This window comes from Streptomyces smyrnaeus (assembly GCF_017676345.1).
Taxonomy (GTDB): domain Bacteria; phylum Actinomycetota; class Actinomycetes; order Streptomycetales; family Streptomycetaceae; genus Streptomyces; species Streptomyces smyrnaeus.
Window position 1 is genome coordinate 115,343 of the sequence record NZ_JAFFZM010000005.1, and the last position, 110,482, is coordinate 225,824.

Annotated in this window: 108 protein-coding genes, 2 tRNA genes and 1 pseudogene (2 of these 111 cut by a window edge); 42 read left to right on the forward strand and 69 right to left on the reverse strand. The window is 71.5% G+C overall.

All coding sequences use genetic code 11. The annotated features are described in order from the left end of the window. The 3 genes in view from era to JW613_RS10190 are tightly spaced (at most 49 nt apart) and all read right to left on the reverse strand, a layout consistent with a single transcriptional unit that may run on beyond the window. On the reverse strand, nucleotides 1-40 hold the beginning of the coding sequence (gene era, locus JW613_RS10180; protein ID WP_099886483.1) for a GTPase Era. The gene continues 932 nt to the left of window position 1, outside the view; the window shows 40 of its 972 coding nt (coding positions 1-40); it begins with the start codon at nucleotides 38-40; the stop codon falls past the left edge of the window. A gap of 49 nt (nucleotides 41-89) precedes the next feature. Next, nucleotides 90-461, reverse strand: coding sequence for a cytidine deaminase-like protein (locus JW613_RS10185; protein ID WP_209210673.1), 372 nt, complete (start codon nucleotides 459-461; stop codon nucleotides 90-92). Between the two features lie 48 nt (nucleotides 462-509). Further along, entirely contained in the window at nucleotides 510-1,391 is an 882-nt protein-coding gene (locus tag JW613_RS10190) for a helix-turn-helix transcriptional regulator (RefSeq protein WP_209210388.1), read from the reverse strand. Between the two features lie 84 nt (nucleotides 1,392-1,475). Between JW613_RS10190 and JW613_RS10195 the strand changes: the two genes are divergently transcribed. Then, on the forward strand, nucleotides 1,476-2,978 hold the full coding sequence (locus tag JW613_RS10195) for an MFS transporter (protein ID WP_209210389.1): 1,503 nt from the start codon (nucleotides 1,476-1,478) through the stop codon (nucleotides 2,976-2,978). A gap of 112 nt (nucleotides 2,979-3,090) precedes the next feature. Here JW613_RS10195 and JW613_RS10200 read toward each other — a convergent pair whose 3' ends face one another. The 8 genes from JW613_RS10200 to JW613_RS10235 form a co-directional block, all read right to left on the reverse strand. Beyond that, nucleotides 3,091-3,909, reverse strand: coding sequence for a hypothetical protein (locus JW613_RS10200; protein ID WP_209210390.1), 819 nt, complete (start codon nucleotides 3,907-3,909; stop codon nucleotides 3,091-3,093). Between the two features lie 106 nt (nucleotides 3,910-4,015). Continuing rightward, nucleotides 4,016-4,378: an MmcQ/YjbR family DNA-binding protein gene (locus JW613_RS10205; RefSeq protein ID WP_209210391.1), complete on the reverse strand. Its 363-nt coding sequence runs from the start codon at nucleotides 4,376-4,378 to the stop codon at nucleotides 4,016-4,018. Nucleotides 4,379-4,458: 80 nt separating this feature from the next. After that, nucleotides 4,459-5,796, reverse strand: a complete 1,338-nt coding sequence (locus JW613_RS10210; RefSeq protein ID WP_209210392.1) for a hemolysin family protein — start codon at nucleotides 5,794-5,796, stop codon at nucleotides 4,459-4,461. After that, on the reverse strand, nucleotides 5,793-6,293 hold the full coding sequence (ybeY, locus tag JW613_RS10215) for an rRNA maturation RNase YbeY (protein ID WP_209210393.1): 501 nt from the start codon (nucleotides 6,291-6,293) through the stop codon (nucleotides 5,793-5,795). Before ybeY ends, JW613_RS10210 begins: the two co-directional genes overlap by 4 nt. Before the next feature lie 11 nt (nucleotides 6,294-6,304). Beyond that, nucleotides 6,305-7,387, reverse strand: coding sequence for a PhoH family protein (locus JW613_RS10220; protein ID WP_209210394.1), 1,083 nt, complete (start codon nucleotides 7,385-7,387; stop codon nucleotides 6,305-6,307). 146 nt (nucleotides 7,388-7,533) lie between these two features. Continuing rightward, a complete protein-coding gene (locus JW613_RS10225) occupies nucleotides 7,534-8,400 on the reverse strand; it encodes an isocitrate lyase/PEP mutase family protein (RefSeq protein ID WP_209210395.1) in 867 nt (288 codons plus the stop codon). A 216-nt stretch (nucleotides 8,401-8,616) separates the two neighbouring features. Beyond that, nucleotides 8,617-9,864 carry a carbohydrate kinase family protein gene (locus tag JW613_RS10230; RefSeq protein WP_209210674.1) on the reverse strand — a complete coding sequence of 416 codons (1,248 nt, stop codon included), beginning with the start codon at nucleotides 9,862-9,864 and terminating at the stop codon, nucleotides 8,617-8,619. A 260-nt stretch (nucleotides 9,865-10,124) separates the two neighbouring features. Then, a complete protein-coding gene (locus JW613_RS10235) occupies nucleotides 10,125-11,456 on the reverse strand; it encodes a glucarate dehydratase family protein (protein ID WP_209210396.1) in 1,332 nt (443 codons plus the stop codon). Nucleotides 11,457-11,685: 229 nt separating this feature from the next. Between JW613_RS10235 and JW613_RS10240 the strand changes: the two genes are divergently transcribed. Then, nucleotides 11,686-12,477 (forward strand): HAD family acid phosphatase, encoded by a 792-nt coding sequence (locus JW613_RS10240; protein WP_209210397.1) that lies wholly within the window; start codon nucleotides 11,686-11,688, stop codon nucleotides 12,475-12,477. 106 nt (nucleotides 12,478-12,583) lie between these two features. Here JW613_RS10240 and JW613_RS10245 read toward each other — a convergent pair whose 3' ends face one another. Both JW613_RS10245 and JW613_RS10250 read right to left on the reverse strand, forming a co-directional pair. Beyond that, complete coding sequence (locus tag JW613_RS10245) at nucleotides 12,584-12,862, reverse strand: protealysin inhibitor emfourin (RefSeq protein ID WP_209210398.1); 279 nt, start codon at nucleotides 12,860-12,862, stop codon at nucleotides 12,584-12,586. A 77-nt stretch (nucleotides 12,863-12,939) separates the two neighbouring features. Beyond that, nucleotides 12,940-14,037, reverse strand: coding sequence for a M4 family metallopeptidase (locus JW613_RS10250; RefSeq protein ID WP_185016816.1), 1,098 nt, complete (start codon nucleotides 14,035-14,037; stop codon nucleotides 12,940-12,942). Nucleotides 14,038-14,495: 458 nt separating this feature from the next. On the opposite strand from JW613_RS10250, the gene leuA reads away from it, so the two are divergent. From leuA to JW613_RS10290, 8 genes are all read left to right on the forward strand, one after another. After that, complete coding sequence (gene leuA / locus JW613_RS10255) at nucleotides 14,496-16,292, forward strand: 2-isopropylmalate synthase (RefSeq protein ID WP_209210399.1); 1,797 nt, start codon at nucleotides 14,496-14,498, stop codon at nucleotides 16,290-16,292. A 317-nt stretch (nucleotides 16,293-16,609) separates the two neighbouring features. Then, entirely contained in the window at nucleotides 16,610-17,278 is a 669-nt protein-coding gene (locus JW613_RS10260; RefSeq protein WP_209210400.1) for a TerB family tellurite resistance protein, read from the forward strand. Between the two features lie 86 nt (nucleotides 17,279-17,364). Continuing rightward, nucleotides 17,365-18,729, forward strand: coding sequence for a GH1 family beta-glucosidase (locus JW613_RS10265; protein ID WP_209210401.1), 1,365 nt, complete (start codon nucleotides 17,365-17,367; stop codon nucleotides 18,727-18,729). 158 nt (nucleotides 18,730-18,887) lie between these two features. Then, on the forward strand, nucleotides 18,888-21,026 hold the full coding sequence (locus JW613_RS10270; RefSeq protein WP_209210402.1) for an MMPL family transporter: 2,139 nt from the start codon (nucleotides 18,888-18,890) through the stop codon (nucleotides 21,024-21,026). Nucleotides 21,027-21,125: 99 nt separating this feature from the next. Beyond that, nucleotides 21,126-22,409 (forward strand): sensor histidine kinase, encoded by a 1,284-nt coding sequence (locus JW613_RS10275; protein WP_209210675.1) that lies wholly within the window; start codon nucleotides 21,126-21,128, stop codon nucleotides 22,407-22,409. Continuing rightward, nucleotides 22,406-23,131, forward strand: coding sequence for a response regulator (locus JW613_RS10280; RefSeq protein WP_209210403.1), 726 nt, complete (start codon nucleotides 22,406-22,408; stop codon nucleotides 23,129-23,131). The genes JW613_RS10275 and JW613_RS10280 overlap by 4 nt, the downstream gene beginning before the upstream one ends. Nucleotides 23,132-23,161: 30 nt before the next feature. Next, nucleotides 23,162-23,920 (forward strand): DNA repair protein RecO, encoded by a 759-nt coding sequence (recO, locus tag JW613_RS10285; RefSeq protein WP_099880661.1) that lies wholly within the window; start codon nucleotides 23,162-23,164, stop codon nucleotides 23,918-23,920. Nucleotides 23,921-23,983: 63 nt separating this feature from the next. Continuing rightward, the gene (locus tag JW613_RS10290; protein ID WP_099880650.1) at nucleotides 23,984-24,817 is read left to right on the forward strand and encodes an isoprenyl transferase; all 834 of its coding nucleotides are present in this window, start codon (nucleotides 23,984-23,986) and stop codon (nucleotides 24,815-24,817) included. A 9-nt stretch (nucleotides 24,818-24,826) separates the two neighbouring features. Here JW613_RS10290 and JW613_RS10295 read toward each other — a convergent pair whose 3' ends face one another. Together JW613_RS10295 and JW613_RS10300 are read right to left on the reverse strand one after the other, a co-directional pair. After that, nucleotides 24,827-25,099, reverse strand: a complete 273-nt coding sequence (locus JW613_RS10295) for a DUF4190 domain-containing protein (protein WP_209210404.1) — start codon at nucleotides 25,097-25,099, stop codon at nucleotides 24,827-24,829. A 2-nt stretch (nucleotides 25,100-25,101) separates the two neighbouring features. Beyond that, nucleotides 25,102-25,263 (reverse strand): hypothetical protein, encoded by a 162-nt coding sequence (locus JW613_RS10300; RefSeq protein WP_099880638.1) that lies wholly within the window; start codon nucleotides 25,261-25,263, stop codon nucleotides 25,102-25,104. A gap of 149 nt (nucleotides 25,264-25,412) precedes the next feature. Here JW613_RS10300 and JW613_RS10305 point away from each other — a divergent pair, with 149 nt between their 5' ends. After that, nucleotides 25,413-26,066, forward strand: a complete 654-nt coding sequence (locus tag JW613_RS10305; RefSeq protein WP_209210405.1) for a TetR family transcriptional regulator — start codon at nucleotides 25,413-25,415, stop codon at nucleotides 26,064-26,066. 7 nt (nucleotides 26,067-26,073) lie between these two features. Here JW613_RS10305 and JW613_RS10310 read toward each other — a convergent pair whose 3' ends face one another. Both JW613_RS10310 and JW613_RS10315 read right to left on the reverse strand, forming a co-directional pair. Then, nucleotides 26,074-26,829, reverse strand: coding sequence for an ABC transporter permease (locus tag JW613_RS10310; RefSeq protein WP_209210406.1), 756 nt, complete (start codon nucleotides 26,827-26,829; stop codon nucleotides 26,074-26,076). Then, nucleotides 26,822-27,763, reverse strand: a complete 942-nt coding sequence (locus JW613_RS10315) for an ATP-binding cassette domain-containing protein (RefSeq protein WP_209210407.1) — start codon at nucleotides 27,761-27,763, stop codon at nucleotides 26,822-26,824. The genes JW613_RS10310 and JW613_RS10315 overlap by 8 nt, the downstream gene beginning before the upstream one ends. Before the next feature lie 120 nt (nucleotides 27,764-27,883). Here JW613_RS10315 and JW613_RS10320 point away from each other — a divergent pair, with 120 nt between their 5' ends. Next, a complete protein-coding gene (locus JW613_RS10320; RefSeq protein ID WP_209210408.1) occupies nucleotides 27,884-28,678 on the forward strand; it encodes a TetR/AcrR family transcriptional regulator in 795 nt (264 codons plus the stop codon). Nucleotides 28,679-28,752: 74 nt separating this feature from the next. Here JW613_RS10320 and JW613_RS10325 read toward each other — a convergent pair whose 3' ends face one another. The 4 genes from JW613_RS10325 to JW613_RS10340 all read right to left on the reverse strand — a co-directional run bounded on the left by JW613_RS10325 (nucleotide 28,753) and on the right by JW613_RS10340 (nucleotide 32,071). Then, the gene (locus JW613_RS10325) at nucleotides 28,753-29,166 is read right to left on the reverse strand and encodes a Fur family transcriptional regulator (RefSeq protein WP_209210409.1); all 414 of its coding nucleotides are present in this window, start codon (nucleotides 29,164-29,166) and stop codon (nucleotides 28,753-28,755) included. A gap of 107 nt (nucleotides 29,167-29,273) precedes the next feature. After that, nucleotides 29,274-30,233: a metal ABC transporter permease gene (locus JW613_RS10330; protein ID WP_209210410.1), complete on the reverse strand. Its 960-nt coding sequence runs from the start codon at nucleotides 30,231-30,233 to the stop codon at nucleotides 29,274-29,276. After that, the gene (locus JW613_RS10335; RefSeq protein ID WP_209210411.1) at nucleotides 30,230-31,033 is read right to left on the reverse strand and encodes a metal ABC transporter ATP-binding protein; all 804 of its coding nucleotides are present in this window, start codon (nucleotides 31,031-31,033) and stop codon (nucleotides 30,230-30,232) included. The genes JW613_RS10330 and JW613_RS10335 overlap by 4 nt, the downstream gene beginning before the upstream one ends. A gap of 12 nt (nucleotides 31,034-31,045) precedes the next feature. Then, a complete protein-coding gene (locus tag JW613_RS10340) occupies nucleotides 31,046-32,071 on the reverse strand; it encodes a metal ABC transporter substrate-binding protein (protein ID WP_209210412.1) in 1,026 nt (341 codons plus the stop codon). Nucleotides 32,072-32,276: 205 nt separating this feature from the next. On the opposite strand from JW613_RS10340, the gene JW613_RS10345 reads away from it, so the two are divergent. Continuing rightward, on the forward strand, nucleotides 32,277-33,659 hold the full coding sequence (locus JW613_RS10345; RefSeq protein WP_185016809.1) for a glycine--tRNA ligase: 1,383 nt from the start codon (nucleotides 32,277-32,279) through the stop codon (nucleotides 33,657-33,659). A 79-nt stretch (nucleotides 33,660-33,738) separates the two neighbouring features. On the opposite strand, the gene JW613_RS10350 is transcribed toward JW613_RS10345, so the two are convergent. The 3 genes from JW613_RS10350 to JW613_RS10360 form a co-directional block, all read right to left on the reverse strand. Then, nucleotides 33,739-34,476 carry an SAM-dependent methyltransferase gene (locus JW613_RS10350; RefSeq protein ID WP_209210420.1) on the reverse strand — a complete coding sequence of 246 codons (738 nt, stop codon included), beginning with the start codon at nucleotides 34,474-34,476 and terminating at the stop codon, nucleotides 33,739-33,741. Nucleotides 34,477-34,506: 30 nt separating this feature from the next. Further along, entirely contained in the window at nucleotides 34,507-35,121 is a 615-nt protein-coding gene (locus JW613_RS10355) for a Uma2 family endonuclease (protein ID WP_209210421.1), read from the reverse strand. A 102-nt stretch (nucleotides 35,122-35,223) separates the two neighbouring features. Further along, complete coding sequence (locus JW613_RS10360; RefSeq protein WP_209210423.1) at nucleotides 35,224-35,562, reverse strand: ArsR/SmtB family transcription factor; 339 nt, start codon at nucleotides 35,560-35,562, stop codon at nucleotides 35,224-35,226. 99 nt (nucleotides 35,563-35,661) lie between these two features. On the opposite strand from JW613_RS10360, the gene JW613_RS10365 reads away from it, so the two are divergent. Then, entirely contained in the window at nucleotides 35,662-36,762 is a 1,101-nt protein-coding gene (locus JW613_RS10365) for an NADH:flavin oxidoreductase/NADH oxidase (RefSeq protein ID WP_209210425.1), read from the forward strand. 113 nt (nucleotides 36,763-36,875) lie between these two features. Beyond that, nucleotides 36,876-37,226, forward strand: coding sequence for a hypothetical protein (locus tag JW613_RS10370; protein ID WP_209210427.1), 351 nt, complete (start codon nucleotides 36,876-36,878; stop codon nucleotides 37,224-37,226). A 27-nt stretch (nucleotides 37,227-37,253) separates the two neighbouring features. Here the strand turns inward: JW613_RS10370 and JW613_RS10375 are convergent, their stop codons facing one another. After that, nucleotides 37,254-37,808, reverse strand: a complete 555-nt coding sequence (locus tag JW613_RS10375; protein ID WP_209210429.1) for a hypothetical protein — start codon at nucleotides 37,806-37,808, stop codon at nucleotides 37,254-37,256. Between the two features lie 203 nt (nucleotides 37,809-38,011). Here JW613_RS10375 and JW613_RS10380 point away from each other — a divergent pair, with 203 nt between their 5' ends. Then, nucleotides 38,012-38,476, forward strand: coding sequence for a hypothetical protein (locus JW613_RS10380; protein ID WP_209210431.1), 465 nt, complete (start codon nucleotides 38,012-38,014; stop codon nucleotides 38,474-38,476). 10 nt (nucleotides 38,477-38,486) lie between these two features. On the opposite strand, the gene JW613_RS10385 is transcribed toward JW613_RS10380, so the two are convergent. The 3 genes from JW613_RS10385 to JW613_RS10395 are packed head-to-tail and all read right to left on the reverse strand — an operon-like array spanning nucleotide 38,487 to nucleotide 39,731. Next, a complete protein-coding gene (locus JW613_RS10385; protein ID WP_209210433.1) occupies nucleotides 38,487-38,690 on the reverse strand; it encodes a DUF397 domain-containing protein in 204 nt (67 codons plus the stop codon). Continuing rightward, nucleotides 38,687-38,896 (reverse strand): DUF397 domain-containing protein, encoded by a 210-nt coding sequence (locus JW613_RS10390; RefSeq protein ID WP_209210435.1) that lies wholly within the window; start codon nucleotides 38,894-38,896, stop codon nucleotides 38,687-38,689. Before JW613_RS10390 ends, JW613_RS10385 begins: the two co-directional genes overlap by 4 nt. Beyond that, a complete protein-coding gene (locus tag JW613_RS10395) occupies nucleotides 38,883-39,731 on the reverse strand; it encodes a helix-turn-helix domain-containing protein (RefSeq protein WP_209210437.1) in 849 nt (282 codons plus the stop codon). The genes JW613_RS10390 and JW613_RS10395 overlap by 14 nt, the downstream gene beginning before the upstream one ends. Before the next feature lie 231 nt (nucleotides 39,732-39,962). On the opposite strand from JW613_RS10395, the gene JW613_RS10400 reads away from it, so the two are divergent. Beyond that, a complete protein-coding gene (locus JW613_RS10400) occupies nucleotides 39,963-40,361 on the forward strand; it encodes an ATP-binding protein (RefSeq protein WP_209210439.1) in 399 nt (132 codons plus the stop codon). A gap of 184 nt (nucleotides 40,362-40,545) precedes the next feature. Beyond that, nucleotides 40,546-42,102: an AMP-binding protein gene (locus JW613_RS10405; protein ID WP_209210441.1), complete on the forward strand. Its 1,557-nt coding sequence runs from the start codon at nucleotides 40,546-40,548 to the stop codon at nucleotides 42,100-42,102. A 131-nt stretch (nucleotides 42,103-42,233) separates the two neighbouring features. Here the strand turns inward: JW613_RS10405 and JW613_RS10410 are convergent, their stop codons facing one another. Continuing rightward, nucleotides 42,234-43,043: a HEAT repeat domain-containing protein gene (locus tag JW613_RS10410; RefSeq protein WP_209210443.1), complete on the reverse strand. Its 810-nt coding sequence runs from the start codon at nucleotides 43,041-43,043 to the stop codon at nucleotides 42,234-42,236. A 37-nt stretch (nucleotides 43,044-43,080) separates the two neighbouring features. Continuing rightward, nucleotides 43,081-44,547, reverse strand: a complete 1,467-nt coding sequence (locus JW613_RS10415; RefSeq protein ID WP_209210445.1) for an MFS transporter — start codon at nucleotides 44,545-44,547, stop codon at nucleotides 43,081-43,083. 101 nt (nucleotides 44,548-44,648) lie between these two features. Between JW613_RS10415 and JW613_RS10420 the strand changes: the two genes are divergently transcribed. Together JW613_RS10420 and dusB are read left to right on the forward strand one after the other, a co-directional pair. Further along, nucleotides 44,649-45,554 carry a helix-turn-helix transcriptional regulator gene (locus JW613_RS10420; RefSeq protein ID WP_209210447.1) on the forward strand — a complete coding sequence of 302 codons (906 nt, stop codon included), beginning with the start codon at nucleotides 44,649-44,651 and terminating at the stop codon, nucleotides 45,552-45,554. A 96-nt stretch (nucleotides 45,555-45,650) separates the two neighbouring features. Continuing rightward, nucleotides 45,651-46,829, forward strand: coding sequence for a tRNA dihydrouridine synthase DusB (gene dusB / locus JW613_RS10425; protein WP_209210449.1), 1,179 nt, complete (start codon nucleotides 45,651-45,653; stop codon nucleotides 46,827-46,829). 58 nt (nucleotides 46,830-46,887) lie between these two features. On the opposite strand, the gene JW613_RS10430 is transcribed toward dusB, so the two are convergent. Then, the gene (locus tag JW613_RS10430; RefSeq protein ID WP_209210450.1) at nucleotides 46,888-47,370 is read right to left on the reverse strand and encodes a gamma-glutamylcyclotransferase family protein; all 483 of its coding nucleotides are present in this window, start codon (nucleotides 47,368-47,370) and stop codon (nucleotides 46,888-46,890) included. A gap of 400 nt (nucleotides 47,371-47,770) precedes the next feature. Here JW613_RS10430 and ppdK point away from each other — a divergent pair, with 400 nt between their 5' ends. Then, nucleotides 47,771-50,545, forward strand: a complete 2,775-nt coding sequence (gene ppdK, locus JW613_RS10435) for a pyruvate, phosphate dikinase (RefSeq protein WP_209210452.1) — start codon at nucleotides 47,771-47,773, stop codon at nucleotides 50,543-50,545. Nucleotides 50,546-50,684: 139 nt separating this feature from the next. Here ppdK and trxA read toward each other — a convergent pair whose 3' ends face one another. The 4 genes from trxA to JW613_RS10455 all read right to left on the reverse strand — a co-directional run bounded on the left by trxA (nucleotide 50,685) and on the right by JW613_RS10455 (nucleotide 53,292). Then, a complete protein-coding gene (gene trxA, locus JW613_RS10440; protein ID WP_280635133.1) occupies nucleotides 50,685-51,026 on the reverse strand; it encodes a thioredoxin in 342 nt (113 codons plus the stop codon). Further along, nucleotides 51,023-51,478 carry a MerR family transcriptional regulator gene (locus JW613_RS10445; protein ID WP_209210454.1) on the reverse strand — a complete coding sequence of 152 codons (456 nt, stop codon included), beginning with the start codon at nucleotides 51,476-51,478 and terminating at the stop codon, nucleotides 51,023-51,025. Before JW613_RS10445 ends, trxA begins: the two co-directional genes overlap by 4 nt. A 153-nt stretch (nucleotides 51,479-51,631) precedes the next feature. Beyond that, nucleotides 51,632-52,375 (reverse strand): response regulator, encoded by a 744-nt coding sequence (locus JW613_RS10450; protein ID WP_209210456.1) that lies wholly within the window; start codon nucleotides 52,373-52,375, stop codon nucleotides 51,632-51,634. Beyond that, nucleotides 52,372-53,292, reverse strand: coding sequence for an oxidoreductase (locus tag JW613_RS10455; RefSeq protein WP_209210458.1), 921 nt, complete (start codon nucleotides 53,290-53,292; stop codon nucleotides 52,372-52,374). The genes JW613_RS10450 and JW613_RS10455 overlap by 4 nt, the downstream gene beginning before the upstream one ends. Before the next feature lie 148 nt (nucleotides 53,293-53,440). On the opposite strand from JW613_RS10455, the gene aroQ reads away from it, so the two are divergent. Further along, entirely contained in the window at nucleotides 53,441-53,950 is a 510-nt protein-coding gene (gene aroQ / locus JW613_RS10460) for a type II 3-dehydroquinate dehydratase (RefSeq protein WP_209210460.1), read from the forward strand. Nucleotides 53,951-53,994: 44 nt separating this feature from the next. On the opposite strand, the gene JW613_RS10465 is transcribed toward aroQ, so the two are convergent. Next, entirely contained in the window at nucleotides 53,995-54,318 is a 324-nt protein-coding gene (locus tag JW613_RS10465) for a cupin domain-containing protein (RefSeq protein ID WP_209210462.1), read from the reverse strand. A 145-nt stretch (nucleotides 54,319-54,463) separates the two neighbouring features. Then, a complete protein-coding gene (locus JW613_RS10470) occupies nucleotides 54,464-55,327 on the reverse strand; it encodes an NAD(P)H-binding protein (RefSeq protein WP_209210464.1) in 864 nt (287 codons plus the stop codon). A 140-nt stretch (nucleotides 55,328-55,467) separates the two neighbouring features. Between JW613_RS10470 and JW613_RS10475 the strand changes: the two genes are divergently transcribed. Both JW613_RS10475 and JW613_RS10480 read left to right on the forward strand, forming a co-directional pair. Further along, the gene (locus tag JW613_RS10475; protein ID WP_209210677.1) at nucleotides 55,468-56,442 is read left to right on the forward strand and encodes an AraC family transcriptional regulator; all 975 of its coding nucleotides are present in this window, start codon (nucleotides 55,468-55,470) and stop codon (nucleotides 56,440-56,442) included. Nucleotides 56,443-56,547: 105 nt separating this feature from the next. After that, nucleotides 56,548-57,261 carry a helix-turn-helix transcriptional regulator gene (locus JW613_RS10480; RefSeq protein ID WP_209210466.1) on the forward strand — a complete coding sequence of 238 codons (714 nt, stop codon included), beginning with the start codon at nucleotides 56,548-56,550 and terminating at the stop codon, nucleotides 57,259-57,261. Nucleotides 57,262-57,306: 45 nt separating this feature from the next. Here the strand turns inward: JW613_RS10480 and JW613_RS10485 are convergent, their stop codons facing one another. Then, a complete protein-coding gene (locus JW613_RS10485; RefSeq protein WP_209210468.1) occupies nucleotides 57,307-57,702 on the reverse strand; it encodes a VOC family protein in 396 nt (131 codons plus the stop codon). A gap of 97 nt (nucleotides 57,703-57,799) precedes the next feature. On the opposite strand from JW613_RS10485, the gene cutA reads away from it, so the two are divergent. The 7 genes from cutA to JW613_RS10520 all read left to right on the forward strand — a co-directional run bounded on the left by cutA (nucleotide 57,800) and on the right by JW613_RS10520 (nucleotide 67,830). Next, nucleotides 57,800-58,132 (forward strand): divalent-cation tolerance protein CutA, encoded by a 333-nt coding sequence (gene cutA, locus JW613_RS10490; RefSeq protein ID WP_209210470.1) that lies wholly within the window; start codon nucleotides 57,800-57,802, stop codon nucleotides 58,130-58,132. A 28-nt stretch (nucleotides 58,133-58,160) separates the two neighbouring features. After that, on the forward strand, nucleotides 58,161-59,519 hold the full coding sequence (locus JW613_RS10495; protein ID WP_209210471.1) for a deoxyguanosinetriphosphate triphosphohydrolase: 1,359 nt from the start codon (nucleotides 58,161-58,163) through the stop codon (nucleotides 59,517-59,519). A gap of 242 nt (nucleotides 59,520-59,761) precedes the next feature. Then, the gene (locus JW613_RS10500; RefSeq protein ID WP_209210473.1) at nucleotides 59,762-61,081 is read left to right on the forward strand and encodes an NAD(P)/FAD-dependent oxidoreductase; all 1,320 of its coding nucleotides are present in this window, start codon (nucleotides 59,762-59,764) and stop codon (nucleotides 61,079-61,081) included. 157 nt (nucleotides 61,082-61,238) lie between these two features. Beyond that, the gene (locus JW613_RS10505) at nucleotides 61,239-62,981 is read left to right on the forward strand and encodes a pyruvate dehydrogenase (RefSeq protein WP_209210475.1); all 1,743 of its coding nucleotides are present in this window, start codon (nucleotides 61,239-61,241) and stop codon (nucleotides 62,979-62,981) included. A 204-nt stretch (nucleotides 62,982-63,185) separates the two neighbouring features. Then, nucleotides 63,186-65,105, forward strand: coding sequence for a DNA primase (gene dnaG / locus JW613_RS10510; RefSeq protein ID WP_209210476.1), 1,920 nt, complete (start codon nucleotides 63,186-63,188; stop codon nucleotides 65,103-65,105). A gap of 329 nt (nucleotides 65,106-65,434) precedes the next feature. Next, a complete protein-coding gene (locus tag JW613_RS10515) occupies nucleotides 65,435-66,772 on the forward strand; it encodes an RNA polymerase sigma factor (RefSeq protein WP_245225317.1) in 1,338 nt (445 codons plus the stop codon). 221 nt (nucleotides 66,773-66,993) lie between these two features. After that, a complete protein-coding gene (locus tag JW613_RS10520) occupies nucleotides 66,994-67,830 on the forward strand; it encodes a S1 family peptidase (protein ID WP_245225318.1) in 837 nt (278 codons plus the stop codon). Between the two features lie 120 nt (nucleotides 67,831-67,950). Here the strand turns inward: JW613_RS10520 and JW613_RS10525 are convergent, their stop codons facing one another. From JW613_RS10525 to JW613_RS10565, 9 genes and pseudogenes are all read right to left on the reverse strand, one after another. Then, nucleotides 67,951-69,912: an ABC transporter ATP-binding protein gene (locus tag JW613_RS10525; RefSeq protein WP_209210478.1), complete on the reverse strand. Its 1,962-nt coding sequence runs from the start codon at nucleotides 69,910-69,912 to the stop codon at nucleotides 67,951-67,953. A gap of 95 nt (nucleotides 69,913-70,007) precedes the next feature. Beyond that, nucleotides 70,008-71,735 (reverse strand): annotated as a pseudogene (locus JW613_RS10530) (ABC transporter ATP-binding protein); the annotation flags it as partial. A 213-nt stretch (nucleotides 71,736-71,948) separates the two neighbouring features. After that, nucleotides 71,949-73,379: an FGGY family carbohydrate kinase gene (locus JW613_RS10535; RefSeq protein ID WP_209210480.1), complete on the reverse strand. Its 1,431-nt coding sequence runs from the start codon at nucleotides 73,377-73,379 to the stop codon at nucleotides 71,949-71,951. Between the two features lie 127 nt (nucleotides 73,380-73,506). Further along, nucleotides 73,507-74,043 (reverse strand): hypothetical protein, encoded by a 537-nt coding sequence (locus JW613_RS10540; RefSeq protein ID WP_209210482.1) that lies wholly within the window; start codon nucleotides 74,041-74,043, stop codon nucleotides 73,507-73,509. 334 nt (nucleotides 74,044-74,377) lie between these two features. Beyond that, nucleotides 74,378-74,914, reverse strand: coding sequence for a hypothetical protein (locus JW613_RS10545; protein WP_209210483.1), 537 nt, complete (start codon nucleotides 74,912-74,914; stop codon nucleotides 74,378-74,380). 259 nt (nucleotides 74,915-75,173) lie between these two features. Then, nucleotides 75,174-75,767 (reverse strand): Clp protease N-terminal domain-containing protein, encoded by a 594-nt coding sequence (locus tag JW613_RS10550; RefSeq protein ID WP_209210485.1) that lies wholly within the window; start codon nucleotides 75,765-75,767, stop codon nucleotides 75,174-75,176. A 5-nt stretch (nucleotides 75,768-75,772) separates the two neighbouring features. Continuing rightward, a complete protein-coding gene (locus JW613_RS10555; RefSeq protein WP_245225319.1) occupies nucleotides 75,773-76,015 on the reverse strand; it encodes a hypothetical protein in 243 nt (80 codons plus the stop codon). 325 nt (nucleotides 76,016-76,340) lie between these two features. Continuing rightward, a tRNA-Ile gene (locus JW613_RS10560) sits at nucleotides 76,341-76,414 on the reverse strand. 232 nt (nucleotides 76,415-76,646) lie between these two features. Further along, nucleotides 76,647-76,719 (reverse strand) — tRNA-Asn (locus JW613_RS10565). Between the two features lie 190 nt (nucleotides 76,720-76,909). Here JW613_RS10565 and JW613_RS10570 point away from each other — a divergent pair. Continuing rightward, entirely contained in the window at nucleotides 76,910-77,200 is a 291-nt protein-coding gene (locus JW613_RS10570) for a hypothetical protein (RefSeq protein ID WP_099880540.1), read from the forward strand. 108 nt (nucleotides 77,201-77,308) lie between these two features. Here JW613_RS10570 and ligD read toward each other — a convergent pair whose 3' ends face one another. Further along, nucleotides 77,309-78,211: a non-homologous end-joining DNA ligase gene (gene ligD, locus JW613_RS10575; RefSeq protein WP_209210487.1), complete on the reverse strand. Its 903-nt coding sequence runs from the start codon at nucleotides 78,209-78,211 to the stop codon at nucleotides 77,309-77,311. A 30-nt stretch (nucleotides 78,212-78,241) separates the two neighbouring features. On the opposite strand from ligD, the gene ku reads away from it, so the two are divergent. Beyond that, on the forward strand, nucleotides 78,242-79,342 hold the full coding sequence (ku, locus tag JW613_RS10580; protein ID WP_209210488.1) for a non-homologous end joining protein Ku: 1,101 nt from the start codon (nucleotides 78,242-78,244) through the stop codon (nucleotides 79,340-79,342). Between the two features lie 160 nt (nucleotides 79,343-79,502). Here ku and JW613_RS10585 read toward each other — a convergent pair whose 3' ends face one another. The 9 genes from JW613_RS10585 to pgfA all read right to left on the reverse strand — a co-directional run bounded on the left by JW613_RS10585 (nucleotide 79,503) and on the right by pgfA (nucleotide 92,228). Then, nucleotides 79,503-80,285, reverse strand: coding sequence for an FkbM family methyltransferase (locus tag JW613_RS10585; RefSeq protein ID WP_209210490.1), 783 nt, complete (start codon nucleotides 80,283-80,285; stop codon nucleotides 79,503-79,505). Continuing rightward, nucleotides 80,285-80,518 (reverse strand): Trm112 family protein, encoded by a 234-nt coding sequence (locus JW613_RS10590; protein WP_209210492.1) that lies wholly within the window; start codon nucleotides 80,516-80,518, stop codon nucleotides 80,285-80,287. The genes JW613_RS10585 and JW613_RS10590 overlap by 1 nt, the downstream gene beginning before the upstream one ends. Before the next feature lie 2 nt (nucleotides 80,519-80,520). Then, nucleotides 80,521-81,561: a DMT family transporter gene (locus JW613_RS10595; RefSeq protein ID WP_209210494.1), complete on the reverse strand. Its 1,041-nt coding sequence runs from the start codon at nucleotides 81,559-81,561 to the stop codon at nucleotides 80,521-80,523. Next, a complete protein-coding gene (locus JW613_RS10600; RefSeq protein ID WP_209210681.1) occupies nucleotides 81,561-82,331 on the reverse strand; it encodes a class I SAM-dependent methyltransferase in 771 nt (256 codons plus the stop codon). The genes JW613_RS10595 and JW613_RS10600 overlap by 1 nt, the downstream gene beginning before the upstream one ends. A gap of 50 nt (nucleotides 82,332-82,381) precedes the next feature. After that, entirely contained in the window at nucleotides 82,382-83,797 is a 1,416-nt protein-coding gene (locus JW613_RS10605; RefSeq protein WP_372447931.1) for a condensation protein, read from the reverse strand. 251 nt (nucleotides 83,798-84,048) lie between these two features. After that, a complete protein-coding gene (locus JW613_RS10610; RefSeq protein WP_209210498.1) occupies nucleotides 84,049-88,605 on the reverse strand; it encodes an alpha-(1->3)-arabinofuranosyltransferase domain-containing protein in 4,557 nt (1,518 codons plus the stop codon). Continuing rightward, nucleotides 88,602-89,330 carry a class I SAM-dependent methyltransferase gene (locus JW613_RS10615; protein ID WP_209210499.1) on the reverse strand — a complete coding sequence of 243 codons (729 nt, stop codon included), beginning with the start codon at nucleotides 89,328-89,330 and terminating at the stop codon, nucleotides 88,602-88,604. Before JW613_RS10615 ends, JW613_RS10610 begins: the two co-directional genes overlap by 4 nt. A gap of 6 nt (nucleotides 89,331-89,336) precedes the next feature. Next, on the reverse strand, nucleotides 89,337-90,608 hold the full coding sequence (locus tag JW613_RS10620) for a glycosyltransferase family 4 protein (RefSeq protein WP_209210501.1): 1,272 nt from the start codon (nucleotides 90,606-90,608) through the stop codon (nucleotides 89,337-89,339). A gap of 636 nt (nucleotides 90,609-91,244) precedes the next feature. Further along, nucleotides 91,245-92,228: a cell envelope lipid trafficking protein PgfA gene (gene pgfA, locus JW613_RS10625; RefSeq protein WP_209210503.1), complete on the reverse strand. Its 984-nt coding sequence runs from the start codon at nucleotides 92,226-92,228 to the stop codon at nucleotides 91,245-91,247. A 309-nt stretch (nucleotides 92,229-92,537) separates the two neighbouring features. On the opposite strand from pgfA, the gene JW613_RS10630 reads away from it, so the two are divergent. Next, a complete protein-coding gene (locus JW613_RS10630) occupies nucleotides 92,538-92,903 on the forward strand; it encodes a hypothetical protein (RefSeq protein WP_209210702.1) in 366 nt (121 codons plus the stop codon). 2 nt (nucleotides 92,904-92,905) lie between these two features. Next, nucleotides 92,906-94,132: a PucR family transcriptional regulator gene (locus tag JW613_RS10635; protein WP_307865856.1), complete on the forward strand. Its 1,227-nt coding sequence runs from the start codon at nucleotides 92,906-92,908 to the stop codon at nucleotides 94,130-94,132. 37 nt (nucleotides 94,133-94,169) lie between these two features. On the opposite strand, the gene JW613_RS10640 is transcribed toward JW613_RS10635, so the two are convergent. Next, complete coding sequence (locus tag JW613_RS10640; RefSeq protein WP_209210505.1) at nucleotides 94,170-94,562, reverse strand: cupin domain-containing protein; 393 nt, start codon at nucleotides 94,560-94,562, stop codon at nucleotides 94,170-94,172. Nucleotides 94,563-94,689: 127 nt separating this feature from the next. On the opposite strand from JW613_RS10640, the gene JW613_RS10645 reads away from it, so the two are divergent. Next, complete coding sequence (locus JW613_RS10645; RefSeq protein ID WP_209210507.1) at nucleotides 94,690-95,343, forward strand: TetR/AcrR family transcriptional regulator; 654 nt, start codon at nucleotides 94,690-94,692, stop codon at nucleotides 95,341-95,343. Here the strand turns inward: JW613_RS10645 and JW613_RS10650 are convergent. After that, nucleotides 95,312-95,755, reverse strand: a complete 444-nt coding sequence (locus JW613_RS10650) for a MarR family winged helix-turn-helix transcriptional regulator (RefSeq protein ID WP_209210509.1) — start codon at nucleotides 95,753-95,755, stop codon at nucleotides 95,312-95,314. The genes JW613_RS10645 and JW613_RS10650 overlap by 32 nt on opposite strands. 88 nt (nucleotides 95,756-95,843) lie before the next feature. Between JW613_RS10650 and JW613_RS10655 the strand changes: the two genes are divergently transcribed. Both JW613_RS10655 and JW613_RS10660 read left to right on the forward strand, forming a co-directional pair. Beyond that, a complete protein-coding gene (locus JW613_RS10655; RefSeq protein WP_209210511.1) occupies nucleotides 95,844-96,893 on the forward strand; it encodes an NADP-dependent oxidoreductase in 1,050 nt (349 codons plus the stop codon). A 119-nt stretch (nucleotides 96,894-97,012) separates the two neighbouring features. Continuing rightward, the gene (locus JW613_RS10660; protein ID WP_099880504.1) at nucleotides 97,013-97,441 is read left to right on the forward strand and encodes an organic hydroperoxide resistance protein; all 429 of its coding nucleotides are present in this window, start codon (nucleotides 97,013-97,015) and stop codon (nucleotides 97,439-97,441) included. Nucleotides 97,442-97,643: 202 nt separating this feature from the next. On the opposite strand, the gene JW613_RS10665 is transcribed toward JW613_RS10660, so the two are convergent. Then, on the reverse strand, nucleotides 97,644-98,612 hold the full coding sequence (locus JW613_RS10665) for an SGNH/GDSL hydrolase family protein (protein WP_209210512.1): 969 nt from the start codon (nucleotides 98,610-98,612) through the stop codon (nucleotides 97,644-97,646). Between the two features lie 322 nt (nucleotides 98,613-98,934). On the opposite strand from JW613_RS10665, the gene JW613_RS10670 reads away from it, so the two are divergent. Both JW613_RS10670 and JW613_RS10675 read left to right on the forward strand, forming a co-directional pair. Continuing rightward, nucleotides 98,935-99,429, forward strand: a complete 495-nt coding sequence (locus JW613_RS10670; RefSeq protein ID WP_099880502.1) for a DUF3145 domain-containing protein — start codon at nucleotides 98,935-98,937, stop codon at nucleotides 99,427-99,429. After that, the gene (locus JW613_RS10675; RefSeq protein ID WP_280635141.1) at nucleotides 99,426-100,442 is read left to right on the forward strand and encodes an NAD(P)-dependent oxidoreductase; all 1,017 of its coding nucleotides are present in this window, start codon (nucleotides 99,426-99,428) and stop codon (nucleotides 100,440-100,442) included. The genes JW613_RS10670 and JW613_RS10675 overlap by 4 nt, the downstream gene beginning before the upstream one ends. A gap of 129 nt (nucleotides 100,443-100,571) precedes the next feature. On the opposite strand, the gene JW613_RS10680 is transcribed toward JW613_RS10675, so the two are convergent. The 5 genes from JW613_RS10680 to JW613_RS10700 form a co-directional block, all read right to left on the reverse strand. Then, entirely contained in the window at nucleotides 100,572-101,837 is a 1,266-nt protein-coding gene (locus JW613_RS10680) for a beta-ketoacyl-[acyl-carrier-protein] synthase family protein (RefSeq protein WP_209210516.1), read from the reverse strand. A 79-nt stretch (nucleotides 101,838-101,916) separates the two neighbouring features. After that, nucleotides 101,917-102,165, reverse strand: coding sequence for an acyl carrier protein (locus tag JW613_RS10685; protein WP_099880496.1), 249 nt, complete (start codon nucleotides 102,163-102,165; stop codon nucleotides 101,917-101,919). Nucleotides 102,166-102,236: 71 nt separating this feature from the next. Beyond that, a complete protein-coding gene (locus JW613_RS10690) occupies nucleotides 102,237-103,271 on the reverse strand; it encodes a ketoacyl-ACP synthase III (protein WP_209210518.1) in 1,035 nt (344 codons plus the stop codon). Between the two features lie 22 nt (nucleotides 103,272-103,293). Then, on the reverse strand, nucleotides 103,294-104,241 hold the full coding sequence (locus tag JW613_RS10695) for an ACP S-malonyltransferase (RefSeq protein ID WP_209210519.1): 948 nt from the start codon (nucleotides 104,239-104,241) through the stop codon (nucleotides 103,294-103,296). A gap of 100 nt (nucleotides 104,242-104,341) precedes the next feature. Next, nucleotides 104,342-105,529: a PucR family transcriptional regulator gene (locus tag JW613_RS10700; protein WP_099880489.1), complete on the reverse strand. Its 1,188-nt coding sequence runs from the start codon at nucleotides 105,527-105,529 to the stop codon at nucleotides 104,342-104,344. A gap of 115 nt (nucleotides 105,530-105,644) precedes the next feature. On the opposite strand from JW613_RS10700, the gene JW613_RS10705 reads away from it, so the two are divergent. Further along, nucleotides 105,645-106,322 (forward strand): pirin family protein, encoded by a 678-nt coding sequence (locus tag JW613_RS10705; protein ID WP_209210521.1) that lies wholly within the window; start codon nucleotides 105,645-105,647, stop codon nucleotides 106,320-106,322. 14 nt (nucleotides 106,323-106,336) lie between these two features. Here JW613_RS10705 and JW613_RS10710 read toward each other — a convergent pair whose 3' ends face one another. Beyond that, nucleotides 106,337-107,152, reverse strand: a complete 816-nt coding sequence (locus JW613_RS10710; RefSeq protein WP_209210523.1) for a serine hydrolase domain-containing protein — start codon at nucleotides 107,150-107,152, stop codon at nucleotides 106,337-106,339. Between the two features lie 78 nt (nucleotides 107,153-107,230). Between JW613_RS10710 and JW613_RS10715 the strand changes: the two genes are divergently transcribed. Continuing rightward, entirely contained in the window at nucleotides 107,231-107,761 is a 531-nt protein-coding gene (locus JW613_RS10715; RefSeq protein ID WP_099880482.1) for a MerR family transcriptional regulator, read from the forward strand. Here JW613_RS10715 and JW613_RS10720 read toward each other — a convergent pair. The 3 genes from JW613_RS10720 to JW613_RS10730 form a co-directional block, all read right to left on the reverse strand. Further along, complete coding sequence (locus JW613_RS10720; protein ID WP_245225320.1) at nucleotides 107,740-109,080, reverse strand: acyltransferase family protein; 1,341 nt, start codon at nucleotides 109,078-109,080, stop codon at nucleotides 107,740-107,742. The two genes, JW613_RS10715 and JW613_RS10720, sit on opposite strands and share 22 nt — an antisense overlap. Then, nucleotides 109,070-110,257, reverse strand: coding sequence for an alpha/beta hydrolase (locus tag JW613_RS10725; RefSeq protein ID WP_209210525.1), 1,188 nt, complete (start codon nucleotides 110,255-110,257; stop codon nucleotides 109,070-109,072). Before JW613_RS10725 ends, JW613_RS10720 begins: the two co-directional genes overlap by 11 nt. 198 nt (nucleotides 110,258-110,455) lie before the next feature. Then, nucleotides 110,456-110,482, reverse strand: partial view of a response regulator gene (locus JW613_RS10730; protein WP_209210527.1) — the 3' portion only. Its footprint extends 708 nt past the window's final position; only the last 27 of its 735 coding nucleotides appear in the window; the start codon falls outside the window, past its right edge — the gene reads right to left on this strand; it ends in the stop codon at nucleotides 110,456-110,458.

Sequence of the window (110,482 nt, forward strand, 5' to 3'; positions counted from 1 at the left end):
GGCCTTCGGTGTCGCCGGCGGTGGCGGAAGATGCGTTCATGACGACCATTCTCCCCGATGGACGGGGAGCTCTCGGCCGAGCCCTCGGCTCAGCCCGCCGTCACCGTCGAGTGCACCTCGCCGTCCGGCCCGGCCAGCAGCACCGGGGTGGCGGGCCCGCCCAGGTCCCGTACGGTCGCCAGGTCCTCGGCCGGGACCTGCTCGGCCTCCGAGACCACGGCCGCCGCCTCCAGGGAGGTGGCACCCGAGGCCACCGCCATCGCCACGGCCGTACGCAGCGCCGAAAGCCGCAGCGAGGGCAGCGCCACCGACCCCGCCACATAGGTGCGTCCCGTCTCGTCCCGCACTGCGGCGCCCTCCGGGACGGCGTTGCGGGCACGCGCACTGCGCGCCAGGGTGACGATCTTGCGGTCTTCCGGGTTCGGCCCGCCGGTGCTCTGGTCACTCATGACCGCGAGCATATGCGGTGCCCGCACCATGCCCTCCAGGTGCCTCACCTACCGGGTGCCTCATCCCGCGACCTGGTGGAGGGTGGCGCGGCGCAGCTCCGGCTCGGCCAGCCGCTGCAGCTTCTCGGCGGTGCCGGTGCCCGCGACCGGGTTGTGCAGGATGAGTCTGAGATCGGGCCGGGCCGGCACCTGGAGCGTCGTCGACTCGAAGTGCAGCGCGCCCACCACCGGGTGGTCCAGCTCCTTGCGCCGCTGACCGGGGCGGCAGACATCGCCCAGCCCCCACAGCCGGCGGAAGTCGTCGCTGTTGGCCAGCAGCTCCTCCAGCAGCAGCTGGAACCCCTCGTCCTGCGGCCACTCCGCCAGTGAGGCGCGCAGTTCGGCGACGACGCCCGGCGCGTTCTGCTCCCAGCTGACCGAGCGGGCGCGGTAGCGCTCGTCGCAGAAGAAGTTGATGATGCAGTTCTCCTGCGCGTCCATGCCCATCACCAGCCGCGCCGACTCGTTGAGCCCGACGGCGCTGTAGTACGGGTCCATGATGTGCGCCGGATACGGCATCCAGGTGTCGATGAGCCGCTGCAACCCGTCGCACAGATAGTCGCGGTCATACTCCGACTCGGGCAGCGGCGGGTTGAGGCCCGCCAGTACGTACAGATGCCGCCGCTCGGCAGCGCTCATCCGCAGCACCCGCGCCACCGCGTCGAGTACCTGCGGGGAGACGGTGATGTCCCGGCCCTGCTCCAGCCACTGGTACCAGGAGGCGCCCACCCCGGCGAGCACGGCCACCTCCTCGCGGCGCAGCCCCGGTGTCCGGCGCCGGGGGCCGCCGTCGGGCAGTCCCGCCTCGGCGGGGGAGACGCGGGCCCGGCGGGAGCGCAGAAATGTGCGCAGCTCCGCGCCGCGCCGGGCTGTCTCCGGTCGGCTCCTCGATGCACTGGCCACCTGATCCCCTCCCTGACTGGTGGTGCGGGCACCACCATAAACAGCAGCTCCCCACGGGGTGTTCCGCGCCAGCAGGCTGTGATCATGCCAACGACCGCTTCCGTACCGGATACGACCGCGCCCGCGCCGGTCCCCGACCACGACCACCCGGCACCGTCCGGCCGTCCGGCCGACTCCCGGCCGTCCCAGCGCTTCACCCCGCGCGAGATCCTGCTCCTCGTGGTGCTGTGCGCCTCGCAGTTCCTCGTCGCGCTCGACTTCTCCGTGCTGAACGTCGCGCTGCCCGTCCTCGGCCCCGACCTGGGGCTGGGCGAGGCCGGGCTGCAGTGGGCCGTGACCGCTTTCGCGCTCCCCACCGGCAGCTTCCTGCTGCTCTTCGGCCGCCTGGGCGACCAGTTGGGCCGCCGCCGTACGTTCCTGACCGGGCTGGCCCTCTTCACGGGGGCCTCGGTGCTGGCCGCCGTCGCACCCACCGCGCCGCTCTTCCTGGCCGGGCGCGCACTCCAAGGGCTCGGTGCCGCCGCACTGGTTCCCACCGGCATGGCCCTGATCACCACCTCGTTCGCCGAGGGCCCCAAGCGCACCAAGGCGCTGAGCATCAACGGCTCGCTGATGGCACTGGGCTTCACCGTCGGCATGGTCGTCGGCGGCATCCTCACCGACACCCTCGGCTGGCGCTCCACCATGGGCCTGCTGGGTGTGGGCGGGGTGCTGGTGCTGCTGGCCGCGCCCCGGCTGCTGAGCGAGAGCCGGGGGCCGCGCACCCGGTTGGACGTGCCCGGTGCGCTGACCGTCACCGGGGGGCTCTTCGGTGTCGTCTACGGGCTGTCCACCGCAGCCGAGGAGGGCTTCTCCCGCCCCGATGTGCTGATCGCCATCGTCGCCGGGCTGGCGCTGCTCGTCCTGTTCGTCCGGGTGGAGGCCCGCAGCGCCGAGCCGCTGCTGCCGCTGTGGATGCTGCGCCGCCCCACTGTCGCCTTCGGCAACCTGGCCGGGCTCGTCACCGTCTCGATGATGACCGCCGTGGTCTTCTTGATGACGCTCTACCTCCAGGACCTGCTGGGTGTCTCCGCACTCGTCTCCGGCCTGGTCTTCGGCGTGCAGGGGCTCGCCTCCGTCGCGGGCGGCGCCGTCGCACCCCGGGTGGCCCGCCGGATCGGCGCCCCGCGCACCCTGGCGCTCGCCCTGATCGGTCAGGGGGCGCTGACGGCGGCGCTGCTGGGCCTGGGCACCGGGAGCGGGCTGTGGCTGGTCGTGGTGGCCATCTCACTGGCCAGCGGGCTGCACCTGGTGGCCGTCGTCACCTACGGCGTCACCGCCACCTCCGGACTCGACGACACCGACCAGGGCCGCGCCACCTCGCTGGTCACCAGCGCCATGCAACTCGGCCTGGCGCTCGGCATCCCGCTGCTGAGCGCCCTGTCCGTCGGCTGGGCGGGTGTCCTGCGCAGTGGCGGCACCTCAGCCGACGCCGCCACCCTGGGCGGGATCAAGCTGGGTCTCGGTGCCGATGTCGTCGTCCTGCTCGCCACCGGCGCCCTGGTGGCCCTCACGGTGGGCCGTCGCCGACCTGCGGAGCAGCCGTAGCCGGGGGAGTGCCCGCCCCTGCCCGACGTCTGCGGGCTGCGGGAGCGGCGTGGCCGCTCGCGCAGTTCCCCGCGCCCCTTCGGGGCGCAGCCCTGCGCACGCCGGGCACGCGCTAGTCGCCCTGCTCCGGGGGCACCGTCGGTGTGGGGGTGCGCCCTTCCGTCACGGCTTTCAGCCGCGCGGCGGCGGCCTTCGCCGCCCGCGTCGTCACAGCCGTGTCGCCGTCGCCGACGGACAGCAGCGCCAGCCCCGTCGTGGACTGCTTCACCCGCGTCAGCACCAGGTCGAGGGTGAGCTGCTCGCCGTCGGCCGGGCCGCCCCGGGCGGTGCCGCGCAGCCGGGCGCTCGCGCTGTCGGCGCCGGTTGGCACCTTCAGCCGGGAGACGGTGAACTGGACGGTGACCGCGTTGTTCTCGGTGGTGAACTTCCTGCAGCTCTCGCGGACGCTCTCGAAGATGCTCAGCGCCCGCTTGGAGCCGTCGCCGCCCGTGCTGTCGTAGGAGGCGACTTCGCTGGAGAGGTAGGGGCCGTCGGCGCTCTTGCGGTGGTCGCGGGAGGCGTCGGTGCGGGCCTCGTGCTTGTCCAGGTCACCGCCGAGCGCGTCGAGCAGCCGCTTGCAGTTGCGGTCCTTGGTGCTCAGGTCGTCGGGCGCGTCCCCGGCCGCCGTGGTGTCGTCCAGGTCCGCGTGCTGCCACCCGGCCGGCAGGACGCCCTCGACCAGCAGCGCGGCACGGGCCTGCTGCTTGCTGAGCGGACCGTCGGCCTTCGTGGGCGAACCGGTCGGGGTGGCGCCGGGCTTCGACGGCGGCGGAGAGGGGGAGGAGGTCCCGTCACCGGGCCCGGCCTCCCCGTCGTCGCCGCAGCCCACCAGGGGCAGCAGGACGGCGGCGACCAGGGCGCCGGCGAGGGGAAAGCAGCGTGCAGCGCGCATCGGATCGCCTTTCGGACGGCCTCACATCCCAGCCGGCCAGTTGCCGCCCCGGAGCGCGAGCGGGGAGCCCCCGAACAGGTGGCGGCGGCCGGGTACGCCCGAGGCGTCAGCCCTGCCCCAGCCGCAGCCGCTCCCACCGGGGCAGCCCGGCGACCACTAGGTCGTAGGAGTCCTCGACCATCTCCCGCACGGTCCGGTCCGACAGGCTTCCGTCGAGGGTCACCGTGTTCCAGTGGCGCTTGTTGAGGTGCCAGCCGGGCCGCACCGCCGGATACGACGCGCGCAGCCGCACCGCGATCTCCGGATCGCACTTGAGGCTCACGCTCAGCGGTGTCTCGTCCAGGGCGCTGAGGGCGAAGATCTTGCCGCTGACCTTGAAGGTGGACAGCCCCGGGTAGGTGGAAAACGGAAAGTCCTCCCACGCCTCGTTCTGCTCCAGGCAGCAGGCTTTGAGCTCGTCCGGCGTCATGGCCACAGCGTAGGTGCCGCCTGTGACAGCGACCGCCGGGCCGAGGGCTGCCGCGGCCCGGCGGACCAAGGCCGGCACCGTCAGCCCTCGGTGAGCGCCGTGCTCTCCTCGCCGTCCGCCGCGGCCGGCTCCCGGACCGGCTCGACGAGCACCGTCACGATCTTGTTGCGGCGGCCCGCCGGGGACTCGGCCGTCAACCGCAGGCCCGTCAGGGTGGGATCGGAGTGGTCCTGGGAGACATCGACCGTGGTGGTCGCGCCGGCGATCGGTACCCGGCCCAGCGACTTGGCGAGCAGCCCGCCGACCGTCTCCACGTCCTCGTCGTCCAGCCCCGTCAGCCCGAACAGTTCGCCCAGGTCGCCGATGTCCAGCCGGGCCGTGACCCGGTAGCGGCCCTCGCCCAGCTCCTCCACGGGCGGCAGCTCACGGTCGTACTCGTCGGCGATCTCCCCGACGATCTCCTCCAGGATGTCCTCGATGGTCACGATCCCGGCGGTGCCGCCGTACTCGTCGATCACCACGGAGACATGGATGCGGTCCTTCTGCATCTCCCGCAGCAGATCGCCCGCGTTCTTGGTGTCCGGTACGAAGGTGGCGGGCCGCATCGCGGTGGAGACCAGCTCCGTCTCCGCGTCCCGGCTGACGTGCACCTTCCGGGCCAGGTCCTTGAGGTAGACGATGCCCACCACGTCGTCCTCGCTCTCCCCGACCACCGGGATCCGCGAGAAGCCCGAGCGCAGGGCCAGCGTCAGCCCCTGCCGGATCGTCTTGAACCGTTCGATCGTGATCAGGTCCGTACGCGGGACCATCACCTCGCGTACCAGCCGGTCACCGAGCTGGAAGACGGAGTGCACCATCTTCCGCTCCTCCGCCTCGATCAGCGACTCCTGCTCCGCGAGATCCACCATCGCGCGCAGTTCCGCCTCGCTGGCGAACGGTCCCTTGCGGAATCCCTTCCCCGGGGTGAGCGCGTTGCCGAGCAGGATCAGCAGCTGCGGCACCGGGCCCAGGATGCGGGCCAGCGGCAGCAGTACATAGGAGGCGGCCGTCGCCGTGTTCAGCGGGTGCTGGCGGCCGATGGTGCGCGGCGACACCCCGATGGCGACATAGGAGACGAAGACCATCACACCTATGGCGACGGCCAGCGCCTGCCACGTCCCGTCGATGGCGCGCAGACAGGCGTACGTCACCAGCGCGCCGGCCGCCACCTCGCAGGCGACCCGCAGCAGCAGGGCCAGGTTGAGGTAGCGCGTCGGGTCGGCGGCCACCGCGGCCAGCTTGGCGCCGCCGCGCCGGCCCTGGCGCACGGCCTCCTCGGCCCGGTAGCTGGTCGTGCGGGCCAGCCCCGCCTCGGCGCAGGCGGCCAGCCACGCCACGATCACCAGCAGGACGACGGCGGCGAGAAGCGGTGTGCTCACGATGTCGTCGTGGGTGCGGGAGAGGGCCCGGACAGTCCGCGCTCGGCGCGCCAGCCGTCGACGATCGCGGACTGCAGTCCGAACATCTCGGCCCGCTCGCCGGGCTCCTCGTGGTCGTAGCCCAGCAGATGCAGCACGCCGTGCACGGTGAGCAGTTGCAGCTCCTCGTCCATGGAGTGCTGCGTCGGTGCGTCGGCACCCTGCTTCTCGGCCACCTCGGGGCACAGCACGATGTCACCGAGCAGACCCTGCGGGGGCTCCTCCTCGTCCCGGGACGGCGGGCGCAGCTCGTCCATCGGGAAGGACATCACGTCGGTGGGCCCCGGCAGTTCCATCCACTGCTTGTGCAGCTGCTCCATGGTGGCGGCGTCGACCGCGATCACCGACAGCTCGGACAGCGGATGGATCCGCATTCGGGCCAGGGCATAGCGGGCGATGTCGAGCACCGCTTCCTCGTCGACCCGGCGGCCGGACTCGTTGTTGACGTCGATCGACATGGTGGTGCCGACTACTTCCTCTTGCGGTGGCCACGGTTCGCGTGCGCATCGGCGCCCGCGCTGTCGCCCTCGGCCGGAGCGGCCTGCTGGGCGTTGTCGTAGCGGTCGTACGCGTCGACAATACGGCCCACCAGCTTGTGCCGGACCACGTCTGTGCTGGTCAGCTGCGAGAAGTGGACGTCTTCCACGTCTTGCAGGATCTCCCGCACCTGGCGCAGTCCGCTCTTCGTCCCGCCGGGCAGGTCGACCTGGGTCACATCGCCCGTGATCACTATCTTCGAGTCGAAGCCGAGCCGGGTGAGGAACATCTTCATCTGCTCGGGGTTCGTGTTCTGCGCCTCGTCCAGGATGATGAATGCATCATTCAACGTTCTGCCCCGCATGTAGGCCAGTGGCGCCACCTCGATCGTCCCGGCCGCCATCAGACGGGGGATCGAGTCGGGGTCGAGCATGTCGTGCAGCGCGTCGTACAGCGGCCGCAGATACGGGTCGATCTTCTCGTAGAGCGTGCCCGGCAGAAAGCCGAGCCGCTCACCGGCCTCGACCGCGGGCCGGGTGAGGATGATGCGCGTGACCTGCTTGGCCTGGAGCGCCTGCACCGCCTTGGCCATGGCGAGATATGTCTTTCCGGTGCCGGCCGGGCCGATACCGAAGACGACCGTGTGCTGGTCGATCGCGTCCACGTAGCGCTTCTGGTTGAGCGTCTTGGGGCGGATCGTGCGGCCTCGGTTGGAGAGGATGTTCTGGGTGAGCACCTCGGCGGGCGTCTCGTCGACGGCGCCCGTGCCGTTCTCCTGTGCGCGCAGCATGGAGATCGAGCGCTCCACCGCGTCCTCCGTCATCGGCTGGCCGGTGCGCAGCACCAGCATCATCTCGTCGAAAAGGCGCTGGACCAGGGCGACCTCCGCGGGGTTACCCGTCGCGCTGATCTCGTTGCCCCGGACATGGATGTCCGTACCGGGGAACGCGTCCTCGATCACGCGCAGCAGAGAGTCTCCGGAGCCCAGCACCGTCACCATGGGGTGGCTGGGTGGCACGGTGAAGCGGGCTGTCTCCTGCCCGGATCCGGCCTGGGATGGGGTTGTCTGCGTCATGGGCGGCCTCTGGGGCCTGCTCATCTCCCTCGCTGCGGCGTACCTCCACTACGCCTCCAGGGTACGACGAGGCTCCAGGAGCGCTCACCGGTTTTGCGGGGCGGGCACCGGCGCCAGGGCGGCGGGCCGGGGCACCGCCCGTTCCCTCAGACGGAGACGAGCCGGGGGCCGAGCGGACGGTGCCTGCTGATGTTCTTCTCCAGCAGTTCGGTGGAGGCCCGCACACCGATCGATCCGGGCTCGGCGAACTCGGGCAGGCGTCCGTCGGCTGCCTTGAGCTCGGTGAGCGCCGCGTCGATCGCGGCGTGGGCGGCGAACAGGCAGGGGGTGCTGTAGATCGCCACCTGGCACCCCAGGGTGGTCAGTTCGCCGAGGGAGAGGCGGGGGGACCTGCCGCCCGCGATCTGGTTGAACAGCAGCGGCTTGTCGCCGACGGCAGCCCGGATGCGGCGGATCCCCTCGACGCTGCGCACCCCGTCGACGAGGACGATGTCGGCGTCGGTCTCCGCCAGCGCCCGGGCCCGGCGCAGGATGTCCGCCTCCTCCGAGGCGTCGGTGCGGGCGACCACCACCAGGTCCCGCCTGCTGTCCAGCACCAGGTGGAGTTTCTCCAGGTACTCCTCCAGCGGGAGCAGCAGCTTGCCCTCGGCGTGGCCGCACCGGCGCGGGCGCTTCTGGTCCTCCAGGACGACTCCGGAAGCCCCGGTCCTCTCCAGCCGCTGTACGACGTGGCAGGCGACCTCCGGGTCCACGTAGCCGTCGTCGATGTCGACCAGCAGATGCTGGGTGGGGAAGGCCAGGCGCAGCCTCTCCACGAAGGCCACCATGTCCGGCCAGGCGATGAAGCCCATGTCCGGCAGTCCGTAGTGGGAGGCGGCGAATCCGAAGCCGGAGACGAAGAGACCGTCGTAGTGCCGGGCGGCGAGGGATGCCGAGTACATGTCGTAGATCCCGATGAGCGGGGTGGTCCCTGGGGAGCGGACGTCCTCCCGCAGCGCGTCTCCGTAGCGCATCGCGTGGTCCTTTCGAAGGGAGGAGGGCAGCGGAACCCGGCACCGCGGAGCGGCCCGCCGGACGGGCCGACGGGAGGGTGCACGCGGTGGCGCGCCATATGCAGAAAGTCACTATGTGCTTACCCTGAGTTGCCGACCTTTATCCGGGCCGACGGGCGGACCGGCGGGCGGGATCGGGGCTCCCGCCGGTCCGGTCCGCGTCCCGGACGGTGGGTGTCAGCCCTCGCGGTCGCGGAAGCCGAGGGTGGGGACGGCGCGGCGGGGCGGCGACGAGGCGGCGCAGTCGGTGAGGATGCGGCTGAGGAAGGCGTAGTGGCCGCAGCTGGGCTCCTGGGAGCCCACCCGGCGCCACCAGGCGGCGATCTCGGGCCAGCCGGGGGCGGAGAGGGAGCCGCCGAACTCCTGGACGGACAGCGCGGCGGTGAGCCCGGCGAAGGCGAGACGGTCGGCCAGCGGCCATCCGGCGAGGCTGCTGGTGACGAATCCCGCGACGAACACATCGCCGGCGCCCGTGGTGTCCAGGGCCTCCACGGCGATGCCCGGCACGGTGGCGGTCTCCCCGGTGCGGGCGTCCACGGCGTAGGCACCGTCCGCTCCCATGGTGACCACGGCGACCGGTACCTGCTCGGCCAGGGCGTGCGCGGCGGCGTACGGGGTGTCGGCGCGGGTGTAGCGCATCGCCTCGGCGGCGTTGGGCAAGAACGCCTCGCAGTGGGGCAGTTCGGCCAGTGCCGCGAGGTCCCAGCGGCCGGTCTCGTCCCAGCCGACGTCGGCGAAGATGCGGCTGCCGCGCCGTGCGGCGGTCGCGATCCACTCCTGGGCGCGGCCCGGCACCAGCGAGGAGACGCACGCGGTGGCGGGGGGCGGGCACTCGGGAGCGTCCGGGTCGTAGGCGGTGGCGGCGTTCTTGGGGGGTGCCTCGTGCCCGTGGGAGATCATCGTGCGTTCGCCCTCGTACGCCATCGAGACGGTCACGGGGGAGTGCCAGCCGGGGACGGTGTGGGAGAGGGAGAGGTCGATGCCCTCGCCCGCCTCCAACTCCTCGCGGCAGTAGTCGCCGTACATGTCGTCGCCGAACGCGGCGGCGAGCGAGGTGCGCAGGCCGAGGCGGGCGAGCGCGGTGGCCATGTTGGCGATGCCGCCGGGGGAGGAGCCCATACCGCGGGCCCACGACTCGGTGCCGCGTACCGGCGCCGAGTCCAGCCCGGTGAAGATGATGTCGAGGAAGACGGTGCCGGTCAGATAGACGTCCCAGCGGGGGGCGTCGGAAGGGCGGACCGCCGCCAGCGGGTCGAAGAGCGGGCGGGAGAGGGCGGCGCGGTGCGCCTGCCGGGGGTGCGCGGGGTGCGCCGGGTGCGGGGGAGCCACGGGGCCGCGTCCCGGCCGGCCGGGCTGGGAACACCCCTGGCCGGAGACCGGCGGCGAACCGGCCTGGGGGTTTTCGCGCGTGCTCACCGTGCTCACCGTGCCTTCCCCGTCGATGTGCTGTCCCCGTTCCGCCACGGCGGGGTGCCCGGCGCGGCGTACCACCGGCGGCTGCCACCAACCGTGCGGCGTGCCACCGACCATAGTGCCTCCCGGGCCGGGGCCGGGGCCCGTGCGGCGGTGTTCCACCCCACGGGATCACGGGCGCGAGCGGCGGGGAGAACGGCGAGCGGAACGGCGGGGTGAACGGCGGGCGAGGCCCCCGGTGCACGCTCGTGGCGGCCGCCGGGCGCGGGCTGTCACCAGCGGGGCACGGAGGGTGTGACCCACTCCGGGTCGGCCACCCGCATGGCTGCCGCGTCGTCGCGGTCGCGCAGCGTGCCGTCGTCGGCCAGCCAGCGCTCGTGCAGGGCTGCGAGCCGGTCGTGGTCGAGCTGGACGCCGAGGCCGGGGGCGTCGGAGACGTCCACACAGCCGTCGCGGAAGACGAGCCGCTCGGTGAGGACGTCCTCGGTCTGCCAGGGGTAGTGGCTGTCGCAGGCGTGGTCGAGGTCGGGCACGGTGGCCGCGACGTGGGTCATGGCGGCGAGGCTGATGCCCAGGTGGGTGTTGGAGTGCATGGACAGGGCGACGCCGAAGGTGCGGCAGATCGCGGCGAGTTCGCGGGTGGCGCGCAGCCCGCCCCAGTAGTGATGGTCGCTGAGCACCACTTGGACGGCGCCGCTGGTGAACGCCTCGGGGATCTCTTCGAGGGTGGTGACGCACATGTTGGTCGCCAGCGGCACGCCGGCGTGTGCGGCGATCCGCGCCATCGCCCGGGTGCCGCTCGCCGGGTCCTCCAGGTACTCCAGTACGTCGCGCAGTTCGTTCGCCACGTGCAGCGAGGTCTCCACCGACCAGGCGCCGTTGGGGTCCAGCCGCAGCGGCCGGCCGGGGAAGGCGTCGGCGAGGGCGCGGACGGCGGCGATCTCCTCCTCGGGCGGGAAGACGCCGCCCTTGAGCTTGAAGGAGCCGAAGCCGTACTCGTCCACGAACCGGCGGGCCTGCGCGACGATGCCCGCCGGATCGAGCGCGGCCTGCCACTCGTCGGGCTCGCCGGCGGGTTCCGGCGCGGCGCCGGGTCGGCAGGCGCGGGCGGGGTGGTCAGCCCAGCGGTAGAAGAGGTAGGCGCTGTATTCGACACGCTCGCGCACCTGCCCGCCCAGGAGCGCGTGCACGGGCAGGCCGAGCGTTTGGCCGAGCGCGTCCAGGCAGGCGACCTCGAAGCCGGACAGCACCGACAGCCGCAGTTTCCCGGCGGTCTGGGTGCCGCGCAGGCCGCCGACGTCGACACCGTCCTCGACCCGTTCCTCGGCGACCGCCACCTGACCGGCCCGCAACGCGAGTCCGTTCAGGTCGCTGACCGATGTTCCGGGGAGTGCCGCGGCCAGCGGCCGTGCGAGATCGAGGTACTTGGTGTCGCCGTAGGTTTCGCCGACCCCGGTGACCCCGCCCGCCGTCTCGATCTGGACGATCAGCCGTGGCGTGTACGGCTGGTGCACGCCCTGGGTGTTGAGCAGCGGCGGGTCGGCGACGAGCACGGGGGTGAGATGTACGCCGGTGATGGTCAGGTCCTTCACGCGCGTGCTCATGCTGGCTCCCGCTTCCGGCCCGGTGCCGTCCGGTCCTACCGATGTTTATGTATGCGTACGGAGATTAAGGAGCTGAACAAAGCGGGGTCAAGGGTGCCGAGTCCGTGGCGCAGGTTTTGCCCAGCGTTGAATCTCCGCGCGTAGATGTGCGGTTGGCTGCGCTGCTACGTTCCCGGGGACCTTCTCCGGGTTCTCATGCCCCTGCCAACTCGCTGCGAGGAGCCGCGCCATGCCCCGTTCTCTCCGTTCTGTTCTGCCCCTGGTGGCCGTCGCCGCCGTGGCGGGCTCGGCACTCTTCGGGGTCGGTCAGGCGATGGCCGACCACGCGGTGCCCAGGACCGACAAGGAGATTCCCAACCTCGATCAGGTGAAGACCAGAATCGAGGCGTACTACGGCGACATCGAGACATCGGACGGCGAGCACTACGCCTCTCCGCACAGCAACTACGCCCAGCAGACGCGCCGCATCGCGGCCAAGGCCCGCAAGAACCTCGAACGGGACCTGCGCGCACACCGCTCAGGGGGCGGCTCGAAGAACAAGCCCGCCGTCGTGTTCGACGTGGACGACACCACGCTGCTGACCTACAACTTCGAGCGGAAGATCGGCTACCACTTCACCCCCGAGGCGCAGGACGACTATCTGCGCACCGAGAACATGGACCCGGTCTTCGGGATGCGCAAGCTCGTCAACTGGGCCGACAGCAAGGGCATCACGGTGTTCCTGGTGACCGGGCGCAAGGAGTACCAGCGCGACTGGAGCGTGCGGAACCTCAAGAAGGTCGGCTACAAGAACCCGGTCGACAAGAAGCACTTCTTCCTCAAGAACGAGGAGCACCCGCCTCCCTACCTGGACTGCGGCAGCGACTGCACGACCGTGGAGTACAAGTCGGGCACCCGCAAGCACATCGAGGAGCAGGGCTACGACATCCTCGCCAACTTCGGCGACCAGTACAGCGACCTCAAGGGCGGGCACGCCGACCGGAAGGTCAAGCTGCCCAACCCCATGTACTACCTGCCCTGACCGGATACCACCTGCCCGCACCGGCTCGGACCGCTGCCCGCGCCGGTTGCCCGGGCCGCTGCCCGCACGGCTGCCGGAAGCGGGGCACGGGGCCGGGGCAGGCCGCTCACGCTCCTTCCTTGAGCACCTTTCTCACCAGCGCCGACTGCGCCTCGGTGAGTTTGGGGTCGGCGAAGTGGGCGGTGGCGGCGGAGCCTTCGGACTCCACCCTGACCTCGTAGTGGAACCCGTCGGGCACGCCCATCGGCGCTTCGCCGAGGCCCTCGCGCACCGCCTGGTCGGCCAGGTGCGCGAGTTCCTCGGCGTCGGGCCGGCCCGCGGTCTGAAGGGTGGCGCGGCGGGTGAGCCCGCCGAAGCCACCCGTGCGGATGACAGTGATACGCATACGTCCATCTTCCCGGCAATCCGGCCGCACGTTAAGTACCGCAGGGACTGCTTCGGGACGAGGACGTCAGCGAGCTGTCACCTCGCGGTCACACCCACCTCGGACCAGCACTTGCGTACCGCCTCGTGCTCGTCGCTGCCGTCGCCGTAGCGGGACTTGGCGGCCTCGGTGGTCGCCGTGGCGAAGGTCGCGAAGTCCGTGTCCGGCTGCAGCGAACCGCCGGTGAGGGTGTCGTACCAGATCTGGCCGGCGCGCTCCCAGGCGTTGCCGCCCAGCTCCATGGCGAGGGTGTAGAAGGCATGGTTGGGGATGCCGGAGTTGATGTGCACCCCGCCGTTGTCGGCGCCGGTGTTGACGTAGTCCTCCATCTTCGCCGGCTGCGGGTCCTTGCCGAGCACGTCGTCGTGGTAGGCCGTGCCGGGTGCCTTCATCGAGCGCAGCGCCTGGCCCTCCACCCGGTCGGTGAACAGCCCGGAGCCGATCAGCCAGTCCGCGTCCTGTGCGCTCTGGCCCAGGCTGTGCTGCTTGATCAGGGCGCCGAAGACGTCGGAGACCGACTCGTTGAGCGCCCCGGACTGGCCCTGGTACTCCAGATTGGCGCTGTACTGGGTCACGCCGTGGGTCAGCTCGTGGCCGATGACGTCCACCGGCAGGGTGAAATCCCGGAAGAGTTCGCCGTCGCCGTCGCCGAACACCATGCGCTCGCCGTCCCAGAAGGCGTTGGCGTACTCCTCGCCGTAGTGCACCGTCGCGTCCAGGGCCAGCCCCGCGCCGTCGATCGAGTAGCGGTCGTAGACGCTCAGGAACAGCTCGAAGGTGGCACCCAGGCCCGCGTAGGCGCGGTTGACCGAGGCGTCCTGGACGGGCTCGCTGCCCTCCTCGCGCACCGTCTTGCCGGGCAGCGTCTCCTTGTTCTCCGCGTCGGAGATGGTGCGCTGCGGTTTGCGGTCCGCGGGGTCGATGTCCGGCGCCACGGGGGCTGCGGAGAGCAGGCCGTGACGCACAGTGGTGATCTGGCGGCGGGTGCGCTGGGTCGCGTCCCGCTCCAACGTGCGCCGCGCCGGCCGGGAGAGAACCTCGTCGCTGTTCCTGGATACCTGGTCGAGGAGGTGTGGAGGCACGATCGTGCAGAAGACGGGATGGGTCTGCGGTGAGTGCGCGCGATGTGCGTTCATACAGAGCAATGTGGCACTCCGTTACCGAGCTGTCACCGGTTGCGGCGATGATTCGCGCAAAACGGTGTTGAACCGGGTAGCGTGATGCCCTTTTTCGTCCACTTCTCCGATATCGGCGCACGCCTCCGGTCACGCGCGGTGACCGCCGTCAGTCGTCGGGCTTCGCCGTCACGCTCCGCTGTCACCTCCGCCACCGGGCCCGCCCTCGCCCGCCCCCTCCTCCGCGTTCCGGCACCCGGCACCCGTGTCCCGCTGCCGCCTTCCGGTATCCCGCATGGTGATACGCCACTGAGAGCCCGCCGGACCTCCGTTATGCTGCGAACATCATGCGTTTCGGGCTGCTTCTTCTTAGCTGCCGCGGCGAGGGTCTGTAGCCACCGCAAGGCCGACCCCCTCCCCGCGGAGTTCGGTGCTGTCGTCGGTCTTGGAACAGCCACCTCACCAGGAGCCTGAACGCCATGACATCCCAGCAGCCCACCCGACCTGCCCGCTCGACGCAGGCCCCCATCGGGCGCGCCACCCCGCTGACCGCCGCCTCGGTACGCCAGCGCCCCTCCGGTATGCCGGTCCACCGGTACGGGCAGTACGAGGCCGTCGACCTGCCCGACCGCACCTGGCCCGACAACCGGATCACCAAGGCGCCGCGCTGGCTGTCGACCGATCTGCGGGACGGCAACCAGGCGCTGATCGACCCGATGTCCCCGGCCCGCAAGCGGGAGATGTTCGACCTGCTGGTCCGGATGGGCTACAAGGAGATCGAGGTCGGTTTCCCCTCCTCCGGCCAGACCGACTTCGACTTCGTACGCTCCATCATCGAACAGGACGCGATCCCCGAGGACGTGACGATCTCCGTCCTCACCCAGGCCCGCGAGGAGCTGATCGAGCGGACCGTCGAGTCGCTGAAGGGCGCCCACCACGCCACGGTGCACCTGTACAACGCGACGGCCCCCGTCTTCCGCGAGGTCGTCTTCCGCGGCACCCGCGACCAGGTCAAGCAGATCGCGGTGGACGGCACCCGGCTGGTGCTGGAGTACGCCGAGAAGCTGCTGGACGACCGCACCGTCTTCGGCTACCAGTACAGCCCGGAGATCTTCACCGACACCGAGCTGGACTTCGCGCTGGAGGTCTGCGAGGGCGTCATGGACGTATGGCAGCCCGAGGACGGCCGCGAGATCATCCTCAATCTGCCCGCGACCGTGGAGCGCTCCACGCCCAGCACCCACGCCGACCGGTTCGAGTGGATGGGCCGCCGGCTGTCCCGCCGTGAGCACGTGTGCCTGTCCGTGCACCCGCACAACGACCGCGGCACCGCGGTGGCCGCCGCCGAGCTGGCCGTGATGGCGGGCGCCGACCGTGTCGAGGGCTGTCTGTTCGGGCAGGGCGAGCGCACCGGCAACGTCGACCTGGTGACGCTGGGCATGAACCTGTTCAGCCAGGGTGTCGACCCGATGATCGACTTCTCGCAGATCGACGAGATCCGTCGCACCTACGAGTACTGCAACCAGATGGAGGTCCACCCGCGCCACCCGTACGTGGGCGACCTGGTCTACACCGCCTTCTCCGGCTCCCACCAGGACGCCATCAAGAAGGGCTTCGACGCCATGGAGGCCCGCGCGGCCGAGGCCGGCAAGAGCGTGGACGACGTCGAGTGGGCCGTCCCCTACCTGCCGATCGACCCCAAGGACGTGGGCCGCTCCTACGAGGCCGTCATCCGCGTCAACTCGCAGTCCGGCAAGGGCGGCATCGCCTACGTCCTCAAGGGCGAGCACAGCCTGGATCTGCCCCGCCGGATGCAGGTGGAGTTCTCCAGGATCATCCAGGAGAAGACGGACGCGGAGGGCGGCGAGGTCACGCCCGCCGACATCTGGGCCGCCTTCCAGGACGAGTATCTGCCGACCCCCGGGAAGAGCTGGGGCCGCATCGCGCTGCGCGGCGCGCAGACCTCCACCACCAGCGAGGGCGCCGACGCGCTGACCGTCGAGGCGGTGGTCGACGGCGAGCCGGTGGTGCTCAGCGGCACCGGGAACGGCCCGCTGGCGGCCTTCTTCGACGCGCTGCACGCCATCGACGTGGACGTACGGCTGCTCGACTACGTGGAGCACACCATGAGCGAGGGTGTCGGCGCCCAGGCCGCCGCCTACATCGAGTGCGCCATCGACGGGCAGGTGCTGTGGGGCGTGGGCATCGACGCCAACATCGTCCGGGCCTCCATCAAGGCGGCGGTCTCGGCGGTGAACCGCGCGTATCGGGGCTGAGCCGCGTACGCCGTGGCAGGCCGCCGTTTCGGTGGTGGCCCGCCACGGCTTGTACCGGTGAGGGGGTGCCCCTTGCTGTCGTCTGCGGGCTGTCCGTCCGCGGTGGCTGTGGGGGCACCTCCCGGCCGAAGGCTGGGGGAGCGCAGTTCCCCGCGCCCCTGTCGGGGCGCGCGTCTTGCGCGTCGGCCGGCCGGAGTCGGGGGTAGGAGAGGGGTGCGGGGGCTGAAAAACTTCCCAGGGGCTGTCTCCGGCGCCCGGCTGTGGTTAATATCACGTCACCCGGCGACGTTGCCGAATCGTGATGGAGGTGCGAGGCCATGCGCCAACGACCCTTCCGTGTACGTCTCGCAGGGGTCCGCACGAGCTGGCGCACCCTCGATGACGGCGACTTCTTCTGCCCCGACTGCGGAGGCGACCGCCGCTACCGCAGACGGACCGGGCGGCGCCGCTTCGTCGTTCTGGGCGTCCCGCTGCTCCCGCGCGGTCCGGCCGGGCCCGTCGTCGAATGCGTCGCCTGCCGCGGCCACTTCGGCGCCGACACCCTGGACCGGCCCACCACCTCCCGGCTGGCAGGCATGCTGCGCGAGGCGGTGCACAGCGTGGCGCTCGCCGTGCTGGCCGCGGGCGGCTCGGACGCGCGCGCCGCGCGCGAGACGGCCGCCGAGACGGTTCGGGCGGCCGGGTTCCCCGGCTGCACCGAGGAGAAGCTGACCGCGCTGCTGGCCGCCCTCACCGCGGAGAGCAGACAGCACGGCCACGGCAGGATCACCCTGGAGATCGAGCTGCACGAGGTGCTCGCCCCGCTCACCCCGCACCTGGCCGTGCCGGGGCGGGAGAGCCTGCTGCTGCAGGGGGCGCGGATCGCACTCGCCGACGGGGTGTACTGCTCGGCCGAGCGTGAGGTGCTGGCCACCATCGGCCGGGCGTTGGAGATCGGCGCCGAGGACGTGGACCGGCTGCTGGTCCAGGCCCGCACCCCCTCCTGACGCGCTCGCCACCCGCTCCCTCGGTGGCCGGTCGCGGGGCCGCCCGCGGCATTGACTCGGGGCGGGGGTGCTGGTGGGCTCCCGGCATGACGAGCCATCAGCCGCTGCCCGCCTTCCCCGACGGCTTCCTGTGGGGTGTGTCCACCTCCGCCTTCCAGATCGAGGGCGCATCGGCCGAGGACGGGCGCGGGCCCTGCGCCTGGGACGCCTTCACCCGCCGTACCGGTCGGATCAAGGACGGCAGCGACGCCGCCGTCGCCACCGACCACTACCACCGCTGGCCCGAGGACGTGGCACTGCTGCGCGAACTGGGCGTCGACGCCTACCGGTTCTCCCTCTCCTGGCCCCGCGTCCTGCCCTCGGGCGGTGGACAGCTCAACCGACCGGGGCTGGACTTCTACGACAGGCTCGTCGACACGCTGTGCGAGGCCGGTATCCAGCCGGTGCCCACCCTCTTCCACTGGGACACCCCGCTGGCGCTGGAGGAGCGCGGCGGCTGGCTGCGCCGGGAGACGGCGCACCTGTTCGCCGACTACGCCGATATCGTCGCCGCCCGCCTCGGGGACCGGGTGAACCGCTGGATCACCCTCAACGAACCGGCCGAGCTGACCCTGCTCGGCTACGGTCTCGGCGTCCACGCGCCCGGCGAGCGGCTGCTGTTCGACGCGCTGCCCGCCGCGCACCACCAACTGCTCGGGCACGGGCTGGCGGTCCGCGCGCTGCGGGCCAACGGCGCGGACTCCATCGGTATCGCCAACTCGCACGGTCCCGTCCGGCCGCTGTCCGACAGCCCGGCCGACACCGGGGCAGCGGACTTCTACGACACCCTCACCAATCACCTGTTCGCCGACCCGTTGCTGCTGGGACGCTACCCGGACCAGGAGTTGGCCGAGCTGCTGCCCGGACCGGTCGAGGACGACCTGGAGGCGATCGGCGAACCGCTCGACTGGTACGGGATCAACTACTACCGGCCCACCGTGGTCGGCGCGGGCGGAGAAGGCGGCAAGTTCGCGGGTGTGGACATCCCCGCCGAAGTCCCGTTCACCCTCCACGAGACACCCGGCCGGGAACGCACCGGGTCCGGCTGGGCCGTCGTCCCCGAAGGGCTGACCGACACGCTGCGCACCCTGGGCGAACGGTACGGTGACCGGCTGCCGCCGGTGCTCATCACCGAGAACGGCTGCGCGTACCCGGACCGCACCCACGACGGCCGCCGGATCGACTTCCTCGACGCGCATCTGCGTGCGCTGCACACCGCCCTCACGGAAGGCGCCGATGTGCGCGGCTACTTCATCTGGTCGCTGCTCGACAACTTCGAGTGGGCCGAGGGCTACACACAGCGCTTCGGCCTCGTGCACGTGGACTACGCGACCATGGAGCGCACGCCCAAGGACTCCTTCCACTGGCTGCGCCGCGCACTTGCGGCCCGGCGTACCGCGGGGCCCCGCTGACGGGGTGGCCCGCAGCGGGAGTACGACCGGGGGAGTAACCGGGGCCGCGGGCCGCCTGCGGGGGTAGCGGAGGTTCGGTCCGGGGGGCGACGAAGCGGGGGTGTCGGGCGGCGAGTCTGGTCGCAAGCCAGCATCCCGACGGAAAAAGGGGGAACCGGATGGGACCCGCTACTGAAGTGACCGAGCGCGCGGACGCGCCCGCACCGCCGCCCGGGGCACCGCCCACCAGGAGCAGACGGCAGCGCGCCGTGCCGTGGGGCGTCGTCGCCCTGTGGGTCGTCGCCCTCGTGCTCGCCGTGCCGTTCGCGGCCAAGCTCGCCGATGTCACACGTGACAAGCCGACCGACTATCTGCCCGGCGGTGCCGATTCCACCCGCGTGCAGCACCTGGTGGAGCAGTTGCCCGGCGGCGGAACCAGCGCCCTGCTGCTCGTACACCACCGGGAAGGCGGTCTGACGGCTGCGGACCGACAGCTGGCCCGCGCTCAGGTGCGGCAGGTCGCCGACGCGTACACCCTCGCGGGCGAGAAGGACGGCGCTGTGCCGCGCTCCGTCCCGGCGAAGGACGGCCGGACCCTGCTGACCGCCTTCTCCCTCACGGGGATGGGGGACGAGGACGTACGGGACGAGGCGGTGCACCGTATCCGGGACCGGATCGCGGACCCGCCGAGCGGGCTGACGGTCGAGCTGGGCGGGCCGGGGGCGGTGGCCGCGGACAGCAGCGAGATCTTCGAGTCCGTCGACGGGACGCTGATGCTGGGCACGGCCGTGGTCGTCGCCGTGCTGCTGATCCTCACCTACCGCAGCCCGGTGCTGTGGCTGGTCCCGCTGTTGGTGGTCGGGGTGGCGGCGATGGTGTCCCGGGCGCTGGTGTACGGCCTGGTGCAGGCGTTCGATCTGACGGCCACCACGATGAACACCTCTGTGATGACGGTGCTCATCTTCGGCGCCGGCACGGACTACGCCCTGTTGCTGGTCTCGCGCTACCGCGAGGAACTGCGCGTCCACCGAAGGCCGTTCGAGGCCATGGTCGCCGCACTGCGCGGCTGCGGGCCCGCCGTGCTCGCCTCCTCCGGCACGGTCGCTGCCGGGCTGCTGTGCCTGCTGGCGGCGGATCTGAACAGCGTGAACGCGCTGGGGCCGGTCGGCGCCATCGGCGTCGTCTGCGCGCTCGCCGCGATGATGACGCTGCTGCCCGCGCTGCTCGTACTGCTGGGGCGGCGGCTGTTCTGGCCGCTGATCCCCGCGTTCGGCAGCACCCCCACGGTCCGCCGCTCCCTGTTCACCTTCATGGGCAGCTCGGCGGGGCGCCGCCCGGTCACCGTGCTGGTGGGCGGCGCGCTGCTGCTGGGGACGCTCTGCCTCGGTGTGTTCGCGCTGCCGGGGGACCTGCGTGAACAGGACACCTTCACCGAGAAGCCCGAGTCGGTCGCCGCGCAGGAGAGGGTGCAAAAGGCGTTCCCCGAAAGCAGCAGCCGACCGGTGACGGTCCTGGCCCGCACCGGCGCGGCCCCGCGGGTCGAGCAGGCGGTGCGCGGCACCGACGGCGTCGTACGGGTCGAGAAGGAGCGCAGCGGCGGCGGCTGGACGGAGTGGGCCGCGTACGCGAAGGACAAGCCCGAGTCCGCGGGCGAGATGGCCACCATCCGCCGGCTGCGCGGCGAGCTGGACGGCCTTCGGGGTGCCGAGGCCCTCGTCGGCGGGCCGAGTGCCCAGCAGCTCGACCTCCAGGAGACCAACGCGGACGACCGGAAGGTGGTGATCCCGCTGGTGCTGGCGGCGGTGCTGGTCATTCTGATCGCCCTGCTGCGCAGCCTGGTCGCGCCGCTCATCCTGACGGTCGCCGTCGTCGCCTCCTGGGGGGCCGCGCTGGGCCTGGGCGGGCTGGCCTTCGAGCCGGTGCTGGGCTTCGAGGGCCTCGACCCGGGCATACCGCTGATGACGTTCGTCTTCCTGGTCGCGCTCGGTGTCGACTACGGCATCTTCCTGATGCACCGCACCCGTGAGGAGTCGCTGCGCGGTGTGCCTGTCGCCGAGGCCTCGCTCACCGCGCTGCGCACCACGGGAGGGGTGATCGCCTCGGCGGGCATCGTGCTGGCCGCCACCTTCTGTGTGCTGGCGACGCTGCCGATGGTGCTGATGGCTCAGCTGGGACTGGTCATCGCGGTGGGCGTGCTGCTGGACACCTTCTTGGTGCGGACGTATCTGGTCACCTCGGCCAGTCAGTTGCTGAAGCGGTGGATGTGGTGGCCGGGCCGGCTGTTCCGTACGGAGAGCGAGGGCGTCCGGCGTGAGTGACGGCCCGCACCGGTGCGGTACCCCGGCGGCCCGGTCGCCCGGGTACCGCACCCCCCTGCCCCAACCCCCGCCCCGTACCGCAGGATTGGGCCTGTGCGAATGCCCCGGGATCCGGTGAACACCATCGTGGCGCGCTCCTTGCGGCCCCGACAGCCAGGAGCGCCCGTCACCCGGCGCGATGTGCTGCTCGCGCTGGCCGTGTGCGCCGTGCAGACCGTGCTGGTGCTGGCCGCCCCGCCCACCGACGGCCGCTTCCCCACACCTCTCGGCTGGGCCCTGCTGACCTGTTCCGGTGCCCTGCTGGCCGCCCGCCGCCGCGCGCCCTGGCTGACGGTGCTGGGGATCATGCTGTGCATCGGGCCGTACCACGCGCAGGACTACGTCCACACGGCCGCCGTGCCCGGCGCGCTGATCGCGCTCTACTCGATGGCCGTCGCCGGTCCGCCGCTGCGCTCGTTCGCCACTCTCGGCACGATCGTCGGCGTCATGGCGACGATCATGGGAAGCGCCGGCCGGACCCACGAACTGAGCGAGATGCTGCGCTCCTCCGGATGGATCGTGGTGTGCGTGCTGTTCGGCGAGACGGTGCGGATCCACCGCAACTACCTGGCCGCCGTGGTCGAGCGCGCCGAGCGGGCCGAACGCACCCGCGAGGAGGAGGCTGCCCGCCGCGTCGCGCAGGAGCGGCTGCGTATCGCCCGCGATCTGCACGATCTGCTCGCACACAGCATCACCCTGATCGGTGTGCAGACGTCCGTGGCCGCGCACGTGCTGATGGCCGACCCCGAACGGCTCGACCGTCAGGCGGTCGCCAAATCCCTGGAGGGCATCTCCGAGACCTGCCGCGGCGCACGCGCCGAGTTGCGCACGACGCTGGAGGTGCTGCGCGCCGGGGACGCCGACGGGATGGAGCCGCTGCCCGGTCTGTCCGGGCTGCCGGACCTGGCGCGGGCGGCGTGCGACGCGGGCGCGCACGTCGAGCTGTCCGTACACGACTCGGCGCACGCGCTGGCGCCCGCCCCCGCCGTGGGCGCCGCCGCCTACCGCATCGTCCAGGAAGCACTGACCAACGCCGTACGGCACGCCGGTGCCTCCGTGTGTGTGCGGGCCGTGGTGGAGGCGGTGGGCGGGGCGCTGCGGGTCAGCGTCGTCGACGACGGCGGAGGCGACGCCGCCGCGGCCACCGGGGAGGCCGCGGCGGGGGAGGAGGCGGCCGGCGGCCCCGGCGGGTTCGGTATCGCCGGGATGCGGGAGCGGGCCCGCAGCGTCGGCGGCAGCCTGGAGGTCGGCTCCCGCGCGCCCCGCCCCGGCTTCGCCGTCACCGCACTGCTGCCCGCCCGACCGTCCTCGTCCGTTGCCGCACCGGGAGAAGCCCTGCCATGACGGAAACCGCCCGAACGAGCAGCCACAACGACCGCACCACCGCCCCCATCCGCATCGTGCTCGCGGACGATCAGACTCTGGTGCGGTCCGCCTTCGCCATGCTCATCGCCTCCGCCGAGGACATGATCGTGGTGGGCGAGGCGGCGACGGGCCGGGAAGCCGTCGCACTCGCCAGGTCCGCCCGCGCGGACCTGGTCGTCATGGACATCAGGATGCCCGACCTCGACGGCATCTCGGCGACCCGGCAGATCGCCGCCGAGGAGGATCTGGACGGTGTGAAGGTCCTCGTCCTGACCACGTACGACACCGACGAGCACGTGGTCGAGGCGCTGCGGGCCGGTGCCTCCGGGTTCCTGGTCAAGGACACCCGCCCCGCCGAGCTGCTGGATGCCATCCGCACCGTCGCTGCCGGGGAGGCGCTGCTCTCGCCGGGGCCGACCGCCCGGCTCATCGCCCGGGTGCTGCGGGCGCCCGGACCGGACGCCCCGGGCACGCCGTCCCCGGAGGCCCTGGGCGCCCTGTCCGCCCGCGAGCGGCAGGTCCTCGCCCTGGTCGGGCGCGGTCTCAACAACACCGAGATCGCCGAGACCCTCGCCCTGTCCCCGCTCACCGCCAAGACCCACGTCAGCCGCATCATGGGCAAGCTCTCCGTGCGCGACCGCGCACAACTGGTGATCGCCGCCTATGAGTCCGGTCTCATCACGCCGGGCACCGCCCCCTGACCCCCGCGCCGGGTACGGGAGAATGCCCCCATGACCCTGTTCCGTGACGACGGCATCGTGCTGCGTACCCAGAAGCTGGGCGAAGCCGACCGCATCATCACCTTGCTCACACGTGGGCACGGCCGGGTGCGGGCCGTGGCGCGGGGGGTGCGGCGGACGAAGTCGAAGTTCGGGGCGCGGCTGGAGCCGTTCAGCCACGTCGACGTGCAGTTCTTCGCCCGGGGCAGCGAACTGGTGGGGCGCGGTCTGCCGCTGTGTACGCAGACGGAGACGATCGCCCCCTACGGTCGGGGCATCGTGGCGGACTACGACCGCTACACGGCGGGGACGGCCATGCTGGAGACCGCCGAGCGGTTCACCGACCACGAGGGCGAGCCGAATGTGCAGCAGTATCTGCTGCTGGTCGGCGGCCTGCGCACCCTCGCCTCAGGCGAGCACGGTGCGGGCCTGGTACTGGACGCCTTCTTGCTGCGCTCCCTCGCGATGGGGGGCTACGCGCCCAGCTTCGCGGACTGCGCCAAGTGCGGACTGCCGGGGCCGAACCGGTTCTTCTCCGTCGCGTCGGGCGGCGTGGTGTGCGGCGACTGCCGGGTGCCGGGCAGCGTCGTGCCCTCCCCGGAGGCGCTGCGGCTGCTGGGCGCCCTGCTGACCGGTGACTGGGAGACCGCGGACGCCGCCGAGCCCCGGCACTGCCGGGAGGGCTCGGGGCTGGTCTCGGCGTATCTGCACTGGCACCTGGAGCGGGGGCTGCGCTCCCTGCGCTATGTCCGGCAGGCGACCAGCGGTTAGGAGCGGCTAGGCTCGGGCGGGTCAGCACTGTTCCCCTGTCCCGCCCGCTGGAGATGAGTACCGATGGCACGCCGCGGAATGCTGTCCTGGTCGCAGCAGCGCGAGTACGCGACGCCCGACCCGCACCCCTCGGGGGCCCGGCCGCCCAAGATCCCGGGCGAGCTGGTCCCCAACCATGTGGCGGTCGTCATGGACGGCAACGGCCGGTGGGCCAAGCAGCGGGGACTGCCGCGTACGGAGGGGCACAAGGTCGGTGAGGGCGTCGTGATGGACGTGCTCAAGGGCTGTATCGAGATGGGTGTGAAGAACCTGTCGCTGTACGCCTTCTCGACCGAGAACTGGAAGCGTTCACCCGAAGAGGTGCGCTTCTTGATGAACTTCAACCGGGACGTGATCCGCCGCCGCCGCGACGAGATGGACGCGCTGGGAATCCGTATCCGCTGGGTGGGCCGGATGCCCAAGCTGTGGAAGTCCGTCGTCCAGGAGCTCCAGGTCGCCCAGGAGCAGACCAAGGACAACGACGCGATGACGCTGTACTTCTGCGTCAACTACGGCGGCCGTGCCGAGATCGCGGACGCGGCCCGCGGTATCGCCGAGGACGTGGCGGCGGGCCGGCTGGATCCGGCCAAGGTCAGCGAGAAGACGTTCGCGAAGTATCTGTACTACCGCGACATGCCGGACGTGGACCTGTTTCTGCGTCCGTCGGGCGAGCAGCGGACGTCCAACTACCTGATATGGCAGAGCGCGTACGCGGAGATGGTCTACCAGGACGTGCTGTGGCCGGACTTCGACCGGCGCGACCTGTGGGCGGCGTGTCTGGAGTACGCCCAGCGCGACCGCCGCTTCGGTGGTGCGCGGACCGACGAGGGCGAACAGGGCGCCGCCAAGGGTGCGTGAGGGGGCGCCTCAGCCCGCGAAGTTCCAGGAGACGGTGCCGTTCGCGGTGACCAGTACGGCCAGCACGATCAGGTCGGCGGCGCCCAGTGCCGTGCCCAGCAGGGCGCGGCCGCGGCGCGTGGTGCCGCGGGCGAGGGCCAGTCCGCCCAGTACCAGGGCGCAGGGGCCGAGGACGATGTTGAAGACCAGCAGCCCGACCAGCCCCATGATGAACGAGGCCACAGCCATGTCGTCGGCGTCTTCGACGCGGGTGCGACCCTTGCGGAGCAGCACAGTGCTCATGGTCAACTCCTCGGCCGGTTGCGGCGGGTGCGTTCGCGGACGGTGAAGACCAGCAGCCAGGCGGCGATGACCGCGGCTGCCGAGAGGGTCACCTCGGGCGGCAGTTGGGCCGGTGGGCCCACCAGTACGCCCAGCAGGAGGAACGCGGCGACGAGGAAGATCATCTGTTCCTCTCTCCCAACTCGTTGCGTGTCGGCGGTCGTCGTGCGTGCGTTGCGTGCATCAAGTTCGGTGAACAAGTGTCGTGACAACTGTTCACTGAGTTCGAGGCTACAGTATTGCGGCGCTCGGCGCACAACTGTTTACTGAGAACATGAGCAGCAGCACCCCCCACACGCAACGGGACCTGAAGAAGGCCCGAACGCGCCGTGCGCTCCTGGACGCGGGTCTGGCGCTGCTGGAGGAGCAGAGCCTCAGCAGTATCGGTCTGCGCGAGATCACCCGTGCCGTGGGCATCTCGCCCGCCGCCTTCTACCGGCACTTCAGGGACGTGGCCGACCTGGGCGTCGCCCTGGTCGAGGAGTCGCTGGGCAGCCTGCACGCGGTGATACGGGCGGGACTGACCGAACGCAGCGACGACGGCGAGCGCATCGATCACCTCGTCGACGCCATCGCCCGCTTCGTGCGCGAGCACCCCGAGCACATCCGCTTCGTGGTACGCGAGCGGCACGGCGGGGTGGCCGCCGTGCGGACCGCCATCGGCTCCCAGCTCGACCGGTTCGCCGCGGAGGTGGCCGAGGTGCTCGCCCGCGACGAGGTCTCCCGGGGCTGGAGCGCCGAGGATCTGCGGATGCTGGGCGAGACCTACGTCGACCACATGGTGATGACCGCCTCCGCCTTCTTGGACGCGGCCCTGGGGGAGGGGCCGTCGGAGGAGGCCGTCGCGCACACGGCCCGCCGCCAGCTCCGCCTCATCAGCTTCGGCCGCCGGCACTGGATCTCCGACGCGGCGACCCCCGCCCCCTGAGCCCCGGTCAGCCGATGCGCCGCCGGAACAGCGCCCCGCACACCGGCAGCGTCACCGCCAGCAGCCCCAGGCACCAGGCGAGTGCCAGCCAGGGGCTGTTGCCGGCGGGCTGGTCCAGCAGCAAGCCCCGCAGGGACTCGATGACGGGGGTCACCGGCTGGTTGTCGGAGAAGCCGTGCAGCCAGTCGGGCATCGTGTCGATCGGCACGAAGGCGCTGCTGGGATAGGGCAGAAAGAGCATGGCGAAGGTGAAACCGCCCGCCGCTTCGGGGGTCTTGGCCAGCAGCCCGGCCGCGGCACCCAGCCAGGAGAGCGTGGTGATGTAGAGCAGCAGGATGCCGCTGGCCGCCAGCCAGCCGGCCGGCCCCGCCTGCGGCCGGAACCCGATCGCGAAGGCGACGGCCAGCACCGCCGACGTCGCCACCGCGTTGCGGGCCACGCTCGCCGCGACATGTCCGGTCAGTACGGCGGTGGGGCTGGTGTCCATGGAGCGGAAGCGGTCGATGATGCCGTTCGTCATGTCGTTGGAGACGGTGGTCGCCGTCATCGAGGCGCCGTATCCGGCGCACAGGATCAGCACACCGGGCGCCACATAGGTCACGTACTTCCCGGTGCTCGTCTCGATGGCGCCACCGAAGAAGTAGACGAACACCAGCATCAGCATCACCGGCAGCACCAGTGCCGTGAGCACCGCGTCCAGGTTGCGCCGGGTCAGCCGGATGGACCGGCCCGCCAGCACCGGGTAAGCCGTGAGATCACTCATGGGTCAGCTCCAGGAAGACGTCGTCGAGGGTGGCGTTGTGCACCGCGAAGCGCGCGACCTGCTCGCGCGTGGGGTCCAACTCGTCCAGCAGTGCCCGCACATGCGCCGCGCTCCCGTCGGTCGCCACACCCAGCACCAGCTCCTCCGGCGACTGGTGCAGCACCCGGCCGCCCAGCCGTCCGGCCAGCTGGGTGTAGGCCGCGCGCCCGGCCATCGTCAGATCGAGGCGCTGGGCCGTCACCGTCTTCTTCAGCTCCTCCGGCGTGCCCTGGGCCCGCACCCGGCCCCCGTCCAGTACGGCCACCCGGTCGGCCAGTTGGTCGGCCTCCTCCAGGTACTGCGTGGTGAGGAAGACGGTCACGCCTGCCTGTGTCAGCGAGCCGACCGTCTCCCACATCGTGCGGCGGCTGCGGGGATCGAGTCCCGTCGTCGGCTCGTCCAGGAAGACCACCTCCGGATCGCTGACGAGCCCGGCGGCGATGTCCAGCCTGCGCCGCATTCCGCCCGAGTACGTCGACACCCGGCGGTGCCCGGCGTCGGTGAGCGCGAAGCGCTCCAGCAGCTCCTGGGCGCGGTCGCGGGAGGCGGCGCGTGGCAGGCCGCGCAGCCGCGCCATCATCCGCAGGTTCTCCAGGCCCGTCTGCTCCTCGTCCAGCGCCGCGTACTGCCCGGTGAGGCTGATGGCGCGGCGCACCTGGGAGCGCGCCGTCAGCACGTCGTGCCCGGCCACGGTGGCCTGCCCGGCGTCGGCCCGGGTGAGCGTCGCCAGGATGCGGACGGTGGTGGTCTTGCCCGCCCCGTTCGGTCCGAGCAGGGCGAAGACGCTGCCGCGCCGCACCTGCAGATCGAGCCCCGCGAGCACCTGTACGGAGCCGTACGCCTTGCTCAGCCCCCGCGTTCGTATCGCCCACTCCGCCTCTGGCGCTCGGTGCATGGCACGTCCCCCCTCTTCTGTGTATCGGATACGCGCTACTGCGTATGCCATAAACTCTACTGCGTATGCTATACACGTTCCGAGTGGTGGAAGGCAACCCGAAGGGCGGGACGGCTCACGATGGTGGAGCGGGAGCAGCGGACGCCGGGCGAGCAGCGACCCCTCGACGGGCTCCCGGCAGGCGTGGCCGCCGCCTGGGGGCTCAAGGAGCGGCCCGGCAAGGGCCCGGCACGCGCGCTGGACGTGCGGCGGATCGTCGCCGCAGCCATCGGCGTCGCCGACGCCGAGGGGCTGGCCGCGGTGTCCATGAGCCGCGTCGCCACCGAGATCGGCGTCTCGACGATGGCGCTCTACCGCTATGTCGCGAGCAAGGAGGAACTGCTGGTCCTCATGGAGGACGCGGCCATCGGCACCCCGCCCGCGGGCCCACCGTCCGGGGAGGGCTGGCGTCCCGGCATCGAGCACTGGGCCCGCGCCTACCGTGCCGTCCTACTGCGTCACCTGTGGATCGTCCGTATCCCCATCGGCTCCCCACCGTTGTCCCGGCACAACGTGGAGTGGATGGAGTACGCGCTCGCCCAGCTGGCAGCCACCGGGCTGGACGCCGAGGAGAAGCTGGGCGTCATGGTCACCATCAGCGGTTACGTCCGCAGCGATGTCGCCCTCCACGCGGACATCGACCAGGCGACCCGTGCGAGCGGCACCGAGTGGAGCGATGTGGAGAAGCGCTACTGGGGCCTGCTGTCCGAACTCACCGCGACCGGAGACTTCCCGGCCATCCGCGCGCTCCTGGCCTCCGGCGAACTGGCAGACGCCGCCGAAGCCGCCGACACGGAGGGCACGGCTGAATTCGAGTTCGGCCTGTCCGTCATCCTGGACGGAATCGAGGCCCGCATTTCGGCGCGGAATCGCTGAATCATGGCTGAAAACCGCCTCCCGACGAGGCGTGGATCCGGGAGGCCTCGCGAATCCGGGGAGTCCTACGGCGTCTACCCGGCGGCGGCGCACTCCCCGCAGGTCCCGAAGATCTCCACGGTGTGTCCCACGTTCACGAACCCGTGCTCGGCCGCGACGGAGGCGGCCCACTTCTCCACCACCGGACCCTCGACCTCCACGGCCTTGCCGCAGGCGCGGCAGACCAGATGGTGGTGGTGGTCGTCGCTGTGGCACCGCCGGTAGACGGCCTCGCCGTCGTCCGTGCGCAGCACGTCCACCTCGCCCGCGTCCGCGAGGGACTGCAGGGTGCGGTAGACCGTGGTGAGCCCCACCGAGTCGCCCCGGTGTTTGAGCATGTCGTGCAGTTCCTGCGCGCTGCGGAACTCCTCGACCTCGGCGAGTGCCGCGGAGACGGCGGCGCGTTGCCGGGTCGACCGGCCGCGTACAGGGGGACCTGCGGTGGTCACGCTCTGGCTCCTTACGTTCGTCGGCTCCGGGGAGGCGCCGAGGCGACTCCGGGTCGGTGCGGCGTTCGCGGCCACCCATTGTGCCAGGCGCTTCCGGCAGGCGGGTATTACACCCTGCTCGGGCGATCCACCTGCCCCGTGCCGTCGGCGGCGCTGTGCTTCCCGTCCGCTACCAGGGTGCCCTCTCCATCCCCCTCGGGGACAGTCTTCCCCCGGGAGACGGCCTGTTCTCCGCCCCTGCTCCCGCCGCGGAACCTGCGCCTGGCCAGTGGCGCGGCCAGCGCCGTGACGAGGCCGAAGAGCACGATCGCCAGGACGACGATGCTGGCGCCGGGTGGCACATCGGCGAAGTAGGAGGTCACCGTGCCGGAGAGGGTGACCGCGACGCCGAAGCCCATGGCGAGCCCCAGCGTGGCGGCGAAACCGCGGGTGGCCTGCTGCGCCGCGGCCACCGGAATCACCATCAGCGCGCTGACCAGCAGCAGTCCGACCACCCGCATCGCCACCGTGACCGTCACGGCGGCGGTCACGGCCAGCAGCAGATTGAGCAGCCGCACCGGCAGCCCCGTCACCCGGGCGAACTCCTCGTCCTGGCAGACGGCGAACAGCTGCCGGCGCAGCCCGAGCGAGACGAGCAGCACGAAGACCGACAGCCCGACGATGGCGGTCAGGTCCTCGGGGGAGACGGTGGTGATGGAGCCGAAGAGGTAGGTGGTGAGGTTGGCGTTGGAGCCGTTCGGCGACAGATTGATGATCATGACGCCGCCCGCCATGCCGCCGTAGAACAGCATCGCCAGCGCGATGTCGCCCCGGGCCTTGCCGTACCAGCGGATCAGCTCCATCGTGATCGCGCCCACCGAGGCGACGAGCACGGCCATCCACACCGGGTTGGTGCTCAGCAGGAAGCCCAGCGCGACACCGGTGAGCGCGACATGCCCGATACCGTCGCCCATGATCGCCTGACGGCGCTGCACGAGGTAGATGCCCACGGCGGGCGCCGCGACGCCGACCAGCAGCGCGGCGAGCAGCGCGCGCTGCATGAACGCGTAGTCCAGCATCTCGATCATGAGAGCAACCCCGTCTCGATCTTCGGTGCCGCCTCGGCGGCGGGTACGGAGCCGTGCGGGTGGCAGGCCAGGTCGTGCAGCCGGTCGGGGTTGTCCACCCGCTCGACCTGCCCGTCCCGCAGTACGACGGCGTGGTCGATCAGCGGTGCGAGCGGGCCGAGTTCGTGCAGGACGAGCAGTACGGCGGTGCCCTGGTCCACCTGTCGGCGCAGGGTTTCGGCGAGTACCTCCTGGTTGGCGACGTCCACGCCCGCCAGTGGCTCGTCCATGATCAGCAGCTCGGGCTCGGCGACCAGGGCCCGCGCGATCAGCACCCGCTGGTGCTGTCCGCCGGAGAGCGACTCGACCGGCTCCCGCATCCGGTCCGCCATGCCGACCAGCTCCAGGGCGCGCCGTACGGCGGCCTTGTCCTCGCGGCCCAGTGGACGGAAGCGGCGCCGGGCCAGCCGGCCGGCCGAGACGACCTCCCGCACCGTCGCCGGGACGCCGGCCGCCGCGGTGGAGCGCTGCGGCACATAGCCGAGCCGCCGCCAGTCCCGGAACCGGGCGAAGGGCGTACCGAACAGTTCCAGTTCGCCCCCGGTGAGCGGCACCTGCCCCAGCACGGCGCGGATGGTGGTGGACTTGCCCGAGCCGTTGGCCCCCAGCAGCGCGACCGTCTCGCCGCGCCCCACCGTCAGATCCACCCCGCGCAGCACGGGGCGCCCGCCCAGCGAGGCGGTGGCGCCGCGCAGGGTGACGGCGGGCGGGGCCCCGGCTATCGCGGCACCGTCCTGCGAGGCCGCTGTCGTCCTGGTCATGCCTCTACGTCCTCACTGTGCGCCGAGCGCCGTCTTGAGCGCGGTCAGGTTCTGGTGCATCACGGAGAAGTAGTCGTCGTTCTTCGGGTCCTTGATGCTCTCCAGAGGGCTGAGTACCGAGGTCTTCAGCCGGAGGTCGCCCGCGAGTGTCTTGGCGGTCTTGTCGCTCGCGTTGTTCTCGAAGAAGACGGTGTCCACGTCGTCCTTCTTGGCGACCTTGTGCAGTTCCTTCATCCGGGAGGCGCTGGGCTCCGACTCCGGGTCGATGCCGGCGACGGCCTCCTCATGGAGACCGTACCGCTCGGCGAGGTAGCCGAAGGCGGCGTGCGTGGTGATGAAGGTATCGGTCTTCTTGTTCTTCAGACCGCTCTTGAAGTCCTTGTCGAGCTTCTCGAGGCGCGAGACGAGATCCGCGGTGTTCTTCTTGTACTCGGCCTTGTGGTCGGGGTCGGCCTTCTGGAGCTGCTTGCCGACCCCCTTGGCGACCTCGGCGTAGCGCACCGGGTCGAGCCAGATGTGCGGGTCGCCCGCCGCGTCGTCGCCGTGGTCGTGGCCCTCGTGCTCGTCGTGGCCCTCTTCGGCGTGCTCGTCGTGGCCCTTCTCGCCGTGCTCGCCGTGCCCGTGCTCGTCGTGGCCTTCCTCGCCGTGCACATCGGTGCCGTGCTTCTCCAGCGTGGTGTAGGAGGTGGCCTCGGCGATGTTCTTGACGCCCGACTGCTCGACCGCCTCGTCCACGGCGGGCTGCAGCCCCTTGAGGTAGACGATCACGTCCATCTCGCTGAGCTGGCCGGTCTGCTTCGGGCTCAGCTCCAGGTCGTGCGGTTCGGTGCCGGGCTTGGTGAGGTTCTCGACCTCGACGTGCTCACCGCCGATCTGCTGTGCGAGATACGCCATCGGGTAGAAGGACGCGGCCACCCGCACCTTCCCGCTGCCGCCGCTGTCGCTGCCGCAGGCGGCGAGGCTGAGGGAGGCGAGACCGAGAGCGCTGAGCGCCGCGCTGGTGCGTATGAGCCGACGAGGGCGGGGACCGGTGTTCATGACACTCATTTTCATCCGAATTGGAAACGATTGTCAACTAAAGCTTCGCGCTCCGTGATCACGCCGCCCTCCTCGAAGGGATGATCCGGGACGGTCCCGAAGACTCCGGACGGCAGCCGGGTCGAATCCGGAACCGATTTGCCGCGCCCCCTACGGGCCCCAGTAATCTGGGGTATTCCGTCTCGTCGTCAATGAAGAGAGCACCGTGGCCGCCGACAAGATCGACACAATTGTCAGCCTCAGCAAGCGCCGTGGCTTCGTCTACCCGTGCAGTGAGATCTACGGTGGTCAGCGTGCCGCCTGGGACTACGGGCCGCTGGGCGTGGAGCTGAAGGAGAACATCAAGCGCCAGTGGTGGCGCTCCATGGTCACCTCGCGCGACGACGTGGTGGGCATCGACTCGTCGGTGATTCTGGCCCCCGAGGTCTGGGAGGCGTCGGGCCATGTCTCCACCTTCACCGATCCGCTCACCGAGTGCACCTCGTGCCACAAGCGCTTCCGTGCCGACCACCTGACCGAGGCGTACGAGGCCAAGCACGGCCGCGAGCCGGAGAACGGCCTGGCCGACATCAACTGCCCGCACTGCGGCAACAAGGGCGGCTTCACCGAGCCCAAGCAGTTCTCCGGGCTGCTGTCCACCCACCTCGGCCCCACCCAGGACTCCGGCTCGGTCACCTACCTGCGTCCCGAGACCGCGCAGGGCATCTTCACCAACTTCGCCGCCGTCCAGCAGACCTCGCGCAAGAAGCCGCCGTTCGGCATCGCGCAGATGGGCAAGTCGTTCCGGAACGAGATCACGCCGGGCAACTTCATCTTCCGCACCCGCGAGTTCGAGCAGATGGAGATGGAGTTCTTCGTCAAGCCGGGCGAGGACGAGGAATGGCACCAGTACTGGATGGACCAGCGCTGGGCCTGGTACCGCGACCTGGGCATCCGCGAGGAGAACATCCGCTGGTACGAGCACCCGAAGGAGAAGCTCTCCCACTACTCCAAGCGGACCGCCGACATCGAGTACCGCTTCAACTTCGGCGGCAGCGAGTTCTCCGAGCTGGAGGGTGTCGCCAACCGCACCGACTTCGACCTCACCGCGCACTCCAAGGCCTCAGGACACGACCTGTCGTACTTCGACCAGGAGGCCGGTGAGCGCTGGACGCCGTACGTCATCGAGCCGGCGGCCGGTGTCAACCGCGCGATGCTCGCCTTCATGCTCGACGCCTACATCGAGGACGAGGCGCCCAACGCCAAGGGCAAGATGGAGAAGCGCACCGTGATGCGCCTCGACCCGCGGCTGGCCCCGGTCAAGGTCGCCGTGCTGCCGCTCTCCCGCAACGAGAAGCTCTCGCCCAAGGCCCGCGGCCTGTCGGAGACGCTGCGCAAGCACTGGAACATCGACTTCGACGACGCGGGCGCCATCGGCCGCCGCTACCGCCGCCAGGACGAGATCGGCACCCCCTTCTGCGTCACCGTCGACTTCGACACCCTCGACGACAACGCCGTCACGGTGCGCGAGCGCGACACGATGAAGCAGGAGCGCGTCTCCCTCGACCAGATCGAGGGCTATCTGGCCGGCCGTCTGATCGGCTGCTGACCGGCACCAGCTCCATCGCGGCGAAGGGCCCGGCACCCCGCAGGGGGAGCCGGGCCCTTCGCGTCGTTCCGTGCCGTGGTCACCCGGTGGTGCGGCGCAGCGCCATGCACACGAAGCCGAAGCTCGCCCGGTAGCCGCGCAGCCACTCGTCCCGGTGCCGGGCCGCGGCCTGCAGGGCCTCGGCGCTGTCGGGGTGGTCGCGGTTGTCCAGCGCCCAGCGGGAGAGGGAGCCGGTCCAGTTCCACTCGTAGTCGTCCAACTCGTGCCGGGTGGAGATGTGTGCGTACACCGGCGTCCAGCCCTCGGCGGTGACCTTCTCCACCGTCCCCGCCAGGTCCTCGTACTCGCCCAGCGTCTCCCGCGCCCACGGGCTCGGCTCCCGCTCCCAGTAGGCGTCCCCGACCAGCACGGTGCCGCCGGGCGCCAGTTGCCGCCGCGCGGCCTCCAGGGTGGGCAGCAGCCCGCCGAACGCATGCGTGGCGCCGACGCTCAGCACCAGGTCGAAGGGGTGCGGCGCCTCGAACGACGCGGCCTCGCAGCGGTGCAGTGCCAGCCGCTCGGCGACCCCCGCCTCCCGCGCCCGGTGCCGGGCGCGCTCCAAGGCCTCGGCGGAGATGTCCACGCCCACCGCCTTCCCGTCCGGGTGCCGCTGGAGCGCGCGGATGAGCCACGCGCCCTCCCCGCAGCCGAGGTCGAGCATGCGCGCGTCACCGCGTACGACGGCACGGGCGAGCAACCGGTCCACGGAGGAGTCCTCCAGCGGCGCCGCGAAGGGGTGGTCGGCGTGGGCGAGGAGGGAGCGCGTCTGTCGGTCCATGCGGGCACTGTGGCAGAGAGGGTGCTCGGGTCACCCCTGGTTTTCCGGCCGCTTGCCGAACGCTGTGGTGCCCAGCTCGAAGTCGAACGGCAGGGGGAGGTGCAAGGCCTTGCCGAACTGGCATGTCTTGCGCGTCCTGTACCCCTCGGGTGCCGGGTCCGAAAAGACGGAGACGGTCTGTGCCTGCATGTCGAGCAGTACATAAACGCCCACGCCTGCCTTGGCGTAGACCGCCAACTTGTCGCTCCAGTCGACATTACGCGTTGAGGCGGAGGTCAACTCGGCGACGAGTACGAGGGCTTCACCGTCGATGTGCTGTGCTTCCGTATCGAACGCCTTCTCGGAGGCGACGAAGACATCGGGCCCGAAGGCGCGTTCCTGGTCCGGAAAGGTGAACAGGTAAGGGGAGCTGTCCACGATCGTCCCGGTCGGGGCATGCGGTTCCAGCTGAGCACGCAAAGAGCGCATCGCCCGCAGGTAGTACCCCTTCGACCATGGCGACATGACGATGCTTCCCCCGATGATTTCTGCCCGATAGCCCTCGGGTACTTCCATGGCCAAGAGGGTCCGGAGCAGCGCGTCGAAACTGCCGTCCGGTTCCTCGGGGGGCTCTATGGCCGTCGGTCGTTCAAGCATCACTGTCATGATGCGCCCTCCAGGTGCAGTGATCCAGTCACAACTCACCGCAGTCAGGCGGACCGACAATGTGAGCGGATCACCTGGACAGATCCCTCGGAAGGGTGGGCTTCAGTTCGCTGCTGCGCGCAGGACCGCGTCCAGGAGGCCGGGGAAGCGGGCCTCCAGGTCGGCTCGCCGCAGGCAGTTGATCTTGGAGGTGCCGCGGTAGCACTGGTTGATGACGCCCGCCTCGCGCAGCACCCGGAAGTGGTGGGTGGCGGTCGAGGTGGAGACGGGGAGTTCGACCTGGGAGCAGGTGGCCCCGTTGCCCTCGCCCTCGCCGTGGGTGTTCAGGACGGTGATGATCCGCAACCGCACCGGATCGGCCAGTGCGTGCAGTACCGCCTCCAGGCGGATCTCCTCCCGTGACGGGTGCGGGAGTTCGCGTACGGCTGTTGTCGTCGGCACGCCCTCATAGTACGGCAGTCATCGAAATTTGACAGGTCTCGTACTACGGTGGCTATCGTACTAACCGCTGTTTCCGCCCCTATCCGATGGGAGAGCGCCGTGAGCGCACTGTTCGAGCCCCTTGCGTTGCGGTCGGTGACCGTGCCCAACCGCGTCTGGATGGCGCCGATGTGCCAGTACTCGGCCGCCCCCGACGGCCCCGACCAGGGCGCTCCCACCGACTGGCACCTCGCGCATCTGGGGGCGCGGGCCTCCGGCGGGCTCGGACTGGCACTGGTGGAGGCGACCGCGGTCACCCCCGAGGGCCGGATCAGCCCCTACGACCTCGGCCTGTGGAACGACCGCCAGCAGGAGGCCTTCGCCCGTATCACCCGCTTCCTGTCCGAACAGGGCACCGTCCCCGGCATCCAGCTCGCGCACGCCGGCCGCAAGGCGTCCACCGAACGCACCTGGGTCGACCGCGGCGCACCCCTGGCGCCCGGGCACAACCACGGCTGGCAGCCGGTCGGCCCCAGCCCGCTGCCGTTCTCCGACGGGCACACCACGCCCGACGAGCTGTCGCACGAGCGGATAGCCGAACTCGTCCGCCAGTTCGCGGACAGCGCCCGCCGCGCCTACGAAGCCGGGTTCAAGGTGGTCGAGGTGCACGGCGCGCACGGCTACCTGATCAACGAGTTCCTCTCGCCGTTCACCAACCACCGCACCGACGAGTACGGCGGCTCCTTCGAGGGCCGTACGCGGTTCGCGCTGGAGGTCGTCGACGCGGTACGCGCCGTGTGGCCCGACGAACTCCCCCTCCTCTTCCGTATCTCCGCCACCGACTGGCTGACCGAGAACAGCGACGACGACCGCGAGGGTTGGGCCGGTGACGACACCGTCCGCCTCGCCAAGGAACTGCTGGCCCGCGGTGTCGACCTGCTCGACACCTCCACCGGCGGCAACGCCCCGGACGCCCGCATCCAGCCGGCCCCCGGCTTCCAGGTGCCCTTCGCCGAGCGGGTCAAGAAGGAGACCGACCTGCCGGTCGGCGCCGTCGGCCTGATCACCGAACCCCGGCAGGCCGAGGAGATCATCGCCTCGGGGCGGGCCGACGCGGTCCTGCTCGGCCGCGAGCTGCTGCGCCGCCCCTACTGGGCGAACGAGGCCGCCGTGGAACTGGGCGCCGAGCCGCGCCGCCCGATCCAGTACCACCGGGCGTGAGCACGCTCGCCCGGCGCCGTGCCGCGGGGCGCTCGCCCGGTGCGGCCCGGCGGCCGGGCGAGCGGCGCAGAAATACCCGGGCGCGCACGCCTGTGCGTCCCTAAGATGCTCTGATGCCACTCGTCGACGTCACCTATGCCCCGCACGTCCCCGAAGCGAGGCTTCGGGCACTCGGTTCCGTACTGCCGCACCTGGTCTCCCAGGCGGTGGAGTGCCCAGAGGAGCCCTACGACGGCGACTTGCAACCCGGTGACGTGGAGATCCGCTTCCGGCCGCTGGGGCCGTTGGACCGCAGTGGTCTGAACGCGGTGATCGAGATCCGCTCCAAGTGGTTCGAGAGCAGAGCCGCCAACCGCCAGGAACGCGTGGACCTCCTCCATGAACGCATCGAGGCCGCCACCGGACTCGCCGACTTCGGTGTCTATCTGTCGCTCCCGGTGGCGGCCTGGTCCCAGGGGGAGTAGCAGCAGCCCTCCGGCCGCTGCTGAGGCTCAGTTCAACTGCCTGACGAACGCGACCAGGAACAGCCCGCCGGCCAAGCAGCTCAGCAGTCCCGTCGGCAGCACCCACACGGGCCTGCGCTCGCCCCGCAGCGGTGCGGTCATCCGCTGGTGCAGCGCGGCCAGGCCGTACAGCAGCCCGATCGCCACGGCGGCCAGCGGCAGGCTCACCCCGAAATGCGCCAGCCAGGCACCGGCCTTGCTCGGCCCGCCCCAGGAGTCGTCGTACGGCCCGCTGTCCACGAAGCCGTAGAACGGGCCACGGGCGATCAGGAGGGTGAGCACCGCGACCGGTATCAGCGCCAGGACCCCCAGCAGCACGGTGAGCACGGCATGCGCCAGGACGCGCCCCGCCCCCGCCTGAGGGCGCGCCCGCAGCGCCCGGCGCGCCGCCTTGGTCTGCCCGCCGAGCGCCACGACGAGGGCGAACAGCCCGACGGGGAGCAGCGTCACGGCGTCCCGCAGCCGCCGTCCCAACCGTCGCGCGAAAAGCTTCTCCAGGCGGGGCGCGGCAGCGGGAGCGGAGGTACGCGGAGGAACGTTCATGGGCGCGAAGGTAGGGCGCCGACACGGTGCCGCGCTGCATACCGCAGAGCCAATGCGGCCCCCTACTGCGGTAGGGGGCCGGGCTGCCAACGCAAGCGGTGGCTACTCATCGCGCCCCGTCGCCGCAGGCGCTCATCCCGTGGGACACCGCGGTTATGTGATCCGCCATAGGCAGCAGCGGTTCCTTCTGGTGAAGTGCCCGGATGGCCCTTCTGCTCCTGCTGCTGCTCCCGGTCGGACTGATCGCTTCGCTGTCCCTCATCGGGTACGGCTTCGGCACCCTCGGCCGGGTCGGCCTCCGCCGCGCCGACCGGAAGGTGCGGCTGCGCGCCCTGACCGCCCTGCTGGGCGCCGCGGCAGCCGCCCTGTACTCGTGGGGCCTGCTGCACATCGCCGGTGCGGTACTGGAGGCGGAGGACGGCGGCACCGATTCCTCGCCGCTGCGGCCGTGCCGGATTCCGGAAGAGCGCGAGCGGGTGCTGCACGTCGTCGACTACACCGTGAACTACGTGCCGCTCCGGTTCGTCTGCGAGACGGAGGAGCACGGCAGCTACGCCGCCGGCTCCGTGCCCGGTTACGTCAACCCGGGCGTGCTCGGGCTCGCGCTGTCCGCCGCGGTGTGCGCCGCCGCCGCGCGGCCTCCTCGCGGGGGCGTGGACCCCGCCTGAGGGAGTGCCCCTACACGCCGTCTGCCCCGCCACCGCGCAGCTGCGCGGTGAACGCCCGCCACGCACCCGCACCGAAGAACGCGGTCCCGCGTGCGGTGTCCTTGCTGTCGCGGACCGCGCGTCCGCCGCCGGAGGTGTGTGCGACCTCCACGCACTCGCTGGCCCCACCGGCGCCTGAGTAGGACGACTTGCGGAAGGGCGTGGGACCTTTCACGACGCTTCACTTCTGTTCAGGTGTGTGATGAAGGCCTGCCAGGCTCCCGGTGCGAAGTACGCGGTCCCGTGTGCGGGGTTCTTGCTGTCGCGGACCGCGCGTCCGCCGTCAGCCGTGTGGGCAACCTCCACACACTCGTGGTTCGGGTCAGAACCGGAGTAGGACGACTTGCGGAAGGGGGTGACCAACTCGTCACTCACGCTCACTGACTCCTCTCGGCAACGCGTCCAACGTGTCCGCAATGAACTCTCGGCTCTCGGTCGGATTCAACGCCACTGAGCGTAGCTGGTCGAAGGAGTGTGCGTAGGCTGCGATTTCGGCCTCATCTTCGGTGATGGCCACGTTTCGGTGCGTTTCTTGTCCAACAGCGGAGGGCGCCCACTCGCCATCGAAGGAGAGCATGACGAAGGTGGGAGCGGAGCGCGCGGCGGCCCACTCAGCGGCGGGGAGCACTTGGAAAGTGACATTCGGGCGAGCGATGGCTTCGAGCAGGTCAGCGAGCTGCTGCTTGTGCACCTCACGGGAGGGCATGGGGTCGGACAGGGCAGGTTCCCAGACCACGGCGCTGTAGCGGGCCCCGGATTCTTCGAACCTGCGACGCCGTTCTTGCCGCATTTTGACTACTTGCTCAACAACGCCAGAGTCCGTTACTGACGGGTTTCCCTCTACCAGCGCCCGGGTGTACTCAGCGGTTTGCAGCAGCCCGGGGATGAGCACGGTCTGCCACGTGCGGACAAAAGTCGCGTCGTGTTCCAGCGAGATGTAGTCGCTTAGTTCTGGCGAAACCCGGTAATCGAGCCACCACCCACGCTTGTTGGCGTCGCGCGCCAACTGCTCAAGGTGCCGACGTACCTCGGCCTCCTGCACCCCGTACAGCTCCAGCAGCAGTCGCACATCACCGGGACGCGCGGCGACTTGGCCCGACTCGATGCGGCTGATCTTGGCTTTCGAGCCCGCGATGTACTCGGCCGCCTGCTGCTGGTCCAGCCGGGCCGCCTCTCGAAGGCGGCGGAGAGTTGACCCAAGGCGACGGCTGCGCATCGTGGGACGTCCACCTGCGGGCATGTCCCCTCCCTCCCTGTGTGTGCGGTCGCACGGCAACGCACCGTACACGGCCGCGAGTTGCCCTCACAGCGAGATGCAACTTCTCGATATGAAGGGTTGCATGAGCCGCGAGGAGTCGCATAGCGTGAGCCATCTCACTCAGTGCGATCACGTACGCACCGCAGGTGAGGTGCATCCAACTTGCCCAGCCGCCTCCGGGGAGGCCCCATGTCCGGGCGTACAGCCACTGCAAGGTTCCGCATCAGCAAGGTGTCCGTGCCGAAGGCGCGGGAGCATGTGCGGCAGGTGCTCAGAGCGTGGAAGCTCGGACACGTCAGCGACGACGCGGTGCTCCTTGCCAGTGAGTTGGCCACCAACGTGGTGGCCCACGCCGCGCAGGGGATCGGGGAGTACTTCGAACTCGCCCTCCGCCGCCGGGACGGCGTCCTCGTGCTGGAGGTCTCCGACTCGTACCAGTGGGAGATGCCCGAACTGCGCAAGCCGGGCCCGGAGGAGACCTCGGGCCGCGGGTTACTGCTCGTCGACGCCCTCTCGCAGGCGTGGGGCGTACGCCCCCGCAGCGGGGCGGGCAAAACGGTGTGGGTCCACCTCGCTGTGCGCGGGTGAGGGGAGTCCGGGGGGACCGCGCACGGTGGCCGGTGGCGTCCGGATCGGCCTGGCCGCCCGCAGGGCATCCCCGCTCAACGACCCCGCCGTGAATTAACTGTACCTTGCACATGGTTTGCTGAGGGGTGATGAGGAGCCCGGGGACGGTGTGCCCGGGAAGCAAGCGTCAGCACGAAGAAGGATCATGACGAAGGTCACTGCCAGCGAGAACTACACGATCTCGGTTCTGCGACAGCTCTCGGCACGAGGCGACCGCGACGCAATCGTCGCGGGAGAGCGGAGGATCAGCGGGACCGAGGCCGCCGGCACCGTCCTGCGTTTCGCCGCCGCTCTGCGGGACAGCGGCTTGCGGGAGGGCGACGGTGTGGCGCTGTTCGTGGAGAACTCTCCCGAGGCACTGCTGCTGCAGGTAGCCGTCCATTTCGCAGGCTGTCGACTGGTCTTCGTGCCGCCCGAGCCGGGCAACAGCGAGTTGGAAGCGCTGGTCCGGCGCGCTGACGTCAAGATGCTCCTGTTCGATCCGGACTTCGAGGAGCGCACCCGGCGGATCGTCGAGCGGACGGATATCCCGCATGTCCTGGGTATCGGCGCGTCCTCGCTCGCGGACGACTTCTTGGCGGCGGCGTCCCGGAGGACCGGCCTTTCGCTCGGTGAGGCTGCCGACGGTCGCCATCTCGCGACGCTTCTCTACACAGGCGGTACCACCGGGTTGCCGAAGCTGGTCGTCCACCGCAGCAGCTATTACAACGACTGGGTGCACCTGGCCGAGAGGTTCACCGACGAGGGCTCGGCCGACTCCGCGGTGCTGGTGTGCACCCTGTTGACGCACACCAGCGGTCACGGCGGCTTTCTGATAGGCCTCCTGAGCGGTCACACCGTTGTGCTGCTACGGACGTTCGACGCCGGCACGGCCCTGTCCGTGATGGACAGCGAGCGCATCACCAGGGTGATGCTGGTGACGCCCATGCTGTACGAACTGCTCGACCACCCGGACTGCGTTCCCGGCCGCTTCCCCGCGTTGACGTCCCTCACCTACACAGGTGCGGCCGCCTCCCCGGAACGTCTCAGGCAGGCGCTCGCATGCTTCGGGCCGGTTCTGCACCAGGTCTACGGAGCGACCGAGAACGGGCTCGTCGCACAGCTCGACCCCGAGGAACACGACCCGCAGCGGCCCGAGTCCCTGACCAGCTGCGGTCGACCGGCGCCCGGGGTCGAGGTGGAGTTGCGGGACGAAGAGGGCAAGCCGGTGCCCGTGGGAGAGCCCGGCGAGCTGTACGTCCGCAGCCCCACGGTCATGGAGGGCTACTGGAACGACCCGGAACGTACCGCCGAGGTGCTCGACGACCAGGGCTGGTTCCGCAGCGGGGACATCGCCCGGCAGGACGAGAACGGATACTTGTACCTGGTCGACCGGGTGCGGGACATCATCGTGACAGGCGCCACCGCTGACAATGTCTACTCCCGGCTTCTCGACGACTTCCTGCTGGCCCGGCCCGGCATCAAGGACGCCGCCGCCGTCGGCCTGCCCGGGGACGACGACAAGGAGACCGTCCATGTGGTCCTGGTACCCCGGGACCCAGGCGACGTCCCGGACCTGCCGCGGCTGACGCGCGAGATCGTCGATGCGCTGGGAGACCTGTACACGCCGGCCTCCTACGCGATAGCCGACGCGCTTCCGCGGACGGCTGTCGGCAAGACCGACAAGAAGGCCCTCCGGGCGGCCCTGCTGACAAACGCGTAGGTCCTACGCACTGCCCCCGCCCGCCCTCGTTGGACACAGCGGTCTTCGACCACCGGTCCCCGGCCGTGCCGTCGGCTGATGCGCAGCGAGGGCGGAGCGAGCCGCTGCTTCGGGCGCCGGAGACATCCGGGCTAGCTGACCGACGGCTCCGACGACGATTCACGTGCCGCCTCCACCGCTTCGCGGACATCCGGATGCGGGTCGTCGGCGAGACCGTCCAGCAGTTCGGCCACTCCCGGGGTGGACCAGCGGGACACCGCCCACACCAACTCCTCCCGCACCGCGGGGTCGGGGTGGGCGGCGAGGTGGGCCAGCTGGGCGAGAGGGCCCCGGCGGCGCATACCGAACCAGTGCAGGGCCTCGCGCAGCGCCGTCGGGTCGCCCGGGGTGCCGGCCGCGGCGACTCTGGCGAGCAGCACCCTGGACGGTGGCGGCGGCCCGTCCAGCGGATGCGGCAACCGCTCGCGCAGGCGCCGCGAGCCGTACTCGCCGCGTACCCGGCAACCGTCGCAGGTGCAGGGGCGGACGCCGTGCGCCTCGGGCCAGTAGCGCCAGCCCACCGTCTGCGGCGCGGTGCGGATCCGGTGCACCTCGCGGGGCCGGACCGCCCGGGGCACGAACACCTCCCAGCCGCGCGGGTCGTCCAGCGCGGCGATCCGGCGTACGGCCTCCGCGGCGGGGACGGTGGCCTGTGCGCATGCGTAGCGTCCCACCAGCACCTGCTGGGAGTCGTCCAGCCGCACATGGACGGCCACCAGTCCTCCCCGGCTGCCGAACCGGGCCAGTTCGCGCAGCCACTGGTGGGTCAGGGTGTACGACGGCAGTACCGGGAAGCAGTAGACCCCGCGTGCGCCGTCCTGCCCGCGGCCGGCCGCGCGGATTCCGGAGCGTCGGATGCGCGGCGCGTTCGCCGCAGACGTCAGGTGCACGAACATCGCCATGCCGGGCATGCTAGGCCGCCGCCCCGGCGCCGCTTCCTCAGCCCACCGTGCGGGGCATCCGGATGCCCATCACGAGCAGTGCCAGCAGCCCGCACCCCTGTACGGCCAGCACCACGCCGAGCGCCTCTCGCACGCCCAGGTGCGGTATCAGGGCGAGGAAGAGGGAGCCGAGGGTGGCGACACCCAGGGCGAGGCCGGACTGCTGTGCTGTGGCGGCGAGTCCGCTGCCCGCGCCGGCGCGCGCGGCCGGGACCCCGGAGAGGACGATGCGGAAGTACGTGGGCAGTTGCAGGCCCTGCCCCGCACCGCACAGCGCCAGCCCGGGGGCCAGGGCGAAAGGCGGCACATCGGGCCATTGTGCGAACAGGGCCAGCAGGAGCGCGCCCAGTCCGGCGCCCTGTGCGAGAGCGCTGAGTGCCAGCACGCGCCCGGCGCCGATGCGTTCGGTCAGCCGGGAGGCCAGGATGGAGCCGGCGAACTGGGCCAGCCCCATCGGCACCAGGGTGAGGCCCGCGGCCAACGCGCCGAAACGCAGCCCCTGCTGCAACAGCAGCGCACTTTCGAACATGAAGCTGCTGAAGCCCAGAAAGATGGGCGCCCCGGCCAGCAGCCCGCGCCGTACGCCGGGTTCACGCAGCAGGGAGGGAGGCAGCAGGGGGCTGCGGCCCGCGCGCTCCTCCCGGCGTTCGACGGCGAAGAACGCGTACGCCAGCAGCACCGCGGCCACCATCAGTGCGACCGACCACCACGGCCAGTCGGCCGCCCGCCCCTCCGTCAGCGGCAGCAGCAGGGCGGCCAGACCGCACGCCAGCAGCACCGTCCCGGCGATGTCGCCGCGGGCGGGCGCGTCCGAGCGGCTGTCCGGCACGGTGCGCGCGCCCAGTGCGAGGGCGACCAGCACCACAGGAACGTTGATCAGGAAGATCGCCCGCCAGCCGGTGCCCGCCAGGTCGGCGGCGACCAGTACGCCGCCCAGCACCTGTCCGGTGACGATGGAGATCCCGCCGACCGAGCCGAACAGGCCGATGGCGCGGGTGCGCACCCGCCCCTCGCTCGTCGCGTGGATGGTGGCGAGCACCTGCGGGAACATCATCGCCGAGGCGGCGCCCTGCGCCAGCCGCGCGCCGATCAGCCACCACACGCCCGGGGCGAACCCGCAGGCGAGCGAGGTGACGCCGAACGCGGCGACGCCCCACAGGAAGAGCCGGCGCCGTCCGAAGGCGTCGCCCAGCCGCCCGCCCAGTACGAGCAGCGAGGCATAGGCGACGGCATAGCTGGCGACGACCATCTCCAGGGCTGCCGGAGAGGCGTCGAGATCGCTTTCGATACTCGGGAAGGCGACGTTGACGACGAAGAAATCGATCATGGGCAGCGCTGCACCCAGCAGCAAGGTGAACAGGCCGAGCGGCCGCAGCACGGCAGGGGCCGTCCGGGGGCCGGTCCCCTGCGCGGCCGGACGGGCTGCCGGGTCCGGACGTGCGGCGATGGTGGCATCGTGACTCATGGGCACGAGCCTCGGGCACCCGTCAGCCTGGTACCAGACGGTCCTTGTCCTGGTACAACGACTACCTGGCAACAGGATGCGGGGTGCCTCATCCTGGTTCCATGAGCGTCAGTACCGGTACCGCCCGCCCCGACCCGGCCCGCCCGGACGATCCGGAGGGCTCCGCACCCGCCGACAGCGTGCGCCGCGAGGAGCTCGCGGCGTTCCTGCGCAGCAGGCGGGAGCGGATCAGACCGGAGCAGGTGGGACTGCCCAGGGGGCCGCGCCGCCGTACGCCGGGGCTGCGCCGCGAGGAGGTGGCGCATCTGTCGACGGTGGGGGTGACCTGGTACACGTGGCTGGAGCAGGCCCGCGACATCCAGGTGTCGGCGCAGGTGCTGGACTCCCTCTCCCGGGCGCTGATGCTGGACTCCAGCGAGCGCGCTCATCTGTTCGCGCTGGCGGCCACGGCCGACCCCACCCCGGCGAGCGAGACGACGGTGCTGCCGCCCGGGATCGGGCGGCTGCTCACCCAGCTCGAACCGTTCCCGGCCTGTGTGCAGAACGCGCGCTACGACATCCTGGCCCACAACCGCACCTACGGCCGCCTCCTCGGCGATCTGGACGCGATTGCGCCCGAGGACCGCAACTGCATGTGGCTGGCCTTCACCGACCCCGACTGGGCAGCCGCCATGCCGGACCGCCAGGAGACGATCCGGCTGATGACCGCCCGCTTCCGCTCCCGGATGGCCGAGCATCTGGCCGAGCCCGCCTGGAAGGCGCTGCTGAAGCGGATGGAGCACAGCTCGCCGGAGTTCCGCGAGCTGTGGGAGCGGCACGAGGTGGCCCGCGCGGTCGACCGGACCAAGCGCTTCCGTAACGCGCACGTCGGGATGCTGTCCTTCAGCTACCACGGCCTGTGGCTGGGCCCGGCCGAGGGCGCCCGGCTGGGCACGTACGTACCCAGCGACGCGGAGACCCAGCGAGGGGTGGAGCGGCTGCTGGAGCTGATCGTCGAGGGCGGGTAGGCGGGGTGCGGGTCCGTGGGGGACACGGGTCCGGATGGGGGACAATGGGGAGCTGCCCCGTACATCGCAGGAACGAGCCCGAGGAACCGTCGCCGCATGACCGAGTCGACCCAGCCGCTGCACATCGGAGAGCACACCGTCCAGCCGCCCGTCGTGCTGGCACCGATGGCTGGGATCACCAACGCCCCGTTCCGGACGCTGTGCCGGGAGTTCTCCGGCGGCCGGGGACTGTTCGTCAGCGAGATGATCACCACCCGGGCACTGGTGGAGCGCAACGAGAAGACGATGCAGCTCGTCCACTTCGACGCGAGCGAGAAGCCGCGCTCCATCCAGCTCTACGGTGTCGACCCGGTCACCGTGGGCAAGGCGGTGCGGATGATCGCCGACGAGGATCTGGCCGACCACATCGACCTCAACTTCGGCTGCCCCGTCCCCAAGGTCACCCGCAAGGGCGGCGGCTCCGCGCTGCCGTACAAACGGCCGCTGCTGCGCGCCATCCTGCACGAGGCGGTGAACAACGCGGGCGGCCGGCCGGTGACGATGAAGATGCGCAAGGGCATCGACGACGACCACCTGACCTATCTGGACGCCGGGCGCATCGCCGTGCAGGAAGGCATCACGGCCATCGCCCTGCACGGCCGCACAGCGGCGCAGCACTACGGCGGGACCGCCGACTGGGACGCCATCGCACGCCTGAAGGAAGCCGTCAGCGAGATCCCGGTGCTGGGCAACGGCGACATCTGGTCGGCCGACGACGCGGTGCGGATGATGCGCCGGACCGGCTGCGACGGTGTCGTGGTCGGCCGTGGCTGTCTGGGGCGCCCCTGGCTGTTCGCGGACCTGGTGGCCGCCCTGTCCGGGGACGGGGCCGGTGGCGAGGCCGGGGCCGGGGACGGTGCGACGGCGTATGCCCGGCCCACGCTGGGTGAGGTCGCCGACGTCATGGTGCGGCACGCGCGGCTGCTGGGGGAGTGGCTGGGGGACGAGGCGCGCGGCGTCATCGATTTCCGCAAGCACGTCGCCTGGTACACCAAGGGCTTCTCGGTCGGCTCCGAGCTGCGCAAGCGGCTGGCCGTCGCGGGCTCCTTGGAGGAGCTGCGCTCACTGCTCGACGAGCTGGATCTGTCCCAGCAGTGGCCACAAGGTGCCGACGGCCCGCGCGGCCGGACCCACTCGCGCAACAAGGTCGTGCTGCCCGACGGCTGGCTGGACGATCCGTACGAGTGCGGTACGGGCGTCGGGGCTGACGCCGAACTGGACACCTCCGGCGGTTGAGCCGCCCCGGGGAGGGGCTGCCCCTTTCTGCGCGTCGCGGTCCGCGGGTCGGTCGTGGTTACGCGCGCAGTTCCCCGCGCCCCCGACGGGGCACTGTCCCCTCCAGCCGTGCGGCGTAGCGGTCCAACTGCCGCTCCGCGAAGGTGTCCGCCTCCCAGTTCTCCGGGCGGACCTCGCCCGGGGCCGCCCAGGTGTACGCCCGGACCGTGCCGGGCCCCGGCAAACCCCCGGTGCTGCTCTCCACGGTGAGCGGCACCAGCTCGTACTCGTCGTCCTCGAAGTCGTCCAACACCCGCCATTCGCGGGCGCTCAGCCCGCTCAGCAGCAGTCCGGAGGCGGTCTGTCCGGGTGCCGGAACGAGACCGGGATACGGCCGGCGCGCCAGCGCCGCCGTGCGCCAGCCGGTGGCGGTTGCGGGGGTGCCGGCGGGGACGCGGCCGAGGAGGGCGGTCAGGATGCGGCCGAAGCGCAGGGTGCCGTAGACGAAGAGGATGTCGGCCGCGGTGTCGACGGGGGCCAGACGGATGTTCGGGTCGGTCATCGGGGCAATCTAACGCGGCGGGCAGCCTGTCCGAATGGCGAGACGTTCACTCGTTCAGCGCAGTGATTCCCGCCACCTTGATAGGAGGCTCGCTCAAATGAGCGCTCAAATGTGAGCTGTAGGTCTCCAAGGAGCAGGCCGGGGTTTTACCGTGCCTTGGTTTCCGGGCTGTAGGCGCTCTTACTCTCCGTGAGTGAAATGCGGCCTCCAGACGGCTCACCGTTATCAGTCGTTCGAGTTCTGAATGGTGTGACCAATCAGCCTGGAGAGCTGGGTACTTTCGATCTCTCGGCAGACGGGTGGTTACAGCCGTGTGACGTGCCGTTGGACGTACTCGTAAGCCTTTGATCTGGGTACGCTCCCCGCCGTCAGGGCAGCCGACCACGAGGAGCCGAGTCCGGTGCCGGTTCATGCGAAGAACACAGAGTCCGCGAACGCAGAGTCAGCAGTAGACGCGTCGCCGCAGCAGTCGCAGCAGCGGAAGTTCGTCTATGACTTCAGCGAGGGCAACAAGGACCTCAAGGACCTCCTCGGCGGGAAGGGAGCCAACCTCGCCGAGATGACCAACCTCGGTCTGCCCGTCCCTCCGGGCTTCACCATCACCACCGAAGCCTGCAAGGCGTACCTGGACTCCGGCGAGGCCCCCGCCGCGCTCCGGGACCAGGTGAGCGAGCACCTGGCCGGGCTGGAGAATCGGATGGGCAAGAAGCTCGGCCAGGCCGACGACCCGCTGCTGGTCTCCGTGCGCTCCGGCGCCAAGTTCTCCATGCCCGGGATGATGGACACCGTCCTCAACATCGGGCTCTCCGACGAGTCCGTGCAGGGGCTCGCGGCGCAGTCCGGGGACGAGCGCTTCGCCTGGGACTCCTACCGCCGCCTCATCCAGATGTTCGGCGACACCGTGCTCGGCATCGACGGCGAGCGCTTCGCCGAGACGCTGGACGAGACCAAGAGCGCGCGCGGGGCCACCACCGATGTGGAGCTGACGGCGGACGACCTCAAGGAACTGGTCGGCAAGTTCAAGGCCATCGTCTCCGAGGAGACCGGCCGCGACTTCCCGCAGGACCCGCGCGAACAGATGGACCTGGCCGTCCGCGCGGTCTTCGACTCGTGGAACGGCAGCCGCGCCCGCCTCTACCGCCGCCAGGAACGCATCCCGCACGACCTGGGCACCGCGGTCAACATCTGCTCGATGGTCTTCGGCAACCTCGGCCCCGACTCCGGCACCGGCGTCGCCTTCACCCGCGACCCGGCCAGCGGCCAGCAGGGCGTCTACGGCGACTACCTGCAGAACGCCCAGGGCGAGGACGTCGTCGCCGGTATCCGCAACACCGTGCCGCTCGCCGACCTCGAACAGCTGGACAAGGCGTCGTACGACCAGCTGATGCAGATCATGGAGACCCTGGAGAACCACTACCGGGATCTGTGCGACATCGAGTTCACCATCGAGCGCGGCAAACTGTGGATGCTGCAGACCCGCGTCGGCAAGCGCACCGCGGCGGCCGCCTTCCGGATCGCCACCCAGCTCGTGGACCAGGGGCTGATCGACGAGGCCGAGGCGCTGCAGCGGGTCAACGGCACCCAACTCGCCCAGCTGATGTTCCCCCGCTTCGACAGCAACGGCGGCGTCAAGGACGCCGAGCAGATCGGCTGGGGCATCGCCGCCTCGCCGGGCGCCGCCGTCGGCAAGGCCGTCTTCGACTCCTACACCGCCATCAAGTGGTCCCGCTCCGGCGAGAAGGTCATCCTCATCCGCCGCGAGACCAACCCCGACGACCTGGACGGCATGCTCGCCGCCGAGGGCATCCTCACCTCGCGCGGCGGCAAGACCTCGCACGCGGCCGTCGTCGCCCGCGGTATGGGCAAGACCTGTGTGTGCGGCGCCGAGGAGCTGGAGGTCGACACCAAACGGCGCTGCCTCAAGACCCCCGGCGGCAAGGTCGTCGAGGAGGGCGACGTCGTCTCCATCGACGGCTCCACCGGCAAGGTCTACGCCGGCGAGGTGCCGGTCGTGCCCTCCCCGGTCGTGGAGTACTTCGAGGGCCGGATGCACGCGGGCGCCGACGACGCCGACGAGCTGGTCAAGGCCGTCCACCGGATCATGGCGTACGCCGACCGGGTACGCAGGCTGCGGGTACGGGCCAACGCCGACAACGCCGAGGACGCCGCGCGCGCCCGCCGGTTCGGCGCCCAGGGCATCGGCCTGTGCCGTACCGAGCACATGTTCCTCGGGGAGCGCCGCGAGCTGGTCGAGCGGCTCATCCTCGCCGACACCGAGGACGAGCGCGAGCGGGCGCTGGGCGCGCTGCTCCCGCTCCAGCAGGGCGACTTCATCGAGCTGTTCGAGTCCATGGACGGCCTCCCGGTGACGGTGCGGTTGCTGGACCCGCCGCTGCACGAGTTCCTGCCCGACATCACCGAGCTGTCGGTGCGGGTCGCGCTCGCCGAGTCCCGCAAGGACGCCAACGAGAACGACCTGCGGCTCCTCCAGGCCGTGCACCGGCTGCACGAGCAGAACCCCATGCTGGGCCTGCGCGGCGTCCGCCTCGGCCTGGTCATCCCCGGCCTGTTCACCATGCAGATCCGCGCCATCGCCGAGGCCGCCGCGGCACGCAAGGCCGGCGGCGGCGACCCCCGTGCGGAGATCATGATTCCGCTGGTCGGTACGGTGCAGGAGCTGGAACTCGTCCGCGAGGAGGCCGAGCAGGTCATCGCCGAGGTCGAGCGGGAGCACAACGTCGAGCTCGGACTCACCCTCGGCACCATGATCGAGCTGCCCCGCGCGGCGCTCACCGCCGGTCAGATCGCCGAGTGCGCCGACTTCTTCTCCTTCGGCACCAACGACCTCACCCAGACCGTGTGGGCCTTCAGCCGCGACGACGTGGAGGCCAGCTTCTTCACCGCCTACCTGGAGAAGGGCATCTTCGGCGTCTCCCCGTTCGAGACCATCGACAAGGACGGCGTGGGCTCGCTGGTCCGCAGCGCAGCCGAGGCGGGGCGGGCCACCCGGCCCGACCTCAAGCTCGGGGTCTGCGGCGAGCACGGCGGCGACCCGGAGTCGGTGCACTTCTTCCACGAGGTCGGCCTCGACTACGTCTCCTGCTCCCCCTTCCGCATCCCGGTCGCCCGGCTGGAGGCGGGCCGCGCGGCGGCCCAGCAGCAGGCGGCGGAGTAGCCAGAGCCATCCCACCCCCCGGGCCCGCGTCCGCACCGACCCTCACCGCGGACGACGGCCCGGACCAGGAGGCGGCACCCGTGCGGGGGTGCCGCCTCCCTTCTTTCGGCCGGAGCGCTTGCGGGGTACGCCGCTCGTGTCAGGGCGCCTCGTCCAGACCCAGCTGTTCCACCAAGCGGCGCTCGGGCTGGGCGCCCACGACGGAGCGGGCGGGCTCGCCACCACGAAAGAGGACGAGCGTCGGCATCGACAGGACGCCGTACGCGGCCTGGGTCTCCGGGTTGCGGTCCACATCGAGGGAGACGACCTTCAAGGCGCCCGCGCGCTCCTCGGCGAGCCGGCCGAGGACCGGCGCGACCATCCGGCACGGCGGGCACCACTCGGCGGTGAAGTCGACCAGTACGGGGATGTCGGAGCGCAGCACCTCCTCGGCGAACGTCGCGTCCGTGACTTCCGGCAGATGTGCGGCGGTTGCGGTCATGGCATCGTGTCTCCCTCGGGTTCCTGGCGGGTGTCCGGCACCGGGTTGGGCGGGGCCAGTTCGCACCGGGGTTCGGGACCGTGCGGGGAGCCCGCCGTCGCCTCGACCTCGGCACGGGCCAGCCGCGCGCCGACCTCCTCCCGTACGGAGCGCAGCTCGGCGATGCACGCGTCCAGTTCGGCGAGCTTGCGGCGGTAGACCTCCAGCGAGTCCGGGCAGGAGTCGCCCTCGGGATGGCCCGCGCGCAGGCACTCCACGAACGGCCGGGTCTCCTCCAGTTCGAAACCGTTCTCCCGCAGCGCCCTGATCTGCCGCAGCACCCGCAGGTCGTCCTCGCCGAACGTGCGGTACCCCTGCGCGTCCCGCGCCACGGTCAGCAGCCCCCGCGACTCGTAGTAGCGCAGGGTGCGTGTGGTCGTACCGGCGCGCTCGGCCAGTTCTCCGATGCGCATACCGCCCTCCTTTCCGCGTGCTCTTCCTCCGTGGCGTCCGCCGTTGTGCTCGTACGGTCATTCGGCACGCTATGGATTGACGCTGACGTCAACGCAACAGATGCCGACCGCCGACGCAGCAGTGGAAGAAAGGCATCGCCCATCGGCCGGAGGTCACACCCGGTGGTAGCGGCGCTCGGGGCGGCCCGTCGTGCCGTACCGCAGGGTCACCCGAGCGGTGCCGGTCGCCACGAAATGCTCCAGGTAGCGGCGGGCGCTCACCCGGGACAGCCCGCTGTGCTCGGCGCACTCGGAGGCCGACAGCCCCGTCTCCGGGGGGCTGGCGTCCAGCGCGGAGCGCACCAGCGCGGAGGTCTGCTCCGTGAGGCCCTTGGGCAGCGGGCGGATACGGGTCGCCACTGCGGCGCTTTCGACCGCCTGCCGCGCCGTGTCGGGGGCGGCAGGCGGCACACCCGTACCGCCGCCGGAGAACACCCGGTCCAGCTCCTCCTGGCCGGGCGCGCTCAGCGACTCGAACTCGCGCCGCTCCTGTGCGTACCGCTCCAGCCGCTCGCTCAGCAGCCGCCCCTCGAACGGTTTGACGACGTACTGCACCGCCCCGCCGTGCCGCGCGGCCCGCACGCTCGCCGCGTCCCGCGCCGCCGTGATCACCAGGACGTCCGGGCCCCCGCCCGGCGCGCCGGAACCGCGCAGCTGCCGCAGCACCTCCAGCCCGCTCACATCGGGCAGATACAGATCCAGCAGCACCAGATCGGGCGCGGTCTCCCGCACCAGTGCGAGCGCCTCCGACCCGCTGTGCGCCACCGCCGCGACCTCGAACCCGGGCACCCGGGAGACCAGCGTGCTGTGCAGCCGGGCCACCATGAAGTCGTCGTCGACCACCAGCACCCGGATCACGAAGGCACCCCGTAGGTGACCCCGGTCAGCTGCTCCGAGGCGGCCCACAGCCGTTCGGCCGCCACATCGCTGAGCGTCCAGGGCGCCCGCCAGGACGGTGCCGGGGCTCCCCGCCAGCCCAGCAGCCGCGGCCCGGTGAAGGAGTCCGGAGCCACCCCGGGCGCCGTCGCCGCGTACAGCGTCGGCAGCGCGCCCGCCTCCGCGGACTGCGCCACGACCCTGTTGCCCAGTGCGATCACTCCCTCGACGGCCTTCCTGCCCTCCATGCGCACCCCCGCCGTCTGCAGATTGGTGGCCGCGTAGCCGGGGTGTGCCGCGGCGGCGACCAGCGGGGTGCCGGCCAGCAGACGGGCCAGCTCGTGCGTGAAGAGCAGATTGGCGGTCTTGGAGCGGGCATAGGCCACCCAGCGCCGATAGGAGTGCTCGCTGTTGAGATCCGCGATGTCGATGTTGGCCAGCGCGTGCAAGCCACTGGAGACGGTGACGACGCGTGGTGCGGGGGCGGCCAGCAGCCGGTCCAGCAGCAGCCCGGTGAGGGCGAAGTGCCCCAGGTGGTTGATGCCGAACTGCCGCTCGAAACCGTCCGCCGTCCTGCCGTACGGCAGCGCCATCACACCGGCGTTGTTGATCAGCAGGTCGACCCGCTCGTCCGGCAGCTCCTTGGCGAACGCCCGTACCGACGCCAGATCTCCCAGATCCAGCCGGCGCAGCTCGGTGCGCGGTCCCGCCTCCGGCAGCTCCGCGACGAGCTCGTCCCGCGCCCGGCTGCCGCGCTCCTCGTCCCGACAGGCCAGTACGGTGCGGGCACCGCGGCGCGCCAGCTCCCGGGCCGTCACGAAGCCGAGCCCGCTGTTGGCGCCGGTCACGACCACCGTACGGCCGCTCTGGTCCGGAATGTTCCGCGCTGTCCAGCCCATCGCTCGCCCTGCTCCTCGCCTCGATCAGCCCCCCTCACCTGTGGAGGCTAGCGGCAGGCCCACGGACGGTCGAGGTCAACGGCACGGCGACCCTGTGCCCGGCCCCGCGGCCGGTGGGGGCCGCCCTGCCGCGCTCTAGGCTGCACCCATGAACGCGAATTCCCCTTCTGCCGCGCCAGCCGCGGCCAGGCCGCGCGTGCTGCTCCTGCACGGCCCCAACCTCAACCTGCTCGGCGAGCGCGACCACGCCACCTACGGCAGCACCACCCTGCGGGACGTCGAGGAGCGCACCACGGCGCTCGGTCTGGAGCTGGGCGCCGAGGTGCGCTGTGCGCAGAGCAACAGCGAGGGAGCGCTCATCGACCTGGTCCACGCCACCCGCAGCGGTGACGACGGCATCGTCTTCAACCCGGGTGCCTACGCGCACTACAGCTACGCACTGCGCGACGCCATCGAGGCCGTCGCCGGGCTGGGCATCCCGTGCGTGGAGGTGCACATCTCCAACGTGCACGCCCGTGAGCCCTTCCGGCACACCTCGGTGACGGCACCGGTGTGCCAGGGAATGGTCTCCGGCCACGGGATCTTCGGCTATGAGCTGGCGCTGCGTTCGGTACTGCACCGCGTCGCGGAGTGGCGCGCGGCCCGCCCGGGGGCCTGACCCGCACCACCGCCGAGAGCATGCCCGCAAGCACCGCGGCCCGCTCAGTCGGTTCCCGTCACCGCCGTCAGGATGAAGACCGTGTCCTCCAGTGCGAGGATGCCGTGCCGCAGATGCGGCACCCGCTGGATCTGCCCGGCGTCGACATCCTGGTCGGCGGTGCCCTCGGTGAGCCGGATGCTGCCCTGCAGGACGTGGACGCTCGCCGCCGGAGGCGTGTTGTGCTCCTCCAGCGACGAACCCTGCGTCAGCGCGATGACGGACTGCCGCAGCGGTCCGTCGTGCAGGAAGAGATACGCGCTGCGGCCGTGCGGGTCTTTCCTTGCCAGCGCCAAGTGCTCGGCTGCCAGTGCGGTCACATCGTCCATGCGTCCATCGTGCCTCGCACGCCACACGATGCAACCGGCCGACCCGCGGTACCGCGGCGGATTCCCCCGTTCCCTCCGTGCTCCGGCACCGGCCGGACGCGCGGCCCGGCTCGTGCCGGAGACCGGCCCCGGCGGTGCCGGACCGTCAGCCCTGCCACGCCCCTTTCGCCACCGCCTCGTGTGCGAAGTCGGTGAAGTCCCGCGCCGGACGGCCCAACACCTCCCGCACACCGTCCGAGACGACCGCGTTGCGCCCGTCCATCAGTTGCCCGAACATCTCGACCAGGAACGCCACCAGCCCCGGGTCCAGGCCCTGCCCGGCCAGCCACCGGGCGTACTCCTGCGGCGCGAGGGGCACATAGCGCACCGTCGGCCCGCCGGCCGCGGACACCTCGGCGAGCGCCTCCGCGAAACCGAGCAGCCGTGGGCCCGTCAGATCGTGGACACGTCCGTGGTGACCCTCCTCGGTCAGCGCGGCAACCGCCACTTGGGCGATGTCGTCCGCGTCGATGAACGGCTCACGCACCTCGCCCGCCGGGAAGGGGAGTTCGCCCTCCAGGACGGACGGCAGGAAGACTCCCTCGCTGAAGTTCTGGAAGAACCAACTGGCGCGCAGGATGGTCCACTCCGTGCCCGCGTCCCGGATCGCCTGCTCGGTGGGCAGCGCCGCCTCCTCGCCGCGCGCCGAGAGCAGAACCAGCCGCCGCACCCCGGCATGTGCGGCCCGCTGGGCGAACGCGCGCACCGTCTGCGCGGTACCCGGGGCGCCCACGTCGGGCTGGCAGACGACGAAGACGGCGCCCACCCCGTGCAGCGCGGCGTCCCAGGTGGCGGGGGAGTCCCAGTCGAACGGCGGCTCCGCCGAGCGGGAGCCCACCCGCACCGGACGGCCGCGCTCGCGCAGCCGCTCGACGACCCTGCTGCCGTTCGTACCGGTGCCGCACAGGACGAGGATCGGGGCCTGCGCACCGGGCTGCTGTGCTGCGTTCGCTGTCGTGTGCTGTGTCATGGCTCCAGCCAACGCCGTCCGGCGCCGTGGAAACATCGCTCAGGGGCTCAGCGCCATGTCCATGCGTCTAAGCTGCTGCTGTGACTGCGGTCGTGACGCGGAGTGCCGGGCCGGCCGGGCCGACCGGTCGGGCCGGGCAGATGAGTCGGGCCAGGGACGCCGACGGGTTCACCGAGGCGCTCACCGATGTGCTGAGCGGGGCGCGGGCGCGCGGAGGGCTCTTCCACCGGGTGCTCCTCGCCCCGCCGTGGGGCGTGCGCGTACAGGACGGCACCCCGCTGTCCGTGGCCTCCATGCTCAGCGGCGAGGGCTGGGTACGGCACAGCGAGGACCCGAGGCCGGTACGGATGGCGCCCGGTGACGTGGTGGTGCTGCGGGGGCCCGCGCCGTACGTGCTCTGCGACGACCCGGCGACCGAGCCGGGGCTGCTGATCCAGCCGGGCGACTGCTGCACCACCCCGGACGGCGTCGACATGTGCGAGGAGCTTGCACTGGGGGTGCGCACCTGGGGCTGCAGTCCGCAGGATCCGGCAGCGCTGCTGAGCGGCAACTACCAGTTGCACGGCGACCTCAGCGCCCGGCTGCTCGACGCACTGCCGCCCGTGCTGGTGCTGCGCGAGCACGAGTGGGACTCGGGGCTGCTGGCGCTGGTCGCCGCCGAGGTCGTCAAGGACGCGCCGGGTCAGCAGATGGTGCTCGACCGGCTGCTGGACCTGTTGCTGGTCTCCGTGCTGCGGGCCTGGTTCGCGCGTCCCGAGGCGCACGCACCGGCCTGGTACCGCGCGCAGAGTGATCCGGTGGTCGGGGTGGTGCTGCGGCTGCTGCACGAGCAGCCGGGACACGCCTGGACGGTGGCGGCCCTCGCCGCGAAGGCCGGGGTGTCCCGGGCGAGCCTCGCCCGCCGCTTCACCGAACTGGTCGGAGAGCCGCCCATGACCTACCTCGCCCACTGGCGCATCGACCTCGCGGCGCGGCTGCTGCGCGAACAGGACGCGACGCTGGGCGCCGTGGCACGCCGGGTCGGGTACGCGGACGGTTTCGCGCTGAGCGCCGCCTTCAAACGGCTGCGGGGGGTCAGCCCCGCGGCGTACCGGGCGGGACTCACCACGCACTGAGCCCGCTGCCCGCCCGGCTGCCCGGCTGTCCGACCGCCCGGCCCAAGCCGTCCGGCTGTCCGGCTGTCCGGTGACGCTGTCGGTGTGCGGGTGCATCCTGGGGCCATGTACGAGGAACGGGCGTCGCGGCTGCGCGGCGCCGTGGCGTGGACCCGTGGGCCCGTGCCCTTGGGAACGGCCGGGCGGGTGCTGCCCGACGGCTGCATGGATCTGCTGCTGTGGAACGGCCGGCTCGTCGTCGCCGGGCCGGACACCCGTGCGCATCTGGCCACCGAGCGCCGCGGACTGCCGGTGTACGGGCTGCGGCTGCCGCCGGGGACCGGTCCGCGCGTCTTCGGCGTACCCGCCCGGGAACTGCGCGACCAGCGGGTGCCGCTGGCCGACCTGTGGCCTCGGGGACAGGTGCGCGAGCTGCACGAGCGGGTGGCGGGGGCCGGCGACCCGCTCGCCGCCCTGGAGTCGGTCGCCGGACATCGGCTGGCGGCCGAGCGGCACGCTGCCGCCGATCCGCGTGCCGCCGCTCTGGTGGACGCCGTCGTCGCCGCGCTGCGGGACGGTGCGGGAGTCGCCCAGGTCGCCCGCCGGGTCGGCCTGAGCGAGCGTCAGCTGCACCGCAGATGCCAGGACTCCTTCGGGTACGGCGCCAAGACGCTGGCCCGGGTGCTGCGGATGCAGCGGGCACTGCGCCTCGCGCGAGCCGGCACCGGGCTGGCGGACACGGCGTCGCGCGCCGGATACGCGGACCAGGCCCACCTGGCCCGCGAGGTCCGCGCCCTCGCGGGCGTCCCGATCACGGAGCTGCTCCGCCTCCCCGGCTGACCGGCTGCCGCGCCGCCCCGACCGGCGGGCCGACTGCCGCCCCGGCTAACCGAGCGGTGCGAACAGGTCGATCCCGTTGCCGTCCGGGTCGAGCACGACGGCGTAGCGCTGCCCCCAAGCGGCGTTCCAGGGGGCGTGATGGCCCTCGTGACCGGCGTCGGTCAGCTCGGTGTACACCTTGTCGACTTCGGCCGGTGCGTCGCACAGGAACGCCAGCCCGATCCGCCCGGCTCCCCGCGGCGGCGGCGTCCAGTCCGGGTCGAACGAGCGGATGGTCTCCTCGGTGTCCCAGGCGATCCGCACGCCGCCCGGCCCGGCGTACTCCACATGCGGCTGTGCGTCCGCGTCCGCGGGGATGTCGAGCCCGAGCCGCCGGTAGAAGGCCAGCGAGGCGGCCATGTCACTGGTGGCGATACCGATGAGGTCGAAACGAGGTGTCATACCCGCACGCTAGGGCGCCGGGCCCGGCCCGTCTTGAACGTTTCGGCCCTCTGCTGCCTCTCGGCGCCCCTTGCCGACGCCCCTTTACCCTGGGCCGATGGCCGAGATCCTGACCGTATTGACGACGACCAGCACCCAGGAGCAGGCGAAGGAGCTCGCCGCGGCGGCGATCGAACGCAGGCTGGCGGCGTGCGCGCAGCTCAACGGCCCGGTCACCTCGGTGTACCGGTGGGAGGGTGCCGTGCAGACGGACCCCGAGTGGCAGGTGCTGTTCAAGACGAGCGCCGCGCGCTACGACGCGCTGGAGGCGTATCTGAGCGAGGCCCACCCGTACGACGTACCGGAGATCATCGCCACCCCGGTGGTGCGTGGCAGCGCGGCGTACCTGGAGTGGGTGGCCGAGGAGACGCGACCCGCCCCACAGCCCTGAGGCCGCGCCGTGCGGTTACGGTCGGCGTATGCACGCCTCTCCCGGCACGCCCGCCCACGGCCCCGACGGCACCCCCGCGGTGGAGGGCGGCGCCCCACCGGCGCCGCGCTACACGCCTGCCGATGTCGAGCGCTGGGTGCCGGAGCCGGACAAACGTCCGGGGCGCACCGCCTTCCAGCGCGACCGGGCCCGCGTCCTGCACTCGGCGGCGCTGCGCCGGCTGGCGGGCAAGACGCAGATGGTGGCGCCGGGCAGCGCCAGTCCGGCGTGGGACGCGACGCCGCGCACCCGGCTGACGCACTCCCTGGAGTGCGCCCAGGTGGGCCGGGAGCTGGGCGCCGCACTGGGCTGCGACCCGGATCTGGTCGAGACGGCGTGCCTCGCCCACGACCTGGGCCACCCCCCGTTCGGGCACAACGGTGAGGCCGTGCTGGACGAGATCGCCGCGCCGGCGGGCGGTTTCGAGGGGAACGCGCAGTCGCTGCGGCTGCTGACCCGGCTGGAGCCCAAACGATTCTCCGAGGAGCCGGACGGACAGGCGTACGTCGGAGTCAATCTGACGCGTGCCGCACTGGACGCCGCCACCAAGTACCCGTGGCGGCGCGGCGAGCACCCGACGGACCCGGATTCCGGCAAGTTCGGCGTCTACGAGGAGGACCTGCCGGTCTTCCACTGGCTGCGCAAGGGCGCGCCGGAGGGCCGCAGGTGCTTCGAGGCGCAGGTCATGGACTGGTCGGACGATGTGGCCTACTCGGTGCACGACCTGGAGGACGGCATCAGGGCCGGGCATCTGGACCCGCGCATGCTGCTGTCGGGCCCCGAGCGCAGTGAGGTGTTCGCCGTCGCCGCCGAGCGCTACGCCCCCGGCGCGGTGGACGACGAGCCGGCCGCCGCGCTCGACCGGTTGCTGGCGCAGGAGTGGTGGCCGCACGGCTACGACGGCACGGCCCGGGACCAGGCCCGGCTCAAGGACGCCAGCAGTCAGCTGATCGGCCGCTTCTGCCTGGCCGCCGAGGCCGCGACCCGCTCCGCCTACGGTTCGGGCCCACTGACCCGGTACGCCGCCGAGCTGATCGTCCCCGAGGCGGCCCGGCTGGAGTGCGCCGTCCTCAAGGCGGTCGCCGACCGCTATGTGATGCAGCGCCCGGATCTGGAGCGGCTCCGGCGCGAGCAGCGCGTCGTCGTCCGCGAGCTGGCCGAGGCGCTGCTGGCCCGCGCCCCCGAGGGCCTGGACCCGCAGTACGCGGATCTGTACGCGGAGGCGGCCGGTTCGGCCGAGCCGGCCGTCGCCCGGCTGCGGGTGGTCGTCGACCAGATCTCCACACTCACCGACGCCGCGGCCCGCTCCCTGCACCGCACGCTGACGATGCCGGGGCGGTCCGGATGACCGGGGTGGTCACGATGACCGGGGCGGCCCTGACGAGGGGTGCGAGACCGGTCGTGCGGCACCGGGTCCCGCCGCGCGCCCCCTGACTCCACCCCGCGCCCCGGAACTCACCGTGGCGCTCATACGTCCCATCCATGCCCCCTGCCTCTTCCCGCGCCTGCCCCGATGCGGGACGCTCACGTGTGGACGACGGGGGACAGCACGGCCCGCAGGGGGCAGCGTCTTCGAGGAGGAGGCTTCAAGTGGTCGACGCACACCGTACGTTCGTCATCGTCGGCGGGGGACTGGCGGGGGCGAAAGCCGCCGAGACCCTGCGCGCGGAAGGGTTCACCGGCCGCGTCATCCTGATCGGCGACGAGCGCGACCATCCCTACGAGCGCCCCCCGCTCTCCAAGGGCTACCTCACCGGTTCGGACGAGCGCGACAGCGTCTTCGTGCACGAGCCCGCCTGGTACGCGGCCGCCGACATCGAGCTCCATCTGGGACAGCCGGCGGTCCAGCTCGACCGGGCCGGCAAGTCGGTGCGCCTGGGCGACGGCACCCGGGTCCACTACGACAAGCTGCTGCTGGCCACCGGCGCCGAGCCGCGCCGCCTGGAGGTCCCCGGCACCGATCTGGCGGGCGTGCACCATCTGCGCAGACTGGCGCACGCCGACCGGCTGCGCGGGGTGCTGAGCGCGCTCGGCCAGGAGAACGGCCATCTGGTGATCGCCGGGGCGGGCTGGATCGGCCTGGAGGTGGCCGCCGCGGCGCGGACCTACGGTGCCGAGGTCACCGTCATCGAGCCGGAGCCCACACCGCTGCACACGGTGCTCGGCCCCGAGCTGGGCTCGCTCTTCGCCGACCTGCACCGCGAGCACGGCGTCCGCTTCCACTTCGGTGCCCGGCTGACCGAGATCACCGGGACCGACGGCATGGTGGTCAGCGTGCGTACCGACGACGGTGACGAGCACCCCGCGCACGACGTACTCGCCGCCATCGGTGCGGCCCCGCGCACCGCGCTGGCCGAGGCGGCGGGACTGGAGCTGTCCGCCGGGCCGGGCGGTGGCATCGCGGTGGACGCCTCGCTGCGCACCAGCGACCCGGACATCTACGCCACCGGTGACGCCGCTGCCGTGGCCCACCCGCTGCTCGGCGAGCGACTGCGGGTGGAGCACTGGGCCAACGCCCTCAACGGCGGTCCGGCCGCGGCGCGCGCCATGCTGGGCAAGGACGTGTCCTACGACCGGGTGCCGTACTTCTTCTCCGACCAGTACGACCTGGGTATGGAGTACTCCGGCTACGCCCCGCCCGGCTCCTACGACCAGGTGGTGTGCCGGGGAGACGTGGGCAAGCGCGAGTTCATCGCCTTCTGGCTGCGCGACAACCAGGTGCTGGCCGGGCTGAACGCCAATGTGTGGGATGTGACCGGACCCATCCAGGACCTGGTCCGCTCCGGCGTCCGGGTGGACCCGCACGCGCTGGCCGACCCCGGTGTGCCGCTCGAGTCGCTGGGCACCCCGAAGGGTGCGGGAGCGGCCGGGGCGACGGGTGCAGCCGGAGGGGCCGCCGATCCCGCGTAGCCGCTGGGGCGGGAGATTTCCGTGATGCCAGGGCGGCGGTTGGGGAATACGTTCACCGTAAGAGCTCTGCGTAAGAGCTTCGCATGAGTGCCTTGCGCAGGAGCGTTGCCCCGTACCGCCGCCCTCCCGCATGCGGCGAGCTAAGGACGAGTGAGCGATGGCGAAGCAGACGGTGGCCGAGCAGTTCGTCGACACCCTGGTGCGCTGCGGGGTGGAGCGCCTCTACGGCGTGGTGGGGGACAGCCTCAACCCGATCGTCGACGCCATCCGGCGCACCCCGGCCATCGAGTGGATCCAGGTCCGCCACGAGGAGGCCGCCGCCTTCGCGGCCGGCGCCGAGGCGCAGCTCACCGGGAAGCTCGCCGCCTGCGCGGGCTCCTGCGGCCCGGGGAATCTGCATCTGATCAACGGGCTCTTCGACGCGCACCGCTCGATGGCGCCCGTCCTCGCGCTGGCCTCCCACATCCCCAGCAGCGAGATCGGCACCAGCTTCTTCCAGGAGACGCACCCCGAACGGCTCTTCGTCGAGTGCAGCCACTACAGCGAGCTGATCTCCAGCGAGCAGCAGATGCCCAGGGTGTTGCAGACCGCCATCCAGCACGCCGTCGGCCAGCAGGGCGTCAGCGTGGTCGCGCTCCCCGGCGATCTGGCCTCCGAGCCCGCACCCGAGAGCCCTGTGGAGCATGCGCTGGTCACCTCGCGCCCCACCGTGCGCCCCGGGGACGCGGAGATCGACGCGCTGGTGCGCATGATCGGCGACGCGGAGAAGATCACCCTGTTCTGCGGCGCCGGCACCGCGGGCGCGCACGAGGAGGTCATGGAGTTCGCCGGGCGGCTCAAGGCCCCGGTGGGCCACGCGCTGCGCGGCAAGGAATGGATCCAGTACGACAACCCCTACGACGTCGGCATGAGCGGGCTGCTCGGCTACGGCGCCGCCTACGAGGCCACCCATGAGTGCGATCTGCTGATCCTGCTGGGCACCGATTTCCCGTACAACGCCTTCCTGCCCAAGAACTGCAAGATCGTCCAGGTCGATGTGCGCCCCGAGCACCTCGGCCGCCGCACCAGCCTCGACCTCGCGGTCTGGGGCGACGTCCGCGAGACCCTGCGCTGTCTGACCCCGCGCGTGCCCGAGAGGGCGAACCGCAGGTTCCTGGACCGGATGCTCAAAAGGCACGCCGACACGCTGGAGGGCGTCGTCAAGGCGTACACCCGCAACGTCGACAAGCACATCCCCATCCATCCCGAGTACGTGGCGTCCGTGCTGGACGAGGAGGCGGCCGACGACGCCGTCTTCACCGTCGACACCGGTATGTGCAACGTGTGGGCGGCCCGCTACATCACCCCGAACGGGCGGCGCCGGGTGATCGGCTCGTTCAGCCACGGCTCGATGGCCAACGCCGTGCCGCAGGCCATCGGCGCCCAGTTCCTGGACCGGAACCGCCAGGTCGTCTCGATGTCCGGGGACGGCGGCTTCGCCATGCTGATGGGGGAGTTCCTGACGATGGTCCAGTACGACCTGCCGGTCAAGGTCGTGCTCTTCAACAACTCCTCGCTCGGGATGGTCGAGCTGGAGATGATGGTCGACGGCATGCCCGCGCACGGCACGCACAACCGCAACCCCGACTTCGCGGCCCTCGCCCAGGCGGCGGGCGCGTACGCCGTCCGGGTGGAGCAGCCTCAGCAGCTGCGCGAGGCCCTTCGCGGCGTCCTGGACCACCCGGGGCCCGCGCTGATCGACATCGTGACCGACCCGCACGCGCTCTCCCTCCCGCCGAAGATCACCCGGGAACAGCTGAGCGGCTTCGCTCTCTCCGCCGGCAAGACCGTGCTGGACGGCGGAGTGGGGCGGATGGTGCAGATGGCCCGCTCCAACCTCCGCAACGTCCCGCGACCGTAGGACCAGGTGCGCTTCGAAGGGGCGCGGGAACGGCGCTCCCCCAGCCTTCGGCCGGGAGGTGCCCCCACAGCCACAACACACCCGCAGCCCGCAACCGACACCCGGGGCACCCCCTCACCGGGGCACAGGGGCACCCTCGCACCGGGAACGGGGCCCTCCCGGGAGGGGGGTAACCATGTCAGCGGCGGCCCGTAGACTCGTGGCGTGGCTGGGAGGATCAACGACGAGGACGTGAAGGCGGTCAGGGACGCGGTCCCGATCGACTCCGTGGTGTCCGAGTACCTCCAGCTCCGTAACGCGGGCGGCGGCAATCTCAAGGGGCTCTGCCCGTTTCATGATGAGAAGTCCCCTTCCTTCCATGTGAGTCCGAGCAAGGGGCTCTACCACTGTTTCGGCTGCCAGGAGGGTGGGGACACGCTCGACTTCGTGATGAAGGTCGACCATCTGTCCTTCTCCGAGTCCGTCGAGCGGCTCGCGGCCCGCGCCGGCATCACGCTGCGCTACGAGGAGGGCGGCTACGGCCGCGCCTCCCAGCAGGGCGAGCGCACCCGCCTGGTGGAGGCGCACAAGATCGCGGCGCGGTTCTACGCCGAGCAGCTCGACGGGCCCGAGGCCGAGATCGGGCGGCGCTTCCTCGCCGACCGCGGGTTCGACCAGGAGGCGGCCCGGCACTTCGGCATCGGCTACTCCCCGGCCGGCTGGGACCACCTGGTGCGCCATCTGCGCGGGCAGGGCTTCACCGACAAGGAGATGACGCTCTCCGGGCTCGCCCAGGAGGCCCGCAACGGGCGGCCCATCGATCGCTTCCGGGGCCGGCTGATGTGGCCGATCCGGGACATCACCGGGGATGTCGTCGGCTTCGGCGCGCGCAAGCTGCGCGAGGACGACCAGGGGCCGAAGTACCTCAACACCCCCGAGACCCCCATCTACCGCAAGTCCCAGGTGCTCTACGGCATCGATCTGGCCAAGCGCGAGATCGCCAAGGCCAACCGCGCCGTCGTGGTGGAGGGCTACACGGACGTGATGGCCTGCCATCTGGCCGGCGTCACCACGGCCATCGCCACCTGCGGCACCGCCTTCGGCGGGGAGCATGTGAAGATCCTGCGCCGGGTGCTGATGGACAACGCCCAGTCGGAGGTCGTCTTCACCTTCGACGGTGACGCGGCGGGCCAGAAGGCGGCGCTGCGTGCCTTCGAGGACGATCAGAAGTTCGCCGCCCGCACCTGGATCGCGCTGACGCCGGGCGGTATGGACCCGTGCGATCTGCGGCTCGCGCAGGGTGACGAGGCGGTGGCCAAGGTGGTCGAGAGCCGCACCCCGCTCTTCGACTTCGCCATCCGCTCGATCGTCGACCGGCACAACATCGACACGGCGGAGGGCCGTTCGGCCGCGTTGGAGGAGGTCGCGCCGGTCATCACCCAGATCAAGGACCCCTCCATCCGGCGTGGCTACGCGGTACGGCTGGCCGGGCTGCTCGGCATCGTGGACGAGGAATTCGTCGTCCGCCGCGTCGCCCAGCTCGCCCGGTGGGCGCGCGAGCGCGGCCAGGCGTCCCCGCGTTCGGCGGCTCGTGCCTCCCGTGCCGCCGCCGAGTCGCCCGCCGTGCAGGCGCCGTTCGTGCCCCGCGGCCCCGATCTGAATCTGCGCAGCCCCGCGCACCGCGTCGAGCGGGAACTGCTCAAGCTGGCGCTCCAGCGCCCGGAGCTGGTCTCGCCCGCCTTCGACGCCTATGGCGCCGACGAGTTCACCGCGCCGCCGTACGCGGTGGTCAGGATGGCGCTGGAGGCGGCGGGCGGTGCCGAGGCCGGGATCGGGGACAGCGGCTATCTGGGCCGGGTCCGGGACGCGGCGCCGGACGACACGGTGCGCTCGCTGATCACCGAGCTGGCCGTGGAGCCACTGCGCAGTGCCCGCAACCGCGAGGTGGACGAGGCGTACGCGGGCGAGCAGTTGGTGGCCGTGCGCCGGGCCGCCGTCAACGCCCGTATCGGTGAGCTGGAGGGCACGGCCCGGCGGCTGGAGGCCCGACAGGAGTACGAGCAGTCGGCGGGCGTGCGCCAGCAGATCTGGACGCTCCAGCAGTACGGCATCGCGCTGCGCGAGCGGGGCGCGGCGGCGCTGTGACGGTGCGCCGGGCGCACTCGCCCGGCAGTACGCGGGAGCCGTCCGCTTCCCGGTGCACCGCCAGGTGGGGCCCGGTGCGCTCCCTCGCGAGGGAGGGCGCGATGCGCCGCCACTCCTCGAACAGCCTCAACAGCGGCCCCTGCAGCCTCGGGTATGCGTAGTGGATCGTGCGCTGAGGGTTACGTTTTGGCGGAAAAACTGCCCGCACGCCTCTCGTGGCGGGCGTGTGTCGTACCCCACACTGGTGGGCGGTGCCTGAGTCCTCGGAGCGGGGCGGTGCTGGCCAGGACGGGCCAAAGTCCCCCGCGGATCCGCACGTTTCGTACGGGATGGAGCGCGGCCCGGCCGCAGCCGTCCCCGTCTCGCACGCCGCCCCCGAACCGGCAGCGATCACACTGGAGGTCGCCCCCGTGCAGACCCGGACCCTGAAAGCGGCGCTTCTCGCCGCCCCGACCGCTCCTGTGGCCACGCGCCCCGCGCCGTCGCCGCCGCCCGCACGTACGGGACAACCCCTTGCGCCGGAGCCGCCCGCCTTCGAGCCGCCCACGCCCGTACCGGCCCCCTCCGAACCCTCGGACGCGGCGACCGGCCGGACCGCACCGGCCGACAGCGCGCCTTCCGACACCGCACCGGCCGAGCTCGGGCCGGCCGAGCCCGCACCGGCCGAGACCGTGCCGGAGCAGGGCGGGGTGCCCGAGGCAGAGGTGGAGGTGGAGGCCGAGCCGGCGGTACCGCAGCGGGAACTGCCCGCCACCGGCCCTTCGGCGGACCTTTTCCGCCAGTATCTGCGCGAGATCGGCCGTATCCCGCTGCTGACCGCCGCCGAAGAGGTGGAGCTGGCCCGCAGTGTGGAGGCGGGGCTGTTCGCCGAGGAGAAGCTGGCGGGCTCGCCCAGTCTGGACGGGCAGCTCGCGCTCGACCTCGACCGGCTGGTGGTGCGCGGCAGGCTCGCCAAGCGCCGGCTCATAGAGGCGAACCTGCGGCTGGTGGTCTCCGTGGCCAAGCGCTATGTGGGCCGCGGTCTGACCATGCTCGACCTCGTCCAGGAGGGCAACCTCGGGCTGATCCGCGCGGTGGAGAAGTTCGACTACGCGCGCGGCTACAAGTTCTCGACGTATGCGACCTGGTGGATCCGCCAGGCGATGTCCCGGGCGCTGGCCGACCAGGCGCGCACGATCCGGGTACCGGTGCATGTCGTCGAACTGATCAACCGGGTGGTGCGGGTGCAGCGCCGCATGCTCCAGGAGCGCGGCTACGAGCCCACGGCCGAGGAGGTGGCGGCCCAGCTGGACCTGACCGAGGAGCGGGTGACCGAGGTGCTGCGGCTCGCCCAGGAACCGGTATCGCTGCACGCGCCGGTCGGTGAGGAGGACGACGTCAATCTCGGCGACCTCATCGAGGACGGCGACGCGCCCTCTCCTGTGGAGTCGGCGGCCTTTCTGCTGCTGCGCGAGCATCTGGAGGCGGTGCTCTCCACGCTCGGCGAGCGTGAACGCAAGGTGGTGCAGCTGCGGTACGGACTGATCGACGGCAGGCCGCGCACGCTGGAGGAGATCGGCCGGCTCTTCGGCGTCACACGGGAGCGCATCCGGCAGATCGAGTCCAAGACCCTCACCAAGCTGCGGGACCATGCCTTCGCCGACCAACTGCGCGGCTATCTGGACTGATCACTCGTTCGACGCGCCCTTGTCAGTTTGTTCGAGGCCTCTCCATAATCGCGGCAGTATCTCGCGGACCGGCCTCCTGTGACAGGACGTCTGGCGGTGCGTGCTGCCCTGCCCACTGCTGTCGGCAGCAGTTTGGCATGGACATGATAAGCGCAGCGCTGTAGTCGTGCTGAACCGGGCGGGTGCGGGTGCGCGAGCAACCCCCCACGAGAGGACGCCCGTTGAAGCACTCCGGGATACCCACCGCGAAGGACACCAGCAAGCGCCTCAAGAGAATCACCGCCGTCGGCGCCGTCGCACTCGCCGCCTTCAGCCTCGGCCCGTCGGTCGCCTCCGCGATGCCGACCGACGGCCCCGGCGGGCAGGGCGAGCCGGGCGCGACCGTCGTCGGCGGCACCAAGGCCCAGCAGGGCGAATTCCCGTTCATGGTGCGGCTGTCCATGGGCTGCGGCGGCTCGCTGCTCACCCAGGACATCGTGCTCACCGCCGCCCACTGCGTGGACGGCAGCGGCCCCGACACCAGCATCACCGCCACCGGCGGAGTCGTGGACCTGGAGGACCCGGCCGCAAAGACGGCCAGGTCCACCGAGGTCGTCCAGGCGCCCGGCTACGACGGCAACGGCAAGGACTGGGCCCTCGTCAAGCTGGCCGAGCCCATCGACCAGCCCACCCTGGCCCTGACCGAGGACGCCTCCTACAACAAGGGCGACTTCACCATCGCCGGATGGGGCGCCGACCGGGAGGGCGGCCGGCAGCAGCGGTATCTGCTCAAGGCGCAGGTGCCCTTCGTGGACGACGCCACCTGCAAGACCGCCTACTCCAACCTCGTCGAGGACGAGGAACTGTGTGCGGGGAAGATGGACACCGGCGGTGTCGACACCTGCCAGGGTGACTCGGGCGGCCCGATGTTCCGCAAGGACGACGCCGACAAGTGGGTCCAGGTCGGCATCGTGAGCTGGGGCGACGGCTGCGCCAGGCCGGGCAAGCCCGGCGTGTACACCGAGGTCAGCACCTTCGCCTCGGACATCCGGGCAGCGGCCGACAAGCTCGGTGGCTGACCTGCCGCATGTGTTCCGGCCGTGGCCCGCGGGTGACGCCGCCCCGGGTCACGGCCGGTACGGCGCCGCCGATCGCCTGTTCTCGGTGCCGGCCCGTCGCGGCCGGACGACGGGCGTCTGTCAGTCCACCTCCGCCACCGCGCCGGCGAACTGCGACCGGTACAGGCGCGCGTAGGCACCCTCCCTCGCCAGCAGGCTCTCGTGGGTGCCCTGTTCGACGATGGAGCCGTTCTCCATCACCAGGATGACGTCCGCGCCCCGGATGGTGGACAGACGGTGAGCGATCACAAAGCTGGTGCGCTCCGAGGCCAGCCGCTCCATCGCACGCTGGATCAGCACCTCCGTGCGGGTGTCGACGGAACTGGTGGCCTCGTCCAGGACCAGGATCACCGGGTTCGAGAGAAAGGCGCGGGCGATGGTGATGAGCTGCTTCTCACCCGCGCTGACGCTGTCGCCCTCGGCGTCCAGCACCGTGTCGTAGCCGTCCGGCAGGGTGCGGATGAACCGGTCGGCGTGGGCGGCGCGCGCCGCCTCCTCGACCTGTTCGCGGGTCGCACCCGCACTCCCCGCGCCATCACCACCGGTTTCCGCCCCTGCCTCCGCCCCGTAGGCGATGTTCTCGGCGATGGTGCCGCCGAACAGCCAGGTGTCCTGGAGCACCATGCCGATGCCCGCGCGCAGCTCCTCCCGTGACATGGCGGCGATGTCCGTGCCGTCCAGCAGGATGCGGCCGTCCCGTACCTCGTAGAACCGCAGCAGCAGGTTGACCAGGGTGGTCTTGCCCGCGCCGGTCGGGCCGACGATGGCCACCGTCTGGCCGGGCTCGACCGCCAGCGACAGATTCTCGATCAGCGGTTTGTCCTCGCTGTAGCGGAAGGAGACGTTCTCCAGCTCCACCCGGCCGCGCAGCGCGGACGGCCGTTCGGCGTGCGCCTCGTCGGGGTCGGGCGACTGCTCCTCGGCGTCCAGGATCTCGAAGACCCGCTCGGCCGAGGCCACGCCGGACTGTACGAGGTTGGCCATCGAGGCGACCTGGGTGAGCGGCTGGCTGAACTGCCGCGAGTACTGCACGAACGCCTGCACATCACCGATCGACAGCGCCCCGGAGGCCACCCGCAGCCCGCCGACGACCGCCACCAGGACGTAGTTGAGGTTGCCGACGAACATCATCGCGGGCTGCATGATCCCGCTGATGAACTGCGCCTTGAACCCGGCCTTGTACAGCTTCTCGTTCTGCTCGGCGAAGACCTGCGCCGACTCCCGCTGCCGCCCGAAGACCTTCACCAGAGCGTGCCCGGTGTACATCTCCTCTATGTGCGCGTTCAGTGCGCCGGTCGACTTCCACTGGTCGACGAACTGCGGCTGCGCCCGCTTGCCGACCCGTGTGGCGACCAGCGCCGACAGCGGCACCGTCACCAGCGCGACCAGCGCCAGCAGCGGCGAGATCCAGAACATCACGGCCAGCACGCCGACTATCGTCAGCAGCGAGTTGATCAGCTGGCCCATGGTCTGCTGCAGCGTCTGGCCGAGGTTGTCGATGTCGTTGGTGACCCGCGAGAGCACCTCACCGCGCGACTGGCCGTCCAGATAGGACAGCGGCAGCCGGCCCAGCTTCTCCTGCACCCGTTCGCGCAGCCGGAAGACGGTACGGGTGATGACGCGGGTGGAGATCCGCCCGGCCCACAGCATCAGCAGCCCGGCTGCGGCGTAGACCGCCACCACCACCAGCAGCACCGTGCCGACAGCGCCGAAGTCGATGCCCTGGCCGGGGGTGAAGTCCATCCCGGAGAGCATGTCGGCCACGCCGTCGTCCCCGCGCTGCCGCAGGTTCTCCAGCGCCTGTTCCCTGGTGGGTCCTTCGGGCAGCTTCGCACCGATGAAACCGGCGAAGACCAGGTCCGTCGCCCGGCCGAGGAGCTTCGGGCCGACGACGCTCAGACCGACGCTGACCACGAGCACGGCCAGCATCAGCAGCAGCAGGCCGCGCTCCGGCCGGAACTGCCGCAGCAGTCGCTTGCCCGAGCCGGTGAAGTCCATGGACCGCCGGGGCGGTCCTCCCGCCATTCCCCCCGGCCCACTCATGCTGTGCCCTTCCCGTTCGCTTCTCCGTCCGCCCAACGCAGAGGTGCGGCTATCGCAGTCGTCTGCGGCTGGGCGGTTGGGCGTACGTCGCTCACAGCCTCGCTTTCGGTCAGTTGCGAGAGCACGATCTCCCGGTAGGTCTCGTTGCCCTCCATCAGTTCGTGGTGGCGGCCCATGCCCACCGCGCGGCCTTCGTCCAGCACGAGGATGCGGTCGGCGTCCCGGATGGTCGCCACGCGCTGGGCGACGATGACCACCGTCGCCTTGGCCGTCCATCTGGCGAGCGCCGCCCGCAGCGCCGCGTCGGTGGCGTAGTCCAGCGCGGAGAAGGAGTCGTCGAACAGATAGATCTCCGGCCGGTGCACCAGCACCCGTGCGATGGCCAGCCGCTGCCGCTGCCCGCCGGAGACGTTGCTGCCACCTTGGGTGATCGGCGCCTCCAGCCCGCCCTCCATCCGCTCCACGAACTCCTTGGCCTGGGCGACCTCCAGGGCCTCCCACAGCTCCTCGTCGCTCGCGTCGGGGCGGCCGTAGCGCAGATTGGAGGCGACCGTCCCGGAGAAGAGGTACGGGCGCTGCGGTACGAGACCGACGGTGCTCGCCAGCAACTGAGGATCGAGGGTGCGTACGTCCTCGCCGTCCACGAGGACCTGCCCCTCCGTCGCGTCGAACAGCCGGGGCACCAGGCCCAGCAGCGTCGACTTGCCGCTGCCCGTGGAGCCGATCACGGCGGTGGTCTCCCCGGGGCGCGCCACCAGGTCGATGCCGCGCAGCACGGGCGCCTCGGCGCCCGGGTAGCCGAACCCGGCCCCGCGCAGCTCCAGATGGCCGTGCCGACGCAGTGTGGTGACCGGCGCGGTGGGCGGTACGACACTGGAGTCGGTCGACAGCACCTCCTGTATGCGCTCGGCGCACACCTCGGCGCGGGGCACCATCATGAACATGAAGGTGGCCATCATCACCGACATCACGATCTGCATCAGATAGGCGAGGAACGCGGTCAGCGCACCGATCTCCATGTCACCACTGCTGATGCGGTGCGCCCCGAACCAGACCACGACGACGCTGGAGACGTTCACCACGGTCATCACGACGGGGAACATCAGCGCCATCAACTGGCCGGTGCGCAGCTGCACCTGCGTCAGATCGGTGTTGGCCCCGTGGAAGCGGCGGCGCTCGTAGTCGTCCTTGACGAAGGCGCGGATGACGCGGACCCCGGTGATCTGCTCGCGCAGGATGCGGTTGACGCTGTCCAGCCGCTCCTGCATGGAGCGGAACAGCGGCCGCATCCGGCGCACGATCAGCCCGACGGTGACACCGAGCACCGGCACCACGCCCAGCAGCACCGCGGAGAGCGGTACGTCCTGCCCGAGTGCCATGAAGATGCCGCCGAAGCACATGATCGGCGCGGTGACCATGAGGGTGAAGGCCATCAGCGTCACCATCTGCACCTGCAGCACGTCGTTGGTGGTGCGGGTGATCAGGGACGGGGCGCCGAACTGTCCGACCTCGCGGGCCGAGAAGGACTGCACACGGTCGAAGACGCCCGCCCGGATGTCCCGGCCGACCGCCGCCGCGGTACGCGCACCCAGGTGGACGGCGCCGATGTTGCACACCACCTGCACCACCGAGACGGCCAGCATGAGGCTGCCGTGGCGCAGTATGTAGCCCGTGTCGCCGAGTACGACACCGTTGTCGATGATGTCGGCGTTGAGGGTGGGCAGATAGAGCGTGGCGCTCGTCTGTATGAGTTGCAGCAGCACCAGCAGCGCGATCGGCCGCTGGTACTGGCGCAGCCGGGCGCGTAGGAGGCGGATCAGCACACGGAGTTCCTCGGTCGATCAGTGCGGGGTGCGGGGTGAGGACGGCGACGGCGGAAGTGAAAGAGCGTACAAGCGTGCGGCTCGATCCCGCCTGTGGTTTTGCTTGTTTCCGCTGCCGCAACGGCACAGTCCTGGCACGGTTCGCCGGAGGGCGCGCGTACGGCTCCGCCCCGCGCCCGGAGACGCCGGGCGGGGCGTCGCACACCGCTCGCGCTATGCGGGCAGGGCTCCCGGATACGTCTGCGACAGGGCCCCCGGATACATCTCCTCGCGCACGGTCGCGTACTGCTGGCGCACGGCCTGCCCGACGGCGCGCTGGTCGCCCGCCTCGAACACCTGGCAGGCCGCGGCGGGCCACTGGGGCGGATAGCCGGAACCGGACAGCGCCCACGCCGCCTGGCGGGCAGCGCCGATCGCGGCGTAGTCGGCGGGCTCGGGCACCACGACCTGCGCGTCCAGCAGCGCGGGCGCCGCGTCCCGGACGGCGGCCAGCCCCGCCGCCTGGCCCAGCAGGAAGACCCGCCGTACGGACACCCCGCGGTTGCGCAGCACCTCCAGCGCGTCCGCCAGCCCGCACAGCATCCCCTCGACGGCGGCCCGCGCCAGGAATTCGGGCTTCATGCTCTCGCGCCGCAGCCCGTGCAGCGAGCCCGCGGTGTGCGGGAGCTGCGGTGTCTGCTCTCCTTCCAGATACGGCAGCAGCACCAGTCCCGAGGAGCCGGGCGTGGAGGTCAGCGCCAGTTCCGAGAGGCCCTCCAGATCGGTGCCGAGCATCCCGGCGGCGCCGCGCAGCACGCGGGTCGCGTTGAGGGTGCGTACCACCGGCAGATGCAGTCCGGTCGCGTCGGCGTAGGAGGTGATGGTGCCGGTGGGGTCGATGAGCGCCTCGTGGTGGACGGCGCACACGGAACCCGTCGCGCCGAGCGAGATCACCACGTCTCCGAGGCCGACGCCGAGCCCGAAGGCGGCGGCCATCGTCTGGCCGGTACCGGCGGAGATCAGCAGCCCTTCCGGGGTGTGCCCGGCGGGCTGCGCCGGACCGACCACCTCCGGGAGTCCCACCTGGTGGCCGATTGCCAGCTCGACCAGGTCCGTGCGGTAGGACTCGGTCGCCGCCGACCAGTACCCGGTGCCCGACGCGTCCCCCCGGTCGGTGACCCGCCGCGCCGGACGGCCCAGCAGCTGCCAGACCAGCCAGTCGTGCGGCTGCATGATCTCGGCGACTCCCCGTGCCGCCTCCGGCTGCTCGCGGGCCAGCCAGCGCAGCTTGGAGACCGGGTGACCGGCCTGTGGGACGGTGCCGACGGCCTGCGCCCACGCCTCGCGCCCGCCGAGCGCGTCCACCAGTTCGGCCGCCGCCGTCTGCATCCGCTGGTCGTTGCCCAGCAGCGCGGGGCCGACCGGGTTGCCCGCGCCGTCCAGTGCGACGAGGCCCTGCTGCTGCGCGGAGACGCCGATCGCCTGCACCTCCGCGAGCTGCCCGCCGCCCGCCGCCGTACCGAGGGAGAGCAGCCACGACTGCGGGTCGTCGCGCTCACCGGGATGTTCGGCGTGGCCGTGCCTGACGACCGCCCCCGTCTCGGTGTCGCAGACGACGATGCTTGTGTACTCGGCTGAACTGTCCAGTCCGGCGACTATCCCCATGGCGGGAATGATGCCTCATAGTCGCCCGTACCGGGCCCGGGGCCCCGTTCCCGACCGGACGAGACCCGGCCGCGGCCTCTCGGCACGGCCGGGTCCGACCTGTCCTCGCAAAAGCTCGGAGGAGGGGTCAGCAGCGCTTCGAGGAGTAGGCGTAGTGCTTGTGCTCCCCGGGCACCGTCACGGCACCACGTGCGGCCGTGCAGTGGTGCACGGTGTTCGTGGGGTAGGACCAGAAGGACGCCGCCGAGGTGTTGCGCCAGACGCGCAGCCCGAGCAGCTTCTTGGCGTGGAAGTCGTAGACGCCGACGTTCGTCGCGTACTTCTTGTGGTGCTGGCGGAAGCCCTTCCACACGTACAGGTAGCCGTAGTTGCGGTGGCAGCGGGGCGAGTAGAACTGCTTGACCGAGGCGATGGTGTAGCCCTTGCGCTTGATGTAGCCGGTCGAGCCGATCTGGTACGCGTCGCTGCACATGCGGGCGGCCCGGGAGTCCCGGCTCGCCGCGTCCTCCTCGGGGGCGGCGGTGGTGGCGGTCGCCTCACCGGCCCGGGCCGAGGTGGGGGACAGGCCCGCGCCGTCGCCGGCCTGGGCAGCTCCGGCGGGCAGCATCGCCATGGCGCAGGCCGCCGTGACGAGGACGCCCTTGACGGGAGAAAGGGTGCGCATAGATCTCCTCCAGGGGAAGAAGGTGACTTTCCGGTCATATCGGTCAGACCGGGGGGCCTCACAGTAAAAGGCCCGGGCACCCAGGGCGGGTATTCGCGCGCGACGGCGGGTCGTACGGAAAGGGCCCCGGCGTCACGAAGGTGACGCCGGGGCCCGGGCCTTGCGGCTCCCCGTCCGCCGCGGTCGGTCCCGCCGCGGTTGATGCCGCAGTTGAGGCGGCGGCTGGTGCGGTGGCCGATGCGGTGGCCGATCGGCGGCTGATGCGGTGGCGCTGCTGGAGGTCAGCGCTCCGCGGTGGCGGGCGGCGCCCGGAACGGGTGACCGCCGTCGGTGGTCAGCAGCGCTTCTCGGAGTACGCCTGGAGGCTGTGCGGTGAGCCCGCCGGGCGCAGACTGCCCACCCCGGAGGTGCAGTGGTCGACGGTGTTGGCGCCGTCCGTCCAGAACTCCTGCTGCTTGGTGGCCTTCCACGCCTTGGCCGCGTGGACCGAGTCGTCGCTGTAGCTGTAGACGCCGGTGGTGATGTCGTAGGGAGCCGCGGTCTTGCGGAAGCTCTCCCACACCCACACATAGCCGTAGTTCTCGTTGCACTTCTTCGAGTAGAACTGCTTGACCGAGGCAATCGTCTCCGAGCCCCGCTTGATCAGCCCGCGGGTACCGATCGGCACGGCGTCGTCGCAGACGCCCGCGGCCTGCGCCAGCCTGCTCGCCGGATTCCCCTCGGGGGAGGGGGCCGTGGAGCCGGCCAGCTTCTGCGAGTGGGACGGCGGGGTGGCCGGGCCGCTGCCGGCGTACGCCGCGCCGGCGGGCAGCAGCACCAGTGCCGAGGTCGCGGCGACCAGTGCGCTCTTGGAGAAGCGGGTGGAACGCATAGTGATTTTTCCCCCTCTTTGGCGATGAACGCTCTCATACGAGATACCCGAGGCATCGCGGGCATGAGCTCGATGCGTGGGATACCCAGTACGACACGTTGATGCCGTGCGGGGTTGTACGCCACCACCCCTCGCCTTGCGCCGAGTTGACGACGCATCAGCCCCTCCCGTCCCGCCCGTCACGGCCGTCTCCGTCGCATCGACGGTCCACCGGGCCGGCCGTCCCGGACCCCCGAAGCGGTCGGCGGGGGAGCCGCCGTCAGGCCGCGCTCCGCAGATCGTCGAGCACCAGCTCGCGCACCACCCCCGGCTCGATGCCGAGCCGGGAGAAGACCGCGAGGGAGATGTTGTCCTCGCAGCGCAGCATCCCGAGCACCACATGTTCCACGCCGATGCCCCGGTCCTTGCGCGCCACCGCCTCCCGCAGCGCTTGTTTGAGCACCTTCTTCGCCCGAGCGGCGAACGGGATGTGCCGGGTGACCGGACCGGCGGCCCTGCCGCGTCCCCGCTTCGTACGGCCGGAGCCCGGCGCCGCGTCCAGCGCCCCTTCGCCGAAGGACTCGTCCGCGTGCCTGCGCACCTCCTCCAGGTCGATCCCGAACGCCCGCAGCGCCTCCGCGTCCTGGGGGCCGAGGCCTTCCCCGGCTCCCGGCAGTACGCCCGCGACCGCCGCCCGGCACGAGGCCGGGGTGACGCCGAGCCGGGCGAGCGTCGCCGCGCCGGGCTGCTCGGGGTGGTGCAGCGCCGCGAGCAGCAGATGCTCGGTGCCGATCCACTCGTGCCCCAGCTTGTTGGCCTCGTCCTGCGCGCGGACCACCACGTCCCGCGCCTCCCTGCTGAACCGTTCGAACATCGGCTCTACCTCCCCGTCCGCTTCGTGTGCTTCTTGTGAACGGCCTGCCTGCTGACCCCGAGGGCCGCGCCGATCTCGTCCCACGACCATCCCTGGCTGCGTGCGCGCTCGACCTGCAGCGCTTCCAGGCCCTCCGTGAGCCGCCGCAGCGCGGCGACCGCCCGCAGTCCGACCGCCGGATCGCCATGCAGGGCAGCCTGGGCGGTGTGCACCGCTTCACCGGTCTCATCCGGTTCCGTTCCTGCCATGGTGTCAACTTAGGGTGACAAGGTGATCCTGTCAACCGATGTTGACACCTCGGGGTGCGCGGTCGTACGGGCGGTCCGGTGGGGATCTTCGGGGAGGGCGCGCGGCCCCGCTTCGGCGCCGTTCCGGGTGGCTCGCGCGGCGCCCGCGGCGGGTGCCCAGGCCCCGCGCGGGCGGGGCGCGCCCGAACGGGCGAGGGGTAGGGAGTCCGAGGCCGGGCGTATCGGCCGCCCGGGGCGCCGCCGATACGCCGGACGGGGCGCCCGGTCGTCCGGAGCGCCCCGCCGTAGGTCCAGCGTGGAACGTTTCTGCTGGGTTGTGCTGAGGTGGGGCGGGTGGGACTCGAACCCACGGCCGACGGATTATGAGTCCGCTGCTCTAACCGGCTGAGCTACCGCCCCGTAACGGCGCACCGCGCACATCTGTGCGCGCCGTCTGCCGCAGCATAACCGTTCATAGGATCTGCCGCCCGCGCCGGGGGAGATCTACGCAGGTGAGGACCGCGAACCAAGGGTGATCGGTTCCCGCTCGGGGCCAACTTCCGTACAGATCACGGAAGAACGCCCGGCTGAGACCCCGGACGAGTGACAGGCACGGAAAAAGGGCCCCAAGAAGGGGCCCTCTCCGCTACTGCTCCCGCGACTGGACTCGAACCAGTAACCTGCCGGTTAACAGCCGGCTGCTCTGCCGATTGAGCTACACGGGACCGTCTCGTCGGTCGCGCTCCGGAACCCCGGGGCGCTCCCTTGCGGCGATGAATACATTAGCGCATGCCAGGGGGTGCTCCGAAATCGGTATTGCCGCCGCCCGTACGCGGTACCCCCTCAAGGCACCCCGACGGCGTTCGCCGCCGGGGCACCGGCAGCAGGACCACCAGCCGAGAGAAGGGGCAAGCTATGCGCTACCGGCTCACATTCGTGTCCGGACTGGCCGTCGGCTACGTACTCGGCGCCCGCGCGGGACGCGAGCGCTACGAGCAGATCATCAAGGGCGTGCGCAGGATCGCCGAGAATCCGGCGGTACGCAACGCGGGGGAGGCCGCGGCGCTCAGCGGACGGCAGGCGGCGAGCAAGGCGGCCGACGCCGTCCAGGGCCGGCTCCCCTCCTCGGTGGGCGACCGCTTCCGTACGGCCCGTGACTACCGCGCCCGCGCGGGCAGCGACTGGGGCGCAGAGGCGCCGCACTGAGCACCCCGGCAGGAACCGGGGCCGCATCGGGCCGGGGCCGCATCCGGGGGTGGCGGTCGCTGACCGGATGTGGCCCCGGCAGTCCGGGGCGGTCCGGGTCGGCCCGGTCTAGCCGGGGATGCGGCCCCGGCCGCTCTTGTGCCCGCTGCCCTTCTTCAGTAGCGGCGCCAGCAGGTCGCCGCGCTCCTCGATCCGCTGCGGCAGATCCGAGCTGAGGAAGACCAGGTCCTTCGCCTTCCGGGCGGCGGCCAGCTCGTCCCAGCTCAGCGGGGTGGAGACGGTGGGGCGGTCCTTGGCACGCAGTGTGTAGGGGGCTGCCGTGGTCTTGGCCTGGTTGTTCTGCGACCAGTCGACGAAGACCTTCCCCGGGCGCAGATTCTTGGCCATCTTGCTGACCGCGTGCTCGGGCAGATCCGCCTCGGCCTCCTGCGCGAGCTTCTTCGCGTACGCCGAGACCTGGTCGGAGGGTGTGCGCTCGATCGGCGCGATCAGGTGCAGGCCCTTGGAGCCGGAGGTCTTCGGCAGCAGGGTGATGCCGTCGGCGTCCGCACGCTCGCGCAGCCAGTCGGCGATCCGGCGGCAGTCCAGGATGTCGGCGCCCTCGCCCGGGTCGAGGTCGAAGACCAGGCGGTCCGCCTTCGCCTGGTGGTCCGACTGCCACTGCGGGGTGTGCAGCTCCAGTGCCGCCAGATTCGCGGCCCACACCAGCGTCGCCTCGTCCTGGATCAGGACCTGGTTCAGCGGGGTCTTGCTGACCACGGAGATCTTGCGCGTCGTCACCCAGCTGGGGGTGCCGGGCGGAACGTGCTTGGTGAAGAACTTCTCGCCCTCCACGCCGTCCGGGAAGCGCAGGAAGGAGAGGGGGCGTCCGTCGAGGTGGGGCAGGACGGCATCGGCGATCGAGGCGTAGTAGTGGATCGCCTCGCCCTTGGTGAAACCCGTCGCCGGATAGAGCACCTTGTCGAGGTTGCTGAGGGCCAGACGGTGGCCCCCGATCTCCGTGTGCGGCATACCCTGAGAGTCCCATAGAAGGGACAAAGTATGCGTTCAATCTGGAAAGGGGCCATTTCCTTCGGGCTGGTCTCGATCCCGATCAAGGTGGTGGCCGCCACCGAGAACCACAGCGTCTCCTTCCACCAGGTGCACACGGCCGACGGGGGCCGTATCCGCTACCGCAAGGTGTGCGAGCTGGACGAGGAGGAGGTGCCGCGCGAGGAGATCGGCCGGGGCTTCGAGACCGAAGAGGGCCGCACCGTGCTGCTGACCGACGACGACATGGCAGCCCTCCCCCTCCCCACCGCCAAGACCGTGGAGATCCTCGGCTTCGTACCCGCCGAGGAGATCGACCCCCTCCAGCTCGACCGCTCCTACTACCTGGCCGCCGACGGCAAACGCGCCGACAAGCCGTATGTGCTGCTGCGCGAGGCGCTGCGAAGATCCGGCAAGGTCGCGGTGGCCAAGCTGGCTCTGCGGGCCCGGGAGAGCCTGGGGATGCTGCGCGTGTACGAGGACGCGCTGGCGCTGCACACCATGCTGTGGCCCGATGAGATCCGATCGGTCGGCGGGGTCGCGCCCGAGGGGGACGTCGCGGTGCGGGACGCCGAGCTCGATCTGGCGGACACCCTGATGGAGACGCTCGGCGAGCTGGACTGGAGCGAGCTGCGCGACGAGTACCGGGAGGCGCTCGAAGAGCTCGTGCGGGCCAAGGCGGAGGGCGCCGAGCCGCCGCCCGAGGAGCTGCGCCGCCGGACCGAGGAGGGCGGCGGCAAGCTGGTCGATCTGATGTCCGTGCTGGAGCGCAGCGTCCAGGAGGCCAGGAGCGGGCGCCAGGAGGGCGAGGCGACCGTCCACGAGCTGTCGGACCGCCGGACGGACGCGGCACAACGGCCCGCCAAGAGGACGGCGGCCAAGAAGACGGCGTCGGCCTCCAAGCGGACAACCGGCAGGACGGGCACGAAGTCCGCCGAGAAGTCCACCGGGAAGACGGCTGCCAAGAAGACGGGCTCCAAGGCGGCCGCCCCCAAGAAGTCCGCCGCCAAGAAGACATCCGCCCAGGAGACGACAGCGAAGACGTCCGCCAAGAAGACAGCCGCGAAGAAGACGGCCGCGAAGAAGTCCGCCCGGCCCCGCAAAACCGCCTGAACGGACGCTGACGGACCCTGACGGACGCAGGCGGACGCAGACCGACGCTGACGGGCGCGGCACGGTCGACCGGAACCGGAACCGGAACCGGAACCGGAACCGGAGCCGGAGCCGGAGTCGGTCGACCGGAACCGGAGCCGGTCAGCCGGAGCCAGCAAGGTCAGCCCGTGCCCGCCCCGTCCCACCGGCCCGGTCTGCGGCCCGCCGGGAGGAAGAGCACCGAGTTCACATACCGCCGGTGCGGTGCCAGCGAACGGCGCAGCAGTCCGTGCTCCGCGACGTGCGCGGTGCGCCGCTGGTGTGCCGCCAGATCGAAGTCGGCCAGCGGCACCCAGCTGTGCGCGGGCAGCACCCAGCCCGTGTAGCCGAGCGAGGAGAGCAGGGAGAGCACCGGTGCGAGCGGCTGGATGCGCAGCTCCAGCTCGATGAAGAGGGCGGGCCGTTCACGTGTGACGGTGGCCTCGGCGCCGTGCAGCACGGCGAGCTCGCTGCCGTCCACATCGATCTTGAGCAGGGTGACGTCGGTCAGGCCCAGTTCGTCCAGTGGCAGACAGGGCACATCCAGCGTCGCCTGGTGCACCTCGCGCCGCACCAGTGAGGAGACGCCGCGGTCGCCGCGCCCGTCGGGCGGCAGCCACAGCGTCGCCGTCCCCGAGTGGTCGCTGGCCGCCGCCTGCAGGACCTCCGTGTGCGGCGGGGCCGCGGCACGCAGGCGGTGTGCCAGATGGGGGACGGGCTCCAGGGTGACCACACGGTCGGCGCGGCGTGCCAGCCGGCGGGTCCACGGCCCGTACCAGCCGCCGACATCGACCGCTGTGCCGCCGTACGGGCAGAAGTCGGCCAGCCGCCCCAGCTCCGGCTCGAAGCGCGGGTACAGGAGGTCGCAGGCGGCCGTCAGCAGCCGCGCGGGCAGATGCGGTCCGATCCGGGAGGCGAGGGTCATCAGGAGGGGGCCTCCGGTTCGGAGAGGCGTTTCAGCAGCCGCTGGTGCTCCTCGTCACCGACCTGCTCGCCCGAGGAGGGGAGCAGCTGCGGAATTCCGTCCACGATGGGGTAGCGGCGGCGCAGGCGCGGGTTGTACAGCGCTTCCTCGGGCTGGAGCAGGGTGAGCGGGCCCTTGTCCAACGGGCAGGCGAGGATCTTCAGCAGGGGGTCGTCCGCGGAGAACTGGGACATGGTCACTGCCTTTCGGGTGCGTCTTCGGGGCGCGCGGGCGGCAGCGTCGCCGACAGCGGGCGCCCGGCGGGTGGAAGGGGCTTGGGCGGGGATTCCGGTGCGGTGCCCGGCCCGGGGGCCGCTTCCGGGTCCGGTTCGCGGGCGGTGTCCGGGTGCGGCGGTGCGGCGTCGGGATCGTGGCGGGGCAGCGCGACGAGCACACAGACGGCGAGTGCCGCGCCGCCCAGCCGCAGGGTGAGCCGCAGCGGCTCGTCGGGCAGCGGCTCGGCGAAGGCGATGGTGCCGCTGACCGTCGCGAACAGGAAGTTCACCGTCGTGCAGACCGGTACCACCAGTGAGGCGCGGCACCGCTGCAGCGCCGTCTGCGACAGCACCAGCCCCGTCGAGCCGGTGAACAGCAGGAGGTACGGGTACGGGGAGCCGAGCAGGGCCAGGGCGGTACCGCCCGGGTCGCCCGGATCGAGCAGCCCGGCGACGCCCTTGATGGCCAGCGAGCTGACTCCGTACAGGAAGCCCACCGCCACTCCGTAGGGCACCCCTGCGGTCGGCAGCCGGTGCCGCCGCCTGGAGCGCCGTTCGGCCGACAGGAAGAGCACCAGGCCCAGTGCCAGGGACGGCAGGCAGATGACGAGCAGCACGGGGACGGGCGCCAGTTTGCTGATCGTCTCGGAACTGTCGTGCAGCGAGAAGACGATCATCAGCAGTGCCGCCAGGATGGCCACCATCCCCTGCCGCTCGCGTCCGCTGGAGCGCTCGCCCAGGAAGAGGGTCGACAGCAGCAGAAGCATCACCAACCCGGTGACGAACAGCCCCTGCGCGGCGACCAGGGGCAGCGTGCGGTAGACGGCGAGCTGCGCGGCGAAACCCAGCAGCAGCGAGGCGGCGCCCGCCATCCACAGCGGACTGCGCAGCAGATGCAGCACCAGGCGGGCGGGGTGCCCGGCGGAGAGCGGCGGCAGCGCGGACAGCGCCCGCTTCTCGATGACGAAGCCCGCGCTGAACAGCAGGTTGGCCACCAGCGCCGCCGCGACGCCCCAGAGCATCAGCTGCCCTCCTCCCCGGGCGGCTCACGGCGCGGTGCCCCGTCGCGCCGTGGGACCGCGCGCGCGTGCACCAGCAGGATGGAGGCGAGGGACGGCACGTGACAGGCGGCACGGTCCAGTGGACGCAGCGGACGGGGCACGTCGTGGTAGGGCGCCCCGGTGATCCGTACGACGCGGAAACCGGCCGCGGGCAGCATCGAGCGCAGTGCACGCGCCGTGAACAGCCGCAGATGGCCCACCACCTGCGAGCCCGGACGCCCGTGTATGCCGCGCAGCGACACCTCGGAGAAGACCGGCTGGGTGCCCGTCAGCAGCAGCGCACGGTTGTACCAGGCCGCCAGGTTAGGAGTGGACAGCAGCAGATGCCCGTCCGGACGCAGCACCCGGTGCAGCTCGTCCAGCGCGGCGTCCGGATCGACCAGGTGCTCGATCACCTCCGAGAAGAGCACCGCGTCGGCCGACCCGGTGGCGAACGGCAGCCCGGGTGCGGACAGTTCGCCCCGCACGGCCGTCAACCGCGCCGAGGCGCGGCGCAGCGCGTCCTGCGACCAGTCGACGCCCACCAGGCGGTGCCTGGGCAGTTCTTGAGCGGCGGTGGCCGCCGCGCTGCCGTCGCCGCAGCCGATGTCCAGCACGGTGGACGGGGTGGGCCCCAGGGCGCGCGCCAGTATCGCCGCCTGGCGGCGCGCACGGTCGGGCCCGGAGGCGACCGGTGTCGCGGGGTCCTCGTAGAGCTGCTGGAGGCTGCTGGTCGGCTCCGCCGCTCCCATGGCCGGCTCCGGATCCGCGGCACGGTCCTGAGCGTGCGCTGTGCCGCCGTTCACGAGTGCCCCTCGTCCGACTCCGCCGGGGTGTACGAGGTGGCGGCCAGCGCCTCGGCGAAGAGAGCCCCCAGCCGTTCGCCCGCGCTGTCGTCCAGGCGGGCGTGCGACCAGCGGAGCGCCAACTGGAGCCGCCCGCCGGTCGACACGGTCGTCACCGACAGGCCGCGCGGCACTTTGGCGGGCGCCGAGAACCAGACGGCCCGGGCGCGTCCCGCGTCACCGAAGTCCAGCGGGTAGGGGACACGGCCGATGTTGGACAGCAGGGTGGTGGACGCCCAAGGGCCCGCCGCCCTGCGCAGCGTGCGGATTCCGGCCGCGCGCAGCCCCACGGGCAGCAGCGGAGTGGTCAGCAGATCGCCGCTGAAGCCGAGTTGCGGACGGTCGACGGACTTGAGGGCGCGGGTGCGGGCGGCGGTCGTCCGCAGCAGTCGCCCGATCGCCTCCCGGTCGGGCGCGCCCGGTGCCGTCAGGGCCCGGTGCATCTCGCGCTCCCGCGCCCCGAACGTGACCTCCACCAGCCGGGTGCCGTTCCCGATGGGCATGTCCGCGGTGCGGGGCCGGTCGTCGACCGGCATGGTGATCCGCACCGGCCGTACGGGCTCCTCGTGCGTGCTGTTCCAGCGGGCCACCATCAGCCAGGTCGCCACCAGCAGCTGGTCGTTGACGGTGTAGGCGGTCGGCTCGTCTGCGGCGCGGGGCGGACGGTCAGGTACCGGCAGCTCGGCGATCAGCATGCCGTTCCCGGGCGCTCCCGGGTGGCAGGTGTCCGCCGCGACGCGGGCCGGACGCGTCCAGGGGCGCGAGCCCGGCGCCGACTGCGGCTGTGTGCGGCGCGGTTCGCCGGGGGGCCGGACGGGCGGTGGCGCGGGTGAGTTGTCGGCCCCGCCGTACAACTCGGCCGCGCTGGCGACGACCCGCAGGCACGCCGGGCCGTCGAGCGCCGTGTGGTTGATCGTCACCAGCAGCACGCAGCCGCCCTCGCCCCCGTGCTCGATCACCTCGGCGCGGAACGGGGGCGAGGCGTCCAAGGACGGGCACTGGGCCAGGGCCCGCCGCCGTGCCTCCTCCAGGGTGCCGCCCGGGAAGGAGACCGGGTCCCGGTCCGGCCCGTCGGTCAGCACCCATTCGTAACGGGGACGCCACCAGCGGGTGGGCGCCTGCCGCAGCAGGATGCCCGGATGCCGCCGCATCGCCTCGGCGAACGCGGCCCGCAGCCGCTGCGGGTCGGGCAGCGCGGGCAGATGGACCTCCACATGCACCGTCTCCGGCTCGTCGTCGTCCAGACAGTGCCGGGTGATCTCGTCGACGGTGGGGAAGGGGATGCGGCGCTCCCCGGCGGGGCCGCCGGGCACCGCCGGGGTGGGGCCGGTCTGCTGCGCGGCCCCACCCGAGACGACAGCGGACTCGGACATCCCACCGGCGCCCCTCACGTCGCTGCTCCCGGCCGCACGCCGCGCCCGGGACACGGCACCGCCGCCCTCCTCGGCAGCGCCGTCCGCCGGGGCCGCTCCGGCGTCGTGCGGACCGGCGCGGTGCGGACCGGCGTCGTGCGAACCGTGCGCCCCGGTGCCGTACGGACCGCGCGTCCCGGCGCCCTGCGGACCGTCCGCTCCGAGCGGGCTGTCCGGTGCGGGTGTGGTGCTCGCGCCCTTGTGGGGTGGTGTCATGGGGCGGGTTCCTCCCCCTCGTGCGGGTCGGGCCGGTGGCCCTGGTGCGGGTCGTGCCGCTGGTCGTCGGGCGGGCTGTGGGCGGGCCGGGTGTGCGGCTCCTGGCCCGGATCGCCGGGCGGGGCTCCGCCTGGCGATCCGGCCCCGCCGGCGGCGGGGGCGTCCGGGAGGGTCGGCGAGTGGCCGCCGTACGGGGCGGGCGGCACCGGCGGCAGCTGTGCCGTCGCGGCCTCCGAGCCGTACGCCGAGTGCTGCTGCTCCTGCGGCTGCCGGGACTGCTGCGGGTGCGGCGGCACAGGTGGCGCGGACGCGGACGGCGGCCCCGGCTCGGGCGCCCACGGCCCCGGCTCGGCGGCGTGGGCGGGGGCGGACTCGTGCCGTGCGGGCAGCGTCACCACCGCGGCGGCCAGCGCCAGCAGGGCGAGCGCCTGTGCCGTGTGTCCGAAGGCGCCCCGACCGTCCGCGAGCGTCGACCCGGCACCGAGGGCCGCGACCACCCCGGCGCCCGCCATGGCCACCAGTGCCACCGGCGCCAGTACGCCGGGCCGCAGCCGGGCGGCCACCGCCAGCGCGGGTACGACCAGCGCGTACGGACCCGCGACCAGCGCGACCACCAGGGTGAGCGCCGCGGTGCCGAGGACCCAGCCGGGCGCGGGCACCGGATCACGGTCCTCCCCGGCTCCCAGCGGCGTACCGCGCCGCGCACCGATGAAGGCCAGGCACAGCAGTGCGGCGATGCCCAGCCCGCCCCCGACGAGCCCGGCCGTGTACCAGGTGGCGGGCTCGTACTCCAGCTTGACCGTGCCCGTCTCGCCCGCCGGGACGAGGAAGCCCTGCTGCCAGCCGTCGAGCCGCAGTGGGCGCAGTTCCTTGCCGTTGAGGGTGGCCTTCCAGCCGTCGTTGGCGTTCTCGTGCGTCTGGAGGTAGGCGGCGGGACCGTCTCCCACCTCGACGGTGCGCTCGTCGCCCGCCCAGTCGCGGGCGACGCTCTTGCGGTCACCGGAGTCGGCGGCCTGCGCGGCGTCGGACTGCCGGGTGTCGTCGGCAGCCGGGCCGTCTGCTGCGGCCTTCGGGGCGGCGCCCTGGTCGCCGCTGCCCAGGGTGACATCGGTGATCGCCAGCGGTCCGGTGTCACCGGCTTCCACGGTGTGGGCCCCGGCGTCCAGCTCCAGGCTGCCGTCCTTGGCCTCGCCCGCGCACAGTTCCACGTCGATGGGGCGCCGCTCGGTCAGATCGCGGACCTTCCCGGACGCCTTGGTCGTGTGCAGCGTGCCGTCGACGGCGAGCGCCGGGCCCTTGCCGCAGGGCAGTTCGAACTTCTGGTCGGCGTCGGGGGCGGGCACCCGGAAGTCGTCCAGTGCCGGCAGATAGACCTCGTTGAGCCCGACGGGCAGCTGGAGCTTCCGGTCGGCAACGGGGTTGTGGACGGTCAGCGGCTTGGTTTTGGTGACCGTCAGCGTCATCCGGTTCGTCTCGATCGGTTCGAAGCGCGCCTGGCCGTTCTTGTCGACCTCGGCTGTCGTCGCGCCGTCCGGCGAGCTGATCCGCACCTCCTCGGCCGCCGTGGAGATACCGCCTGCCGGGGCGAGGACGATCTCGCCGATCTCCCGCTTCTCGGGCCACTTGAGCCGGATGGTCGGCTTGTCGCCCGCGATCCACGCGGTGGACAGGTTCCCGTCCACCAGATTGCGTGCGCTCAGCGAGGTGCCGGTCTTGGCCGTCGAGTCGACCGACGCCGTGATCCGGTCGCGCGACCCGGGTGCTGCCTCGTCCAGCAACCGGTCGAGTTCGCGGCCCGGTACGGGCAGCGCACGTGCCCGCACGTCGTAGTCGGAGCGCGCAGCAGTGCTGAACTTCCGGTGCAGCCCGACCTCCGAGGAGACCGGTGAGAGGCCGCCCGGATCGTCACCCCGGTGCAGCGAGACCAACTCACTGTCCGCACGGGCGTTCTCGGAGTCCGTCGGAAGCTTCAGCAGCCGGGTCACCTGCACATCAGGAATGTCGATCTCCGAGAACCCGGCGCCGGAGAGTCCGGCCCGGGGCGGCTGCGCGTCGGTGATGGTCAGCTTCAGCCACCGTGCCGCGCCCTGCGGTGCCTTGATCTTCTGCCGTTCCCCGGTGGGCCGCAGGAAGCTGGAGGCGGTGCCCCGGTCGGTCTCCACCTGTACGCGGGTGGGTGCCGCACGGGTGGCGTCCCCGGGCAGCGGAACCACCTCGATCTGCCGGGGGATGTCCACAGCGCCCCGGAACTCGGCCTTGATCCACTGTCCTTCGGGCTCGCCTGCCGAGCCCTCGGCCCAGGCGGTGTCCGGATTGCCGTCGAAGGCTCCCACCGGTTCGTACTGCGGCAGGTGGAAGAGCCAGTTGCCGCTGCTGGAAGCCGTCACGGATTTCGCGCCGCGCAGCACCGACGTCGTCTGGTGCCGGGTGCCCTCGATGGGCAGGATCTGCTTCGGCTTCTCGCCGGGCTGCTGGAGGCTGTCGGGATGGTTCCGCTCGTCGGCGGTGTAGGTGTAGGAGGTGTTGGTGTTGACGAGACCGAAGCGGGTGTCGGCGCGCCGCAGCCCGTCGCCCTTGACCTGGAGGGACGGGGTTCCCAGGCCCGGGTGGTTGTCGCCGGTCAGCACGGTCGGCCTGCCCTTGATCCGCTCGTCGGCCGCCAGCGGCAGCAGGGCCTCGGGGCCGCCGCTGACCTGAGCTGTCCGCGAGACGGGCTTGAGCGCCACCCTCTTGGGACGTGCGGTGTCCGTCGGCTCGTAGATCTCCACCGCCCGCTGGCGCGGGTAGAAGCCCGCCACCTGCACGGGGGTGTCCTCGGGGATACGGCCTCCGGTCAGTGTCGGACCGAACGCCTTCACCTTCCGGTAGCCGGATGCCTCCAGGGTGCGTTTGACGATCTGCGGTGGGACATAGCCCAACTGGTCCGGGTCCAGGTCGTTGCGTACGACGACGTCGTAGAGGCCCGCGCGGGCCAGGAAGTCGGCCAGTCCGGGTACTTCGCCGCCGCTCATCAGCGCCTGTTCCACCGCGTCGGTCGCCCTGCGGTTGCCCGGGGTGCCGAACGGCACGTAGTCGCGCTGCGCCCAAGGGGACTCGGCGAGCACATCCAGCGGCTGGTCGATGGGAGAGCCCCAGCTGTAGATGCCGTGCGCTGTCGCCGGGGTGACATAGGCGCGGGTGTGCGGGCTGCGCTTCTTCAGCCAGTCGGCCGTCTGCTGCCAGTGCTTGGGCAGCTTGTCGAAAGCGCCCGGCTGCAGAATGTCCCCGTTGACGTACGGCAGGCACAACCCGGGCAGTACGGCAAGCGTCGCCGCCCACAGCAGCAGTCTGCGGCCCGGCAGTGCCCTGGTTCCCCGGACGCTGAGAGCGACGGCCGTCAGATGGGCGAGCCCGAAGCTGAGCGCGAGGGCGAGCCCCGGCTGGAACTTGTAGATGTTGCGGAACGGGCGCAGCCAGCCGTCCAGCCAGCCCTGGATCTGCTCGGCGAACGGTGCGCCCAGCGCTCCCGCGTACCCGGCGAGCATGATGCCGGTGACGGTCACCGTCGTCAGCAGCAGCCAGCGGCGCTCCGGCAGATCGCGGCGGGCCAGCCCGGCCAGCCCCAGCGCGGCGGCGAAGGCACCGCCGAGAACGGCCGGCCAGCCGGCCGCCACCGTCCATCCGGCGGGCAGCCATGGTTCGCCGAAGTTCAGATAGGCCGTCCAGTTGCCGCTGCCGCGCAGCATCTCGGTGGCCGACATGGTGCCTGTGGTGGTCTCGGCGTTCTCCACGTACGGCATGAAGTCCTCGCCGTACGTGCCGAGCAGCAGCAGCGGCACCCACCACCAGATGGTGGCCAGCACGACGCCCGGCAGCCACCAGGCCAGCAGGGTGCGGCGGGTGCGTCCGGTGCGGGTGGCGACGTACAGCAGCGCGGGCAGCAGCGCGGCGAGCGTGGAGGCCGCGTTGACGCCGCCCATGAAGGGGATCGCCAGCGCCGAGCGGGCGGCCGCCACCCGGGGCGCCACCAGGGTGCCGGTCAGCGGCAGCAGCACCCACGGCAGAACGGCACCCGGCAGCGCGGCGGCCGAGGTGGAGCCGATCACGATGGTGTAGGTGGGCCACAGGGCGTAGACCACAGCGGCCGGCAGCCTGGTGGCGCTCGTGCCCACCCCGAGCCGTTCGGCCAGCCGCAGCGCCCCCCAGAAGGCCGCGGAGACGATCAGCGACATCCACAGCCGCTCGGCCAGCCAGGTCGGTATCTGGAGCAGATCGGTCAGCCCGTAGTACGGCAGCGCGGGGAAGAGATAGCCGACGTACTGGTCGGCGATCCCCCCGAACCCGCCCCGGTCGTGCCACAGCTGCCCCAGGTCACCCAGGAACTGCCAGGGGTCGGCCGCCACGCCCAGCTTGGTCTCGAACGTCATCTTCCCCGGAGACTTGGCGAGGAAGGCGACCAGCACGACCGCCCAGAAGCCGAACAGCCAGCGCCGCCCCCTGGGGCGCTCCGGAGGGGGAGCGGGCCGCGGGGACGGAGCCGGGGCCTGGGGTGGCGCCTGGACGGTCGTGGTCATGTGGGACACCGCCGGAGGATGAGGAGGAGGTTCCAGGTGGCGAACTCGCGCAGCCCGGGGACGCGGGTGATGGCACCCGCGAGGAACGGCCAGTAGCGGGAGCGGGCAGTAACGAGCTCCACGTCGTCCCGGGCGCGCACGTGACGGAGGGTGGGTCCGATGTGCACGGCGAACAGGTTCTCGCCGAGGGTGTGCTTGGCGGGGCGGCCGGTACGGCGCCGGTAGCGGGCGCGGGCGCGTTCGGCCCCCAGGTAGTGCCAGGGGGCCGTCTCATGGCCGCCCCAGGGGGAGTACCAGTTGGTGAACGACACATAGATCAGCCCGCCGGGGCGGGTCACGCGGATCATCTCGGACAGGAAGGTCTGCGGATCGGCGACGTGTTCGAGCACATTGGACGAGAAGCACACGTCCGCCGCCCCGTCGGCCAGCGGCAGCAGATAGCCGTCGGCCACGACCGCGCCTTCCGGCTTGCGGCCGCCCGCGTGCAACTCCCGCGGATCGGGCTCGAACAGGTAGCAGAGTGCCTGCCGGCGGCGGAACTCCTCGGTGAAGTGCCCGCTGCCGCCGCCGACGTCCACGACGGTGCGGCCCTCCAGCGGAACCAAGCGCGCGACCTGTTGCACCGCGTCCCGCGCGAGCAGGCCGTAGCAGTGCTCCGGGTCCGACTGCTCGCGCAGGAAGGCCCGGAAGAGCGCGACGGATCGTCTGATGGAGGGGTCCCGCACGCCCTGTCACCACCCCACGGGAACGGGACCGGGGACCGGATGGGCGGAGTCCCCGCCCGGGTCGGTGCGGCCGAAAGCGGGCGACGAGGGGGAGCCGACGGCGCGGGCGTACGCCTCTGCCGCGACGGCCCGGAAACCGCGCACCGTGTGGGCCCAGCGGAACCGGGCCGCCCTGCGCTCCGCCGCGCGGCCCAGCGCCAGCCGGCGTTCGGCCGACAGCGCCAGTGCGCACCAGTGCGCGGCGAACGAACTCTCGCCGCGCGCCAGCAGACCGGTCACCCCGTCCTCGACCGAGTCGCGCAGCCCGGGGATGTCGAAACCGACCGCGGGGGTGCCGCGCGCCGCGGCCTCCATGACGACCAGCCCCCACCCTTCCACCAGAGAGGGGTGCAGCAGCATCCAGGAACGGCACAGCAGCCGGTGCTTCTCGCCCTCACTGATGTGCCCGGTGAAGGTGACACCGGGTCCGGCCATGGCCTCCAGTGCCGGCCGCTCCGGGCCGTCGCCGACGATGACCAGCCGGCCGCCGGTGACCGGCCTGACCCGTTCCCACAGGCGCAGCAGCAGATCGATCCGCTTGTACTCGACAAGTCGCCCCATGGCCAGGAACAGCGGCTCGGGCGACTTGGGGTGCGGCGGACCCGGCTCCTCGACACCGTTGTGGACGATGCGGATCTCCTCCTCGGGCACCCCGATCCCGGTCAGCGCCCGCGCGGTCGACCCGGAGACGGCGACCTTCAGGTTGTGCCGGTGGTTGCGGGCCAGCGCCCAGTGTTCGAGCTGCCGGCCCAGCCGCGCGGCAGGAGCCGGATAGCGCATGCCCCACAGGTCGGTGTGCACGTGGTTGACGAAGCAGAGCGTCGGTCCGCGGTGCCACAGGGGCGCGAGGTACGGCATGCCGTTGCAGACCTCCACCAGGAGATCGCAGTCGCCGATCTGCCGGGCGAAGGCGCTGCGGGCGCGCAGGAAGTGGGTGGTGTCGCTCCCCGCCGACACGACGCGGTAGTCGCGGTAGGCGGCGGGACCACCGCACAGCAGGGTGACTTGGTGGCCGTGGAGGGTGAGGCCTTCGGCGATCCGGTCGATCAGCAGCTCGGAGCCGCCTGCGGCCGGGTTGCCGAGGTCGCGCCGGGCCAGGAAGACGATGCGGCGGGGAGACCCTGGATCGGCCGGACGCTGCCTGCGCGGGGCGGAGCCCTGCCCGGTGGCGGGGGCAGGCGCGAGGGCGGTGTGCTGGCCGTGTGGGGGGACCAGGGAGGGTCGTACGTGCTGGGGCATTGGTGCTCCAACTCGTCTCAGGGTGCGGTAGGAACCGATGCGGTGGGGGCCGTCTCGGACGAGGTCGTCTCGGTGAGGCTTGTGGGGTCGGTGGGGCTTGTGGGTTGGTCGGTCGGTGGTGCTGGTGAATCGGTCGTGGGGCGGGCGGGGAGCTGTGCGGTGCGGGGGTCGTGCGTGGCGGTGAAGCCGTTGTGTCGCGGTGAGTCGCTGCGGTTCGTCGCTGGTTCGTAGCTGTGGTGAGCCGTTGTCGTGAGCGGTGTCGTGAGCCGGTGCGGTGGCGGTGAAGCCGTTGCTGTTGCGTCGCGGTGCATTGCGGTGCGTTTGCGGTGCGTTTGCCGTGGGGCCTGTGCGTTGCGGTGCGTTTGCAGTGGAGCTCGTGCGTGGCAGTGCGTTGCCTCGCCTTGCGCAGAAGATGCGAAGGCTCTGCGGGGGCCGTGCGCGCGGGGTGTGCGGGGCGGTGCGCGTCGGATGGCTCAGTGTTTGCCGCAGTGTTCGCGGGTGGCTACTCACCGGAGTGACAATTTTGCTCCGGAATGAGCCTGATGCTTCATCACTTCGCGCTCTGTCGCGTGTTCAACCATTCCCGGCCGGGATGAGCCGGGACCGCCGATGCTCAACCGTGCGCACACGCCACCCTCATCCCTCGGCCCGGCCGTCCGGGGCGTGCCGCGCCCGGCTCGCGGTGGGGCGGCCCCTGGCGACCAGTACGGCCCCCGCCACCGCGCACACCCCGCCGGCCGTCACCGCGCCGATGGGAGCGACACTGCCGACCAGCCGCAGCCGCGAGTTGTCGTCCTTTGCCAGGTCGACGGCCTCCTGCTGGGTCTTCTTGGTGAAGGCCAGCTTGTCGCTCTGCAGCAGCGTCACCTTGTCTTCCTTGCCGCCAGGTGCGCGCAGCACCAGCTTCGGCCCCGTCGCCGCGTACAGGATGCGGCCGGTGCGCTGGTCGACGATGAAGTCCAGGCCCGAATTCGAGTACCACTCCTCGGCGTTGACCTGGCCGCTCTTGGGCCGGTCCACGAGCAGTCCGGGCACCTGCCGGGTGCCGGCCCGGGTGGGCTTCACCGTCCCGGTGAAGCGCAGCCCCTCGTGGCCGCGCACCTTCGCCTCGCCCTTGTAGCGCAGCGGGACGGTGGCCCCCAGGCTGCTGTCCCACCAGGAGTAGTCGCGCTTCTCCACGTCGAACGGCCACTTCAGATACGCCTCTCCGGCGATGTCCTTCGGCTTTGAGCGGCAGCAGTTCACCGGCCGGTTGCTCTTGCGGTCGGTCACCAGGCGCTCGGTCGTCCACTGGAACGACTTGCGTGGGTCGTCCAGTTTGCGGGTCTTGGGGTTGTCGATGGTCTGTGAGACGTTCCACACGGCCCGCCCGCTCTTCTCACTGGCCGCGACGTCTCCCAGCACGCGCCGGGTGACGGTGAGCTTCTGGTCGCTCTTGGTCTTGAGTTCCTGCTGGTCGAAGTACTTGCCCGTGCCGGTGAAGACCGAGGTGATGTTCACATCGGTGGGAGTGCGCTTCGCCCGTGGTTCGACGTACCAGGCGAGCATCGGCGAGAGCACGAGCAGGAAGACGCCGAGGCCCAGCAGGATCAGGGCGAGAGGCGATGCGGTACGGCGCATGGCGGGGCACTCCGAGGGTGGTCTTGGCCCGCACGCAGGGACGATCCTGCGGCAGGTGCGGCGCTACGACGGGGAAGTGCACGTTCGATGATGGGCCGCCCGACCACGTGAAGGGAACGGTCAGTTCGTCTGGACGGTCCGTATGGGCCGGAAACCGTAGGCCGTCTCTTGACACCGAGTCAATGCCCGTCGACACTCGGCACCTCACAAGGGGTTGGCTCCTGGGGCGGGGCCGTCGCACCGAACCGTCATGTTTCCGCGTGGCGGGTACGGCCACCACGGCACCGACAAGAGAGGTTCGCCTCCGCCATGCACAGACTCCTCGCCGCCGCGCTCACCTGCGTGGTCGCCGCCGGTCTCGCCGTCGGCGCGGGCTTCGGCATCGTCGCCGCGCTCAATGCCGCACCGGAGCAGCCCAACGTGCCGCTGGTGCACTTCCACTCGTCACCGGACGAGGTCCCCGGCCTCGGTGAGTCCGCGTCGCCCTCCGCCTCGCCCAGCGGTTCGGCGAGTCCGTCCCGCAGCGGCGCCTCCCACGACTCCGGCGCCGCCGAGCGGTCGGAGGAGTCCCCCGGAGGCGATGACGGCGGTGCCGCTTCGTCGGCCTCGCCCGGTGCCGCGGGCAGTTCCCGGGGAGCGGAGGAGCCTGCCGCCTCCGCCACGCCAAGGGGGTGACGGTGACATCCGCGCCCGCCCGCTCGGCCTGGCAGGACGTACCGCCGCTGCGGGTACGCCAGTTCGCCGAGCGCGCCATGGCCGAGGTTCCGGTGCTCGCCCACGACATCCTCACCGCGATCCGGCGCGAGTACCCCGCCCTGCCGCAGGTGCTGGACGACTCGGGCGAGTCGATGGCGCTCATCGGTATCCGGCGCGCCCTGGAGCACTTCGTGGAGAATCTGGCCACCGGATTGGAGGCCCCGCACGTCCCCCCGCAGGTCTTCCAGGAGTTCGGCCGGGGCGAGGTCCTCCAAGGGCGCAGCCTCGACTCGCTGCAGGCCATCTACCGGCTCGGCATCCGGCTGGCCTGGCGCCGGTTCGCCGAGATCGGCACCCAGATGGAGATCCCGGCGCCCGCGATGTACGAGCTGGCCGAATCCGGCTTCCAGTACCTCGACGGCCTGGTGGCCGAGTCCGTGCGCGGCTACGCGGAGGCGGCGGCACGGCAGGCCGGCGAGCGGCTGCGGCTGCAGCGCCGGCTGCTGGACCTGCTGCTGTCCGAGCATCCGCCGCGCGGCGGCGGTGACCGTGCCGACCTGCTGGCCGACCGTGCCGCCCGCATCGGCTGGCGGATGCCGCAGACGGTGGCCGTCGCGGTGCTGGTGCGCCCTGCCCGCTCCGCCGTTCCACCCGCCGTGGGCGACGAGGTTCTGCTCGACATGGAGTGCGAGCAGCCCCGCATGGTGGTGCCCGAGCCGGAGGCGGCCGGCAGACCGGAGCTGCTGCGCCGGGCAACCGCCGGCTGGTCGGGCGCCGTGGGGCCTCCGGTGCCGCTGGCCGACGCCGTCAAGTCGCTGCGCTGGGCCCGGTCCGCTGTCGCCCTGATGGAGCGCGGGCTGCTACCGGGCGGCGAGTTGCTCTACTGCACCGAGCACACCGAAGCACTGGTGCTGCTGCCGCCCGAGGAACTGATCGCCGGCCTGTCACGGCGCCGGCTGGCACCCCTGGAGTCGTGCGGCCCCGCCCACAGCCGTCGGCTGGCCGAGACGCTGCTGGCCTGGCTGGAGACCCGCGGCGGCGCCCCGGAGGTGGCGGGGCGGCTGGGCGTCCACCCGCAGACGGTGCGCTACCGGCTGCGCCAGATCCGGGAACTGTGGGGCGACGAGATCGACGACCCCGACAGCCGCTTCGAGCTGGAACTGGTGCTGCGCTCGATGCGGTTGCGCGGCGAACTGGGGCCGCACTAGCGGAAAGCGGTGGTGCTCGCGCTGCCCGTGCTGCCGCTCACCAACCGGTGCGGCGCTCCATCCGCGTCCCGGCGATCCGGGAGAACACCATGATGTCGCTCGGTTCCTCGACCGTCGTGCGGTGCCAGCGGCCCCGGGGCACGACGTAGGCCGTGCCCGGGGTGAGTCTGGCCACCAACTCACCGTCCGGGTCCCGAGGGTCGTCCTCCTTGCGCAGGTACACCCGCACCGCGCCGCTCAGTACGCACAGCACCTCTTCGCCGTCCGAGTGCTGCTCCCAGGACTCGGGATGTGCGTCGGCGTCGCTGTCGACGTGCAGCGTCACCACCGTCCAGCCGGCGAGGTCGGGCGACATCCGGCGCTGCTCGGTGCGTACGTCACCTGCCGGGCCGAGCCGGAACATCGAAGAGAACAGATCCACCGCGGTCATTGCCGCCCCCTCATCACCAAGTACGGTGTACGTCAACGATTGTCAGTGCAACACGTACGCCGTACGTGGGTCAAGGCCCGACCCCCGAGCGTGATCCCGGGAGGATCGGCGGAAAGGCGGATGTCCGGTGCCCGCACCGAAGAAGTTCAGCAGGGATCAACTCGCCTCGGCGGCACTTGAGTTGGCCGACGAGAAGGGGCTGGACGCCCTCTCGATGCGGGCACTGGCGGCCCGGCTGGGTACGGGTCCGATGACGCTCTACAACTATGTGGACGGGCGCGACGAGCTGGAGTCGCTGGTCATCGAAGCCGTCGTCCGGCACGCCGCGTATCCGCCCCGGCCCGCGGCCGACTGGCGCGAGGAGGTCCGCACGCTCGCGGAGTCGTACTGGACCACCATCCGCAGGCACCCCCAGGTCGTGCCGCTGATCGTGGCGCGCCGTACGACGGACGAACCGACCCTGGAGTTCGGGGAGCGGATGCTGGAGGCGCTGGCCAGGAGCGGCAGATCGGGCCGGGAGCTGCTGGTGGCCTTCCGGCTGGTGGTCGGGTTCATCATCGGCTTCGCGCAGGGCGAGGCCGGAGCCCAGGCCTTCAGCCCGGCGGGCGGTACGGCCGACGAGGTGATTCAGCGCGGGCGGACGCTCCCGGCCGAGCGCTATCCGCGGGTGGTGGAGATCGCCACGGCCTCGGCCCGGGGGGACCGCGCCGAGGAGTTCCGGGCGGGCCTCGACCTGCTGGTGGCGGGGCTCAGTGCGGGGGCTCGCCCAGCATCCGCTTGAGCAGATCGCGCAGGAGCCTTCGCTCGGCGAGGGTGAGCCCCTGGAGGGGTTCCCCGGCGAAATCCAGCTCGCCGCGCAGCCGGGCCGCTGTCGCCCGTCCCTCCTCGGTGGCGGCCGCGATCTTGACGCGGCGGTCGGCGGGATCGGGTCTGCGCTCGACCAGGCCGCGCGACTCCAGGCGGTCGACTATGCCCGTCACGTTCGAGGGCTCGCACTTGAGGTGGCGGGCGAGCTGCCGCATCGGTGCGGGCTCCCGCGCCAGCAGGGCGAGGACCCGGGCCTGGGCGCCGGTCAGCGCGTGCTCGGCAGCGGCCAGCTCGTACTCCTCGTGATAGCGCGCGACCACCGTGCCGATCAGCTCGGCCACCTCGACGGTGAGCGCATCCGGGGCGCGACTCTCTGCTGCTGCCATACGACCAGCCTAGCGCAATGCTTGACAACATGAAATATCCAGGAGCATGGTTGTTTCAGTACCTGAAGCAATTCCAGGAGGCGACAACGTGACCTCATCCGTATCCCCCGACTCCGCCGAGAACCGGATCCCGGCCACCGGACGGGCCTGGCATCTGACCGAGCGGCCGCAGGGCTGGCCGACCCCGGACGGCTTCGCCCTCCGGGAGGAGCCGGTCCGGGCCCCGGCCGAGGGACAGATCCTGGTGCGGAACATCCACCTGTCCGTGGACCCGTACATGCGCGGCAGGATGAGCGCGGCGAAGTCGTATGTGGAGCCGTTCAAGCTCAACGAGCCCATGACCGGCGGCGCCATCGGTGTCGTCCTCGCCTCGGAGGACCCCGGATTCGCGCCCGGCGACCATGTGCTGCACGACCTGGGCTGGCGGGAGTACGCCACGCTGCGGGCCAAGTACGCCACCAAGGTCGACGCCGAGGCGGCCCCGCTGTCCACCTACCTCGGAGTGCTGGGCATGCCGGGCCTGACCGCCTACGCCGGCCTGCTGAGGGTGGCCGACTTCAAACCCGGCGACGCGGTGTTCGTCTCCGGGGCGGCCGGCGCGGTCGGCAGCGAAGTCGGACAGCTCGCCCGGCTGAAGGGCGCCTCCAGGGTGATCGGTTCGGCCGGCTCCGACGAGAAGGTCAAGGTGCTGACCGACGAGTACGGCTTCGACGCGGCCTTCAACTACAAGAACGGCCCGGTCGCCGAGCAGCTGAAGGAGGCGGCGCCGAGCGGTATCGACGTCTACTTCGACAACGTCGGCGGTGACCACCTGGAAGCCGCCATCGCCGCCATGAATCTGCACGGCCGCATCGCCGTGTGCGGAATGATCTCCCAGTACAACGCCACCGAGCCGACCCCGGCCCCGCGCAATCTGGCCCAGATCATCGCCAAGCGCTTCCGGATGGAAGGGCTCCTGGTCATGGACCACTACGACCTCCAGCCGAAGTTCGTCGAGGAAGTGGCCCCCTGGGTGCGCTCGGGCGAGCTGAAGTACCGGGAGACCGTGGTCGAGGGCATCGACAACGCCCTGGACGCCTTCCTGGGCCTGCTGCGCGGCGAGAACGTGGGGAAGATGATCGTCACTCTCGACGACTGAGCCGCGGTCTCGACCGGGCTCCCTGCCCCGCCTCCGGGTCGAACACATACGCTGGTGCACGTACCGGCGGGAGCACGGGCGCGAGTTCCCCCGGTCGTGCCATCAACAGGAGGACATCCATGGCAATACAGCCGATCGACGTCAAGTACACCGCCGTCGCCACCGCTGAGAACGGCCGTGACGGCCGCGTGGCAAGCGACGACGGCCAGCTCGACGTCGTCGTCAACCCGCCCAAGGCGATGGGCGGCAGCGGGGCGGGCACCAACCCCGAGCAGCTCTTCGCCGCGGGGTACAGCGCCTGCTTCCAGGGTGCGCTCGGCGTGGTGGCCCGCAAGGAGGGCGCCGACATATCCGGCTCGACCGTCACCGCCGAGGTCGGCATAGGCAACACGCCGGAGGGCGGCTTCGGTCTCACCGTCGCCCTGCGGGCCCGGATTCCGAACGTGGACGAGGCCACGGCCAAGGAGCTGCTGGAGAAGGCCCACCAGGTCTGCCCGTACTCCAACGCCACGCGCGGAAACATCGAGGTCACACTGCAGGTCGCCTGACGCGGCCCCGGGCCGCGGGCGCCGCAGCGTGGGCGCGCTCCGCGGCCCGGGCTCCGGGCCCCGGCCGCCGGTGCCCGGAGTTCCGGTGCCCTGGGTCCGGTACCCGGCACCCGGCCCCGGCCTCCGTACCCGGGTTCCGCTCCAGGTGGCCCCAAGGCAGCGGCTTCGGCCCCGTGCGGTGCCCGAGTCCCCCGTGGAGGCGCTAGTCGGCGGAGCGCCGTGCGGTGATCTGCCCGTATGCCAGTTCCGCGAGGCTGCGCTGGCCCTCCTTGCTGGGATGGAACCAGTCCCAGTTGCTCAGCTCGGCCCCCGTGAAGCGGTAGTTGAAGACCGCCCCGTTGTCGTAGCGGCAGCGCAGATCCTTGGCGCACTCCGTCTTGAGCACGGTGTTGTAGGCAATCACCCGGTCGTGGACCTCCTGCCGCCGCTCCTGGTCGGCCGCGTCCGTCGACTGCGGGTCCTTGAGCATCGACTGGCAGATGCCCAGCCCCCACACCCGCTGCCCTATCGGGTTCTTCCTGCCCTCCCGCCACAGCCGCTTGAGGTTGGGGACGCTGGAGACGTACACCTGCGTCTTGGGTGCTTCGCTGCGCAGTGCCTGCAGCCCCGCACGGAAGTCGGCACGGAACTGCTCGACGGACGTCATCTGCCCGACCGTGGGGCGGCAGGCGTCGTTGGCTCCGCTCATGACGGTCACCATGTCCGGCTTGTGGGCCGCGGCCTTGCGCATCTGCTCCGGCAGGTCGGCCATGACCGCGCCGCTGGCCGCGTAGTTCCAGCTCTCCTTCTTCGGGTCGCTCAGCAGCCGCCGCGCCAGGCTGTCGACACCGGCTGCCGTGCCGGTGGCCCACGACACCTTGGTGCAGTCGGCGAGCAGGGAACAGGCGTCGAACCCGCGGGTGATGGAGTCGCCGACCGCTGCCAGCGAGTCCGGGCTGCGGTCCCAGATCCGCCGTGGGCTGGGTTCGGGGTGGGGGCGTGAGGAGCCTTCGGCGCGCTGCTCGCCGCGCTTGTCGCCTCCACCCGAGGAGCCGCCACACGCCACGGCGAGGATCAGGCCCGCTACGGTCATCAGGATGAAAGCGCAGATCGCGACGGTGCGGGACCGTTTCGGCGCGCCGGGGCGCGGACGCGCTGGACGTGCGTTCCCCGGCTCGTGGCTCTCCGTCATCCGACCCCCTGTTTCACCCGTGCCCGACCGACGGTACGTCACCCACCGTGCGCCGCCGCGCGATAGCTTGTGCCGTGGTCGGTGTTTGTGCCGTGGCCGGTGCGTGGCTGAGCCGATCGGCACAGCGACTGGTAAATATTACCTCGCGTCACTTCCTGTCCCTTTCGGGGAGAATTGGGCGCAATGGTGTTTACTATTCGTAACCTCGGGAGCTGTAGGGAAGTGACCGGTGGTGCAAAAATGTCAGGCGCTTTTCCGGCGCGTGACCGGTAGGTGATCGAGGCCGCCCGGTGGCGACCCTCGGAGCGCACTGGAGGTCCCGGTGACGACACGTGGAGTTCTGTACGTCCACTCGGCGCCCCGCGCCCTGTGCCCGCACGTCGAGTGGGCCGTCGCGGGCGTGCTGGGCGCTCGCGTCAACCTCGACTGGATCAGACAGCCCGCCTCGCCCGGCACCTGGCGTGCCGAGTTCTCCTGGCAGGGCGATCCGGGCACCGCCTCCAAGCTCGCCTCCGCGCTGCGCGGCTGGCATCTGCTCCGCTTCGAGGTGACTGCCGAGCCGTGCGCGACGGCGGAGGGCGAGCGGTACAGCTCCACACCCGACCTCGGCATCTTCCACGCGGTCACCGGCATGCACGGTGACATCCTCATTCCGGAGGACCGGCTGCGGGCCGCCGTCGCCCGCGCGGGGCGCGGCGAGAGCGAGTTGGAGGCCGAGATCTCCAAGCTGCTGGGCAAGCCCTGGGACGACGAGCTGGAGCCCTTCCGCTACGCCGGAGAGGGCGCGCCCGTCCGCTGGCTGCACCAGGTCGTCTGAGACCAGGTCTCGGGGACCAGGTCGTCGGGCACCGGCCGAGGTCTGCCGCGCCGCGTGCCGCTTGCCTTCGAGGGCGCTCGAACGCCTACCGTTCCCGCATGCTTGACGAAAACTCGGTCGCAGTGCTCGGAACCGGCACCATCGGGGCCGCCATGGCCCGCAATCTCTCCGCCGCCGGGCTTTCGGTCCGCGCCTGGAACCGCACCCGCGCCAGGGCCGAGCCGCTGGCCGGCCACGGCGTCACCGTCATGGACGAGGCGGCCGAGGCCGTACGCGGTGCCGGCACTGTGCTGACCTCCCTCCACGACGGTCCCGCCGTGCTGGCGGCCATGGGTGCCGCGGCGCCGGGCCTGGCAGAGGGCACCGTATGGGTCCAGGCCAGCACCGTCGGGCCGGACGGGCTCGCGCCGCTGGCCGAGTTCGCCCAGGCGCACGGGCTGCGGCTGCTGGACGCGCCCGTACTGGGCACCAAGGCGCCCGCCGAGGCGGGAGAGCTGACCGTGCTGGTGTCCGGTGGCTCCGGCAGCCCACTCGTACGCGAGCGGGTCGCCCCCGTACTCGACGCCATCGGCGCGAAGACCCTGTGGCTCGGCGACGAGCCCGGCGCCGCCAGCCGCCTCAAGCTGGTGGTCAACAACTGGGTGCTCACCCTCATCAACGGCACCGCCGAGACACTCGCCCTCGCCGAAGGGCTCGGCGTCGAAGCCGACGACTTCCTCGGCGCCGTCGCCGGCGGCCCACTGGACGCGCCCTATCTGCAGGCGAAGGCCAAGCTGATCCTGGAGGGCGCCTACGAGGCCAGCTTCCCGCTCTCCGGCGCACGCAAGGACGCCGAGCTCATCACCCGTGCGGCACGGGACGCCGGGGTGCGGCTCGACGCCACCCCGGCGATGGCCGAGCGGCTGCGGCGCGCCGAGGCGCAGGGGCACGGCCGGGACGATGCGGCGGCCTCGTTCTTCGCCAGCTACGAGACCTCCGACTACGGCAGAGGCGACGCCCGGGGCTCCGCATAGCAGCGCACGCAAGCCAAGCAGCGCACCCAGGGTCACGAGCGCACCTGTCATCCCGGTACCCGCCATCCCGGTGCACAAGTAAGGGGCGGCCTCCAATGGAGGCCGCCCCTTACCAGCACCTGACCGGAATCACATCGTGCGGAATGCCAGCACCACGTTGTGACCACCGAAACCGAAGGAGTTGTTCAGCGCGGCGATACGGCCCTCGCCCGGCAGCTCCCGTGCGGTGTCGCGCACGATGTCGCCGTCGGCCTCCGGGTCGAGGTTGTCGATGTTGATGGACGGCGGAGCCGTGCGGTGGTGCAGCGCCAGCAGCGTGGCCACCGTCTCGACACCACCGGCGCCACCCAGCAGATGGCCGGTCATCGACTTGGTCGCCGAGATGCCCATGTGCTCCACGTCGTCGCCGAACACCTTGCGCAGCGCCTTCAGCTCCGCCAGGTCACCCTGCGGGGTGGAGGTGGCGTGCGCGTTGATGTGCATGATCTCGGCCGGGTCCAGATCGGTCCGGGAGGCCAGATTCTGCAGCGCGTGCGCGATGCCGTTGCCCGAGGGCTCCGGCTGCACGATGTCGTGGCTGTCGGCGGAGATGCCCTGGCCCACCGCCTCGGCGTAGATCCGCGCCCCGCGCCGCCTGGCGTGCTCGGCGGACTCCAGCACGATCACCCCGGCGCCCTCGCCCAGCACGAACCCGTTGCGGTCCACGTCGAAGGGGCGGGAGGCGCCCTGCGGGTCCTCGTTGTTCTTGGACATCGCCATCATGTTGCCGAACGCGGCGATCGGCAGCGGGTGGATGGCCGCCTCGGTGCCACCGGCGACGACGATGTCGGCGCGGCCGGTGCGGATCATCTCGATCGCGTACCCCACCGCCTCGGAACCGGAGGCACAGGCGCTGACCGGGGTGTGCACCCCGGCCCTGGCGTTGACCTCGAGGCCGACGTTGGCCGAGGGGCCGTTCGGCATCAGCATCGGCACCGTGTGCGGCGAGACCCGGCGGACGCCCTTCTCGCGCAGCACGTCGTACTGGTCCAGCAGCGTGGTGACGCCGCCGATACCGGACGCCACGACGGCACCGAGCCGGTCCGGGTTGACGGAGGCGTCCTCACCGGCCCGGGCGCTGAAGCCCGCGTCGGCCCACGCCTCCCGGGCCGCGATCAGCGCGAACTGCGCCGAGCGGTCCAGTCGCCTGGCCTGGGGGCGGGGAATGATCTCCCCCGGCTCGACCGCGGCCCGCGCCGCGATGCGTACCGGCATGTCGGCGGCCCACTCCTCGTTGAGGAGTGCGGCGCCCGAGCGCCCGGCGACGAGCCCTTCCCAGGTCGATGCGCTGTCGCCACCCAGCGGTGTGGTTGCGCCGATACCGGTGACGACCACGGAGTCATTGGTCGCGTTCACTGGAATTCTCTCCACGGTAGGGGGTGACTCGTTTGAGCCACCCATACGCCGGGTGGCGACAAACGCGTCAACGGATGTCTCAGCTCTGGTGCTTGAGGATGTACTCGGTCGCGTCGCCGACGGTCTTGAGGTTCTTGACGTCGTCGTCCGGGATCTTGACGCCGAAGCGCTCCTCGGCGGCGACGACAACCTCGACCATGGACAGCGAGTCCACGTCCAGGTCGTCCGTGAAGGACTTCTCCAGCTGGACGTCCTCGGTCGGGATACCGGCGATCTCGTTCACGATCTCGGCGAGGCCCGAGACGATCTCTTCCTGAGTGGCGGCCATTGCGGCGCTCCTTCGTATAGCGGTGAGTCCGCAGCGCCCGACCCTGTCGTACGGGGCTGCTTGGATCTTGACTAGGGGAGGGTAACGACAGTGGCGGCGTAGACGAGACCCGCCCCGAAGCCGATGACGAGGGCGGTATCGCCGCTCTTCGCCTTCCCCGTCGCCAGCAGCCGCTCCATCGCCAGTGGGATGGAGGCAGCCGAGGTGTTGCCCGTGGTCTCCACATCACGGGCGACCGTGACGTGTTCGGGCAGTTTGAGGGTCTTCACCATCGAGTCGATGATCCGCATGTTCGCCTGGTGCGGGATGAAGACGTCCAGGTCTTCGGCCGTTATTCCGGCCGCGTCCAGGGCCTGCTGGGCGACCTTGGCCATCTCGAAGACCGCCCAGCGGAAGACCGTCTGGCCCTCCTGACGCAGTGCGGGGAACTTCACCGCCCCGTCCTCGGCCACCGGCAGCTGGGCGACGTCGCCCACCCGGAAGTCGTTCCAGGGGATGGTCTGCGAGATGACGTCCCGCTTGTCGCCCTCCGAACCCCAGATCGACGGTCCGATGCCGGGCTCGTCGGACGGCCCGACGATGACGGCACCGGCGCCGTCGCCGAACAGGAACGCCGTGGAGCGGTCGGTCAGATCCGTCAGGTCCGACAGCCGCTCGGCGCCGACCACCAGCACGTACTCTGCGCTGCCCTCGACGACCAGACCCTTGGCGAGGGTGAGGCCGTAGCCGAAGCCCGCGCAGCCCGCGTTGATGTCGAAGGCCGCCGCCTTGCCGGCGCCCATCCGGTCGGCGATCTCCGTGGCGACCGCGGGGGTCTGCTTGAAGTGCGAGACGGTCGAGATGATGACCGCGCCCACCTGGTCGGGGGTGATCCCGGCGCCGGCCACGGCCTTGCCCGCGGCCTCCAGGGTCATCTCGGCGACCGTCTCCTCCTCGTTCGCCCAGTGCCGGGTGGCGATGCCCGAACGGGAGCGGATCCACTCGTCGGAGGAGTCGATGTGCTTGAGGATCTCCTCGTTCGGTACGACGCGGGTCGGTCGGTATCCGCCGACGCCGAGAATGCGCGCATACGGCGAGCCCTGCGCGGGCTTGATCTTCGCGGTCATGCTTCTCGGGGCTCCTTGGAGGTCAGGCGGACGTGTGAGCGGCGACGAGGTCCCGTGCCGCGGCGAGGTCGTCGGGCGACTTCAGCGCCAGCGTCCGTACGTCCGGCAGGGCGCGCTTGGCCAGGCCGGTCAGGGTGCCGCCGGGGCACAGCTCGATCAGCGCCGTGGCGCCCAGCTGCTGGAAGGTCTCCATGCACAGATCCCAGCGCACCGGAGCCGAGATCTGGTTCACCAGGCGGCGGACGACCTCCGGGCCCGATTCCACGACCTGGCCGTCGAAGTTGGAGACGTACCGGGTGAGCGGGGCGCCGGGCGCGACGCCCTCGACGGCCGCCTCCATGGCGGGCAGCGCGCTCGCCATGTGCTCGGTGTGGAAGGCACCGGCAACCTTCAGCGGCACCACCCGGGCCTTCTCGGGGCGGTCCTCCGACAGCCCGGCGAGCTGTTCGGCGGTACCGGCGGCCACGATCTGGCCCGCGCCGTTCATGTTCGCGGGGGTCAGGCCGAGCTTGTCCAGATGGCCGGTGACGACCTCCGGGTCGCCGCCCAGCACGGCGGACATCCCCGTCTCGGTCACGGCGGCGGCCTCGGCCATCGCCGTGCCCCGGGCACGGACGATGCGCAGCGCCTCCAGCGGGGTGAGCACACCGGTCAGCGCCGCGGCGGCCAGCTCGCCCACGCTGTGGCCGGCGAACGCGCCGACGGCGGCGGCCCGGCCGGGCGCGTCCTGCGTGGGCTCGCCCTCCAGCAGTTCGTAGGCGGACAGCAGGCTGGTGGCCACCAGCAGCGGCTGGGCCACGGCCGTGTCACGGATCGCGTCGGCGTCCGCCTCGGTGCCGTAGTGCACCAGGTCCAGATCGATGGCGGCCGACCACTGGGCGAGCCGGTCGGCGACTCCGGGGAGTTCGAGCCAGGGGGTCAGCAGGCCAGGCTTCTGGGCGCCTTGGCCGGGAGCGACGAGTACGAGCACTCTTTCACTCTCTCCTGTGTGCCGGGGTCTCGGCCGGTGGGGACCGAGACGAAGAACAGTGAGGGGAATTGTGGACCCTCGACAAAAGACGCCCGTCAGCTTACGGCTGACCCGAGAAGTCGGCGAGACGCCCCAGGATCAGCGCGATACGCAGCGTAAAAGCGGAACGCACATCCGAAGGCGACCAACCGGTGACGTCCGTCACACGTCGCAGCCGGTAGCGGACGGTGTTGGGGTGCACGAACAGCATCCGCGCGGCACCCTCCAGGCTACTCGCCTGTTCCAGATAGACGCTGAGGGTCTCCAGCAGCGCCGACCCGGCCTCCTCCAGCGGTCTGTAGATCTCCTCCACCAACAGCTCCCGCGCGGCCGGGTCGCCCGCCATCGCACGCTCGGGGAGCAGATCGTCGGCCAGCACCGGGCGAGGGGCGTCCGGCCAGGCTGCGCACGCCTTCAGCCCCGCCATCGCGGCCTGTGCCGAGCGAGTGGCCGCCAGCAGATCGCCCACCACAGGACCGGCCACCACCGGTCCCGCCGCGAACGGGCCGATCAGCGACTTGGCCGCCTTCAGCGGATCGTTGGAACCGCCCGCGATGACCACCAGCCGACTGCCGAGCACCCCGGTGAGCACCTGCAGTTTGGCGTGCCGGGAGGCGCGGCGGATCGCCTCCACCGTCAGCTCGTTGTCACCGTCCGGGGCGGTGCCCAGCACGACGGCCACATGCTCGGGGGAGTTCCAGCCCAGCGCGGCGGCACGGGAGACGGCACCCTCGTCCGCCTCACCGGAGAGCACCGCGTTGACCACCAGCGACTCCAGCCGGGCGTCCCACGCGCCACGCGCCTCGGCGGCCTGCGCGTACACCTGCGCGGTGGCGAAGGCGATCTCCCGCGCGTACACCAGCAGCGCCTCCCGCAGCACCGCCTCGTCGCCGGGCGCCGCCACCTCGTCGATGGCCGCCTCGACGACCTCGATCGTCGTCCGCACCATCTCCACGGTCTGCCGCAGCGTGATCGCCCGTGTCAGCTCGCGCGGCGCGGTGCCGAACACGTCCGTGCTGATCGCCTGCGGCGTCTCCGGATGCCGGAACCACTCGGTGAAGGCCGCGATGCCCGCCTGGGCGACCAGGCCGATCCAGGAACGGTTCTCCGGCGGCATCGCGCGGTACCAGGGCAGCTGCTCGTCCATGCGCGCGATGGCGGCGGCGGCGAGTTTGCCGGAGGACTGCTCCAGACGGCGCAGGGTGGCCAGGTGTGGATGCTGGGGTGGTGGATCTGTGGCTTCGGGCACGGGACAAGCCTGCCTTACCGGATGCCCTCTTCGGGCGCGGGGGCTGACGGGCCCCGTACGGGGGACCCGGGCCGGGCCGCCGGCGGCGCACCCGGCCGGGGCTACCGTGGAGCGCATGGCACAGGTGGTGTGGCGGGCCGAGGACCGGTACCGGGGCGGCGACCAGCAGGCCGGGATCGACACCCGGCACGCCTTCTCGTTCTCCGGCTTCTACGACCCCGACAACGTCGGTTTCGGACTGCTGGTGGCCTGCAACGAGGAGCGCCTCGCGCCGGGCGCCGGATTCGAGGAGCACCCGCACCGCGATGTGGAGATCGTCACCTGGGTCGTCGAAGGCGAACTGGAGCACCGCGACTCGGCCGGGCACGCCACCGTCGTACGCCCCGGGGACGTGCAGCGGCTCGGCGCGGGCAGCGGCGTACGGCACACCGAGCGCAACGCGGGGGACGCCCCGCTGCGCTTCGTCCAGATGTGGCTGGTGCCGGGCACGTTCGGCACGGAGCCCGAGTACGAGATCGTCCGCGGTATCGCGGACAACACCCCCTTCGCACTGCCGCGCACGGAAGCCGTGCTGCACGTGCGGCGACTGGCCGACGGCGCACGTACAGCGGTGCCGGACGCCGCTTTCGTCTACCTCCATGTGGCGCGCGGCAGGGCACTGCTGGACGGTACGACGCTGCACCAGGGCGACGCAGCGCGGCTGACCGACGAGCGGGGCGGCCGGGAGCTGCGTGCCGAGGGCGGTGCCGAAGTGCTGCTGTGGGAGATGCACGCGGAGCCCGTCTACGGCTGAGCCCCGCCGGGCGGTCACTGGCGCAGTTCGGCCAGGACCGCGTCGGTGAACGGCGTCCACGCCTCCACGGCCCACGGGCCGAAAGCGCGATCGGTGAGCGCCACACAGGCGGCGCCCGCCTGCGGGTCGACCCACAGGAACGTCCCCGACTGGCCGAAGTGCCCGAAGGTGCCGGACGAGGAGGTCTCCCCCGTCCAGTGCGGGGACTTGCCGCCGCGGATCTCGAAGCCCAGGCCCCAGTCGTTCGGCTTCTGGTGGCCGTATCCGGGCAGCACCCCGCTGACCCCCGGGAAGACCACCGAGGTCGCCTCCCGCACCGTCGAGGGGTCCAGCAGCGCGGGGGACTGGAGCTCGGCGGCGAACCGGATCAGGTCCGCCGCCGTCGAGACGGCGTCCTTGGCGGCCGAGCCCTCCAGCTCGGTGGCGGCCATGCCCAGCGGATCGAGCACCCCTTCGCGCAGGTACTGCGGAAAGGGCATCTCGGTCGCCTTGGCGAGATGGTCGGCCAAGACCTCGAAGCCCGCGTTCGAGTAGATCCTGCGGGTACCGGGCTCGGCCATCGAACGGTGCTCGTCGAAGGCGAGTCCGGAGGTGTGCGCCAGCAGATGCCGCACCGTTGACCCCTCGGGGCCGGCCGGCTCGTCCAGCTCCACGGCGCCTTCCTCCAGCGCCATCAGCGCCGCGTAGGCGGTCAGCAGCTTGGTGACGGAGGCCAGCGCGAAGCGCTGCGCGGCCGGACCGTGCGTCCCGGCCACCGTGCCGTCGGCACGTACGACGGCCGCCGCCGCTGTGGGCACCGGCCAGGTCTCGATCATCCGCAGGCTGTCCATGGAACGAGCCTAACGGTCACGATTTGCCGCTGATTTTGCCCTTGCTTTGAGCGCACTCCAACTCCGTAGCGTTCACTTGTGACCGTGACGCAGACCGAGAGACCACGCACCTCGGAGCCCGAACTGCCGGCGCAGTGCGCCGCCGGCAGTGACGCCCTCCGCAGGCCGGACGGCCAGGACAGGTACACCATCAGCGAGGTGGCCGCGTTCAGCGGCCTGAGCGCGCACACCCTGCGCTGGTACGAGCGGATCGGCCTCATGCCGCATGTCGACCGATCCCACACCGGACAGCGGCGCTTCTCCAATCGCGACCTGGACTGGCTGGAGTTCGTCGGCAAACTGCGGCTGACCGGCATGCCCGTCGCGGACATGGTGCGCTACGCCGAGATGGTGCGCCAGGGCGAGACGACGGTCGCGGAACGCCAGGCGCTGCTGGAGACCACCCGCAAGGACGTGCTCGCACGGATCGCGGAATTGCACGACACCCTCGCCGTGCTCGACTACAAGATCGACCACTACTCACGGAAGACCGGAGAACTGCCGGCGACCCGCGCCGTCACGCCCCCCGCCGCCCGGGATGCCGCAGCTCACACCACCGCGAACGCGTAGAGCGCGAACGCGGCGGCCAGCGCACCGGCCACCGCCCGCGCACCCCGCCCGGCCCCGCGCCACGGCGTCTCGAACCGGCGGGTGACACTGCCGATCGCCACCAGCGACACGGCGAACACGGGCAGCCACGCCAGCCGGGCGAGCACCCAGCCCAGCGAGTCGGGGGCCGTCGTCAGACCGGGCACCGTACCCAGTGCAGCGCCGGGCACGGCCGCGGCCAGCATCGCCGTCTGGTGCCAGCAAAGAATCGTCATCGCCGACAGATTGATCGCCACCACAGGTGCCCACAGCGCCGGGCGGCGCAGCGCGTGACCGATCCGCTCGCGCAACAGGACGGCGGCACCGCACTGCACGGACGCGAGCGCCAGCACGAGCAGTGACGGGGGATGCGAGTTGGTACGCGACTGCCCGGGAACACCCACCATGGACGCCGGATAGTCGAAGACGACCAGCAGCACGGCGAACAGCACCCCGCCACCCGCGCACAGCACGGCAGCAGCCTTGCGGCGCAGCCTGCCCGCGCCCCAGCAGACACCGAGTTGATAGCCGAACAGCCAGCCCGGCAGCAGATTGACCAGCCCTGTCCAGGAAGGCACCTGCTGCGCGAACGGCCCGTATCGCAGAAGGTCCACCACCGCGACCACTGTCAGCAGTGGAACAGCACTCCACGCTCCCCACCGCCTCGCCACACGCACGCAGTACGGCGTCAGCGCGGTGACGCCCGCGTAGACGGCGACGAACCACAGTGGCTGCACCACCAGCACGGCCCCGGTCCGCAGCGTCGTCTCGGGCACGCCACACAGCGCCAGCACCGGCAGCAGCGCTGCCCACACGGCGGTGACGCCCAGCACGGGACGGCCCAGTCGCACCAGCCGGCCGCGCAGCCAGTGCCCGGCCGGCTGCCCGCGTGCGGTCGCGCGCTGCAGCGACAGCACCGAGGCGCAGCCGCCCACCAGGAAGAAGATGCCCAGCAGCTGCAGCATCCAGCTCAGTGGCGCGAAGAAACCCAGTGTGGCGAGCGGGCTCGCGTTGTGCAGGGCGCCCTGCGGTCCGCGGGTGAACCCGCCCAGCATCCAGTGCCCCAGCGGAACGGCGAGCAGCGCCAGCGCACGCAGCCCGTCCACGGCCCGGTCGCGGTGCGGGGGAGTGCGCTCCTCGACGGCCCGGACGGCGGCCCGCACCTTGTACCGCAGGGAGCGGCGGCCCGGAGCGGTGGGGCGGCGGAGCCTGGTCGCCCCGGGCAGCCGCGTACCGGTGGTCTGTTGCGTACCGGTGGTCTGGTGCGTGCGGGGGTGCATCGGCTGCGTCTCAGTGGGCATGGGCGCACTCCTGGGAGGTGGGAGCGCACTCCACCGAGCCGTAGGCGCGCAGCGCGATGGAGGCGAAGTTGTCGAGCGAGTCGGTGCCCGGCTCCAGATAGCCGCTGTGTCCGTCGGCCTCGTTCGCGGTGACGACGCGGGCACCGAACCGGGCGCTCGTCGGGTCGGCGCCGTGGCCCAGCCCCAGCACCTCGACGTTGGGTACGCGGCCGATCCAGTCCGCGGCGGCGCGCGCCGCCCACACCGGCACCCGGGTGTGCAGTGCGGCCACCGAGCCGGTGCGCATCCCGGGGGAGCCGAAGACGATCAGGTCGGCGGCTTCGGACCTGTCGAGCCGGGATGCCGCCCGGCCGCACACGACCGAGCCGTAGCTGTGGCACAGCACGGCGGGAGCGGGCACCCCGGTCTGCGCCAGCCCGTCCAGGAAGCGCACCAGCCGCGGTGCGCCCGCCTTGGCGAGCCGTCCGGTGGCGGCGTCCGGGCCGAGGCCCACAGGTGTGGTGTAGCCGACCCAGGCGACGACCGCGACGCGGGCGTGCGGCGCCCGTTCGCTCATCCGCCGGAGCAGCGCGGTGGCCATTCCGGCGGGCTTCCCGTACCGGTTCTCGCCGCCGCCGTCATAGCCGGCCAGGTCGATGTCGGAACCGGGGACGACGACAGCGGTGCGGGTGGTGTGCGCCAGGTCCCCGTAGACCTCGGCCACCTGTCCTCGGCCGCGCGGATCGAAGGCGAGGATCTGCCGCCCGGGAGCGAGCAGTTCGGCGTACCGTTCGGCCTTCCTGCCGGCCTCCCGGTGGTCCTCCGGCGTCAGACCGGCATCCCGCGCCCGCGCCAACTGCACCCGCCGCTCCTCCTTGAGCGCCACCCGGTTCGCCTGGTATCGGACTTCCAGGGGGGCGCCGTCCAGATTCCCCACCGTCAGCGCATGGCGCCGCACCAGCCCCTGCCGCTCGCTCTCGTCCAAGCCCGCGAAGAACGCGGCGACCCGTTCGGGGCTCGCGGTTGCGGGGTCCGGCAGCGTGCGCCCCAGCGCATGGTCGGCGCGCCAGGCGGCGGCGCCCGGCGGGGGGCCGGTGACCGGGGTCTGCTCCGTCGCACTGGTGACGCCCGCTGTCGCGGCGAAGACGGCCGCCATGAGCGGGGCAGCGAGCAGTGCGCGCTTGCGGCGGCGCTTCATACGTGGTGTCCCTCCTCCCGCCGCCCGCCCGGAGTCTCCGGCGGCGGCAGAGGGAGAGTGCGATCCCGGCCGTACGCGGGGCGTCACACCGCGGAGCCAATCGCCGGGTGCTACCGGGGTAGGGGGTGGAGGAGAGCAGGGAGGTCAGGCAGCGCGCGGACAGCGCGTCGGCCTGGTCACTGATCGGCGGGGCCGCGTCTACTGGTCGCCTGGTGCGACGAGCCC

What these genes read in the sequence shown, in the direction of transcription:
- JW613_RS10250 (WP_185016816.1), bottom strand. Translation starts at nt 14,037, where the DNA reads ATGAACGCACATCGCGCGCACTCACCGCAGACCCATCCCGTCTTCTGC.
- JW613_RS10485 (WP_209210468.1), bottom strand. Translation starts at nt 57,702, where the DNA reads ATGACACCTCGTTTCGACCTCATCGGTATCGCCACCAGTGACATGGCC.
- JW613_RS10595 (WP_209210494.1), bottom strand. Translation starts at nt 81,561, where the DNA reads ATGCTCTGGGGCGTCGCGGCGGCGCTGGTGGCCAACCTGCTGTTCAGC.
- JW613_RS10665 (WP_209210512.1), bottom strand. Translation starts at nt 98,612, where the DNA reads ATGACGGAGAGCCACGAGCCGGGGAACGCACGTCCAGCGCGTCCGCGC.
- JW613_RS10640 (WP_209210505.1), bottom strand. Translation starts at nt 94,562, where the DNA reads ATGACCGCGGTGGATCTGTTCTCTTCGATGTTCCGGCTCGGCCCGGCA.
- JW613_RS10650 (WP_209210509.1), bottom strand. Translation starts at nt 95,755, where the DNA reads ATGGCAGCAGCAGAGAGTCGCGCCCCGGATGCGCTCACCGTCGAGGTG.
- JW613_RS10280 (WP_209210403.1), top strand. Translation starts at nt 22,406, where the DNA reads ATGACGGAAACCGCCCGAACGAGCAGCCACAACGACCGCACCACCGCC.
- JW613_RS10545 (WP_209210483.1), bottom strand. Translation starts at nt 74,914, where the DNA reads ATGCGTTCCACCCGCTTCTCCAAGAGCGCACTGGTCGCCGCGACCTCG.
- JW613_RS10525 (WP_209210478.1), bottom strand. Translation starts at nt 69,912, where the DNA reads ATGAGTGGGCCGGGGGGAATGGCGGGAGGACCGCCCCGGCGGTCCATG.
- JW613_RS10475 (WP_209210677.1), top strand. Translation starts at nt 55,468, where the DNA reads ATGAGTCGGGCCAGGGACGCCGACGGGTTCACCGAGGCGCTCACCGAT.
- JW613_RS10705 (WP_209210521.1), top strand. Translation starts at nt 105,645, where the DNA reads ATGGCACAGGTGGTGTGGCGGGCCGAGGACCGGTACCGGGGCGGCGAC.
- JW613_RS10455 (WP_209210458.1), bottom strand. Translation starts at nt 53,292, where the DNA reads ATGGGCTGGACAGCGCGGAACATTCCGGACCAGAGCGGCCGTACGGTG.
- JW613_RS10585 (WP_209210490.1), bottom strand. Translation starts at nt 80,285, where the DNA reads ATGACCCTCGCCTCCCGGATCGGACCGCATCTGCCCGCGCGGCTGCTG.
- cutA (WP_209210470.1), top strand. Translation starts at nt 57,800, where the DNA reads ATGGCCGAGATCCTGACCGTATTGACGACGACCAGCACCCAGGAGCAG.
- JW613_RS10710 (WP_209210523.1), bottom strand. Translation starts at nt 107,152, where the DNA reads ATGGACAGCCTGCGGATGATCGAGACCTGGCCGGTGCCCACAGCGGCG.
- JW613_RS10410 (WP_209210443.1), bottom strand. Translation starts at nt 43,043, where the DNA reads ATGGCGATGTTCGTGCACCTGACGTCTGCGGCGAACGCGCCGCGCATC.
- JW613_RS10630 (WP_209210702.1), top strand. Translation starts at nt 92,538, where the DNA reads ATGCACAGACTCCTCGCCGCCGCGCTCACCTGCGTGGTCGCCGCCGGT.
- JW613_RS10690 (WP_209210518.1), bottom strand. Translation starts at nt 103,271, where the DNA reads ATGACCGCGAAGATCAAGCCCGCGCAGGGCTCGCCGTATGCGCGCATT.
- JW613_RS10245 (WP_209210398.1), bottom strand. Translation starts at nt 12,862, where the DNA reads ATGCGTATCACTGTCATCCGCACGGGTGGCTTCGGCGGGCTCACCCGC.
- JW613_RS10535 (WP_209210480.1), bottom strand. Translation starts at nt 73,379, where the DNA reads ATGGGGATAGTCGCCGGACTGGACAGTTCAGCCGAGTACACAAGCATC.
- JW613_RS10300 (WP_099880638.1), bottom strand. Translation starts at nt 25,263, where the DNA reads ATGATCTTCCTCGTCGCCGCGTTCCTCCTGCTGGGCGTACTGGTGGGC.
- leuA (WP_209210399.1), top strand. Translation starts at nt 14,496, where the DNA reads ATGACATCCCAGCAGCCCACCCGACCTGCCCGCTCGACGCAGGCCCCC.
- JW613_RS10340 (WP_209210412.1), bottom strand. Translation starts at nt 32,071, where the DNA reads ATGAACACCGGTCCCCGCCCTCGTCGGCTCATACGCACCAGCGCGGCG.
- JW613_RS10620 (WP_209210501.1), bottom strand. Translation starts at nt 90,608, where the DNA reads ATGCCCCAGCACGTACGACCCTCCCTGGTCCCCCCACACGGCCAGCAC.
- JW613_RS10480 (WP_209210466.1), top strand. Translation starts at nt 56,548, where the DNA reads ATGTACGAGGAACGGGCGTCGCGGCTGCGCGGCGCCGTGGCGTGGACC.
- JW613_RS10220 (WP_209210394.1), bottom strand. Translation starts at nt 7,387, where the DNA reads ATGACGCAGACAACCCCATCCCAGGCCGGATCCGGGCAGGAGACAGCC.
- JW613_RS10600 (WP_209210681.1), bottom strand. Translation starts at nt 82,331, where the DNA reads ATGGGAGCGGCGGAGCCGACCAGCAGCCTCCAGCAGCTCTACGAGGAC.
- JW613_RS10265 (WP_209210401.1), top strand. Translation starts at nt 17,365, where the DNA reads ATGACGAGCCATCAGCCGCTGCCCGCCTTCCCCGACGGCTTCCTGTGG.
- JW613_RS10400 (WP_209210439.1), top strand. Translation starts at nt 39,963, where the DNA reads ATGTCCGGGCGTACAGCCACTGCAAGGTTCCGCATCAGCAAGGTGTCC.
- JW613_RS10570 (WP_099880540.1), top strand. Translation starts at nt 76,910, where the DNA reads ATGCGCTACCGGCTCACATTCGTGTCCGGACTGGCCGTCGGCTACGTA.
- JW613_RS10295 (WP_209210404.1), bottom strand. Translation starts at nt 25,099, where the DNA reads ATGAGCACTGTGCTGCTCCGCAAGGGTCGCACCCGCGTCGAAGACGCC.
- JW613_RS10405 (WP_209210441.1), top strand. Translation starts at nt 40,546, where the DNA reads ATGACGAAGGTCACTGCCAGCGAGAACTACACGATCTCGGTTCTGCGA.
- JW613_RS10205 (WP_209210391.1), bottom strand. Translation starts at nt 4,378, where the DNA reads ATGACGCCGGACGAGCTCAAAGCCTGCTGCCTGGAGCAGAACGAGGCG.
- JW613_RS10660 (WP_099880504.1), top strand. Translation starts at nt 97,013, where the DNA reads ATGGCAATACAGCCGATCGACGTCAAGTACACCGCCGTCGCCACCGCT.
- aroQ (WP_209210460.1), top strand. Translation starts at nt 53,441, where the DNA reads ATGAACGCGAATTCCCCTTCTGCCGCGCCAGCCGCGGCCAGGCCGCGC.
- JW613_RS10330 (WP_209210410.1), bottom strand. Translation starts at nt 30,233, where the DNA reads ATGATCGAGATGCTGGACTACGCGTTCATGCAGCGCGCGCTGCTCGCC.
- JW613_RS10315 (WP_209210407.1), bottom strand. Translation starts at nt 27,763, where the DNA reads ATGCACCGAGCGCCAGAGGCGGAGTGGGCGATACGAACGCGGGGGCTG.
- JW613_RS10395 (WP_209210437.1), bottom strand. Translation starts at nt 39,731, where the DNA reads ATGCGCAGCCGTCGCCTTGGGTCAACTCTCCGCCGCCTTCGAGAGGCG.
- JW613_RS10420 (WP_209210447.1), top strand. Translation starts at nt 44,649, where the DNA reads ATGAGCGTCAGTACCGGTACCGCCCGCCCCGACCCGGCCCGCCCGGAC.
- JW613_RS10195 (WP_209210389.1), top strand. Translation starts at nt 1,476, where the DNA reads ATGCCAACGACCGCTTCCGTACCGGATACGACCGCGCCCGCGCCGGTC.
- JW613_RS10200 (WP_209210390.1), bottom strand. Translation starts at nt 3,909, where the DNA reads ATGCGCGCTGCACGCTGCTTTCCCCTCGCCGGCGCCCTGGTCGCCGCC.
- JW613_RS10445 (WP_209210454.1), bottom strand. Translation starts at nt 51,478, where the DNA reads ATGCGCATCGGAGAACTGGCCGAGCGCGCCGGTACGACCACACGCACC.
- JW613_RS10610 (WP_209210498.1), bottom strand. Translation starts at nt 88,605, where the DNA reads ATGACCACGACCGTCCAGGCGCCACCCCAGGCCCCGGCTCCGTCCCCG.
- JW613_RS10370 (WP_209210427.1), top strand. Translation starts at nt 36,876, where the DNA reads ATGCCACTCGTCGACGTCACCTATGCCCCGCACGTCCCCGAAGCGAGG.
- JW613_RS10685 (WP_099880496.1), bottom strand. Translation starts at nt 102,165, where the DNA reads ATGGCCGCCACTCAGGAAGAGATCGTCTCGGGCCTCGCCGAGATCGTG.
- JW613_RS10290 (WP_099880650.1), top strand. Translation starts at nt 23,984, where the DNA reads ATGGCACGCCGCGGAATGCTGTCCTGGTCGCAGCAGCGCGAGTACGCG.
- JW613_RS10235 (WP_209210396.1), bottom strand. Translation starts at nt 11,456, where the DNA reads ATGAGCACGCGCGTGAAGGACCTGACCATCACCGGCGTACATCTCACC.
- JW613_RS10305 (WP_209210405.1), top strand. Translation starts at nt 25,413, where the DNA reads ATGAGCAGCAGCACCCCCCACACGCAACGGGACCTGAAGAAGGCCCGA.
- dusB (WP_209210449.1), top strand. Translation starts at nt 45,651, where the DNA reads ATGACCGAGTCGACCCAGCCGCTGCACATCGGAGAGCACACCGTCCAG.
- JW613_RS10725 (WP_209210525.1), bottom strand. Translation starts at nt 110,257, where the DNA reads ATGAAGCGCCGCCGCAAGCGCGCACTGCTCGCTGCCCCGCTCATGGCG.
- JW613_RS10465 (WP_209210462.1), bottom strand. Translation starts at nt 54,318, where the DNA reads ATGGACGATGTGACCGCACTGGCAGCCGAGCACTTGGCGCTGGCAAGG.
- JW613_RS10540 (WP_209210482.1), bottom strand. Translation starts at nt 74,043, where the DNA reads ATGCGCACCCTTTCTCCCGTCAAGGGCGTCCTCGTCACGGCGGCCTGC.
- JW613_RS10515 (WP_245225317.1), top strand. Translation starts at nt 65,435, where the DNA reads ATGGAGCGCGGCCCGGCCGCAGCCGTCCCCGTCTCGCACGCCGCCCCC.
- JW613_RS10430 (WP_209210450.1), bottom strand. Translation starts at nt 47,370, where the DNA reads ATGACCGACCCGAACATCCGTCTGGCCCCCGTCGACACCGCGGCCGAC.
- pgfA (WP_209210503.1), bottom strand. Translation starts at nt 92,228, where the DNA reads ATGCGCCGTACCGCATCGCCTCTCGCCCTGATCCTGCTGGGCCTCGGC.
- JW613_RS10470 (WP_209210464.1), bottom strand. Translation starts at nt 55,327, where the DNA reads ATGACACAGCACACGACAGCGAACGCAGCACAGCAGCCCGGTGCGCAG.
- JW613_RS10550 (WP_209210485.1), bottom strand. Translation starts at nt 75,767, where the DNA reads ATGTTCGAACGGTTCAGCAGGGAGGCGCGGGACGTGGTGGTCCGCGCG.
- JW613_RS10350 (WP_209210420.1), bottom strand. Translation starts at nt 34,476, where the DNA reads ATGGACCGACAGACGCGCTCCCTCCTCGCCCACGCCGACCACCCCTTC.
- JW613_RS10185 (WP_209210673.1), bottom strand. Translation starts at nt 461, where the DNA reads ATGCTCGCGGTCATGAGTGACCAGAGCACCGGCGGGCCGAACCCGGAA.
- JW613_RS10495 (WP_209210471.1), top strand. Translation starts at nt 58,161, where the DNA reads ATGCACGCCTCTCCCGGCACGCCCGCCCACGGCCCCGACGGCACCCCC.
- JW613_RS10505 (WP_209210475.1), top strand. Translation starts at nt 61,239, where the DNA reads ATGGCGAAGCAGACGGTGGCCGAGCAGTTCGTCGACACCCTGGTGCGC.
- trxA (WP_280635133.1), bottom strand. Translation starts at nt 51,026, where the DNA reads ATGACCGCAACCGCCGCACATCTGCCGGAAGTCACGGACGCGACGTTC.
- JW613_RS10275 (WP_209210675.1), top strand. Translation starts at nt 21,126, where the DNA reads ATGCCCCGGGATCCGGTGAACACCATCGTGGCGCGCTCCTTGCGGCCC.
- JW613_RS10590 (WP_209210492.1), bottom strand. Translation starts at nt 80,518, where the DNA reads ATGTCCCAGTTCTCCGCGGACGACCCCCTGCTGAAGATCCTCGCCTGC.
- ybeY (WP_209210393.1), bottom strand. Translation starts at nt 6,293, where the DNA reads ATGTCGATCGACGTCAACAACGAGTCCGGCCGCCGGGTCGACGAGGAA.
- JW613_RS10375 (WP_209210429.1), bottom strand. Translation starts at nt 37,808, where the DNA reads ATGAACGTTCCTCCGCGTACCTCCGCTCCCGCTGCCGCGCCCCGCCTG.
- JW613_RS10335 (WP_209210411.1), bottom strand. Translation starts at nt 31,033, where the DNA reads ATGACCAGGACGACAGCGGCCTCGCAGGACGGTGCCGCGATAGCCGGG.
- JW613_RS10260 (WP_209210400.1), top strand. Translation starts at nt 16,610, where the DNA reads ATGCGCCAACGACCCTTCCGTGTACGTCTCGCAGGGGTCCGCACGAGC.
- JW613_RS10310 (WP_209210406.1), bottom strand. Translation starts at nt 26,829, where the DNA reads ATGAGTGATCTCACGGCTTACCCGGTGCTGGCGGGCCGGTCCATCCGG.
- JW613_RS10240 (WP_209210397.1), top strand. Translation starts at nt 11,686, where the DNA reads ATGCCCCGTTCTCTCCGTTCTGTTCTGCCCCTGGTGGCCGTCGCCGCC.
- JW613_RS10355 (WP_209210421.1), bottom strand. Translation starts at nt 35,121, where the DNA reads ATGACAGTGATGCTTGAACGACCGACGGCCATAGAGCCCCCCGAGGAA.
- JW613_RS10605 (WP_372447931.1), bottom strand. Translation starts at nt 83,797, where the DNA reads ATGTCCGAGTCCGCTGTCGTCTCGGGTGGGGCCGCGCAGCAGACCGGC.
- JW613_RS10720 (WP_245225320.1), bottom strand. Translation starts at nt 109,080, where the DNA reads ATGCCCACTGAGACGCAGCCGATGCACCCCCGCACGCACCAGACCACC.
- JW613_RS10320 (WP_209210408.1), top strand. Translation starts at nt 27,884, where the DNA reads ATGGTGGAGCGGGAGCAGCGGACGCCGGGCGAGCAGCGACCCCTCGAC.
- recO (WP_099880661.1), top strand. Translation starts at nt 23,162, where the DNA reads ATGACCCTGTTCCGTGACGACGGCATCGTGCTGCGTACCCAGAAGCTG.
- JW613_RS10555 (WP_245225319.1), bottom strand. Translation starts at nt 76,015, where the DNA reads ATGGCAGGAACGGAACCGGATGAGACCGGTGAAGCGGTGCACACCGCC.
- JW613_RS10270 (WP_209210402.1), top strand. Translation starts at nt 18,888, where the DNA reads ATGGGACCCGCTACTGAAGTGACCGAGCGCGCGGACGCGCCCGCACCG.
- JW613_RS10415 (WP_209210445.1), bottom strand. Translation starts at nt 44,547, where the DNA reads ATGAGTCACGATGCCACCATCGCCGCACGTCCGGACCCGGCAGCCCGT.
- JW613_RS10380 (WP_209210431.1), top strand. Translation starts at nt 38,012, where the DNA reads ATGGCCCTTCTGCTCCTGCTGCTGCTCCCGGTCGGACTGATCGCTTCG.
- ku (WP_209210488.1), top strand. Translation starts at nt 78,242, where the DNA reads ATGCGTTCAATCTGGAAAGGGGCCATTTCCTTCGGGCTGGTCTCGATC.
- JW613_RS10225 (WP_209210395.1), bottom strand. Translation starts at nt 8,400, where the DNA reads ATGCGCTACGGAGACGCGCTGCGGGAGGACGTCCGCTCCCCAGGGACC.
- ligD (WP_209210487.1), bottom strand. Translation starts at nt 78,211, where the DNA reads ATGCCGCACACGGAGATCGGGGGCCACCGTCTGGCCCTCAGCAACCTC.